Origin of the sequence: Actinokineospora sp. (genome assembly GCF_052390155.1) — a bacterium.
Lineage (GTDB): Bacteria > Actinomycetota > Actinomycetes > Mycobacteriales > Pseudonocardiaceae > Actinokineospora.
In genome coordinates this window covers 167285-278990 of sequence record NZ_JBQTHF010000030.1, presented here as the reverse complement: position 1 = coordinate 278990, position 111706 = coordinate 167285, and the positions used below count along the sequence as shown (strand labels likewise).

Annotated in this window: 109 protein-coding genes, 4 tRNA genes and 3 pseudogenes (2 of these 116 cut by a window edge); 72 read left to right on the top strand and 44 right to left on the bottom strand. The window is 70.5% G+C overall.

Annotation, left to right across the window (positions count from 1 at the left end; all coding sequences use genetic code 11):
* The 6 genes from ACT4N7_RS12990 to ACT4N7_RS12965 form a co-directional block, all read left to right on the top strand.
* On the top strand, positions 1-92 hold the final stretch of the coding sequence (locus tag ACT4N7_RS12990; protein WP_444828920.1) for an ATP-grasp domain-containing protein. The gene continues 1126 nt to the left of window position 1, outside the view; 92 of the gene's 1218 nt are visible here — the last part of the coding sequence; the start codon falls outside the window, past its left edge; its stop codon occupies positions 90-92.
* Positions 93-178: 86 nt separating this feature from the next.
* Positions 179-1183 (top strand): 2,3-diaminopropionate biosynthesis protein SbnA, encoded by a 1005-nt coding sequence (gene sbnA, locus ACT4N7_RS12985; protein WP_444828919.1) that lies wholly within the window; start codon positions 179-181, stop codon positions 1181-1183.
* Positions 1176-2198 (top strand): 2,3-diaminopropionate biosynthesis protein SbnB, encoded by a 1023-nt coding sequence (gene sbnB / locus ACT4N7_RS12980; protein ID WP_444828918.1) that lies wholly within the window; start codon positions 1176-1178, stop codon positions 2196-2198. Before sbnA (ACT4N7_RS12985) ends, sbnB begins: the two co-directional genes overlap by 8 nt.
* Positions 2199-2233: 35 nt before the next feature.
* Complete coding sequence (locus ACT4N7_RS12975; RefSeq protein ID WP_444828917.1) at positions 2234-3307, top strand: iron-containing redox enzyme family protein; 1074 nt, start codon at positions 2234-2236, stop codon at positions 3305-3307.
* Positions 3308-3321: 14 nt separating this feature from the next.
* Positions 3322-4188, top strand: a complete 867-nt coding sequence (locus tag ACT4N7_RS12970; RefSeq protein ID WP_444828916.1) for an ATP-grasp domain-containing protein — start codon at positions 3322-3324, stop codon at positions 4186-4188.
* A gap of 5 nt (positions 4189-4193) precedes the next feature.
* Positions 4194-5462, top strand: coding sequence for an MFS transporter (locus tag ACT4N7_RS12965; protein WP_444828915.1), 1269 nt, complete (start codon positions 4194-4196; stop codon positions 5460-5462).
* 25 nt (positions 5463-5487) lie between these two features.
* Here the strand turns inward: ACT4N7_RS12965 and sbnA (ACT4N7_RS12960) are convergent, their stop codons facing one another.
* Positions 5488-6474, bottom strand: a complete 987-nt coding sequence (gene sbnA, locus ACT4N7_RS12960) for a 2,3-diaminopropionate biosynthesis protein SbnA (protein WP_444828914.1) — start codon at positions 6472-6474, stop codon at positions 5488-5490.
* A 627-nt stretch (positions 6475-7101) separates the two neighbouring features.
* Here sbnA (ACT4N7_RS12960) and ACT4N7_RS12955 point away from each other — a divergent pair.
* The 13 genes from ACT4N7_RS12955 (at position 7102) to aepY (ending at position 17989) form a co-directional block, all read left to right on the top strand.
* Entirely contained in the window at positions 7102-8436 is a 1335-nt protein-coding gene (locus tag ACT4N7_RS12955; RefSeq protein ID WP_444828913.1) for a hypothetical protein, read from the top strand.
* 43 nt (positions 8437-8479) lie between these two features.
* Positions 8480-9160, top strand: coding sequence for a hypothetical protein (locus tag ACT4N7_RS12950; protein ID WP_444828912.1), 681 nt, complete (start codon positions 8480-8482; stop codon positions 9158-9160).
* A 21-nt stretch (positions 9161-9181) separates the two neighbouring features.
* Entirely contained in the window at positions 9182-9862 is a 681-nt protein-coding gene (locus tag ACT4N7_RS12945; protein ID WP_444828911.1) for a hypothetical protein, read from the top strand.
* Positions 9859-10599, top strand: a complete 741-nt coding sequence (locus ACT4N7_RS12940; RefSeq protein WP_444828910.1) for an alpha/beta hydrolase family protein — start codon at positions 9859-9861, stop codon at positions 10597-10599. Before ACT4N7_RS12945 ends, ACT4N7_RS12940 begins: the two co-directional genes overlap by 4 nt.
* Positions 10580-11431, top strand: coding sequence for a formyltransferase family protein (locus ACT4N7_RS12935; protein ID WP_444828909.1), 852 nt, complete (start codon positions 10580-10582; stop codon positions 11429-11431). The genes ACT4N7_RS12940 and ACT4N7_RS12935 overlap by 20 nt, the downstream gene beginning before the upstream one ends.
* A complete protein-coding gene (locus tag ACT4N7_RS12930; protein WP_444828908.1) occupies positions 11428-12378 on the top strand; it encodes a hypothetical protein in 951 nt (316 codons plus the stop codon). Before ACT4N7_RS12935 ends, ACT4N7_RS12930 begins: the two co-directional genes overlap by 4 nt.
* Positions 12375-13718 carry an aminotransferase class III-fold pyridoxal phosphate-dependent enzyme gene (locus tag ACT4N7_RS12925; RefSeq protein ID WP_444828907.1) on the top strand — a complete coding sequence of 448 codons (1344 nt, stop codon included), beginning with the start codon at positions 12375-12377 and terminating at the stop codon, positions 13716-13718. Before ACT4N7_RS12930 ends, ACT4N7_RS12925 begins: the two co-directional genes overlap by 4 nt.
* Positions 13708-14388, top strand: coding sequence for an HAD family hydrolase (locus tag ACT4N7_RS12920; protein WP_444828906.1), 681 nt, complete (start codon positions 13708-13710; stop codon positions 14386-14388). Before ACT4N7_RS12925 ends, ACT4N7_RS12920 begins: the two co-directional genes overlap by 11 nt.
* A complete protein-coding gene (locus tag ACT4N7_RS12915; protein WP_444828952.1) occupies positions 14385-14561 on the top strand; it encodes a (2Fe-2S)-binding protein in 177 nt (58 codons plus the stop codon). Before ACT4N7_RS12920 ends, ACT4N7_RS12915 begins: the two co-directional genes overlap by 4 nt.
* Before the next feature lie 8 nt (positions 14562-14569).
* Positions 14570-15196, top strand: coding sequence for a LysE family translocator (locus ACT4N7_RS12910; protein ID WP_444828905.1), 627 nt, complete (start codon positions 14570-14572; stop codon positions 15194-15196).
* A gap of 179 nt (positions 15197-15375) precedes the next feature.
* Positions 15376-15726: a hypothetical protein gene (locus tag ACT4N7_RS12905; protein ID WP_444828904.1), complete on the top strand. Its 351-nt coding sequence runs from the start codon at positions 15376-15378 to the stop codon at positions 15724-15726.
* Between the two features lie 73 nt (positions 15727-15799).
* The gene (locus tag ACT4N7_RS12900; protein ID WP_444828903.1) at positions 15800-16861 is read left to right on the top strand and encodes a pyridoxal-phosphate-dependent aminotransferase family protein; all 1062 of its coding nucleotides are present in this window, start codon (positions 15800-15802) and stop codon (positions 16859-16861) included.
* Positions 16862-16885: 24 nt separating this feature from the next.
* A complete protein-coding gene (gene aepY, locus ACT4N7_RS12895; RefSeq protein ID WP_444828902.1) occupies positions 16886-17989 on the top strand; it encodes a phosphonopyruvate decarboxylase in 1104 nt (367 codons plus the stop codon).
* Between the two features lie 32 nt (positions 17990-18021).
* Here the strand turns inward: aepY and ACT4N7_RS12890 are convergent, their stop codons facing one another.
* The 6 genes from ACT4N7_RS12890 to ACT4N7_RS12865 form a co-directional block, all read right to left on the bottom strand.
* Positions 18022-18834 (bottom strand): phosphotransferase, encoded by an 813-nt coding sequence (locus tag ACT4N7_RS12890; protein WP_444828901.1) that lies wholly within the window; start codon positions 18832-18834, stop codon positions 18022-18024.
* Between the two features lie 235 nt (positions 18835-19069).
* Positions 19070-21475: a molybdopterin-containing oxidoreductase family protein gene (locus ACT4N7_RS12885; RefSeq protein WP_444828900.1), complete on the bottom strand. Its 2406-nt coding sequence runs from the start codon at positions 21473-21475 to the stop codon at positions 19070-19072.
* Positions 21476-21594: 119 nt separating this feature from the next.
* Complete coding sequence (locus ACT4N7_RS12880; RefSeq protein ID WP_444828899.1) at positions 21595-23877, bottom strand: FAD/NAD(P)-binding protein; 2283 nt, start codon at positions 23875-23877, stop codon at positions 21595-21597.
* A gap of 26 nt (positions 23878-23903) precedes the next feature.
* Entirely contained in the window at positions 23904-25115 is a 1212-nt protein-coding gene (locus ACT4N7_RS12875) for a beta-ketoacyl-[acyl-carrier-protein] synthase family protein (RefSeq protein WP_444828898.1), read from the bottom strand.
* Entirely contained in the window at positions 25112-25381 is a 270-nt protein-coding gene (locus ACT4N7_RS12870; RefSeq protein ID WP_444828897.1) for an acyl carrier protein, read from the bottom strand. Before ACT4N7_RS12870 ends, ACT4N7_RS12875 begins: the two co-directional genes overlap by 4 nt.
* Positions 25378-26190 (bottom strand): lysophospholipid acyltransferase family protein, encoded by an 813-nt coding sequence (locus ACT4N7_RS12865; protein ID WP_444828896.1) that lies wholly within the window; start codon positions 26188-26190, stop codon positions 25378-25380. Before ACT4N7_RS12865 ends, ACT4N7_RS12870 begins: the two co-directional genes overlap by 4 nt.
* Before the next feature lie 409 nt (positions 26191-26599).
* Here ACT4N7_RS12865 and ACT4N7_RS12860 point away from each other — a divergent pair, with 409 nt between their 5' ends.
* A complete protein-coding gene (locus tag ACT4N7_RS12860; protein WP_444828951.1) occupies positions 26600-26842 on the top strand; it encodes an NAD-dependent epimerase/dehydratase family protein in 243 nt (80 codons plus the stop codon).
* Here ACT4N7_RS12860 and ACT4N7_RS12855 read toward each other — a convergent pair.
* A tRNA-Lys gene (locus ACT4N7_RS12855) sits at positions 26804-26876 on the bottom strand. The two genes, ACT4N7_RS12860 and ACT4N7_RS12855, sit on opposite strands and share 39 nt — an antisense overlap.
* 125 nt (positions 26877-27001) lie before the next feature.
* On the opposite strand from ACT4N7_RS12855, the gene ACT4N7_RS12850 reads away from it, so the two are divergent.
* The 7 genes and pseudogenes from ACT4N7_RS12850 to ACT4N7_RS12820 all read left to right on the top strand — a co-directional run bounded on the left by ACT4N7_RS12850 (position 27002) and on the right by ACT4N7_RS12820 (position 31878).
* Positions 27002-27304 carry an urease subunit gamma gene (locus ACT4N7_RS12850; protein WP_444828895.1) on the top strand — a complete coding sequence of 101 codons (303 nt, stop codon included), beginning with the start codon at positions 27002-27004 and terminating at the stop codon, positions 27302-27304.
* Between the two features lie 11 nt (positions 27305-27315).
* Positions 27316-27627: an urease subunit beta gene (locus ACT4N7_RS12845; protein WP_444828894.1), complete on the top strand. Its 312-nt coding sequence runs from the start codon at positions 27316-27318 to the stop codon at positions 27625-27627.
* Positions 27624-29336, top strand: a complete 1713-nt coding sequence (locus ACT4N7_RS12840) for an urease subunit alpha (protein ID WP_444828893.1) — start codon at positions 27624-27626, stop codon at positions 29334-29336. The genes ACT4N7_RS12845 and ACT4N7_RS12840 overlap by 4 nt, the downstream gene beginning before the upstream one ends.
* Positions 29337-29338: 2 nt before the next feature.
* Positions 29339-29546: pseudogene (locus ACT4N7_RS12835) on the top strand (urease accessory protein UreF); the annotation flags it as partial.
* 113 nt (positions 29547-29659) lie between these two features.
* Positions 29660-30364: an urease accessory protein UreF gene (locus ACT4N7_RS12830; protein WP_444828950.1), complete on the top strand. Its 705-nt coding sequence runs from the start codon at positions 29660-29662 to the stop codon at positions 30362-30364.
* A complete protein-coding gene (gene ureG / locus ACT4N7_RS12825; RefSeq protein ID WP_444828892.1) occupies positions 30354-31037 on the top strand; it encodes an urease accessory protein UreG in 684 nt (227 codons plus the stop codon). Before ACT4N7_RS12830 ends, ureG begins: the two co-directional genes overlap by 11 nt.
* Before the next feature lie 103 nt (positions 31038-31140).
* Positions 31141-31878 (top strand): urease accessory protein UreD, encoded by a 738-nt coding sequence (locus tag ACT4N7_RS12820; protein WP_444828891.1) that lies wholly within the window; start codon positions 31141-31143, stop codon positions 31876-31878.
* A 26-nt stretch (positions 31879-31904) separates the two neighbouring features.
* Here the strand turns inward: ACT4N7_RS12820 and ACT4N7_RS12815 are convergent, their stop codons facing one another.
* A complete protein-coding gene (locus tag ACT4N7_RS12815) occupies positions 31905-32102 on the bottom strand; it encodes a hypothetical protein (protein ID WP_444828890.1) in 198 nt (65 codons plus the stop codon).
* A 102-nt stretch (positions 32103-32204) separates the two neighbouring features.
* Entirely contained in the window at positions 32205-35156 is a 2952-nt protein-coding gene (locus tag ACT4N7_RS12810) for a type 2 lanthipeptide synthetase LanM family protein (RefSeq protein ID WP_444828889.1), read from the bottom strand.
* 212 nt (positions 35157-35368) lie between these two features.
* Here ACT4N7_RS12810 and ACT4N7_RS12805 point away from each other — a divergent pair, with 212 nt between their 5' ends.
* The 3 genes from ACT4N7_RS12805 (at position 35369) to ACT4N7_RS12795 (ending at position 40361) form a co-directional block, all read left to right on the top strand.
* Entirely contained in the window at positions 35369-38305 is a 2937-nt protein-coding gene (locus ACT4N7_RS12805; RefSeq protein ID WP_444828888.1) for an AAA family ATPase, read from the top strand.
* 74 nt (positions 38306-38379) lie between these two features.
* A complete protein-coding gene (locus ACT4N7_RS12800) occupies positions 38380-39990 on the top strand; it encodes a peptide chain release factor 3 (RefSeq protein WP_444828887.1) in 1611 nt (536 codons plus the stop codon).
* A gap of 167 nt (positions 39991-40157) precedes the next feature.
* Positions 40158-40361 carry a hypothetical protein gene (locus ACT4N7_RS12795; RefSeq protein ID WP_444828886.1) on the top strand — a complete coding sequence of 68 codons (204 nt, stop codon included), beginning with the start codon at positions 40158-40160 and terminating at the stop codon, positions 40359-40361.
* A gap of 3 nt (positions 40362-40364) precedes the next feature.
* On the opposite strand, the gene ACT4N7_RS12790 is transcribed toward ACT4N7_RS12795, so the two are convergent.
* Both ACT4N7_RS12790 and ACT4N7_RS12785 read right to left on the bottom strand, forming a co-directional pair.
* Entirely contained in the window at positions 40365-41531 is a 1167-nt protein-coding gene (locus ACT4N7_RS12790; RefSeq protein ID WP_444828885.1) for a hypothetical protein, read from the bottom strand.
* Positions 41528-42049, bottom strand: a complete 522-nt coding sequence (locus tag ACT4N7_RS12785; protein WP_444828884.1) for a SigE family RNA polymerase sigma factor — start codon at positions 42047-42049, stop codon at positions 41528-41530. Before ACT4N7_RS12785 ends, ACT4N7_RS12790 begins: the two co-directional genes overlap by 4 nt.
* Positions 42050-42234: 185 nt before the next feature.
* Between ACT4N7_RS12785 and ACT4N7_RS12780 the strand changes: the two genes are divergently transcribed.
* A complete protein-coding gene (locus ACT4N7_RS12780; RefSeq protein WP_444828883.1) occupies positions 42235-43821 on the top strand; it encodes a CocE/NonD family hydrolase in 1587 nt (528 codons plus the stop codon).
* Positions 43822-43872: 51 nt separating this feature from the next.
* Positions 43873-45186, top strand: coding sequence for an NAD(P)-binding domain-containing protein (locus tag ACT4N7_RS12775; protein WP_444828882.1), 1314 nt, complete (start codon positions 43873-43875; stop codon positions 45184-45186).
* Positions 45187-45192: 6 nt separating this feature from the next.
* On the opposite strand, the gene ACT4N7_RS12770 is transcribed toward ACT4N7_RS12775, so the two are convergent.
* Together ACT4N7_RS12770 and ACT4N7_RS12765 are read right to left on the bottom strand one after the other, a co-directional pair.
* Positions 45193-45489, bottom strand: a complete 297-nt coding sequence (locus ACT4N7_RS12770) for a DUF397 domain-containing protein (protein WP_444828881.1) — start codon at positions 45487-45489, stop codon at positions 45193-45195.
* Positions 45476-46351, bottom strand: a complete 876-nt coding sequence (locus tag ACT4N7_RS12765; RefSeq protein WP_444828880.1) for a helix-turn-helix domain-containing protein — start codon at positions 46349-46351, stop codon at positions 45476-45478. Before ACT4N7_RS12765 ends, ACT4N7_RS12770 begins: the two co-directional genes overlap by 14 nt.
* 312 nt (positions 46352-46663) lie before the next feature.
* Between ACT4N7_RS12765 and ACT4N7_RS12760 the strand changes: the two genes are divergently transcribed.
* The 3 genes from ACT4N7_RS12760 (at position 46664) to ACT4N7_RS12750 (ending at position 47978) form a co-directional block, all read left to right on the top strand.
* Complete coding sequence (locus ACT4N7_RS12760; RefSeq protein WP_444828879.1) at positions 46664-46996, top strand: hypothetical protein; 333 nt, start codon at positions 46664-46666, stop codon at positions 46994-46996.
* Positions 46997-47152: 156 nt separating this feature from the next.
* Positions 47153-47488 carry a hypothetical protein gene (locus ACT4N7_RS12755; protein WP_444828878.1) on the top strand — a complete coding sequence of 112 codons (336 nt, stop codon included), beginning with the start codon at positions 47153-47155 and terminating at the stop codon, positions 47486-47488.
* Between the two features lies 1 nt (position 47489).
* Positions 47490-47978, top strand: coding sequence for a hypothetical protein (locus ACT4N7_RS12750; protein WP_444828877.1), 489 nt, complete (start codon positions 47490-47492; stop codon positions 47976-47978).
* 61 nt (positions 47979-48039) lie between these two features.
* Here ACT4N7_RS12750 and ACT4N7_RS12745 read toward each other — a convergent pair whose 3' ends face one another.
* The 4 genes from ACT4N7_RS12745 to ACT4N7_RS12730 are packed head-to-tail and all read right to left on the bottom strand — an operon-like array spanning position 48040 to position 50614.
* On the bottom strand, positions 48040-49389 hold the full coding sequence (locus ACT4N7_RS12745; protein WP_444828876.1) for a HAMP domain-containing sensor histidine kinase: 1350 nt from the start codon (positions 49387-49389) through the stop codon (positions 48040-48042).
* A complete protein-coding gene (locus ACT4N7_RS12740; protein WP_444828875.1) occupies positions 49386-50066 on the bottom strand; it encodes a response regulator transcription factor in 681 nt (226 codons plus the stop codon). Before ACT4N7_RS12740 ends, ACT4N7_RS12745 begins: the two co-directional genes overlap by 4 nt.
* Before the next feature lie 9 nt (positions 50067-50075).
* Positions 50076-50234: a hypothetical protein gene (locus tag ACT4N7_RS12735; RefSeq protein ID WP_444828874.1), complete on the bottom strand. Its 159-nt coding sequence runs from the start codon at positions 50232-50234 to the stop codon at positions 50076-50078.
* Positions 50231-50614, bottom strand: a complete 384-nt coding sequence (locus ACT4N7_RS12730; protein ID WP_444828873.1) for a hypothetical protein — start codon at positions 50612-50614, stop codon at positions 50231-50233. Before ACT4N7_RS12730 ends, ACT4N7_RS12735 begins: the two co-directional genes overlap by 4 nt.
* Before the next feature lie 126 nt (positions 50615-50740).
* Here ACT4N7_RS12730 and ACT4N7_RS12725 point away from each other — a divergent pair, with 126 nt between their 5' ends.
* A complete protein-coding gene (locus ACT4N7_RS12725; RefSeq protein WP_444828872.1) occupies positions 50741-51928 on the top strand; it encodes an MFS transporter in 1188 nt (395 codons plus the stop codon).
* Here the strand turns inward: ACT4N7_RS12725 and ACT4N7_RS12720 are convergent.
* Together ACT4N7_RS12720 and ACT4N7_RS12715 are read right to left on the bottom strand one after the other, a co-directional pair.
* Positions 51863-52462 (bottom strand): DUF5134 domain-containing protein, encoded by a 600-nt coding sequence (locus tag ACT4N7_RS12720; protein WP_444828871.1) that lies wholly within the window; start codon positions 52460-52462, stop codon positions 51863-51865. The genes ACT4N7_RS12725 and ACT4N7_RS12720 overlap by 66 nt on opposite strands.
* 12 nt (positions 52463-52474) lie before the next feature.
* On the bottom strand, positions 52475-52696 hold the full coding sequence (locus ACT4N7_RS12715; protein ID WP_444828870.1) for a hypothetical protein: 222 nt from the start codon (positions 52694-52696) through the stop codon (positions 52475-52477).
* 250 nt (positions 52697-52946) lie between these two features.
* Here ACT4N7_RS12715 and ACT4N7_RS12710 point away from each other — a divergent pair, with 250 nt between their 5' ends.
* The 3 genes from ACT4N7_RS12710 to ACT4N7_RS12700 all read left to right on the top strand — a co-directional run bounded on the left by ACT4N7_RS12710 (position 52947) and on the right by ACT4N7_RS12700 (position 58358).
* Positions 52947-54269, top strand: a complete 1323-nt coding sequence (locus ACT4N7_RS12710) for a hypothetical protein (protein ID WP_444828869.1) — start codon at positions 52947-52949, stop codon at positions 54267-54269.
* Positions 54266-55237, top strand: coding sequence for a glutamate ABC transporter substrate-binding protein (locus ACT4N7_RS12705; RefSeq protein ID WP_444828868.1), 972 nt, complete (start codon positions 54266-54268; stop codon positions 55235-55237). The genes ACT4N7_RS12710 and ACT4N7_RS12705 overlap by 4 nt, the downstream gene beginning before the upstream one ends.
* A 793-nt stretch (positions 55238-56030) precedes the next feature.
* Positions 56031-58358, top strand: a complete 2328-nt coding sequence (locus ACT4N7_RS12700; protein WP_444828867.1) for a tetratricopeptide repeat protein — start codon at positions 56031-56033, stop codon at positions 58356-58358.
* Here the strand turns inward: ACT4N7_RS12700 and ACT4N7_RS12695 are convergent.
* Both ACT4N7_RS12695 and ACT4N7_RS12690 read right to left on the bottom strand, forming a co-directional pair.
* Complete coding sequence (locus ACT4N7_RS12695; RefSeq protein WP_444828866.1) at positions 58351-59541, bottom strand: metallophosphoesterase; 1191 nt, start codon at positions 59539-59541, stop codon at positions 58351-58353. The two genes, ACT4N7_RS12700 and ACT4N7_RS12695, sit on opposite strands and share 8 nt — an antisense overlap.
* A 9-nt stretch (positions 59542-59550) precedes the next feature.
* Positions 59551-60129, bottom strand: coding sequence for a PaaI family thioesterase (locus ACT4N7_RS12690; protein WP_444828865.1), 579 nt, complete (start codon positions 60127-60129; stop codon positions 59551-59553).
* A gap of 126 nt (positions 60130-60255) precedes the next feature.
* Between ACT4N7_RS12690 and ACT4N7_RS12685 the strand changes: the two genes are divergently transcribed.
* The 6 genes from ACT4N7_RS12685 to ACT4N7_RS12660 all read left to right on the top strand — a co-directional run bounded on the left by ACT4N7_RS12685 (position 60256) and on the right by ACT4N7_RS12660 (position 64067).
* The gene (locus ACT4N7_RS12685) at positions 60256-60378 is read left to right on the top strand and encodes a hypothetical protein (RefSeq protein ID WP_444828864.1); all 123 of its coding nucleotides are present in this window, start codon (positions 60256-60258) and stop codon (positions 60376-60378) included.
* A gap of 224 nt (positions 60379-60602) precedes the next feature.
* Positions 60603-61055, top strand: a complete 453-nt coding sequence (locus ACT4N7_RS12680) for a hypothetical protein (RefSeq protein WP_444828863.1) — start codon at positions 60603-60605, stop codon at positions 61053-61055.
* A 1-nt stretch (position 61056) separates the two neighbouring features.
* Positions 61057-62292 carry a WXG100 family type VII secretion target gene (locus ACT4N7_RS12675; protein WP_444828862.1) on the top strand — a complete coding sequence of 412 codons (1236 nt, stop codon included), beginning with the start codon at positions 61057-61059 and terminating at the stop codon, positions 62290-62292.
* A complete protein-coding gene (locus ACT4N7_RS12670) occupies positions 62289-62579 on the top strand; it encodes a hypothetical protein (protein WP_444828861.1) in 291 nt (96 codons plus the stop codon). The genes ACT4N7_RS12675 and ACT4N7_RS12670 overlap by 4 nt, the downstream gene beginning before the upstream one ends.
* An 88-nt stretch (positions 62580-62667) precedes the next feature.
* On the top strand, positions 62668-63465 hold the full coding sequence (locus ACT4N7_RS12665) for a hypothetical protein (protein WP_444828860.1): 798 nt from the start codon (positions 62668-62670) through the stop codon (positions 63463-63465).
* Positions 63462-64067: a hypothetical protein gene (locus tag ACT4N7_RS12660; protein ID WP_444828859.1), complete on the top strand. Its 606-nt coding sequence runs from the start codon at positions 63462-63464 to the stop codon at positions 64065-64067. The genes ACT4N7_RS12665 and ACT4N7_RS12660 overlap by 4 nt, the downstream gene beginning before the upstream one ends.
* A 1-nt stretch (position 64068) precedes the next feature.
* Here ACT4N7_RS12660 and ACT4N7_RS12655 read toward each other — a convergent pair whose 3' ends face one another.
* Together ACT4N7_RS12655 and ACT4N7_RS12650 are read right to left on the bottom strand one after the other, a co-directional pair.
* Positions 64069-64941, bottom strand: a complete 873-nt coding sequence (locus ACT4N7_RS12655; RefSeq protein WP_444828858.1) for a helix-turn-helix transcriptional regulator — start codon at positions 64939-64941, stop codon at positions 64069-64071.
* Positions 64942-65011: 70 nt separating this feature from the next.
* Positions 65012-66199: a L,D-transpeptidase gene (locus ACT4N7_RS12650; protein ID WP_444828857.1), complete on the bottom strand. Its 1188-nt coding sequence runs from the start codon at positions 66197-66199 to the stop codon at positions 65012-65014.
* Positions 66200-66575: 376 nt separating this feature from the next.
* Between ACT4N7_RS12650 and ACT4N7_RS12645 the strand changes: the two genes are divergently transcribed.
* A complete protein-coding gene (locus ACT4N7_RS12645; protein ID WP_444828856.1) occupies positions 66576-66779 on the top strand; it encodes a cold-shock protein in 204 nt (67 codons plus the stop codon).
* A gap of 67 nt (positions 66780-66846) precedes the next feature.
* On the opposite strand, the gene ACT4N7_RS12640 is transcribed toward ACT4N7_RS12645, so the two are convergent.
* A complete protein-coding gene (locus ACT4N7_RS12640; protein WP_444828855.1) occupies positions 66847-67191 on the bottom strand; it encodes a hypothetical protein in 345 nt (114 codons plus the stop codon).
* Between the two features lie 571 nt (positions 67192-67762).
* On the opposite strand from ACT4N7_RS12640, the gene ACT4N7_RS12635 reads away from it, so the two are divergent.
* On the top strand, positions 67763-67930 hold the full coding sequence (locus ACT4N7_RS12635; protein ID WP_444828854.1) for a hypothetical protein: 168 nt from the start codon (positions 67763-67765) through the stop codon (positions 67928-67930).
* A gap of 121 nt (positions 67931-68051) precedes the next feature.
* Here the strand turns inward: ACT4N7_RS12635 and ACT4N7_RS12630 are convergent, their stop codons facing one another.
* Positions 68052-68849 carry an SDR family oxidoreductase gene (locus ACT4N7_RS12630; protein ID WP_444828853.1) on the bottom strand — a complete coding sequence of 266 codons (798 nt, stop codon included), beginning with the start codon at positions 68847-68849 and terminating at the stop codon, positions 68052-68054.
* A 187-nt stretch (positions 68850-69036) separates the two neighbouring features.
* Here ACT4N7_RS12630 and ACT4N7_RS12625 point away from each other — a divergent pair.
* The 3 genes from ACT4N7_RS12625 (at position 69037) to ACT4N7_RS12615 (ending at position 69478) form a co-directional block, all read left to right on the top strand.
* Positions 69037-69109 (top strand) — tRNA-Glu (locus tag ACT4N7_RS12625).
* A 49-nt stretch (positions 69110-69158) separates the two neighbouring features.
* Positions 69159-69232: transfer RNA gene (locus tag ACT4N7_RS12620), tRNA-Asp, on the top strand.
* 169 nt (positions 69233-69401) lie between these two features.
* Positions 69402-69478 (top strand) — tRNA-Phe (locus ACT4N7_RS12615).
* Between the two features lie 174 nt (positions 69479-69652).
* Here the strand turns inward: ACT4N7_RS12615 and ACT4N7_RS12610 are convergent.
* The 3 genes and pseudogenes from ACT4N7_RS12610 to ACT4N7_RS12600 all read right to left on the bottom strand — a co-directional run.
* Positions 69653-69775, bottom strand: a pseudogene (locus tag ACT4N7_RS12610) (site-specific integrase); the annotation flags it as partial.
* Between the two features lie 69 nt (positions 69776-69844).
* Complete coding sequence (locus ACT4N7_RS12605; protein WP_444828852.1) at positions 69845-70069, bottom strand: type II toxin-antitoxin system HicA family toxin; 225 nt, start codon at positions 70067-70069, stop codon at positions 69845-69847.
* Positions 70066-70284 (bottom strand): type II toxin-antitoxin system HicB family antitoxin, encoded by a 219-nt coding sequence (locus ACT4N7_RS12600; RefSeq protein WP_444828851.1) that lies wholly within the window; start codon positions 70282-70284, stop codon positions 70066-70068. The genes ACT4N7_RS12605 and ACT4N7_RS12600 overlap by 4 nt, the downstream gene beginning before the upstream one ends.
* A 552-nt stretch (positions 70285-70836) precedes the next feature.
* Between ACT4N7_RS12600 and ACT4N7_RS12595 the strand changes: the two genes are divergently transcribed.
* The 5 genes from ACT4N7_RS12595 (at position 70837) to ACT4N7_RS12575 (ending at position 81892) form a co-directional block, all read left to right on the top strand.
* Positions 70837-72318: a sugar transferase gene (locus tag ACT4N7_RS12595; protein ID WP_444828949.1), complete on the top strand. Its 1482-nt coding sequence runs from the start codon at positions 70837-70839 to the stop codon at positions 72316-72318.
* Positions 72319-72578: 260 nt separating this feature from the next.
* Positions 72579-74708: a glycosyltransferase gene (locus ACT4N7_RS12590; protein WP_444828850.1), complete on the top strand. Its 2130-nt coding sequence runs from the start codon at positions 72579-72581 to the stop codon at positions 74706-74708.
* Complete coding sequence (gene asnB, locus ACT4N7_RS12585; RefSeq protein WP_444828849.1) at positions 74708-76549, top strand: asparagine synthase (glutamine-hydrolyzing); 1842 nt, start codon at positions 74708-74710, stop codon at positions 76547-76549. Before ACT4N7_RS12590 ends, asnB begins: the two co-directional genes overlap by 1 nt.
* 279 nt (positions 76550-76828) lie before the next feature.
* Positions 76829-80836 carry a DUF4082 domain-containing protein gene (locus ACT4N7_RS12580; RefSeq protein ID WP_444828848.1) on the top strand — a complete coding sequence of 1336 codons (4008 nt, stop codon included), beginning with the start codon at positions 76829-76831 and terminating at the stop codon, positions 80834-80836.
* 12 nt (positions 80837-80848) lie between these two features.
* On the top strand, positions 80849-81892 hold the full coding sequence (locus ACT4N7_RS12575) for a glycosyltransferase family 2 protein (protein ID WP_444828847.1): 1044 nt from the start codon (positions 80849-80851) through the stop codon (positions 81890-81892).
* 64 nt (positions 81893-81956) lie between these two features.
* On the opposite strand, the gene ACT4N7_RS12570 is transcribed toward ACT4N7_RS12575, so the two are convergent.
* The 8 genes from ACT4N7_RS12570 to ACT4N7_RS12535 all read right to left on the bottom strand — a co-directional run bounded on the left by ACT4N7_RS12570 (position 81957) and on the right by ACT4N7_RS12535 (position 90350).
* Entirely contained in the window at positions 81957-82826 is an 870-nt protein-coding gene (locus ACT4N7_RS12570; RefSeq protein WP_444828846.1) for a hypothetical protein, read from the bottom strand.
* A gap of 10 nt (positions 82827-82836) precedes the next feature.
* Entirely contained in the window at positions 82837-83334 is a 498-nt protein-coding gene (locus ACT4N7_RS12565; RefSeq protein WP_444828845.1) for a SigE family RNA polymerase sigma factor, read from the bottom strand.
* Positions 83335-83401: 67 nt separating this feature from the next.
* The gene (locus ACT4N7_RS12560; RefSeq protein WP_444828844.1) at positions 83402-84214 is read right to left on the bottom strand and encodes a glycosyltransferase family 2 protein; all 813 of its coding nucleotides are present in this window, start codon (positions 84212-84214) and stop codon (positions 83402-83404) included.
* Positions 84211-85650 (bottom strand): lipopolysaccharide biosynthesis protein, encoded by a 1440-nt coding sequence (locus tag ACT4N7_RS12555; protein ID WP_444828843.1) that lies wholly within the window; start codon positions 85648-85650, stop codon positions 84211-84213. The genes ACT4N7_RS12560 and ACT4N7_RS12555 overlap by 4 nt, the downstream gene beginning before the upstream one ends.
* Positions 85647-86978 (bottom strand): O-antigen ligase family protein, encoded by a 1332-nt coding sequence (locus ACT4N7_RS12550; protein ID WP_444828842.1) that lies wholly within the window; start codon positions 86976-86978, stop codon positions 85647-85649. Before ACT4N7_RS12550 ends, ACT4N7_RS12555 begins: the two co-directional genes overlap by 4 nt.
* Before the next feature lie 3 nt (positions 86979-86981).
* On the bottom strand, positions 86982-88028 hold the full coding sequence (locus tag ACT4N7_RS12545; RefSeq protein ID WP_444828841.1) for a hypothetical protein: 1047 nt from the start codon (positions 88026-88028) through the stop codon (positions 86982-86984).
* Positions 88029-88170: 142 nt separating this feature from the next.
* A complete protein-coding gene (locus ACT4N7_RS12540) occupies positions 88171-89802 on the bottom strand; it encodes a hypothetical protein (protein ID WP_444828840.1) in 1632 nt (543 codons plus the stop codon).
* A 281-nt stretch (positions 89803-90083) separates the two neighbouring features.
* A complete protein-coding gene (locus tag ACT4N7_RS12535; protein ID WP_444828839.1) occupies positions 90084-90350 on the bottom strand; it encodes a hypothetical protein in 267 nt (88 codons plus the stop codon).
* 28 nt (positions 90351-90378) lie between these two features.
* On the opposite strand from ACT4N7_RS12535, the gene ACT4N7_RS12530 reads away from it, so the two are divergent.
* Positions 90379-91233: a right-handed parallel beta-helix repeat-containing protein gene (locus tag ACT4N7_RS12530; RefSeq protein ID WP_444828838.1), complete on the top strand. Its 855-nt coding sequence runs from the start codon at positions 90379-90381 to the stop codon at positions 91231-91233.
* Positions 91234-91299: 66 nt separating this feature from the next.
* Here the strand turns inward: ACT4N7_RS12530 and ACT4N7_RS12525 are convergent, their stop codons facing one another.
* Positions 91300-92268, bottom strand: coding sequence for a TolB family protein (locus ACT4N7_RS12525; protein WP_444828837.1), 969 nt, complete (start codon positions 92266-92268; stop codon positions 91300-91302).
* Positions 92265-93503: an MFS transporter gene (locus ACT4N7_RS12520; protein WP_444828836.1), complete on the bottom strand. Its 1239-nt coding sequence runs from the start codon at positions 93501-93503 to the stop codon at positions 92265-92267. The genes ACT4N7_RS12525 and ACT4N7_RS12520 overlap by 4 nt, the downstream gene beginning before the upstream one ends.
* Before the next feature lie 131 nt (positions 93504-93634).
* Between ACT4N7_RS12520 and ACT4N7_RS12515 the strand changes: the two genes are divergently transcribed.
* The 4 genes and pseudogenes from ACT4N7_RS12515 to ACT4N7_RS12500 all read left to right on the top strand — a co-directional run.
* Positions 93635-95044 (top strand): glycosyltransferase family 4 protein, encoded by a 1410-nt coding sequence (locus tag ACT4N7_RS12515; protein WP_444828835.1) that lies wholly within the window; start codon positions 93635-93637, stop codon positions 95042-95044.
* Between the two features lie 16 nt (positions 95045-95060).
* The gene (locus ACT4N7_RS12510; RefSeq protein WP_444828834.1) at positions 95061-96377 is read left to right on the top strand and encodes a UDP-glucose dehydrogenase family protein; all 1317 of its coding nucleotides are present in this window, start codon (positions 95061-95063) and stop codon (positions 96375-96377) included.
* A 28-nt stretch (positions 96378-96405) separates the two neighbouring features.
* The gene (locus ACT4N7_RS12505) at positions 96406-96603 is read left to right on the top strand and encodes a hypothetical protein (RefSeq protein ID WP_444828953.1); all 198 of its coding nucleotides are present in this window, start codon (positions 96406-96408) and stop codon (positions 96601-96603) included.
* Positions 96590-96718: pseudogene (locus ACT4N7_RS12500) on the top strand (5-methyltetrahydropteroyltriglutamate--homocysteine methyltransferase); the annotation flags it as partial. The gene ACT4N7_RS12505 and the pseudogene ACT4N7_RS12500, both read left to right, overlap by 14 nt.
* A 3-nt stretch (positions 96719-96721) precedes the next feature.
* On the opposite strand, the gene ACT4N7_RS12495 reads toward ACT4N7_RS12500, so the two are convergent.
* Positions 96722-97537 (bottom strand): hypothetical protein, encoded by an 816-nt coding sequence (locus ACT4N7_RS12495; protein WP_444828833.1) that lies wholly within the window; start codon positions 97535-97537, stop codon positions 96722-96724.
* A 65-nt stretch (positions 97538-97602) separates the two neighbouring features.
* On the opposite strand from ACT4N7_RS12495, the gene ACT4N7_RS12490 reads away from it, so the two are divergent.
* Complete coding sequence (locus tag ACT4N7_RS12490) at positions 97603-97812, top strand: helix-turn-helix domain-containing protein (protein WP_444828832.1); 210 nt, start codon at positions 97603-97605, stop codon at positions 97810-97812.
* Between the two features lie 3 nt (positions 97813-97815).
* Entirely contained in the window at positions 97816-98364 is a 549-nt protein-coding gene (locus ACT4N7_RS12485; protein WP_444828831.1) for a Clp protease N-terminal domain-containing protein, read from the top strand.
* Here ACT4N7_RS12485 and ACT4N7_RS12480 read toward each other — a convergent pair.
* Both ACT4N7_RS12480 and yczE read right to left on the bottom strand, forming a co-directional pair.
* Entirely contained in the window at positions 98312-98758 is a 447-nt protein-coding gene (locus ACT4N7_RS12480; RefSeq protein ID WP_444828948.1) for a DUF5655 domain-containing protein, read from the bottom strand. The two genes, ACT4N7_RS12485 and ACT4N7_RS12480, sit on opposite strands and share 53 nt — an antisense overlap.
* Before the next feature lie 19 nt (positions 98759-98777).
* Positions 98778-99416 (bottom strand): membrane protein YczE, encoded by a 639-nt coding sequence (gene yczE, locus ACT4N7_RS12475; RefSeq protein ID WP_444828830.1) that lies wholly within the window; start codon positions 99414-99416, stop codon positions 98778-98780.
* Between the two features lie 61 nt (positions 99417-99477).
* Here yczE and yczR point away from each other — a divergent pair, with 61 nt between their 5' ends.
* The 5 genes from yczR to ACT4N7_RS12450 all read left to right on the top strand — a co-directional run bounded on the left by yczR (position 99478) and on the right by ACT4N7_RS12450 (position 105989).
* Entirely contained in the window at positions 99478-100911 is a 1434-nt protein-coding gene (gene yczR / locus ACT4N7_RS12470; protein ID WP_444828829.1) for a MocR-like transcription factor YczR, read from the top strand.
* 537 nt (positions 100912-101448) lie between these two features.
* The gene (locus ACT4N7_RS12465) at positions 101449-102585 is read left to right on the top strand and encodes a S8 family peptidase (protein WP_444828828.1); all 1137 of its coding nucleotides are present in this window, start codon (positions 101449-101451) and stop codon (positions 102583-102585) included.
* Between the two features lie 121 nt (positions 102586-102706).
* Positions 102707-103279 (top strand): RNA polymerase sigma factor, encoded by a 573-nt coding sequence (locus ACT4N7_RS12460; RefSeq protein WP_444828827.1) that lies wholly within the window; start codon positions 102707-102709, stop codon positions 103277-103279.
* Positions 103276-103665 (top strand): hypothetical protein, encoded by a 390-nt coding sequence (locus ACT4N7_RS12455; RefSeq protein WP_444828826.1) that lies wholly within the window; start codon positions 103276-103278, stop codon positions 103663-103665. Before ACT4N7_RS12460 ends, ACT4N7_RS12455 begins: the two co-directional genes overlap by 4 nt.
* Entirely contained in the window at positions 103653-105989 is a 2337-nt protein-coding gene (locus ACT4N7_RS12450; protein WP_444828825.1) for a CHAT domain-containing protein, read from the top strand. The genes ACT4N7_RS12455 and ACT4N7_RS12450 overlap by 13 nt, the downstream gene beginning before the upstream one ends.
* A 3-nt stretch (positions 105990-105992) precedes the next feature.
* Here the strand turns inward: ACT4N7_RS12450 and ACT4N7_RS12445 are convergent, their stop codons facing one another.
* Complete coding sequence (locus tag ACT4N7_RS12445) at positions 105993-107159, bottom strand: pyridoxal phosphate-dependent aminotransferase (RefSeq protein WP_444828824.1); 1167 nt, start codon at positions 107157-107159, stop codon at positions 105993-105995.
* An 80-nt stretch (positions 107160-107239) separates the two neighbouring features.
* On the opposite strand from ACT4N7_RS12445, the gene ACT4N7_RS12440 reads away from it, so the two are divergent.
* The 4 genes from ACT4N7_RS12440 (at position 107240) to ACT4N7_RS12425 (ending at position 110776) form a co-directional block, all read left to right on the top strand.
* Positions 107240-108448, top strand: coding sequence for a DUF445 domain-containing protein (locus tag ACT4N7_RS12440; RefSeq protein WP_444828947.1), 1209 nt, complete (start codon positions 107240-107242; stop codon positions 108446-108448).
* A gap of 85 nt (positions 108449-108533) precedes the next feature.
* Positions 108534-109715 carry a cyclophane-forming radical SAM peptide maturase AmcB gene (amcB, locus tag ACT4N7_RS12435; protein ID WP_444828823.1) on the top strand — a complete coding sequence of 394 codons (1182 nt, stop codon included), beginning with the start codon at positions 108534-108536 and terminating at the stop codon, positions 109713-109715.
* Between the two features lie 4 nt (positions 109716-109719).
* Positions 109720-109869 carry a multiple cyclophane-containing RiPP AmcA gene (gene amcA, locus ACT4N7_RS12430; protein ID WP_444828822.1) on the top strand — a complete coding sequence of 50 codons (150 nt, stop codon included), beginning with the start codon at positions 109720-109722 and terminating at the stop codon, positions 109867-109869.
* 31 nt (positions 109870-109900) lie between these two features.
* Positions 109901-110776: an aminoglycoside phosphotransferase gene (locus ACT4N7_RS12425; RefSeq protein ID WP_444828821.1), complete on the top strand. Its 876-nt coding sequence runs from the start codon at positions 109901-109903 to the stop codon at positions 110774-110776.
* 168 nt (positions 110777-110944) lie between these two features.
* Here ACT4N7_RS12425 and ACT4N7_RS12420 read toward each other — a convergent pair whose 3' ends face one another.
* Positions 110945-111406 (bottom strand): CGNR zinc finger domain-containing protein, encoded by a 462-nt coding sequence (locus ACT4N7_RS12420; protein ID WP_444828820.1) that lies wholly within the window; start codon positions 111404-111406, stop codon positions 110945-110947.
* Positions 111407-111636: 230 nt separating this feature from the next.
* Here ACT4N7_RS12420 and ACT4N7_RS12415 point away from each other — a divergent pair, with 230 nt between their 5' ends.
* A protein-coding gene (locus ACT4N7_RS12415; protein ID WP_444828819.1) for a VOC family protein crosses the window boundary here: on the top strand, positions 111637-111706 show its start. Its footprint extends 299 nt past the window's final position; only the first 70 of its 369 coding nucleotides appear in the window; it begins with the start codon at positions 111637-111639; its stop codon lies off the right edge, out of view.

Here is a 111706-nt window from a genome sequence, read left to right as displayed (position 1 = left end):
CGGGATTCATCCTGTCGAACCACCCCGACTACGCCGACGCCGAGTCGTTCCACCGGCAGCTCGACGACACTGTCCGCATCACCTACCACTGATCCAGACTCGCGCACGCCGCTTGGCCTCGCGCCAGGCTGTCGCGCGCGCATGATCAAAGGATTGGGCCACTTTGTTAGCAGGCTCTGTGCAGGGGCTCGTGGTGGACGACGTCTTCCTCCGACTCGACGGTGTGGTCGCCGACTGCGAGTTCCTCCTCAAACTCGAAGGACTCAACCCTGCCGGCTCGGTCAAACTCAAGACCGCCGTCGGCCTGCTCGACGCCGCCGAGCGCGACGGGCGGCTGCGGTCGGGCGGGCATGTGATCGAGTCCTCCTCCGGCAACCTCGGCGTCGCACTCGGCATGGCGTGCGCCGAGCGCGGCTACACCTTCACCCTGGTCACCGACCCGAACGCGCTGCCCCGGAGTCTTGCGCTCATCCGGGCGACCGGCGCCAACATCGCGGTCGTCGAGCACCGCGACGCCAACGGCGGGTTCCTCGGCAGCCGCATCGACCACATCAAGGGTCGCCTCGCCGTCGAGCCGGACCTGGTGTGGCTCAACCAGTACGCCAACCCGGCCAACGCGCGGGTGCATGCCGCCAGGACGGCGAAGTCCATCTTCGACGAGTTCGGCGACCTCGATTACCTGGTCGTCGGCGCGGGCACCACGGGCACGCTGATGGGCTGTCTCGACCATGTCGCCGATCGCTCGCCGGACACCAAGGTCGTCGCCGTCGACACCAGTGGTTCGGTCACCTTCGGTACACCGGCAGGCCCGCGGTTCGTGCCGGGGTTGGGCACCAGCAGGCGGCCCGAGCTGGCGGATCCCGCGCGGTTCGACCGGCTGCACCGTGTCGTCCACGTCGACGAGCTCGACGCGATCCTTGAGTGCCGCTGGCTGGCGCGCACCCGTGGGCTCGTCGCGGGCGGCTCGACCGGGTCGGTCGTCGCCGCGGTGCGGCGCATCGGGCCCGAGTTCCCAGCCGGGGCACGGGTGGTCGCACTTGCCCCCGACCTGGGCGACGGCTACCTCGAAACCGTCTACAGCGACTCGTGGGTCGCCGCGAAGTTCGGTGTCGACCTGTCCGAGCGCGACTTCCGCATTCCACCAGTCCGGGAAACCACAACAAGAGGTCGAATCGATGTTTGATTTCAGCGTCGTCAGCGGCACGGTCGCGCAGGACGTCATCGCGCGCTCGCGACCGGAGATAATCGACGCGGTCCGCAAGGCGTACCGCACGCACGGGGCCGGGCGAACAGTCAACCCGGACAGCTACTTCCTGCGGTTCCCAGCCAAACCCGACGCGCGCATCATCGCGCTCCCCGCGCACCTCGACGGCGACGACGAGGTCTCAGGAATCAAGTGGATCTCCAGCTTCCCGGCCAACATCGACCGCAACATACCGCGTGCGTCGGCCGTCCTGCTGCTCAACGACTACGCCACCGGATACCCGTTCGCCTGCCTGGAGGCCGCCCAGATCTCCGCGGCCCGTACCGCGGCTTCGGCCGTGCTCGGCGCGTCGGCGATCACCGGCAGCACCACCGCGGGTCGGATCGCCGTGATCGGCGCCGGGGTCATCGCCCGCAACGTCGCGGAGTTCTTTCTGGCGCACCAGTGGTCGGTCGGTGAGTTCGTCATCCACGACCGCAACCCCGACTACGCCGACGCGCTTGGCGCACACCTCCAGTCGGCCGTCGGACAGCGCGCGCGCCGCGTCGACAGCCTCGCCGCCGCCATCGACGGCGCCGACATCGTCGTGTTCGCCACGACGGCAGGCGAGCCGTACATCACCGCGGCCGACACGTTCGCCCCCGGCCAGACCGTCCTCAACATCTCCTTGCGAGACCTCGGCCCGGAGATCATCCTCAACGCGCACAACGTGGTGGACGACGTCGAACACTGCCTGAAGGCCAACACCTCGCCACATCTGGCAGAGCAGCGGTACGGCAGTCGCGACTTCATCGACGGCACGCTGCCGCAGTTGCTGGCCGGGGAGTTCGAACTGGGCGCCGACAAGCCGCGGATCTTCTCGCCGTTCGGCCTCGGCGTGCTCGACCTCGCCGTCGGCATGCACGTCTACCGGACCGCGGTCGCCGAGGGGCGCACCGTCGAAGTCCCCGGCTTCTTCGGCGAAACCCAGCGCTGGTCCGCACTCACCCGTTGACCACCAATCGGAGAGATCAATCGGAGAGATCCACCATGAGCACACCTGACATCGCGGTCCACCAGCAGGAGCGCTCCACCCTGGTGTCGACTTCGGACCCAACAGGGCTTCTCGACCGCTACTGGCCCCCGGTGCCGCCGTTCGAGAAGTTCGATGACGAGCTCTACGCGCTGCTGTGGGCGGCGCCGGACGAGCAGGACGCAATGGTCGCCGCGTCCCGCGCGGATCCGGTAACCCACGGCAAGTTTCTGCACGGGCACCTGGCCGAGCTGTACGCCTACAGCTTCGGCTACCGCGACGCGCCCTGCACCCGTGAGGTCGACGACGCGCTGGAGACCGCGATGCTGACCACGCGGATCAAGCTGGAGCGGGAGCTCTTCGACCACTGGATGACCCCGGAGCCCGCGCCGCGGTTCGCCGACCAGGCCGCCGCGGGCGCCTACCTGGCGGAACTGGCCGACACCAACCCCGGTGTGGACCACCCGCTGTTCGCGTTCCTGCGTGACGAGGCCGACGAGCGCCAGATGCACCGCTTCCTGCAGGCGGACCTGATCCGCAACGAGGTCGTCGACGACGAAGTCGCGCTGCTGGTCGTCGGGCTGCAGGGCGCGCAGAAGAACGTCGCCGCGGCGAACCTGTGGGACGAGTGCGGCCGCGGCAGGCTGGAGAACTTCCACACCCACTGGCTGCGCAGGCTGTTACAGGCGACCGATGGCTGGGACGAGCTCTACGAGTACCGCCACGACCACCCGTGGTTCGCCAGGTTCACCTCCAACACCAACGCCGCGCTGCTCACCCGGCCCGCGCGCAAGCTGGAGGCATACGGCTGTTTCCTGGTATTCGAGAGCTGGGTCGCGCCGCACTTCGTCAGCGTCCTGGCGGGTATGGACCGGCTGGGCATCCTGGATGACGACATTCGGATCTATTTCGCCGCGCACGTCAAGATCGACCCGCGGCACAGCAAGGAACTCGCTGAAGGACTGCGCGACCAGCGGCCCGCGCTGAGCCCCAGAGAGATCGAGAAAGTCGTCTACGGCGCGCATCTCGCGGCGTCGGCGGGCAAGCGCCAGTTCGATTGCATGGTCGACTACCTGCGTGGTCTGAAGTGAAGGGAAACCCGGACATGAGCACATCCCCCGCGGTCAGGCTGGTCACCTGCGCCCACCTGCCAGAGTTGGCTCCAGACGACCAGGAGTTGCTGCACGCGCTGCGGCGCAAGGGCATCGACGTCGAGGTCGCGGTCTGGGACGACCCGACCGTCGACTGGGCCGCCGCGCCGGTGACCGTCATCCGCTCGGTGTTCGACTACCACCTGCGCCCGGCGGAGTTCCTGGCGTGGCTGGCCGACATCGAGTCGAAGACGACGGTGCACAACGCGCCGGAGATCATCAAGTGGAACGCGCACAAGTCGTACCTGCGCGGCGTGGCGGAGGCAGGCTTCGACATCATCCCGACGCACTGGCTCAGCCGCGACGAGTCGGTCGACATCGCGACCATCCGCGCGCGGAACTCGTGGACCGACATCGTGGTCAAGCCCGCGATCTCGGCATCGGCGCACCGCACCCTCAAGGTGACCGGCGACAACCTCGCCGAGGGCCAGGCGCACGCCGAGGACCTGCTGCGCGACGGCGACGCTCTGGTGCAGCCCTACCTCTACGACTTCGAGACCACCGGCGAGACCTCGGTGATCTGGCTCGGCCCGCGGCAGACGCACAGCGTTCGCAGGCCGTCCGGCATCCACACGACGCTTGAGGAGGCGCACGTCGGCGCGCCCCTGACGCCCAGCGAGAGCGAGATCGCGCTGGCCGGCAAGGTCTATGACTGGATCACCCCGAAGCCGCTGTACGCGCGGATCGACATCATCGACAGTGTCGACTACGGCCTGCTCGTGCTCGAATTGGAGCTGATCGAGCCCGCGCTCTACCTGCGGCACTCCACCGCGGTCGCGGACGCCTTCGCGGACGCGGTCATCGACCTGATCGAGCGGTAGGGGCCATGGGCGAGACCGGACTCGAACGCACCCAGCGCCGCACCATCGCGGTGCTGTTCCTCAGCCAGCTCGTCGGCGGCCTCGGGGTGGGGATCGGCATCGCGGTCGGGGTGCTGTTCGCCGCCCGGCTCACGGGGCAGGTGGCGTCGGGTCTGGCGGGCAGCACCATGGTGCTCGGCACCGCGCTTACCGCGGTGCCCGTGTCGCGGCTCATGCAGCGGCACGGGCGCCGCGCCGGGCTCGTCGCCGCGTACCTGACCGGGGCGGCGGGCGCGGCGCTGCTGGCCGCGGCGGCGGTGACGTCGTGGGTCGGCTGGCTGTTCCCCGGCATGTTCCTGTTCGGCGGCGGGACGACGGCCAACCTGCAGGCGCGCTTCGCCGCGGTCGACCTGGCCACGGCCGAGCGCCGGGGCCGGTCCCTGTCGACGGTCGTCTGGGCGACGACAGTGGGCGCCGTCGCCGGTCCGGTGATCGCCGCGGCGGCCGACGGCGGCTTCCGCGGCATGGGACTGCCGACCATGACCGGCGCGTTCGCCGTGTCGGGCGGCGCGTTCGCCCTCGCGGCACTGGTCGTCTTCGTCCTGCTCCGGCCGGACCCGCTGACGCTGGCCCGTAGCCAGGGCGCCGCGCAGGTGCGGCGCGGCGGGACACTGGCCGCGCTGCGCCACATCGCGTCGGTCCCCGCCGCCCGCTTCGGGCTCGCGGGGGTGGCGATCGGCCACTTCGGCATGATCGCGCTGATGTCGATGACGCCGGTCCACCTGGACCACGGCGCGCACGGCGGCACGGACCTCGGCGTGATTGGCGTCGTGGTGTCGGTGCACCTGGCGGGCATGTACGCGCTCTCCCCGCTGGCGGGCTGGGCAACCGACCGGCTGGGTCGCAAGCCGGTGATCGGCTGCGGCATGGCGATGCTGGTCGCTGCCTGCCTTGTCGCGGCGGCGTTTCCGCATGACGTGGCCGCGGTCACGCTGTCGCTGGGGCTGCTGGGCCTCGGCTGGTCCGCTTCGCTGATCGCTGGGTCGACACTGGTCACCGACAGCGTGGAGCCGGAGCGGCGGCCCGCTTCGCAGGGCGCGTGCGATCTGACCATGGGGTTGGCCGGGGCGCTGGCCAGCGGCGCGGCAGGCCTAGTGCTGGCAGCATTGGGGTTCTCGGTGTTCGCCCTGCTGTGCGGGCTCGCGATCGTGGTGCTGCTGGGTCTGGTCCTGGCCGTGGGTACCCGGGATCACCACTCGCAGTTGGTCCCGAGCCTGGATCGGGTCGACAGGTGAGCCCGCGATCCCGGGCCCCCGACGCTCATCCCAGGCTCAGCGCGTGGTTGGGCAGTTCCAGGGGTTCCAGGGTGCCCGCGCCGAACGTCGTGCGGACCCACTCGTCGTCGTAGACCGTGTCCAGGTAGCGGTCGCCGAGATCGGGCGAGATGGCCGCGATGCGCGCGCCTTCGCCGAACTCGGGTGCGCAGCGCAGCACCGCGGTGACCACCGAGCCGGTCGACCCGCCGACGACCAGCCCGCGGCGCGCGAGAGCGCGGCACATGCGCACCGCGTCGGCCTCGTCGACCAGTTCCACCCTGGGCACCCGCGCCGCGTCGAGCAGCTCAGGGCGCCTGCTGGTGCCGATGCCGGGAATCCGGCGCGGCCCCGGGGCGAAGCCGAAGGTCACCGAGCCGACGGTGTCGACGGCGATCACGGTGGTGTTGGGGGAATGTCGGGCAACGTGGTCGACACAGCCCATGAGCGTTCCGGTGGTGCCCGCGCCGACGAACAGGTAGTCGACCGCGCCGAGTTCGTCGAGCAGCGACTTCGCCGTGCTGTCGGTGTGCGCTCGCGCGTTGGCCGGGTTGGCGTACTGGTTGAGCCACACGAGGTCCGGGTCGATGGCGAGGCAGTCCTTGATGTACTCGATCCGAGTGCCGAGGTAGCCGCCATTGGCGTCGCGTCGACAAACCCGCGCGACCTTCGCGCCCACCGCCCGCATGAACGCCTCACTGCGTGGCGGCGTGTTCGGGTCGGTGACGCAGGTGAACGAGTAGCCGCGCTCGGCACAGACCACGCTGAGCGCGATACCCAGGTTTCCCGAAGACGACTCGACGACAGCGCCGCCCGCGCGGAGCAGACCGCTCAGCTCCGCGTCGTCGAGCAGGCTGATGGCGGTCTTGAGCTTGATCGACCCGGCCGGGTTGAGCCCTTCCACCTTGAGTGCGAACTCGCGGCCGGGAACCAGCCAGTCCACTCGCAAGAACGCGTTGTCGATCACGACGTCCTGCACGTAGTGCGCTATCACGGAACCGTTCTACTCCTTTCCCGGAGAGCCAAGCGCCGGGGTGCCGGAAGGGAAAACCCATTCCACGCTGAAATACGCGGGCCTTGCCCGAGTGGCCGATGGACGCCGTCGGCCCCAGTGCCTGTGTCCGACCGATCGACAGAACTCCGTGCGCGAGAACTCCGTGCGCGCATTCGCACCCTTCGACGCTACACGTCGCGGCAAACAGACACCCCGGTCCACCGCAACTGCGAGTCAGATCACAGTGCATAGCAATGGTTGGCGATCGGTTGACCTGAACGGGCGCATCCGTTGATGGCAACGGTGGAACGTCTCGTTGCGGCGGGAGCGCAACGGGTGATCCTCGACGGGTTAACGTGCGCCGAACGGCGTAAACGTGGCAGCGGCTTGGTGAAACCAGTTGCGTCGCCAAGTTCCGGTCCGGTAGCCTCGTTCGAGGCGCGATCCCTGTTCGACAGGGATCGCGTCCGGTCGATGGGGGACGTATTTCGGGGGCGTCGAAATCCTTGGCGGACGGGCTGACCAATGGTCGCCGACGCCACGATCACCTATGTCGAGACGTCCATGCCTGGACGCTTCCGCGCGCGAGGAAAACGGGGTGAAGGCAAACCAGTGATGGAATCGAAGATGCCAGGCGGATCGGCGCTGGCGGCCGATTTGGTGCTGAGCGCCGCGGGCCTGCGCAGCGAGCACGTGTCACTGGAGAACGGCAGGGTGGTCGCGGGCGGCGCGCCCGCGCCCGCCGACCGCGGCGCGCTGGGCCCGGATGCGGCGTACTTCGTCGAGGGTCTGCCGGTCGAAATGCACTGTCACAGCATCGGCCAGGTGGATTTCTCCGACTTCGCCACGCTCGACCTGATCGCGTTGAACTCGACCTCGGCCGCCGAAGGCGTGGCCTGCGTGCCGACCCTGTACCTGCGCCACGACCGTCTCGACGACTTCGTCGCGTTCATGCGCCGGTTCCACGAGCTGCGTGCGCGGGGCCTGCTGCCCTACATCCCGGGCATCGCCCTCGAAGGCCCGCTGCTGGCCAGCCACGGCGGCACGCCCGCGTCGACGGTCTGGCCGCCGACGCGCCACGAGTGGGAGAAGCTCGCGGGCTGCGGCAGCCTCGGTCTGGTCTACGTCGTGGTCTCGCCCGACGGCCTCACCCCGGACTCCGACCTCTACGACCGGCTGACCCCGGCCCACCCCGACCTGCGGTGGATCGTGCGAACACTGGTCGAGGCCGGTGTGCGGCCCGCGCTGGGGCACTACACCAAGGCCGACGCCGCTCGCGCCGCCGAGCTCACCTACGAACTGGTCGACCAGGCATGGGCGGCCGAGAGCCCGATTCCCGGCGTGCGCGTGGTCACCGACCACCTGTTCAACGACATGCCGCTGCCGTTCAGGCACGCCTTCCGCACCCGCAGGGCCCGCGCCGAGCGAGACGCGCTCATCGCCGCGTACGACCTGCCGTCGTGGAACCTCGCCGACCTGCATCAGCAGGTCGGCCCGGTGGCCGCGGCGATCATGCGGCTGTGCCACGACGGGAAAGTGGCCTCCTGTATCAACTTCGACGGCGAGCACGTCGACCTGGCCATCGCCGCCAGGGCCGTCGAGGTCGTCGGCAGCCGCAACATCATGCTGATGACGGACCGCTGCGACGCGGCCCGGCTCGGTGGGCAGGACCTGAGCCGGGGCGAGGAGAACTCGCTGTGGTACCAGAAGGGCGGCATCGTCGCGGCAGGCTCGCAGCCCATCGACCGGCAGATCGCCAACGCCCGCTCGGCAGGCGTGCCAGAACACATTCTGTGGGACCTCATCTCGTTCACCGCTCAGGCAACACTCGGCCTCGACCGCGACCCCTGGCTCAACCCCGCCCGGTCCGGCTGCTTCGTCGGCGGCGCCGACCAGCAGAGCCGGGTCGCGGTCCTCTCCGGCCCCGCCGACGCCGCGGTGGCCCCGCGGTGGTCCGAATGACCGGCAGGCCCGCCCGAAGCCGCAACGAAGTGGAGCAGCACCGGTGATTGACGTACTCGACAAGCTCGACGTGGACTGGTCCGACCTGACCAAGGTGCACCAGACCACCAGGGATCTGCTGCAGGAGTTGGCGGAGGACAAGGCCACGCTGCAACTGCTGGTCGACCGGGTCCGCGAGGAGCCGTCGCTGATGGCCATGTGCGAGCGGCACCGCCTGCTCGACAAGATCGTCGTCTACGACGGCGGCCCGCGCGGCTTCCGGCTGCGCATCCACATCTCCACCCGCGAGCACCGCGACCGGCCGCACGACCACCGGTTCTCCTTCACCAGCCGCATCATCACCGGCCGCTACCGCCACACCCGACACGACCTTGTCGGCGACCTGGACGAGTCGATCCCGTGGCACGTCCAGGAGGACGTCGAGGCGATGCTGCAGAACGCGCGCGCCGTGCCGAGGTTCGACACCTTCCAGACCGCGGGCAGCACCTACTCCCTGCACCACACCGAGGTCCACACGACCTTCACCACGCCGGACACCGTCTCGCTGTTCCTCCGTGGACCGTCCGAAAAGGACCGCTCGCTCATCACCGAGCGCGAGACCGGCAGGCTTTGGTGGCGCTACGGCGCGGACAAGGAGAGGCAGGACCGCCGCGTGCGCAAGGTCATGAAGGCCGCGGAGTTCGAGGAACTCGTGGACCGGTTGAACAAGCTGGAAGTCCTCTAGCTCAGGAAGGCTTTTTGCGCGATGACTACCGCTACCACCAAGTCCGAGTCCGAAGTCCTCGCCGTGATGAACAACCTCCCGGCCGTGGACTGGTCCGACCTCGAAGCCGCGGCGGACCTCACCCGCGGCATCGCCCACACTCTCGGCGACGACCGCGAGCTGTTGGCGGCCCTGGTCGACCGGGTGCCCGGCGTGCCGGAGCTGCGCGAGAAGTGCGAGTGCCACGCGCTCGACGACAAGATCGTCATCTGGGACGACCAGGAGAAGGGGCTGCGCATTCGGCTCCGGCTGGCCAACACCGACCAGTACGAGCGCGTCCACAACCACCGGTACTCGTTCACCGCGTACCTGCTCTACGGCACGTACTTCCACACGCTCTACGCCACCGACCAGCCGCTGGACGAGACAGCCGATGTCACGCGGTTCTGGCCGCGGGTGATCCGGGAGGAGCGCACCGGCGACATCATCACCCTGCACCACCAGCAACTGCACACCACGATCACCTCGCCGGAGACCGTCTCGCTGATGATCCAGAGCCCCGCGCAGAAGGCGCGGGCGTTCATGATCCGCAAGTCCGATGGCCAGGTCTGGTGGCGGCTCGGCGCCGCGGAGGAGGACGCCGACCGCCGCGCCGAGATCCGAATGTCAGACGAGCGGTTCAGCCACTGGCGGACCAAGCTGGTGCAACTGGGCGTGCTGTGACCGAGTCGGTTGTCGCGGGACCGCACGTGGTGCGCTACGGCGCGGGCAACGCCCAGCACGTGCTGGTCGCGGCGATCGGCGCCGAGGCCGCTGTCCTGTTGGTACACGGCGGTTTCTGGCGCGCGGAGCAGCAGGCGTCGAGCATGCTCGGTGCCTGCTCCGACGTGGCTGCCGCGGGGTTGGCGGCGGCCTCCGTCGAGTACCGCACGGTGGAGACGGGGGCGAGCTGGGACACCATGGTGCGGGACGTGGCCGACGCCGTCACCGCGTTCGGCGCGGCGACGGCGATCCCGTTGCGCCGCACCGTCTTGGTCGGGCATTCCGCAGGCGGCCACCTGGCACTGCTCGCCGCCGCCAGGCTGCCGGGTCTGGGCGCCGTCGTCGGGTTGGCGCCCGTGACCGACCTGGTGCGGGCGCACGCCCAGCACCTCGGCGACGACGCGGTCCTGGGGCTGTTCGGCGGGCGAGAGCCCGCCGTCGAGGAACTGCGGGCAGCGTCGCCGCTGCACCAGCCCACACCGGGGTGCCGAATCCTGCTGGTGCACGGCACCGCCGACCAGGCGGTGCCCGTCGAGCAGAGCTCGGCGTACGCGCGGGCGACGGGCGCGCCGCTGCGGCTGATCGACGACGCCCGGCACATGCACCTGGTCAAGACCGAACGGCCCGCGTGGGCGCGGGTACGCGCCGAACTCGGCGCCATGGCGAAAGCGCTCAGCGATGACCCGATCGACACCTGACCCCCTGCTCGTCGGCCGCCGTGGCAGGCTGCGGGTGCTGGCCCTGGTCTCGGCGACCGGGGCGAACCTGACCACCCTGATCCGGCTGGCGGCAGACCACCCTGACCTTGTCGAGGTGGCACTGGTTGCCTCCGACCGGCCCAAGGCGCGCGCGCTGGACGTTGCCGCCGCGGCCGGTCTGCGGGTGTGGCCGGGGAACTTCGAGGCCGAGTGCGGCCGCTACCGCGATTGTCGAACCGACCCGGACCGTGCCGCGTATGCCAAGCGCGCCATGGCTTTCCACGACCGGCTAGCCGATCGGATCGAGGGTTTCGAGCGCGACCACGGCGAAATCGATCTGGTGGTGCTCGCCTATCACCGCTGGATCCACGGCCGGTTCCTGGAGAAGTTCCGCGACCGGGTCATCAACCAGCACCCCGGCGACCTGGCCTCGCTGGACGACACCGGCGCGCGGACGCTGATCGGGCTCGACCCGGTCGGCGTCGCGCTGCGCCGCGGCGACCACTCGACCCGCACCTCGACGTTTCTCGTCGACGACGAGCACGACGGCGGCCCCATTCTGGCGCGCGGCCCGGTCGTCCCGTACGGCGGGCCGCGACCTCCGTCCACTGAGGACGTCGTGCGGCACGAGTCTCTTCAGAAGGAACTCAGCGACCGTCCCGCCCTGCGCTGGACAGTGCTCGCGCTCGCCCAAGGCAGGCTGGGGATCGACCGGTCGACCCGGCACGCCGACGGCAGCGCGACCGTGCGCGTCGACGGGGTCGCGGCGCCCCTCGGTGGCCACGTGATCGACCAGCCCGCCGACCACCACGACCCCGGAGCGAAGGCATGACCGCCCCGACCCTTGCCGATCCGCGCACGGACGTGTCCGCCGAGTACCTCGCGGAGTTGACCCGCAGCCCGCAGAAGGTCGAGCACTACCTGCTGGACCCCTACGTCCGCCATGGCGCGCGTGAGCTGACCACGGACTGCGTGCTGCGGCACACGTTCGTCGTGCTCAAGCCGGACGCGGTCGTCGGTCGTCGCCTGCATATCGTGGTAGACCTGTTGGGGCGCAACGGCTTTCAGATCGTCGGCGCGCACCGGTTCCGGTTCACCCCACTGCTGACCCGCGAGATCTGGCGCTACCAGTTCAACATCGCCACCCGGGACCGCGCGGAGGTTGTGGACCTGCTGCTGCCCGCGGGCGACAGCGTCCTGCTCGTCGTCGCCGACGAACGCCACCGCCCGGGTGCGCTGCCCGCCGCCTGCAGGCTGTCGGGTCTCAAGGGTTCGGCCGACCCGGCGCTGCGCGGGCCGGACGACCTGCGCAGCGTGCTCAACGCCCCCACCACGCTGTTCAACTTCATGCACACCGCCGACGAGCCCGCCGACGTGGTGCGCGAACTGGCCCTGCTACAGGTGGCGACCGGCCACCCCGTGCTGGGCATGCTCGACGGCGCGCCGTCGCCCGATGTCGACACCGTGGTGCGCGAACTCTACGCGGCCGCCGCGGCGCATGACCTCGACGCGCGGTCGAGCTGGCGACGGCTCGGGTCCGCGGGCGACCCCGCGGTGCGGGAACTGGCCAGGCGCGCGGCCGACGGCGACCCCGCGGCCGATTGGTCGGCCCTGCTCGACCTGTTTCCCTGCCGAGTCCCACCCGCGGACCTGGTGTGGGACGCACTGTCCATCGCCACGGCGGCGATCGCGTCCAACGTGCCGGGGCTGCGCCCCATCGTGCCAACGGCGGGACCGGCACTGTGGTCGACATACCAGGATGAGGACTCACGCTCGTGACCACCGCACCCAGCGCGGCAACAGCATCGGCCGCCCGCGAGATCCCCGGCCGGATGGTCGCGGGCGACCTCGTCTATCGCACCCCGCCCGCGGCGGTGTTCACCCGGTCCAACGGCGTGCGGCTCTATGACGTCGACGACCGCGAGTACCTCGACGGCGAGGCCGCCAACGGCGCGCTGACGTGGGGCTACGACGCGGAGATCGTCCGGGAGGCGTGCCTGCGGGCGATGGCGATGCCGGGGCTGCCGTCGTTCTGCGAGTCGTCGCTGCGCATCAGCGTCATCGACCGGTTGGCCGACCGGTTCGAGCGCGCGGTCGGCGTCCCGGGCCGCGTCGCGGTCGAGTTGGGCGGCGCGCAGGGCATCGAGATGGCGCTGCGGATCGTCGCGGCACACCGTGGCGACGGCCCGATCCTCTGTTTCCAGGGCGGCTACCACGGCCGGTCGCCGTTCACCGCGCACCTGAGCGCCAGCAGCCGCTACCGGGCAAGCCAGCCGTGGCCGGGGCCCGAGGTCGTCCGGCTGCCGTACCCCGACTGTGGCTCCTGCCCGCACCGTCCACTGAACGGCGGCTGCAACGCGGCGTGCGCGAGCATGGTCGAGCGGCTGGGCACCAATGACATGCTCGGTGTCCCCGGCGCGGGCGCGAGTCGCGGTGTCGCCGCGCTGGTCGTCGAGCCACTGCTCAACGTGGGCGGTTTCGCCCTGCCCGACAGCGGCCATCTGCGCCGCGTCGCCGACCACGTGCGATCCCTCGGCGGGCTGATCGTGGTCGACGAGATTTTCACCGGCCTGCACCGGCTCGGCCCGGAGTGGGGTTTCCAGTTGCACGGCCTGGACCCGGACATCATCGTGGCCAGCAAGGCGCTGACCAACGGGGTGACGCCGTTCAGTTGCGTGTGGGCCAGGGAGCCGTTGGCCGACCCTGCCGTGTTCCCGCCCGGATCGCATTCCTCCACGTTCGCGGGCAATCCGCACTCCCTTGCCGTCGTGGACACGGTTCTGGACCGGTGGGCGGGTTGGCCGGGCGCGACGGAGTCGATGGCGGAATTCGCCCGCGAGTTGCGCACCGCGCTTGAGGTGGTCGCCAAGCGCGACGTCGTGCGGTCGGTCGAGGTGGTCGGTGGCCTGGCCAGGATCGAGCTCACCGGCCCGCACGCGAGCGCCGTGCGCGCCAAGGCCGCGCGGGCGGACCAACGGCCGGGACTGCTGCTCGCCAGCACCGGAATGGCACCTTCGGTGGTGGCGCTGCACCCGCCGCTGGTTACCTCGGTCGCGGACATCCGGCTGATGGCCGAGGTGCTCGACGATTCGCTGAAGGAGCTCGAAGGTGACATCTGAGCGCGCGGTGCCCCTGTACGACTGGATCCCGGGCGCGGTGGTGTTCGACTGCGACGGCCTGCTCATGGACACCGAGCCGTGCTGGACGGTGGCCGAGACCGAGCTGTTCGCCCGGCGCGGGCTGCCGTTCGGGCTTGAACAGAAGGCGCTGGTCATCGGCAAGTCCGTCGAAGCGGCAGCGGAGGCGATGGCCGAGGCGTTCGGCGAGCCCGGCGCGGGCCCGGCCATCGCCGTCGAGCTGCTCGACCTCGTCTCCGCCGTCGTCGAGGCCGAGGCCGCCGCGATGCCGGGCGCGCTCGACCTGGTCGAGGCCACGCGCAAGGTGCTGCCGATCGCGGTCGCGAGCAACTCCCCGCGGTCGCTACTCGATGTGGCCTTGAGCCGCGGCGGGTTCACCGACTTCGTCGAGATCAGCGTCGCGGCGGACGAGGTGCCCAACCCCAAGCCCGCAGCCGACATGTACACCAGGGCCTGCGCGTTGCTGGGCGTGCCTGCGGCCGACACCCTGGCGTTCGAGGACTCCATGACCGGGTTGCGGTCGGCGCGGGCGGCCGGAGTGCGCCTGGTCGGGGTGCCCACGCTCGGGCACGAGGACTTCCCGGCCGATCATGTCGTCGCGTCGCTGCTCGACGCCGAGTTGATGGCGTGGGTGAGTCGGTGGACCAGATGATTCCCGCCGACCCGATCGTGTGCGTTTGCGCGCGCGTCTCGGAGGACACGGTGCTGGCGGCGATCCACGCGGGGGCGCGCACGATCTCGGACATCCGCACGTCCTGTGGGGCGAACACCGGGTGCGGCGGCTGCGCCGACGACATCGGCGAACTGCTGGAAGAGTCCATTTAGGACGGTCTGTGATCAACTACTGGGGATATCTCGCGATGGTCGCGATCGTAGTCGTCACACCGGGTGCGGACACTCTGGTCGTGGTCCGCGGCGCGATGAGCGCGGGCGCGGCGGGCGCCCTGCGCACCGCGCTGGGCGTGTGTCTGGGACTGGCGTGCTGGTCGGCGGCATCGGCGGCGGGACTCGCCGCTCTGGTCGCGGCCTCGCCCACCGGCTACGCCGCGGTCAAGATCGCGGGTGCCACGTACCTGATCTACCTGGGAGTGCGCGGCATTCTCGCCGCCAGGGCCAGGTCCGCCAACGAGATCGTCATCTCGGCCGCGGGCCACCGCCGCGAGGTCATCCAGGGTTTCCTCACCACCCTGGGCAACCCGAAGGTGGGCGTGTTCTACCTGTCGCTTCTTCCGCAGTTCCTGCCGGAGGGCGCGGCGACGGTGGGGGCGTCCATGCGGCTGGCGTCCATCCACATCGGACTGAGCTTCCTCTGCCTCGCAGGCTACGCTGCGCTGGTCTTGCTGCTGGGCAACATCTTCAACCGCGGCGGGTGGCAGCGCGCCGTCGACGGAATCGCGGGATCGGTGTTGTGCGCACTGGGCGCGGGGTTGATCGTGACAGCGCTGACTGGGGGAGCGTAGTGAAACAGGCCCGCACCAGAAATCACCAAGCCGTTGGCGGCGCCTGTAGCCTCGCCGATAACGCACCGACTGTGCCTGGACGCATGGCCGTGATCCGGGCGACGCCGTGACTGGAGGACATCGACGTGACCGCGACGATCACCAGGCAACACCGCGCCAACCCGACGCCGCGGCCGGAGATGGCCGAGATCCTGCGCAGCGCACTGCTTGGCGACGATCGGTACGCGACCGAGGTGTGCTCCGACCTGATTGCCGGGGCACTCCGGTCGGATGCCACGGTGCGGCCGGTGGATCTCGGACCAGGTCTGGTGGCAGTTGTGCGGACCAGCGCCGATACCACGGCGAGGGTGTTGTGCGTGCACAACGTCACCGACGAACCGGCAGTCTTTCAACCGGCGGCGGCCGTCGTCGGCTCCTTGACCTTCGTTCGCGGGCAAGTCGACACCGACGACCTCGGCACCGGAGTGCTGCGGTGTCGGCTGTGCGCCAACGGTTTCGTGTGGTTCGGCATCCTTGACCAAGCCAAGTGAACCAGTGGTCCAGGCGACCGTTGACGACGAGTTGGTCCTGCTCAATCCCGGGCCCGCAGGTACCTCCCAACGGGTGAAGGACGCGCTCCTGCGCGGCGATCTGTGCCATCGCGAACCCGAGTTCGCCGACCTGCTCGGCAGGCTGCGCGAACGCCTGCCCGCTGTTCTGGGCGTGGCGGCCACGCACGAGGCGGTGCTGATCACCGGTTCCGGGACCGCCGTGATGGAGGCCGCGGTGATCGGTGCGGTGCGGGCAGGCCGGTCGATGCTGGTGGTCAACAACGGTGTCTACGGCGACCGGCTGGCCAGAATCGGCCGAGCCAACGGGATCACGGTGCACGAGGTCCGCCCGGATGGTGATCCGATCACCCGGTGGTCGACGCCGATAGACCCGCAGGCGATCCAGGACGCGCTGGCGGCGCACCCGGATGTGGACGCGGTCGCCTGCGTGCAGCACGAGACAACCACCGGCATGATCAATCCGGTTGCCGAGATCGGCCGGATCACCCACGACGGGGACCGGGTGTTCCTCACCGACGCGATCAGCAGTACCGCCAACGAAGATCCGCCACTGTCGCGGGTGGCCGCCGACATCGTCTGTGGAACCTCCAACAAGGGGCTGCACGGACAGCCTGGACTCGGGTTCCTGCTCTGCTCCGCACGGGGCGCGGAGCGGATCGAGCAGGCGCCGACGCGCTCGTTCTACCTGCATCCGTGGTCCTACCTCAGTGCGCAGCGCAACGGCGACGTGCCGTTCACCCCGGCCGTGCAGGTCATGTACGCACTCGACGAGGCCCTCAGCGAGCTGACCGACCACGGTGGCGTTGATGCCAGGGTCCGGCTCTACCGCGACCGGGCCGATCTCGTGCGGTCCGGCTTCGAACGGCTCGGCCTGCGGATCCTGGTCCAGCCTGCCTGGCGGTCCAACTCTGTGACGATGCTGCGCCTACCGGCCGGGGTGACCTATGGCCGGTTGCATGACGAGCTGAAACGGCGCGGCTATGTCAGTTACGGTGGTCAGTCGCACCTGTCTCGCGACTACTTTCGCCTGTGCACGATGGGCGAGATCGCGTGGCATCGGCTGGCAGGCCTGGCCTGCGCACTCGATGAGTCGATCATCGCGGCTCGCGCCTGAGGACCAACGACACGAAGGTGCACGATGCTGGCTGCCGAGCAGTTCTGCCACGAGCTCGCCGATCGGGGATTCGACATCGCCAGCGGGGTCCCGTGTTCCTATTTCGGCGGGCCGATCGCCCTGCTCAGCGACATCCCCGGTCGGTATGTGCCCGCTGCCAACGAGGGCGCCGCGCTCGCCGTCGCCGCCGGTGCCGCGCTGGGCGGCAGGCGTTGTTACGTCATGTTGCAGAACTCCGGGCTTGGCAACCTCATCAACCCGCTGACTTCGTTGATCATGACCTACGAGATCTCGGTCATGGTGTTCTGCAGCCTACGCGGATGGCCGGACCCGGCCGACGACGAGCCGCAACACCAGGTGATGGGGCCCGCGACGCATGCCCTGCTCGACGTGCTCGGCGTTGCGCATTGGACACTTCAGGCCGGTGACGATCTCGCCCGGTTCCGCGAGATCCTCGACGGTGCCGACCAGGAGCTGGTGAACAACCGGGCCGCGTTCGTGCTCGTCGCCCGGGGCGCCATCGGCGCGGCGCGCACCGTTACCGGCTCCGACGACCGGCTCGACAGCGCCGACGTGGTGCGCACAGTGGGGACCGTCGCGGCGGGGTTCCCGGTGATCGCGACCACCGGGTACACCGCCCGCGAGCTGTTCTGCCACGCTGAGCAACCCAGCAACTTCTACATGCAAGGCTCGATGGGACACGCCAGCGCCATCGGGCTCGGTGTCGCGCTGAGCAATCCGCATCGCCCGGTGGTGGTGCTCGACGGCGACGGTGCCACCCTGATGCATCTTGGCACGCTGTCGGTCATCGGGCACCAGGCCCCGCCCAACCTCGTCCACGTCATCCTGGACAACGGACAACACGAATCGACCGGCGGACAGGTCACCACGTCGCACACCACGTCGTTCACCGGCGTGGCCACCGCATGCGGCTACCGCACCGCCGTCGACTGCGATTCGCTCCACACGCTCGAATCGGCGCTGCGGACCGGACTCGCCGAGCCGGGACCGCACCTGCTGGTTGTCCGTACCCGACCCCGGTCCGGTCCGATGCCACCGCGGGCAACCTCGGCGGCAACCCCGCAGATCCTGCGCGACCGGTTCAGCCAGGCCCTCCCGCTCGTCTGATCCGCCGGTGTGGGACACCCGGCGCGGAGCAACTAACGGGACAGGGGAACCAGGCGCGCGTCGGCCCACGCTCGGGCCGCTGTGGCCATCCGCCGTGTCCAGTCCTGCGGGTTGTTGCCTGCGATCTCGTCCCACAGTCGGACGTTGGCGCGGGCGAACAAGTCAAGTCCGGCGGGCGGCGCGGTTGCCCATGCTCGCGTCTGGGAGACTTGCGCCTCGGCCTGCTCCGGTGTGTGCCCGGACGCGATGAGCCAGACGAGCAGACAGCAGGGGTCGATCCAAGCGGCGCCGCGAGTCGGCCACGCCCAGTCCACGATCCGGGCCATTCGGCCGTCACCGATAAGCAGGTTCGACGGGTTGTAGTCGGTGTGCAGAAGGGTCTCACCGGAGAGTGGTTCGGTGTCTGCGCCATCGAGGTAGGAACGCCACCGCGTGGCGTCTTTGATCGGCAGATCGGGACATGGCAGGTTGCCGAGCGCGTCGATTGCGGCTAGCACCGCAGGCAGGTCCGGCGAGCCGGGCGCATAGTCGGGGTGGTGTCCCTCGATGTGCTCGAACCCGAGTACATCCCATCCGGTGGTGTCGGCTATGTGCCACAACAGGACGGGTGCGACCGGTTGCACGTGCGGATTGATCATGGCCTCGCGTGCCTGCGTGACGATGCCGGGGTGGCCGGTACGGATGCCCTTGACGAACACCGTGCCGTTCGTGGTGTCCAGAATCGCCGAGAGTGCGGAGTTCATCCCCTCCGACACCGTGCGCGCGGCGAGGACCGCGCCGGTGCGGGCGGCTATCGCCTCGCGGAGAGACTCGGGGAGGTCGTGCCAATCGGTGCGCTGGTGCATGAGTCCTCTCACGGCTGCAATGCCCGTTGCTTGGTGGCGTAGAGCCGGTAAACGAACAGTGGAACAGGCTGCGGCCAAGATCAAAAATAACGGCGGACTCAAGACCACCGCGGGACCCCGCGCTCGCGCGCTGAGTAGCGCCATACGTGAAGAGTGCGCCGACCGTGCGTTGTCGGCCCGTCGAGCACGCTCGTCGGCGGGCGACTCGCCATCTGGGTCGACCAGGGTTGCGAACCTAGCTCTTGCGCACTCGACACGCGAAACACTTGTAGGCCTGCTGACCTGACAGGTTGTCGTAGTACCGGTCGTCCACCAGCGTGTTCGCCGGGGCATACCGAGGATCGCCGAACTGATCGCCCAGTTGCTGCATCGGGCCGAATGTGTTCGGCACGAATATCGTGTCTCTCCGTATGTCCGCCCAGAGCGACGCGGTACCGGCGATCGAACCACGCGGACTTTCCACGACAATCGGATCCAGGTCGGCAATGCCGTATCGAGCCGCGGTGTCGGGGTGAATCTGGACGAGCCGGATTCCGGTCAGTTGTTTGCCGGTCGGCGTCCAGTGGGTGATGGTGGCGAAGTGTGCGACGCTGGGCCGCCCGGTCATGCCCATCAGTGGGAACTCGCGGTGCGGATCGTCGCCTGGCCTCGGCACGCCGAGTTGCACCGGGTGCGTCGTGGCCTGCGGGTTGATCGGATTCGTGACGAACTCGTCGCCGTACGCGATGGTCGGGTTGTCCCCGGTCACCTCGGGGTGGGTGAAGTAGCTCGGGAGCGCGCGGTGCCCGGCCCCCGCCAGGCGCCGGTCGAGGTCGGCGGTGAACAGTTCCACCTTGCCGCTCGGCGTGAGGAACCGTTTCCCTTCGGCACCAAGAGATTTCGTGGCCGCGTACCACGACGGGTGGTCGAGGTACAGGGTGCTCACCCCGGGGTGCTTGGCGTCGGGACACGGCCAGCGCAGCGGCTCGGCCCGCTCGGCCAGCCGCTCGGCGGTCATCCCGCCCATGCCGGGTGTGTGCGCGACGAACTGCGCCCACAGCGTGCGATAGTCCCGCCAGGCCGGGGGAAACGCGGCAGCCCAGTACGACGCGGGCTTCCGCTCGTCGTTGCGGGCGAGCGCGTGTGCCAGGTCGATCCAGATCTCCCAATCCGGGCGGGACTGGCCGACCCGGGGCACGACTTGTTCCTGCCACCGAATGGCGCGGTCGTCCCGGCGCATGTAGACGCCGTCCATCTCCAGACCGCTGCACACCGGCAGGATGATGTCCGCGTAGTACGCGGCCTCCTCCATGTACAGCCCGGTGTACACATAGAATTCGAGCAGGCTGAACGCGTCCTTGACCTTCGCCGAATTGGCTGACGAAATCAGCGGGTTACCCTGTGTCAGCAATGCCTTGATGCGGTACGGCCTGCCGCTGAGAATCGATTCGGCGAAATAGTCCGGCCCTACCGGCAGCGCCTGATCGCGCGGGGGTGTCCGCGGCGCCAGCGGGGGCAGTGCCAGATCGCCCGGCCACGTGTTGTGCATGAAGTTGCAGCCGCCGCCCGGTTTGCCGACATTTCCGGTCACGGCGGCCAGGAAAGCGAGCGTCCGGTAGGTGTCGAACGCGCCGAGTTGATGTGAGATTCCGGCGTTGCAGAAAATCGCGGCCCGTTCGGCGCGGGCGTATTCCTCGGCGACCCGGCGGATCACCGCGGCAGGCACGTCGGCCATCCGCGCCGCCCATTCCGGGGTGTAGCCATGCTCGACCAGGTGCTCGCGCAGTTGATCGAAACCGAGCACCCAGCGCCGCACGAAATCGCGGTCGTACAGCCCGGAATCGATGACGTGGTAAAGCATGCCGAGAACGAGCGCGAAATCGGTGTGCGGCTTCGGCGCGATCCACTCGTCGGCCTCGGCCCCGGTGGGCGTCTTGCGGGGATCAACGACAACCAGCTTGGCCCTGGTCTTGGCCCGACTGCGCAGCAGGTAGTCGAAGGTCACTGGATGGGTCTCGGCCTGGTTGGTGCCAAGGAACAGCAGGTACGTGGCCGAGCCGAGGTCTTCGCGGCGGGTGGCCGGGTCGGTGCCGTATCCGTTGGTGAACGCGCCAAGGCCGAAGGTGGCGCGCAGGGCGTCGCCGCCCGCGTCGTTGCACACCGGCCCGACGTCGGTGTTGTTCGGGCTGCCGAGCAACGCGAACAGGCGTGCCACGAGCGAGCCGACGCCCCGCGGCAGCCTGCCGGTCGTCCGGTTGGCGATCGCGCGGGCCTCGCCGTTGTCGCGCAGAGCGAGAAGTCTGGTGGCCACGATGTCCAGCGCCTCGTCCCAGGACACCGGCTCGAATCGTGAGTCGGCCGCGCCCTTGGCCCCGCCGACCCGGCGCAACGGCGTGGTCAGTCGCAGCGGGTTGTAGACAAGCTCGGGCATCATTCGGGCTTTGACGCAGATGTTGCCCGCCTGCACCGGATCAGCAGGCTCGCCCTGCACGCTGATGATCCGGCCCGCGCGCAGGCCGACGTGCAGCCTGCAGTTGGAGTTGCAGAACTGGCACGCCGTCGCGATCACCGAATCCGGCCGCAGGGCGGCCGAACTCGCGGTGAAGTTGAGTTCGCGGCCGGTGTCCCGGCCCGCACCACCAAGCGGAGCGGCGGGTGACACCGGTGACCCGGGCGCTGCCTGCGCCTGCGCAGGCAAGCCGACAGAGATCGCCGTGCCACTGATCAGCACCCCCTGGCCAAACTTTCGACGGGAGACGGGACTGTCGGTCACTACCACTCCTATGCGTCAGCAGACGAGGTACCGGTCATCGACGGGCTTATCGAGTCAGAAATTCGGCACAACTCACTCGGTTGAATGTCTCCGTGCCGTTTCAGGTGATGGGGGTTGTTATCCAGCAGTTTCCAGAAATCGGTCAACCAGGCGACCGTATCGCGCATGACGTAGTGATTGGCTCCGGGCCGCAGTGCGGAGAGGAGAAAAGATTTTCGGCCTTCGGCAGGCTGGCCGAGAACAGTGATGCGTTCGTCGACTTCGCCGGTGTCGGCAATCGCATGAAACCGTTCGCTGAGGTCGAGGCCGCCCGGCGCGAACGACTCGCCCGCGGCTGAGGTGTTGCGCCACAACCGCACGATCCCGCGGTCGAGCAGGTTGCGATACAGCGGGACGGAGTCCCGGGCCGGGTCGAACGGCGGGATTCTCGCCTCGATCAGGGTGTCCACCAACGTCGACGCGCCAGTGGCAGGCCCGTCCACGCGAAACCGGCCTGCCGCGGGGTCGGCGCTGACCACCGCGCCTGGGCCGGTGCCGACATCGAGCAGCCCATGGCGGGCCAGCGCTCGGATGCGGGCCATGACCGGCAATCCGGCACCGTTGACGAGGCGGTTGTTCAGGCGGAGGTGGCTGGAGCGGAACGTGCGGTGCGAGTCCGGGGTCAACCCGCCGTCGTCGACCGCATAGAGGATCACCGGACGCAGATCGCGCCACACGCCGTCCACTGCCGCCTTGGTCGGGTTGTCCAGGTTTCCGTGGCACGCCCACAGCTCGTCGCGCTCCATGAAGTCGAGTACCGCGAGCCGGTAGGTGGCCTGGTCGGGCCAGTTCGGCGCGTCGATCGGCGCGATCGTGCGAGACCAGTTGAACCGGTTTGCCCCTGGTGTGATGCCGAGCCGCCACGGCGACGCCCACCCGGACGCGGCCTGTCGGATCGCGGACCGGTCTGCCAGCGCGTCCGCCGCCTGTTCCCGCGCCGCCGCTCCGAACGTGATCTCGACCCAGTGCAGCAGGGTCGCCTCGACCGGCCATCCCGACGTGTCGGCCTCCGCCTCGAACACGGATACCCGGCCGTCGACGACGGCTTCGAGGGTGGCGACGATACCGTCCACGGCCTGTTCGAGGCTGGTGAGCAGACGCTCCGGGTCGCCCGGGCGGTCCCCGTGACCGGCGTCAGCCCGCAGGAACGACCGGTAGGCCGGGGACACGTGGTCGGCCAGCAGGCCGCCCACCTTCCGACCGAACAGCGTCGTGTAGTGCAGGCACGCCATCTCCAGCACGATGATGGGCAGCACATGGGCGTCGAAATCGAGCTGCCGCGGACCGCCGTGGCCCGGCACGCCAACACTGTCCCGCAGCGCATCGATCGCGTCGAAGGTCAGGAACACGCCGCGGTGCTCCAGCGCGGGACTGTCGAGCTTTCCGTTGTGCGGCAGGGTGAACGTGAACAACCCGGTGTTGCTGAATGGCAGGATCCTGGCCGGTTCGGCGCCACTGGGCCGGTACCGCAGGCCGTGTTCGGCATCGGGCAGGAACGACCCGCCGCGCCCCTCGGTCAGGTAGAGGACCACGTCGATCGCGGTGAGCCCCATGCCCGCCAGGCCGACGACGGTACCGGGAGCCGTTGCCTGCTCCGGCAGCATCTCGTCGAGTGGATAGGCATAAGGTACGTAGGCGTTCCCTGTCCGGTCGGCGAACTCCGCCAGCACACCGGTATGCGCCCCACGGCGCGGATCGTGCGCGGTGTGACCGGTTACCAGCAGCAGTTGATCTGCCGGGTACCCCTCGCCGCCCGCACCGCGCACCATCAGCGTGGCACCCCGAGGCTCTAGATCGACCACCTCGACCGGGTGCAGATGCACCTCGACGCCGGGATGTGCGCGCAATTCCTCGACGTAGCTGTCGAACATGTGCTGTAGCGCCCGGCCGTGCAGGTAGCGCTTGGGGGTGTCGCGCGGCCCGACATCCAGGTCTGGATGTCCGGTCAGCTCGAACTGGCGCCGACACCACTCGTACAGCGTCGGCCGCGCCGGGCCGGGCCGCAGCGGGCCCGCGTCAGACACCGTCTCATCGGCGGCGAAGCCGACCTGGCCGGCGATTCGGTTCAGGTAGCTGGTGGCAGGCTGCGTCGGGCTGTGCGCTTCGCCCGCGCCGAAGTTGCCAGATCGGTCGAACACTCGGACGACGAGCCTGCCTGCGCCCAACCGGCCGATCTGGGCGGACAGCCGCTCAAGGGCGTAGGTGGCGCGGGGCCCGGCGCCGATGATGGCCAGCCGATATACCGGTGTCATTGCGCATCCTCCGAACGCGATGCGCCTCAGCGCGCGAACACGAGTGCGACGTTGTGTCCGCCGAACCCGATTGACGTGGACAGCGCGGCGCGGTGCGGTAGCGCCCGCGCCGTTGTCCGAACGAGGTCCAGGGCGACGTCGTCGTCGGCAACGTCCAGATTGCGAATCGGCGGTACCAGCCCGTCACGCAGGGCCAGCACGGTTGCCACCGCTTCGACCGCGCCAGATGCCCCCAGCATGTGCCCGGTGCACGCCTTGGCCGCGGTGACCGCGGGCAGCGTGGTGCCGAACACCTCGGCAAGTGCACGCGCCTCGGCCGCGTCCCCGGACTGGGTCGACGTGCCGTGGCTGTTCACGTGCCCGATATCGGCGGGTGTCAGTCCGGCGTCCTCGATCGCGATTCGGATGCACCGCGCCAAGCTCCGCCCCGACGGATCCGGTGCGATCAGGTGATGCGCGTCGGACGTGGTGGCCGCGCCGAGCAGGCCGCCGAGCAGCGGGGCGCGGCGCGCATCGGCATGCTCCGCGCGCTCCAGCACCATCATCCCGGCACCCTCGGCCAGCACGAATCCGTCCCGGTCGCGGTCGAATGGCCTGCTCGCTGCCCCCGGGTCGTTCTCCCGCCGCGACAGCGCCCGCAACTGGGCGAAGCCTGCGAGGGTCATCGGGTGCACGCATGCCTCGGCACCGCCCGCCACGACCACATCGGCCCGGTTGAGCCGCAACAGGTCGAGCGCGACGGCGATCGCCTCCGCACCCGAGGCACACGCGCTGACCGGAGTGTGCGCGCCTGCCCGGGCACCCAGATCGAGGGCGACACTGGCCGCGGGCGCGTTGGGCATCAGCATGGCCGGAAGATAGGGGGAGATCTGCCGCGGGCCCTTGTCGCGGAGCACGGTGAGTTGGTCGGGCACGGCCCGGGCCCCGCCGATTCCGGTCCCGACAACGACGGCGAGCCGGTCGGCGTCGATCTCGGTGTCGACGAGCTTCGCCTGGTGCCACGCCTCCCGCGCGGCGATCACGGCCATCTGCTGGACTCGCTCCAGGGTCCGTGCCGTCAACCGGTCGAGCCTGCCCTCGATGTCGGTGATCCCGGCGAGCCTGGTCGGCAGGCCGCTGTACTCGGGCACATCGAGCAGCCGGACTCCAGAGGTCCCAGCCAGCAGACCGCGAAAGAGTCCCGTCGCATCGGCCGAGATCGGCGTGACCGCGCCGACACCCGTCACGACGACGTTCATGGTTCGATCCCGGTGGCTTCCAGGTAGTCCAGTACGGAGCGCACGGTGCGGAATCCGTTGATCGTCTCCTCGGGGATCTCGATGCGATACCGACTCTCGCAGGCGACCATCAGTTCGATCTTCGCGACCGAGTCGATGAACAGGTCTTCGACCAGGTCCGCATCCGGCACGACCAGCTCTTCGGAAACGCCGGTGATCTCCGCGATGAACGCGGCGAGGAACTTCTCGTGGGCCGCCTGCCCGGCGGCGGCATCTGACATGGTCATGTGACAGGTCCCCTCTGGTCGGTTGGGCGCGCCGCGGCGGTCATCGCCTGCCCCTTGATCGCGAACCGGTCCACGAACTCCTGGCCGGACAGATTTCGGATCTCCCGCATGATCTGATCGGTGAGCTGTCGACGGCTCGTGCTCAGCTTCTCCCTGCCCGCGAATTCGGTGGGTTCGATGGGTGTGCCGAAATGAATGTCGAACCGGACCGGTCGCAGCAGAAACCGGCCAGGCGGCTGCACCCGATCGGTGGCGACCAGGCCGCACGGCACCACCGGCGCTCCGGTTGTCAGCGACATCCATGCCGCGCCGGTGTGTCCACGGTAGAGGCGGCCGTCGGGTGAGCGGGTGCCCTCCGGGTGGATGCCGACCGCGTAGCCGCGGTCGAGGACATCGCGGCTCAGTTCCAGGGCGGCGACCCCACCCCGTCCGCCGTCCCGGCGGACCGGGATGACATCCATCCGTTCGAAGAACTTCCCGCTGAGCCTGCCGCGAAGACCTGGCCTGCCGAACCGTTCGGCTTTGCCCACGAAGAAGACGGGCCGCGGCACAAAGATCATCAGAAAGGTGTGGTCGGCAAAGGACAGATGATTGGCCGCCAGGATGAACGGGCCGGCTGTCGGGATGTTCGACAGCCCGGTGATGCGTGGCCGGAAGACCATTCGGACAGCTCCGGCCAAAGTCCTGCGGACGAGTTCACGGCCAGTCATGCGATGTCCTCCGAATGCACTGCGTCTGTTTGGCTGGTGTGGATGTCTGAATCCGGCGGAATGGTGTGCGGAAAAGCGGTGCGACACCAGTCCGGTCAACCCCGATGTTATTGCCGGTGCTGACCCGCTCGCCGACCAGCGCGCGCGGAACAGGGTAGGTATCGCTATGAATGGCGGTCGCCGAGCATTCTCCGGCTCCAGCTGAACCTGCCTACCCCCGAAAACATTCCTGGTAAGTCCCCCTGTTGTGGCTGCATACGCGAACCCGCTGTGCGGCCGATGCGTCAGACCTGTTACGGCAGATTCTGCCAGAGGGTACTTGAGGTTCGCCGGGCGACGCAAGCCTCCGGTCGTGCGGAAAACATTGCGACGTTCGGCCTAGTTCGGCGTGCTGTCGTATCGGCCGAATGACTCGGAATTGGGCGGCGGATCACGCGGCGGATTTCCGCTGACAGTCCCGGCTTGTCGCCACTCAGTTCCGCCGAGTATGGGACCCACCAGGAGAAACATGACAATTCTGGTAACGGGCGCGACCGGGAACATCGGTCGCCGTGTGGTGGACCGACTGATCGGCGCGGGCAGGCGTGCGGAAGTTCGTCGTGCATACCGCCGCCGCTGCCGGGTTCGCACCCGGCGAGGAGGTCCGCTTCGAGGAACTGAGCCCACAGCAGGCCCGCGAGCAGTGGCTGCGGGACGGCTGCCCGCGGGAGAGTGGGGCGCCTGGGGCTCGAACCCAGAACCTACAGATTAAAAGTCTGCAGCTCTACCAATTGAGCTAACGCCCCTCGGGCGGCAAGTGTACCGGGCGGTCGTGTCGTCGGGGACCGGGCAGGCCGCTCGGCGAAGTTCGAGGTTAACTCCAGGTTTCGCGGATGGGCGCGGCCGGAGTGCGGGTGATACACCTGCTGCCATGCACTTGACACCGCACGAGCGCGACAAGCTGCTCGTCCACGTCGCCGCCGATGTCGCGCGGCGGCGGTTGGCGCGCGGCGTGCTGCTCAACTACCCGGAGGCGGTCGCGCTGATCAGCGACCACGTGCTGGAGGGCGCCCGCGACGGGCGGACGGTCGGTGAGCTGATGGCAGGCGGGCGCGCGGTGCTGCTGCGCGCCCAGGTGCTGCCCGGCGTGCCGGAGATGATCGAATCGGTGCAGGTGGAGGCCACTTTCCCGGACGGGACCAAGCTCGTCACCGTGCACGACCCGATTCCCTGATGGAGGCCCCGATGCGCCCTGGCGAAATCCTGTGCGGCGATGAACCGGTCGAACTCAACCCGGGGCGGCCGCGGGTTCGGCTGGTCGTGGTGAACGCCGCGGACCGGCCGGTGCAGGTCGGCTCGCACTATCACTTCGCGGCGGCCAACCCCGGGCTCGACTTCGACCGCGACGCCGCGTGGGGGCACCGGCTGGACATCCCGGCGGGCACGTCCGTGCGGTTCGAGCCGGGTGTCGAGCGCGAGGTGGACCTGGTGCCGATCGGTGGGCGGCGGATCGTGCCCGGGCTGCGGTCGGAGTCGGCGGGGGTGTTGGACCGGTGACGTCCATCGACCGCGTGCGCTACGCGGAGCTGTTCGGGCCGACCGTCGGCGATCGGATCCGGCTTGCCGACACGAACCTGCTGATCGAGGTGACCGAGGACCGCAGCCGCGGCGCGGGTTCCGGCGACGAGGTGCTGTTCGGCGGCGGCAAGGTAATCCGCGAGTCGATGGGGCAGGCGACGGCGACCAGGGCGGACGGCGCGCCGGATCTGGTGATCACCGGCGCGGTGATCCTCGATCACTGGGGCGTCGTCAAGGCCGATGTCGGGGTGCGCGACGGGCGGATCGTCGGCATCGGCAAAGCGGGCAACCCGGACACCATGGCCGGGGTGGACCCCGCGCTGGTGATCGGGCCGTCGACCGAGGTGTTGGCGGGCAACGGGCGCATCCTCACCGCGGGCGGCATCGACTGCCACGTGCACTTCATCTGCCCGCAGCTCACCGACCAGGCGCTCGCGTCGGGCCTGACGACGTTGATCGGCGGCGGCACCGGGCCCGCCGACGGCACGAAGGCCACCACGGTCACCCCGGGCGCCTGGAATCTCGGGCGCATGCTGCAGGCGATGGACCACCAGCCGGTCAATGTGTTGTTGCTGGGCAAGGGAAACACGGTCAGCGCCGAGGCGCTGCGCGAACAACTGGGCGGCGGCGCGGGTGGTTTCAAGCTGCACGAGGACTGGGGCACCACACCCGCCGCGATCGACGCGTGTCTGACTGTCGCGGACGAATCCGGTGTGCAGGTGGCGATTCACACGGACACGCTCAACGAGGCGGGTTTCGTGGAGTCTACTTTGGACGCCATCGGCGGCCGGTCGATCAACGCCTATCACACCGAGGGCGCGGGCGGCGGGCACGCGCCGGACATCATCCGGGTGGTCGGCGCGTCCAACGTGCTGCCGTCCTCGACCAATCCCACGCGGCCGCACACGATCAACACCATCGACGAACACCTCGACATGCTTATCGTCTGCCACCACCTGAATCCGTCCGTGCCGGAGGATCTCGCGTTCGCCGAGAGCCGGATTCGCCCGTCCACCATCGCCGCCGAAGACGTGCTGCACGATCTCGGCGCCATCTCCATGATCAGCTCCGATTCGCAGGCGATGGGCCGGATCGGCGAGGTGGTGATCCGCACCTGGCAGACCGCGCACGTGAACAAGGCCCGGCGCGGGCCATTGGCGGGCGACGGCCGCGCCGACAACCTGCGCGCCCGCCGCTACGTCGCGAAGTACACGATCAACCCGGCGATCGCGCACGGCATCGCTTCGCACGTCGGCTCGGTCGAAGTCGGCAAGCTCGCCGATCTTGTATTGTGGGAGCCCAAGTTCTTCGGCGTCCGGCCGCAGGTAGTCCTCAAAGGAGGGTTCATCGCCTGGGCCGCGATGGGCGACGCCAACGCGTCGATCCCCACCCCACAACCGGTTTTGGCCCGCCCGATGTTCGGCGCGGCCCCCACGGTCGCGGCGGCGAGCAGCCTGACGTTCGTCGCGCCGGAGGCCGCGGGACTCACCGAGCGGTGGGGGCTCGCGCGGACGCTGGTGCCGGTCGACAACACGCGGGCCGTGACCAAGGCGATGATGCTGCACAACGACGCCACGCCGGACGTCCAGGTCGACCCGGACAGCTTCACCGTGCACGTGGACGGTGAGCTGATCGAACCCGCACCGGTCAGCGAACTGCCGATGGCCCAACGCTATTTCCTGTTCTGACCATGGACATCGTCGCGCTGATTCTGGCCGATTCCCGCTTCCCGGGCGGTGGCCACGTGCACTCCGGCGGCCTGGAGGAGGCCGTCGCCCGCGGCCTGGTGACCGGCGAACGCGACCTGCCCGCGTTCCTCATCGGCCGCCTCCGCACAGCCGGCGAGTTGGCCGCCATCTTCGCCGCCGTGGCCGCCACTTGGGCTGCCCGTCTGGCTCCGGCCCGAGCTGCCACCTGGGCCGAAGCCCGAGTTGCCCCTGGGGCTGCCACCTGGGCCGAAGCCCGAGCTGCCACCGAGTTGTCCACAACCCGTCCAACCATCCACAGAAATCTGGCCCCACCCCGCGCACCCCTTGTGGCCGATAGACTGGAGCAGGGCAGACCCCCCAAGGGAAGGGCGGGGGCTGTCCTTGGGGCTGGTGTTGCCGAGCAGGGGTGGGCTGGCCCGGGGGCTGGTGCTGGTGGGCAGGGGTGGATTGGGCTGAGGGCGGGGGCCGGCCGAGGGGGAGTCCAGGAGGCCGGGGTGGGTCTTGGGGCGGAGGTTTCCGGCGGGGTGCGCGTTGTGCCGTGGGCTGGGTTGGATGGGGAACTCGACGCGCGTACGCCGTCGGTCGCGCAGCGGGTGGCGTCGCGGGCCCAGGGGCGGGGGACCATGCGGGCCGGGTTGCGGGTGTGGCCTTCGTCGGTGCTCGCGGAGTTGGTGGCGGCGGTGGCGCGGCCGCACCATGCCGTTGCGCTTGGCGCGGTGACGGGAGTCGCCGGGGGGTCGGCTGGTGATGCGGCGGCGGTGGCCGGTTACCTCTCGGTGAGTGGGCCGGCTAGTGCGGCGGTGCGACTGCTCGGCCTGGACCCCTTCGCCGTCACCGCGATGATCGCGGATCTCGCCGACGAGTTGCGGGCGCAAACCCTGCGGGCCACGCGGTTTGTCGGAACCGCGCCCGCCGATCTGCCTGCCCCGGGCGCTCCTGGCCTGGACCTGCTCGCCGAATCCCATGCCCGCCACCACACCGAAGAGGTGCGTCTCTTTGCGAGCTGAGCACGGACACGGCCATCCGATCAACTTCGACCCGACCGCCACCGAGCCGGACCGGCACAGCGCGGCACCCGCGACCGGGCGGGCGCTGCGGATCGGGATCGGCGGCCCGGTCGGCAGCGGGAAGACGGCACTGGTTGCGGCGTTGTGTCGGGAGTTGGCGGGCGAGGTGCACCTCGCGGTCGTGACCAACGACATCTACACCACCGAGGACGCCGATTTCCTGCGCACGGCGGGTGTTCTGGCCGCCGATCGGATCGAGGCCGTGCAGACCGGCGCGTGTCCGCACACCGCGATCCGGGACGACATCACCGCCAACCTCGACGCCGTGGAGTTGTTGGAGGAGCGGCATCCGGGGCTGCGCCTGGTGATCATCGAGAGTGGCGGGGACAACTTGACCGCGGTCTTCAGCCGCGGCCTGGTCGACGCGCAGGTGTTCGTGGTGGACGTGGCAGGCGGGGACAAGGTGCCGCGTAAGGGCGGGCCTGGCGTCACGACCGCGGACTTGCTGGTAATCAACAAGACTGACCTCGCACCACTGGTCGGCGCCGATCTCGCCGTGATGGTCGGTGACGCGCACCGGATGCGGGGGGCGCTGCCGGTGATCAGTCAGTCGCTTGTGGACACTCCAGACGCACCCGAGGTCGTGGCGTGGGTACGCGGGTTGCTGACCTGATGCCCGCATCGCCTGCCGGCGCGGCGGAGGGCGGAGGGGCGTGCCTGATGTCCGCATCGCCGGGTGTTGGGTCGGTGTTCGTCGGGCCTGCGGTGCTTGCCTGATGCGCGCCCGGGCGTCATTGGCTGTCGAACTGGTGGAGGGGCGGACTGTGGTGCGGACGATCGTGTCCGCCGCGCCGCTGACCTTGTTGGCGCGCCGACGAAACGGGCCCGTCACCGTCCACATGGTCAACTCCGCCGCCGCGCCGTTGGGGGGTGACGATCTGGCGCTGTCCGTCTCGGTCGGGCCGGGGGCGAGCTTGCGGCTGGTGGGGGTCGGCGCGACGCTCGCGTTGCCCGGTGTCGGGCAGAGTCGCAGTGTGGTGCGGATCGAGGTCGGCGACGGCGGCACGTGCGAGTACCTGCCTGAGCCGACGGTCGTCACCCGCCGCGCGCATCATCATGCCGTGCTTGACGTCGCGCTGGTGGGGGCGGCTCGGTTGCGGGTCCGGGAGACGCTGGTGCTGGGGCGGATCGGTGAGCGGGCGGGGCTGCTCTCGACCGAGACGCACGTCGTGCGGGATGGGGTGGCGCTGGTGCGGCAGCGGCTCGACGTCGGGGATCCCGCGCTCGACGACTCGGCCGCTGGCCTTGCCGGACACCGGGTGCTGGCGTCCGAACTGCTTGTCGGGTTCGGTGAACCCGACCACGCCGCCGGCGGTGACTGGTGGTCGCTGGTGCCCCTCGCCCGGGGTGGTGCGCTGGCCACCGCGTTGGCCCACGACGCGGTCACCGCCAAGAATCGCATCACCACCGCACTCGCCGCCATGCCCCGAAGGGTCCTTTCAGGACAGTCCTGAAAAGACCCTTCGGGGCAGGCCGGGGATCAGGCGTTGGGTGCGCTGATGGTGGTGAAGGCGAGGGCGAACATCGTGGCGCCCGAGCGGTCGAAGGAGAGGCCTGCGAGGGCTCTGGCGCGCACGCCGACGCCGTTCTGCGCGGCGATCTTGACCTCGCCCGCCGGAGTCAGCGCGGGGCGGGCGTCAGTGTCCAGGTTGGCTGCGATCTGGCCGTCAACGTGCATGATGGTGGTTCCTCCCGTGTGAGTCGACCGACCTGGCCCTGCCCGGGTCTGTCGACGTTCCGTTGCCTGATTCCGAATACAACTGGCGGTCCCCGTTGACCGTCACAATCGCGAAACTGCGGGTTCGAGCAGGAGTACGGACGGCACGTCCTCGGCGAATCCGAGGTGCAGCAATCCGTATCCGATACCGGCCAGACCGGCCAGTAGACCTGGGGTGCGCACGCCCGACGGTGTCCCGCACCGGGGACCGTGGTTGTCGAGCGTGCCGAGCAGCCTGCCGCTGCGCCGGGCCAGCGCCACGGCGGCGGTCTCGTGGCCCGCCTTGGCGACGGCGGACAGTCCCAAAAGGACACCGAGTTCGCCGTGGCACAGCGAGGAGTCGCGCAGCGGCGCGGCGGCGGCGAGGGTGGCGGCCATCCCGGCGGCCCGCCGGTCGGCGTGGCTGACCAGCGGGTGCGACCAGGCGGCGGCAACGCCCGCGAGCCCGCTGCACCAGCCCTGGTCGATGCCGTGGTTCCCTTCAGCGGCAACCGAAGGAGCGCCCGCCAGGATCGCGGTCGCCGCGGCGGCGTGCCTGCTGGAACCGGTGTCGGCGGCGTAGCGCAGCAGTGCCCAGCCGATCCCGGCCGGACCGTGCAGGAAGCTGTCGAACGCGGGCGCGGGCAGCTCGGCCTCGGCGACACGGTCCGCGAGCGTCGCGGCGAGCGCGGCCGCCTCGGGCAGTCCGGTCTCGGCGTGCACCGCGAGCATGGCCGCGAGACCGCCCGCGCTGCCGTCGTTGACACTCAGCGCGGCCGGGTCGTCCGCGAGCGCGGATGCCCGCACGGTCGTGGCCAGGCACGCGCGGATGTCGGCGTCGTCGAGCAGGTTGGTCAGTCGGGCGAGGGCGTAGGCGATGCCGCCGATGCCTGCGAACCCGCCGCAGCCCGCGGCCTGGGCCAGTTCCGGTTCGGCGGCGAAGCGGTCCACCAGGCCCGACACCGGCCGCACGGCTTTGGCCGCGAGATCGAGATACCGGGTGACGCCGGTCAGCTTTCCGAGCTGTGCAAGGAAAAGCGCGACTCCGCAGTAGCCGGTCGCCAGTCCGGCGCCCATCGGCAGGACCGTCCAGAACCGGTCGTCCAGCGGTTCCATCCCGGTCCAGTTGGCCCGGGTGTCGTCGTGTGCCGCGCGGGCGGCGATGTCGTCGGCGATGCCGCAGGCCAGCGACAGGAACCGGTCCGGGTCGGCCTCGACCGCCACCAGCGGGCCGGGAAGCAGGTCCGCGCTGCGGTGCTCGACGGTCGAGAGCCTGCTCGCGAGGGTGGCCGTGATCAGCCATTCCTGGTCGTGCCGGTCCAGTTCGCCCATGCCCGCGACCTTGATCGCGACCGTGTCGAGTCCGGGCTGTTCGAGCACGTCGCGCAGCCGTTCGCCCGCCGCGGTCCACAGGTCCCGGGTGCCCGGGCGGGTGTAGAAGGTGGGGACGTCGCCCGCCCACATGTCGGCGGCCTCGAAGCTGGGCAGGCAGGCGAGCCGGTCGTGCAGCGGCTGCGCCCACAGCTCCTCGAACACCCGCTCGCGGCTCACGCCGTCGCGCAGCAGGTCCGGGTGGGTCGACTCGGTCAGCAGCTTCGCGTACACGTGCGTGTGCCGGGCGATCACCCGGATCTCGTCGTCGGCGAACCGCGGCAGGAAGCTCCGCAGCTCGGCGCGGTGCACGACGATCGCGTTGTAGGCCAACCGGAATCCGGCGAGCAGTGCGGTCAGGTGGTCGGCCGGGTCGGCCTGCGCGCCGTCGATCGTCGGCCGGTTCGCGCTGCCGTCGAACACGACCGGCCTGCGGACCAGGTGCATGGTGTCCAGGCCCGCGTCGGCCCAGCGGGTCGCCTCGCTCGGGTAGAGCGTGTCGCGGTCGCCGCCGAGGCCGGAGATGTCGAGCATGCCGTGCTCGCCGAAGATCATGCTCGGCAGCAGCGCGGTGCGCCCGACCGAGGACGACAGCGCCGCGACGGCCGGGTCGTGCCCGGTGGACGCGCTCGGCGGGAACACCGGCTGGAACAGCGTCTCCACGTCGACCAGCACCGGCTGGTCGCCCGCGGCGATCACGTTCTCGTGGTGGATGTCGGTCGCGTCGACCGCGTAGAGCAGTGCGAGGAGCGCGCCCTGGCGGCGGTAGAACCGCTCGATCCCGGTGGCGTCCGCGCAGTCCGCGTGCTCGATCCGCTCCATCCAGCCGTACCCGGGCCGGTGCAGGCACGCGGCGGTGCGCACCACGAGGGTGGGGACGTGGTCGTTGAGCCAGGCCACCAGGTCGTTGAAGCGGACGTGCAGGTCCAGCGGGCGCGGCTTGTAGACCACGCCTCGGCCGTCGGCGAACACCAGCGCGGTCACCGAGCGGCCGCCGCGGTGCCGGTCGCCGAGGCCGGTCCGCACCTCGACCAGCGCGCCAGGGTCGGTGCCGTCGAGCAGCGTGGCCACGATCTCTGCGCGGTCGTCGGCGAACCGGGCGAGCAGTTCGAGGACGGCCCGCTCGGCCTGTAGGCACGCCTGGCCGATCAGCCGGGCGAGCACCGGGTAGGTCTGGAACAGCGCGCACAGCGCGGCGGGGGTGGCGGCCCGGCGCAGGAAGTCCTGGAACCGGTCCGCGGCGGTCTCGCCGGACAACACGGTCGCGGTCCGGTGCAGTTCGGACACCAGCGTGCGGCCCGCGAGGGTGGCGAGCCGGTGGCCGAGCTGCGCGCCGATGCCGACGACGATCGGGTCCAGGTCCAGCCGCGCGTCGGCCACCAGGACGGACGCGCCCTCGGCGATCCGCTCGGCGACGGCGACGGTGAACTGGTGCAGTGCCGGGGCGAGGACGTCCACGTCGTCGTCGACGGCGGCCGGGTATGCCCGCGTGCCGGTCGACTCGGCCGCGAGCACCTGCTCGACGAAGACGCTCCACTCGGGACGGATGGTCCGGTCGCCCGCGTCGTCCTGGCCGAGCGGCCGCTCGGCGACCGCCAGGCCCGCGGTCCACCACGAGGGTGCTGCCGGGCTCCGGCTCATGTCTGTCTGGGACGACTCGCTCACGTCACCGAGACTCGCAGCCGGGTACCGGGTCGGGCATGGGGGCGACGCCCCCATATTCGCCCCGCGGGTACCCGGACTCTGCCCGTCACTCTTTCGGCCGCGGACCATTCGGACTAATGCGAGCATTTCCGCTGGCCAGCGACTTATGGGCGGGGAAATCGGTAACGAAAAGTTCCCACTGAACCACTGTCCACTCTCTATAGGATGCGCCCATGCGAACACGCGCGTCGTCGTTGGTCGGCCGCGACAGCGAGTTGGACACGCTCGACGGCATGCTCCGCGACGCGGGCAAGGGCCGCGGCAGTGCCGCGTTCATCGTCGGCGAGGCGGGCATCGGCAAATCGCGGCTCGCCGCGGAGGCGATCGGCCGGGCGATCGATGAACAGATGGTGGTGTTGCGCGGCCGGGCCAGCGCGACCGGCCCCAACGTGCCCTTTCGCCCGCTGACCGAGGCGCTGTTGTCCTTGCTGCGGCGCGGTGTGTCGCTCAGTGACGACGCGCTCGGCCCCTACCGGCCGGTGCTGGGCAGGCTGGTGCCGGAGTGGAACAACGGCGAACCCAGCCGCCACGGCGACTCGCTGATCGTGTTGGCCGAGGCGATCCTGCGGCTGACCGCGGTCGTCGGCGGCACCACCGGCTGCCTGCTGTTCCTGGACGACCTGCACGACGGGGACATCGAGACCCTCGCCGTGGTCGAGTACATTTGCGACAATCTGCACAGTCAGTCCACGGTCCTGCTGGCGACCGTCCGAACGGAACCGAGCGCGGCGCTCGACCTGGTGCATTCCGCGGCCAGACGGCAAAGCTGCGTGACCGTCGAGCTGGGTCGACTCGCCTGCACCAAGTCGCGAGAGTTCGTCGCGTCCTGTCTGGCGGTGGAAATCCAGGAAATTCCCGAATCGCTCGCCGACCGCCTGTGGAAAGACAGTGCGGGCGTCCCGTTCGTGGTGGAAGAACTCCTGCACGGCATGGTCAGCGGCGGGCACCTGGTGCACGGCCCGACTGGCTGGCGGCTGATCGATGACGTCACCACGGAGTTGCCGCCGACGCTCACCCGCAGCATCGCCGACCGCGCGGAGCGGCTCGGCCCTGGCGGACGCCAGCTCTGCTCGGTGGCCGCGGTCCTGGGCCGCCGGTTCTCCCTGACGGTGGTGCAGCGGGTCACCGGGATGGACGACCACGCCCTGCTCGGCCACCTGCACGCGGGCGTCGAGGCCCAGTTGATCGCCCGGGACGACCGCGGCCCGGACTGGTATTCCTTCCAGCATCCGCTCACCGTGGAGGCGTTACGCGGCAGGCTCACCCCCGCCGACCGGGCCGACATCTCCCGGCGTGCGGCCGACGTCATCGCGGAAGTCCACCCCGGCCTGCCCGGCGAGTGGTGCCAGTTGGCGGCGATGCTGCGGCTCGGCGCGGACGAGCCCGTCGCGGCGGGCAAGCTGTTCGACCAGGCAGGCCGCCGGGCGCTGGAAGACGGGGCAGCGGGCTCGGCGGTGGCGCTGCTCGACCAGGCCGAGAAGCTGCTGGCCGCCGCGGGCGAAGCCGCGCTACGCGCCGGCGTGGCCGAGATGCTGCTCTACGCGCTGGCCGAGCACGGCCAGTTCGACCGGGCCTTCGAACTGGCGGGCTCGCTGACGACGCATTCGGGCGTCGACCAGGAACGCCGGGTCGCGCTGCACGTGCGGCTGGCGTGGGCCGCGCACATCGCCGGTCGGTGGGGCGACGGCATGGCGCAGGTGGACCAGGCGCGCGCGATCCTGCCGATCGAGGCCGACGTCGAGCTCACCGCGCCGGTCGACGCCATTGCCGCCTACCTCGCGCTCGACGGCAAAGGCCCCGACCGGATGCAGCAGGCCGAGGCGCTGGCCCGCAGGCTGGTGGACGCGGGCGAGCGGGTGGCCGATCCGGCGGTGTTGTGCCAGGCGTGGCACGTGATCGGGACCGTCGCCCGGGAGCGCGACCTCGCCGAGGCGCGGGTGTGTTTCGACCGGGCCAAGGCGGTGGCGAGCGCGAACCACCTGCCGATCTGGCAGGTGTATGCCTCGATCGGGTCGGCCAGCATCACCTGGCTCTCCGACTGTGACGGTGCGGTGCTGCGGGCCGCGCGGGACGCGGCGCTGGAGGTCGGCGCGGTCACCCTCGCGGAGAACATGTCGGCCTCGATCGCGCTGCATTCGGTGCTGTGCGGCGATTTCGCGGTGGCGGCCGAGCAGATCGAGACCAGTCTGACCGCTGTGCGCAGGCTGCGGCTCGCCGCGGTCGAGCGGTACCTGCTCATGGCGCGCGGGGTGCTGGCCGCGCACCAGGGCAAGCGCGCGGAGATGGAATTGGCGCTCGCGGAGTTCCGGCACAGCGGCGGGCACCGGGCCCAGGAGTTACCGCTCGCGATCGGGCTCGCGGGCGCGATGTGCGCGCTGCTCGAAGAGGATCTGCCCGCGTGCAGGCGGGAACTGGACAAGGTGGTCGCGGCCGAGGCGGAGAACCCGACCACCTTCTACCTCGCGGGCACGCACGGCCTGCTGCTGCTGCTCGAAGTCCTGGACGGCCGGATGGACGCCGACGCGCTGCGGGCCGCCGCCGGGTCCGCGCCCGCGACGATGCGGTGGAACAAGCAGTTCGTCCTGCTCGCCGAGGCGGTGCTGCTCGGCCGCGCGGGGCGCGCGCAGGAGGCCGCCGCCACGGTGGACCGGTCGCGCGGGGTGTCGGTGCCCTTCGAGATGGCCCGCCACCTCGGGCTGCGGCTGGTCGCCGAGGCCGCGCACACGGACGGGTGGGGTGAGCCCGCGGCCTGGCTGCGGGAGGCCGAGGAGTACTTCCACCGCTCGACCGCGCCCTCGGTGGCCAGCACCTGCCGGACCCTGCTGCGCCGCATCGGCGAACCGATCCAGCAGCGGCGGGCGGGCACGGACCGGGTGCCGCCGCAGTTGCGCGCCGTCGGGGTGACCATCCGCGAGTTCGAGGTGTTCGAGTTGCTCACCCATCGGTTGGGCAACAAGGGTTTGGCCAACCGGCTGCACATTTCGCCGCGCACGGTGGAGAAGCACGTCGCGAGCCTGATCGCCAAGATCGGCAGCGCGGACCGCGCGGCGCTGGTCGAGTACGCGCTGGCGATGTCGGCCGACGCCACGGCGGGCCGCCCCACCGGCTGACGTAGAGTCGGCGTCGACATGGTTCGGGGTAGGCGCGGATCCCAGATGCGCGACGGTCAGCGGGAGCGGGTGTCATGACGAGCAGCCCCGCGAGCGCAGGTCTGTCCGAGCCGATGCGGGAAGCGGGCCGCAGGCGCACCTTCGCCGTGATCAGCCACCCGGACGCGGGCAAGTCCACCCTCACCGAAGCCCTTGCGCTGCACGCGAAAGTGATCTCCGAGGCCGGTGCCGTGCACGGCAAGGCGGGCAGGCGCGGGACGGTGTCGGACTGGATGGAGATGGAGAAGGCCCGCGGCATCTCCATCACCTCGGCCGCCCTGCAGTTCGCCTACGGCGACTCGGTGATCAACCTGCTGGACACCCCCGGGCACGCGGATTTCTCCGAGGACACCTATCGGGTGCTCTCCGCCGTCGACTCGGCGGTGATGCTGCTGGACGCGGCGAAGGGCCTGGAGCCGCAGACGTTGAAGCTGTTCGACGTCTGCCGCCACCGTGACATCCCGGTCATCACGTTCATCAACAAGTGGGACCGCCCCGGCCGCGAGGCGCTGCAACTGTGCGATGAGCTGGTGGAGCGGATCGGGTTGCAGCCGATGCCGCTGACCTGGCCGGTCGGTGAGGCTGGCCACTTCCGCGGCGTGCTCGACCGGATCGGCGGCGGCTTCATCCGCTACGGCCGCACCTCCGGCGGTGCCACCGCGGCCACCGAGCAGCGCCTCGACGCGGGGGCCGCGCAGGCCGAGGAGGGCGACGCCTGGGCGCAGGCCGTCGAGGAGGCCGACCTGCTCAGCGCGTCCGGCGGCGAGTTCGACGTGGCCCGGTTCTTCGCCGCCACCGCCACGCCGGTCCTCTTCGGCGCCGCCGTGCTCAACTTCGGCGTGCGGCACCTGCTCGATCTGCTGGTCGACCTGGCGCCCCGGCCGACCCCGCGGGTCGACGTCGACGGCCGGTCCCGCCACCTCGACGCGCCGTTCTCGGCGTTCGTGTTCAAGGTGCAGACCGGCATGGACCCCGCGCACCGCGACCAGATCGCGTTCGCCCGGGTGTGTTCCGGGGTGTTCGACCGCGGCATGGTGGTCACCAACGCCACCACCGGCAAGCCCTTCGCCACCAAATACGTCCAGCAGGTGTTCGGCCAGCAGCGCTCCACCGTCGACCGCGCGTTCCCGGGCGACGTGATCGGGCTGGTCAACGCCACGGCGCTGCGCGTCGGCGACACGCTCTACGCGGGCAAGCCCGCGGTGCGCTTCCCCGGTCTGCCCAGCTTCGCGCCCGCGCACTTCGCCGTCGCCCGGCCCGCGGACCTGGGGCGGTCCAAGCAGTTCCGCAAGGGTGTCGAGCAGCTCGGCGCCGAGGGTGTGGTGCAGGTGCTGCTCTCGGACCTGCGCGGGGACGCCGCGCCGGTGCTGGCCGCGGTGGGGCCGATGCAGTTCGAGGTGGCCACCCACCGGATGGGCGCCGAGTTCAACTGCCCGGTCCGGCTGGACCATCTGGACTACACCGCCGTGCGGCGGCTCGCCGATCCGGCCCAGCGTTCCATTGTGGATGGTGGGCGGCGCAGTGAGGTGCTCACCAGGGCCGATGGCGCCGAGCTTGCCCTGTTCGCCGACGACATGGCCATGCGCGTCATGCAGCGGCAGAACCCCGACCTGCGGCTCGACCCGCTGGTCGCCGAGGCGGTCTGAGCACTTCGGGCTCAGCGAAATATGGGTATCAGGTGCCCATGACGGGCGCCGTCTTCCCGCCGCACCATTGGTTCCGCTGGTGATGTCGTTTTCCGGGTTCCCGCTTCGACGTCCCAGTAGCGAACACCCAGTCCGGGGCCCAGCCGGGCGGAGCGAAGGGAAGCGCGATGAACGCATTGATCGACCTGACGACGCTGTTCTACAGCCGCCCTTCGCTGGGCGCGTCGACCGAGACGGTCGCGGCCTGGTACCTGGCGAAGGCCCGGCTGCACGAGCGGCTCGCGGCCGAGGGCGGCGCGGACTCCGAACAGGAGTTGGCGTACGCGGCGGAGAGTTACCGCCACGCACGCCGCCTCGTGTCCGGGGAGTGACTGTCAGGGCAGGGTTACCGGCACCGGGAAGTCCGTTGTGGACGGCGGCAGTGGCACGCGCGTACACGGTGAACCGTCCACAGTGCACCGCAGCAGCTCGGTCGGCTGCTGCCGAGTGGCACCGACAGCGACCAGCACGGTAGTGCTGCTTTCCCACCAGGCATCGCCCTGCACCAGCGTTGGCGGCACACCGAGCCGGATGAAGCTCGCATCGCCCGCGGCGACATCCAGGCTCTCCCAGCGGCCCTGACTGCCATCCGGCTCCGTCGTCCAGCGCATCAGCCGGTGTCCATCCGGCGAGGACGTCGCAATCTCGAACAGGCCGACGCCACACTGGCGAGCACGAATCGCGAAGTCCGCCGCCGGATCGACCACCGTCGGGCAGGTCTCGACCCCGCCATTGGTCAGGGCGAGGACTTGGCCCTGCGAGCCGTAACGACCGAGGATGCGGAACTCGTCCGTCGTCGGGTCGGGCACGAACGGTCCGTGCGAGGGGTCCCACCGGTCGACCGGCACCGGGCTGAGATCGCCGCTTACCGCGCCCAGCAGAACGATGGTGTTCGACCAGCCCTGCACCACGACCAACTCGGACAATGTCGTCTGCGCGATGACCGTGCCGGACGGCAGCTCCACGACCACCGCCCGCGATAGCTGGATTCCTACGCCGAGTTGGATGACGGCCCGGGCGCCATTCTCGGTCACCTTGACCACGCTGCCGTCACCCGTGCCGAGATCGGCCGTGGAACCGTCCGCCCGAACCAGGACCACTACCGTGTCGCGGGTGTCCGTCCGCTGGTAGGTGAGGAGCCAACTTCCGTTGGCACGGAAGGCTTTGGTCACGGTCATGCCCGGCTTGAACGGCAGCGGGATCTCGCCGCCGTCCGCCTGGTAGAGGATCTTTCCGGAGATCAGGTCGATTCTCGCCGGTCCGGCGATGCCGACCGGCGTCGGCATGGTCCCGATGGACCCATCGCCGGTCCGCAACCCGATCTGGACGACCGCGAAGGCCACCGCGACCACCGCGGCCATTGTCGTGGCGACGGCGCCTGTCGTGCGGCGCTTGCGGATGCGGGCCGCCCCGGCGACGGCGCGTTCGGTCAGGTCGGTGGGGACCGGCGCGGCGGCCACTCGTGCGGCCATGGCGTCGTGCAGTTGGTCTTCCAGCCTCATCGGGTCACGCTCCCGGGAGTCGTTGTGGCTGACGGGGTTGTCCGCGCGATCTGGCGTCGCAGCGCACTCAGTGCCCGCGATGACTGGCTTTTCACGGTCCCGACCGTCACGCCGAGGATGGCCGCGGTGGCCGCTTCGGAGAGGTCGTCGTGGAACCGGAGCACGATGACCGCGCGCTGCCGCGGTGGTAGCCGCAGCACCTCGGCCCACAGGGCTTGGCGCTCGACGGTGGTGTCGGCGAAGTCGGGCTGGACGATCTCCGGCAGGACGGCTGTGGGCCGCTCACCCCGCCAGCGCCGCCGCCACCACGAGGTGGACGTGTGCACCATGGTCCGGCGCACGTACGCCTCGGCGGCCTCGTGGTCCCGGATTCGCCCCCAGGCCAGGTAGGTCTTGGTCAACGCGGTCTGTAGCAGGTCCTCCGCCGCGGCCCAGTCGCCGCTGAGCAGGCACGCCGTTCGCAGCAGCGCGGCTTGGCGCGCGGCCACGAACTGGCGGAACCTCTCCTCCCCGTCCACGAATCACCCCAGTTTCCTCGAACGGTCCTTCCTAGGCTGCAGGACGCCTCGGGCCGCCGAGAAGGTTGTCACCGCCTGACACCGACTAAATCGACCCTTGTCACGCGAACGTGATTCAGGTTACTTTGTAGTAACATAAGCGAGACCGACCACTCGCTTTCTTTTCGGTTGTCGTTGGAGGCTCGGTGCGGAGACTTCTCGCTGTCCTGATGACGGTCCTGGTGGCCAATCTCGGGCTGACCCTGCTCGCCCCGGCCGCGCAGGCCGCGCCCGGTTTCGCGGTCACCTACGAGTCGATCCCCGGCGACGGCGGCGACCTGCTCAAGGGCTTCGTGGTGACCCCGACCGGCCAGGGCCCGGGCCCCTTCCCGGTGCTGGTGATGCCGTCGAGCTGGGCCACGCCGAACCTCGAATACGTTGCCGTGGGGGCGAAGCTCGCCCGCGAGCGCGGCTACATCGTGATCAGCTACGCCAGTCGCGGGTTCTACGAGTCCGGCGGACTCAACGACGTCGCGGGGCCCGCCACGATCAACGACGTCAGCCGCGTCATCGACTGGGCCCTCGCGCGCACCCCGGCCGACCCGGCCAAGATCGGCGCCGTCGGTATCTCCTACGGCGCGGGCGCGAGCCTGCTGGCCGCCGCGCAGGAGCCGCGCATCAAGGCCGTCTCCGCGCTCAGCGCGTGGACCGATCTGCTGGCCTCGCTCAACCCCAACGACACCGTCAGCGCGCAGGCCGCCGCCATCCTGCTCATCTCCGGCAACATCACCAGCAGGCCCGGCCCCGTGCTGCGCAAGGCGCAGGCCGACCTGCTCAACGGCGACATCGACGCCATCAAGCCGATCGGCCCGGTGCGCTCGGCCGCGACCAAGCTCGACCGGATCAACGCCAACGGCGCCGCGATCATGATCGCCAACCAGTGGGACGACGCGCTGTTCCCGCCCAGCCAGATCACCGACTTCTACACCCGGCTCACCGGCCCGAAGCGGCTGCTGCTCGCCCCCGGCGACCACGGCACCGCCGAGATCCCCGGCCTGATCGGCGTCAGCAACGCGTCCTGGGACACCACGGCCCGTTGGATGGACCACCACCTCAAGGGCGTCGCCAACGGTATCGACCGCGAGAACCCGGTCAACCTCAAGGACAAGCAGACCGGCGCCTGGCGCACCTACGCCGACTGGGCCGCCGCGAGCCGCGCGACGACGCTGTACTTGAGCGACCCGCACTGGCTGACCGGCTTCGGCGACCTCGACACGCGGTCGCGCACCGGTTGGCGCAAGACGATCTTCGCGGGCGTCCCGACGCTGGCCAACAGCGGCATCGCCGTGCTGACCGGCGCCCTACAGGGCTACCTCGGCATCCCGCCGCTGGTGTCCACCCCGCTGGTCGACAAGAACGCGGCGGGCGTGTGGTCGTCGGATGACTACTCGGGCGACACCCTGGTGCAGGGCGCGCCGAAGCTGCACACGACCGTCACGCCCAGCGCCCGCGACACCTCGCTGTTCGCCTACCTCTACGACGTCGACGCGTTCGGCTTCGGCAAGCTGATCACGCACAAGCCCTTCACCCTGCTGAACGCCACCCCTGGGCAGGCGCGCACGCTCGACCTCCAGTTGGAGCCGACGTCCTGGACCGTGCCCCGGGGCCACCACCTGACCCTGGTGGTGGACACCGTCGACCTGCGGTACCAGGGCAAGAGTTCCCTGGGCCACACGCTCACCTTCTCGTCGCCGTCCGGCTCACCGTCGACGCTGACGGTGCCCACCGGCTGATTCGCGCAACTGCGCGGAGTTACCGGCCGCCGGTCCCGATAGCCTGACCCGATGGATCGGGTGTGTGTCATCGGGGCCGGGTCGTCCGGTATCGCGGCGTGTCAGGTGTTGGCGGCGCGGGAGATCGACTTCGACTGCTTCGAGGCGGGGTCGGACATCGGCGGCAACTGGCGCTATCTCAACGACAACGGCATGTCGTCGGCGTATCGGTCGCTGCACATCAACACCTCGCGCGAGGTGATGGAGTACGCGGCGTTCCCGATGCCGACGCGGTACCCGGACTACCCCGACCACTTCCAGATCGCCGAGTACTTCGATTCGTTCGTCGACCACTTCGGCCTGCGCGAACAGATCGACTTCCGCACGGAGGTCACCGCCGTCGAACGGGACGGGGACGGCTGGCAGGTGTCCACCCGCCACCGCGAGACCGGCGACGTGCGCGTCGGCCGGTATCGCGCGGTCATCGTGGCCACCGGCCACCACTGGGACGCGCGGTGGCCCGAGCCCGCGTTCCCCGGCGCCGACACGTTCGTCGGCGGCCAGACCCACGCGCACAACTACCGGGTGCCCGATTCGTTCCTCGGCAAGCGGGTGCTGGTCCTGGGGATCGGGAACTCGGCCACCGACATCGCGGTCGAGACCTCGCGGGTCTCCGAGCGCACGTTCCTCGCGATGCGCCGGGGCGCGCACATCGTGCCCAAGTACTTCTTCGGCCAGCCCTTCGACAAGCTCGCCAAGACCCCGCTCGCCCTGCTGCCGCACTGGTTTCAGCGGTTGACCCTGCGCATGACGCTGCGGCTGGTGCAAGGCCGGATGAGTGACTACGGGCTGCCCGAGCCGGACCACAAGGTGCTGGCCGCGCACCCCACGGTGTCCTCCGACCTGCTCACCCGGCTCGGCCACGGCGACATCACCGTCAAGCCCACCATCACGCGGCTCGACGGCCCGCTGGTGTACTTCGCCGACGGCACCAGCGAGGAGATAGACGAGATCATCTACTGCACGGGCTACCGGATCAGCTTCCCGTTCCTCGACCCGGCGGTGTTCTCCGCGCAGGACAACGAGGTCGCGCTGTATCGCCGGGTGGTCGACCCCGACCACCCTGAGCTGTACTTCCTGGGCCTGGTCCAGCCGCTCGGCGCGATCATGCCGATCGCCGAGGCGCAGGCGCACTGGATCGCCGACCTGCTCGACGGCACCGCCCGACTGCCGAACGCGGCCGCGATGCGGCGCGAGATCGCGGACTACCAGCGGTCGCTGCGCAAGCGCTACCTGGCCTCGAAGCGGCACACCATCGAGGTCGACTTCCTGCCGTACCTGCGCCAACTGGTCCGCGAGCGGAAGGCAGGCGGGCGGCGGAAGTGAGGTGGGTCAGGCGAGGTCGCCGAGGAACGATCGCCAGTCGGTCACCGGGAAGGCGAGCTGCGGCCCGTCGTTCTGCTTGGAGTCCCGCACCGCGATCCCCGCGACCGTGGGCGCGACCTCGACACAGTCACTGTTGCTGGCGCTGAAGCTGCTCTTGCGCCAGCCCACCTCGATACAGTTGCCGTTGCTCGCGCTAAAACTGCTCTTGCGCCAGCCCACCTCGACACAGCCACCGTTGCCCGCGCTGAAGCTGCTCTTGCGCCAGGCGATCCCGGTCAGACCGTCCGGCTCATACGTGTTCATCCTCGTCCTTTCGATCCGCATAGAGCTCAACTGCCAGGGCGGCAATCAGCTCCCTCGATTGTCCCTCATCCAGGGCAGTGTCAGCCAGCGCCGACAAGATGCTCTGGTAGGCGGCAATTTCCTCGGGCCGCTCCAGGAACACGCTGGAGGTCTCACTCTCCAGATACACGACCGGCTTGAAGCTCGTGAACTCCATCAGTTGAAAGGCCCCGGCCATCGCCGCATGCGTTCCGAACGAGGCTGGCATCACCCGCACAGTCAGGTTGTGGCGCACCGACGCACGCAGCAGGTGGTGCAACTGGTCCGACATCACCTCTGGACCACCCACTGGGAGTCGCAGCGCGAACTCGTGCACATAGAACGAGCACCGAGGCGGTCGATCGCGGCTGAGCAGTTGTTGCCGGGCGAGCCGAGCGATCACGCGCTCATCGACCTCATCCGCAGGCACGTTAACGATGCCCCGAATCACCGCGCGGGCGTAGTCGCTGGTCTGCAACAGCCCGGGGATCAAGGTCGGTTCGAACTCGGCGATGGTCACCGCCTGGTTTTCGTGGTCGACCAGGGTGCGGAGCTGTTTGGGGAGGCGATCGCCGAACTGCTGGAGCCAGCTCTGGGTGTCCTGCTCTTTGCACAGTGCCAGCAGCCGATCCCGCTCCTCGCCCTTCACCCCGCACACCGCGAGGAGAGACGCGACATCCAGTTCGGACGCTCCGCGCGCGCCCATCAGCATCCGCGACAGCTTGCTGTCCGACCAGCCCAGTTTCAGGGCGACCTGCCTGCCGGTCAGCCCGGCGCCGCGCATGGCTCCGCGCATCCCATCGCCCAGCTCCCGGCTGCGGAGTGTCGGTTCTCGATAGTCCATAGCCACCAGTAAAGCGATTTCCAGTGTGGGGACGGGATTATCCAATCGGGTGAAGTATTCAGCGCAGCGGGAACCGGACGGTGAAGGCGGCGCCGCCCTTCCGGGGCGGGGCCTGTGTCGATCCGGCCGCCCATGGCCCCGTGCTCGAAGGCGACCGGTATTCCTCCGATGCCAGGCCCGGGCCGTCGCGCACCTGCAACACCGCCGTCCCGGGCTCGACCGACAGCGCCAGCACCATCGGACGCCCAGCCGGATCGAGCGCAAAGCGTTCTCCGCCAGTTGCGCGGGACAAGATGCATGGAAGTCTGAACGGTGACCTTGCATCGCCGAGCAGACAGCAGGAACGGATCGGCTCAGATCGAGCTGGAACAGAGAGGCAGTCCATTGTCAGGTCATCTCGACCAGGCCGCCGGAGCGCTCAACGCGGCGGGCCAGGCCCTTCCCGTGGAAATGGTGGCGGGTGCCAGTGCCCAGATCGACGGCGCGGTTGCCTCGATCCAGCAGGCGGGGGGCGCGATGGGCGACGAACTGGCCGGGGTTGCGCTGTCTATCAAGGCGGAGCTTGACGCGGCGGCGGGTCGACTTCAGGCACTCCGACAGCAGCTCGACAACGCCGCACAGGCGGTTGTACAGCGCGGCTTTTGAACGTTGCAGGGCAGCGATAGTGCCCGACCGCCGCTATCTGGCGCGGACGTGCCGTCGCGGAAGTCGTCGTTTCCGCCGCACGTTAAGAAGAAACTCGACGACGGTCGGGAATTTAACGAGAAGAATCGTTGCCAATATCCGGTGAATGAGGCAATCTTGGACAACAAGAAAGTGCTGGATTCCTACTTGCCTGGCAAGGACATCGTCTCCCGCAAGCACACTCAGGTGGCCGACATCAGGCCCGGTACCTGGCAAGGCTACCTCAACGAGCATGCGGCGAAGTATTCGCCAGGTGAGACGATCAAAGACTCGCCAACCATGCGGCAGCGGTATCCGAGTCTCGTCGGAGAGGAACTCCAGGGGCGTCAATTCCTCGAAGTTCCGGTACAGCACAGACCTGTTCCAGAATGGGCGATACGAGCGGCCGACAGGCTGGGCATTATAATTAGAGACGTTGCCGGGCGCGTCTATGCACTGTCGGAGGGAACCTGAAATGCGATGGGCCTATTGCAATCGGTGGAACGGTCTGCTGGAAGCGCCTATCGACGTGATCGATGCATCTGAAGCCAGTCGTCGGCACGACCTCGGTGCGCTCTACACAGTGGTAGGTACCGGCGCCGATCGAACCGAACTCGTTATCGAAGTCCGGTTCGAGAAGGGGTACGTCGGGGTGAAATTTCTTGACGACCGGGGCCGAGTCGGCCTTATTTACAGCTTCAAGGAGATCGAGGAGCGACTTTTTCTTCGCAAAATGATCTCCTATGACTATGGCGACTCGCAGACGCGAGGAGATCGCGCCGACCCAGTGATCGTGGAGAGCCTGACTTACGCGCCTGAGGGCATTTGCCGCCAGGAAATCGATGACTCGCGGGTGGCGACGATCCGGTCTGTAGACCGCGATTCGGTGGACGTGTCGACTCATTGGGAGCCGATCCCTGTGTTCGGCGAGTACGACTCGGTCGCTCGGTGGGATCGCGGGTAGCAATTGCAAAATACGAAATCGCCCGCCCGGTGGTTGTGGCCAAGGGATGTTGGTGAAGTACTCAGCGCAGCGGGAACCGGACGGTGAAGGCGGCGCCGCCTTCCGGGGCGGGGCCTGCGTCGATCCGGCCGCCCATGCGGGCCACCAGGCCGTGCACCAGGGCGAGTCCGATTCCTGTGCCCACGGGGCGTGTCCCGGAGTAGCGGGCGTTGAGCACGCCGCGCTCGAAGGCGACCGGGTATTCCTCCGGCGCCAGCCCCGGGCCGCCGTCGCGCACCTGCAACACGGCCGTCCCCGGCTCGACCGACAGCGCCAGCACTATCGGGCGCCCGGCCGGAGTCGCGCGCAAAGCGTTCTCCGCCAACCCATCCAGCACTTGCCGCAGTCTGCGCGGGTCGGCCATCACGGTCACCGGGGCCACCGCCGAGTCCACCGAGAACCGCACGCCCGCCGCCGCGCAGCGGGCCGACCACACCGTGGCCGTCTCCGACACCAAGACCGGTAGGTCGACCGCGATGACGTCGAGTCGGAAGTCGTCGGCGCCGAGGCGGGCGAGGTCGAGCAGGTCGCTGACCAGGCGGTCGAGGCGGGTGGCCTCCTGGTCGATGGTGCGTCCGGCGGCCGGGACGGCGTCGCCGGTCACCACGCCGTCTGCCAGCGACTCCGCGAATCCCTTGACGGCGGTGAGCGGGGTTCGCAGCTCGTGCGACACCGACAGCAGGAAGTCCCGTTGGCGGCCTTCGCTGCGCTGCAAGGCATCCGCGAGCGTGTTGACCGACGCGGCGACTTCGGCGACCTCGCGCGGGCCGTCGACCGGGGCGCGCAGATCGCGGCGGCCATGGCTCATCGACGCCGCCACCGCCGCCGTCCGGCGCAGCGGCCGCGACAGCAGCCTGGCCAGCACCAGACCGGCCAGAGTGGCCGCCACCAGGCCGATCGACAGCGCCACCATGACGTTGCCGACCAGCTTGCGGCCGGTGCCCTTGGCCGTCTCCGTCTCGCGGACCAGCGCGATCGCGCCCCGGGTGTCGGCCGGGCGCAGTTCGACCAGCAGCGTGCGGCCGCCGACCTCCACGGTCTTGTGCGCGGGCGCGGTGATCTCGGTGATGCCCGCCTCCCTGGCGGCACTCTCGGCAGCGGGGGTCGAGCTGATCAGTGTCCCGTTCGGACGGACCTGGACCACCTCGACCCCTTGTCCGCCAAGCACCTCCACCACGCGGCGGAGGCCGATGCGGCTGTCGGCGAGCTGGCCCGCCACCACGTCGGCCTGATCAGAGAGCGTCTGCCGGGTGACCTCGCGCGCCGTGGTGACCACGAGCTGCGCCGAGATGAGCCCCGCGACGACCGCGACCACCCCGGCCACCGCCAGGCACAGCGCGGTGATCCGCACCGCGATCGACCCGCGCCTCACCCGCGCTCCGCCGCGTAGCCGACGCCGCGCACTGTCCTAATCGGACTGTCAGGGCCGAGTTTCGCCCGTAGCTGCGCGATGTGCACGTCGACGGTCCGGGTGCCCGCCGCCGCCGTGTAGCCCCACACCGCGCTGAGCAACTGCGCCCGCTCGAACACCTGGCCCGGACGCCGCATCAGGTGCGCCAGCAGGTCGAACTCGGTGGTGGTCAACTGCACCTCGACGTCTCCGGTCCACACGCGACGCTCGCCGAGATCGAGCCGGGTGGTGCCCGCCTGGAGCACCTCGCCCGCGCCGGGGCCGTTGGCGCGCCGCAGCACCGTGCGCACCCTGGCCACCAGTTCGCGCGGGCTGAACGGCTTGGTGACGTAGTCGTCGGCCCCCAGTTCCAGGCCGAGCACCCGATCGACCTCGTCGTCGCGCGCGGTCACGAACAGCACCGGGGTCCAGTCGCCGCCCGCGCGCATGGCGCGGCAGACCTCGACGCCGTCCAGGCCGGGCAGGCCGATGTCGAGGATCACCGCCACCGGCTTGACCCGGCGCAGCGCCGCGAGGGCGGCGTGCCCGTCGGTCTCGACGTGCACGCCGAACCCGTCGCGGCGCAGGTACAGCGTGACCAGTTCGGCGATGGCCCGATCGTCCTCGACGACGAGCACCAGTCCGCGACCGGAATCCATCGTCGTACTCTAGTCGCCGGCCAGCTCGGACTCGACGCTGTCCACTGTGGACTCGATCTGGTCCACCTCCTGCTCGACCGAACCGCTGCCGCCACCGGGCGACGGCGAGTCCTGCTGGCAGGCGGCGCAGGCGAACAGCAGCGCCGCCGCCACGAGCGCGCGCCTCACTTGGTGCCGCAGTGCTTCGACCGGAACTCGACCACCCGGTCCTTGGCCTTGGTGAGCTGGTCGATCTTTCCCGCGCGCCGCTCGGCCTTCTCCTCCAGCAGCTTCGCGGCGGCCTCCCGGCCCGCCGCCCGCTCCTTCTCCGCGCGCGCCTTGAGCGCAGCCGACGAGCCCTTGACGTCCGCCCCGGCGTTGATCCGCTCGGTGAGCTTCGCGATCCGCTGCTCGATCTTCGGCAGCCGCTCGGTGCACAGGAACGCGACCCGCTCCGGGCTCAGCGTGATGGTGACCGGCTCGCTGGGCTGCGCGGCGGCGACGCCCGCACCCGTCAGCCCGGTTCCGGCGACGATGGCCGCGACCACTGCCCACTTCTTGGCCCGCATGTGCACTCCTTCACTCGGTGATGGCACAACTTTCGCCGAGCCAGGTAAAGAGCGCGGCCTTGATCGTGTTCGGGGTGTGTAAGGCGACCATTGACCGGGAGTGGTGTCGCTCTGATACTGGCGGCCATGGTGCAGCCCTCCAGCAAGTGGCCGGTCGTGGTCGCGTTCGCCCTGCTGGTCGTGGCGAGCCAGGTGTGCTGGCTCGCCTACGCGACGATCACCACCGTCACCGCCCGCCGCTACGACGTCTCCGAGCAGGCCGTCGCCTGGCTGGCAGGCATCTTCCCGCTGCTGTTCGTCCTGCTGGCCCTGCCCGCGGGCTGGGCACTGGACCGGTGGTTCCGCGGCAGCCTCGCGGGCGCCGGGGTGCTGATGGCCCTCGGCGCCGCCATCCGGCTGGCCGACACCTACCCGGCCGCGCTGATCGGTCAGACGCTGGTCGCCGTCGCGCAGCCCGTGATACTCATCGCGATCAGCTATGTCGCCGCGCGCTACCTCGCGCCGGACGACCGGCCGCGCGGCATCGCCCTGGGCGCGGGCGCGACTTCCCTGGGCATGATCACCGGAATCGGCCTCGGCACCGCGCTGTCCGACGACGTGCGCACGGTGGTCGGCATCGGCACGGCCATCGCCGTGGTGGCGAGCCTGGCGGCGCTGGCCGCCTTCCGCGTGCCGCCGCCGTTCGAGCCCGCGCGGGCCGAGCCGCCGACGCTGCCCGCGACCTGGCGCGAGCCCGGCGTACCGCGGATCGCCCTGTTCGCCTTCCTCGGCATGGGCGTGTTCATCGCGCTGGCCACCTGGCTCGAACCGCTGCTCGCCCCGGCCGGAATCGCCGCCGGGACCGCCGGACTGCTGATGCTGACCATCCTGGTCATCGGCGTGGTCGGCTGCGCGGTGGTGCCGCCGTTCGCCGCCCGGCGGCGCGCCGAACCGAGCGCCCTGGTGCTGGCGAGCGTGAGCACGGCCCTGGCCTGCGCGCTGCTCGCCTTCATGCCCGGCGTACCCACCGGGATCGTGGCCGCCGTCCCCATCGGACTGTTCCTGCTCTCCGCGCTCCCGGTCGCGCTCGCGCTGGTCGAGCGCAGGAACCCGGCGTCGGCAGGCCCGATCGCGTCGATCATCTGGCTGTCGGGCAACGTCGGCGGCGTCGCGGTGTCGTTCGTCGTCGGCGAGCTGCTCGACCGGCCCGGTGTCGCGTTCGGACTGTTCGCCGTGCTCACGCTCGCCGCCGCCGTCGTCGCGCGCGGACTACAGCAGCGCGAGGATGACGTAGCCCGTGCCGAGGGCCATGACGAGCTGGCAGAACGCGGCTAGCCGCCCGTCGAGCAGGATCGCCGGGCCGCCGGTCGTCTCGGTCCGGCGGAGCGCGGCCGGGCCGAGCCGCGCGGCCTGCACCGCGAAGTAGGCCACAAAAGCCCAGCCCACCAGCGGAAACGCGGCGTCGCCGGTGTGCGGGCCCGACATCCACGCCGACGACATGGCCTGCGCGGTGTGCGGCACGGCGGTCAGCATGTAGAGCATCGCGAGCCCGGCGACCGCGTGGTGCAGGCCGTGGCCGTGCCAGCCGACCGGCGGCGTCCGCCGCTCACGCCGCCACAGGCCCGCGAACAACGCCGTGAGCAGCAGGAACACCGTCTGCCACGCCGCCATCGGCAACGGGCCACCGACCGGGGAACACATCACCGCCATGCCCACGGCCATGACCACGTGCCCCGCGTCCACCGCCCGGTGGCAGCCGCGGTACCCGTGGGGGAACCGCCCGGCGGCGACCAGCCGCGCGACGCAGTACCCGGCGATCCCGAGGAACGCCGCCGTGAGTACCCAGCTGAGCCACTCGGGCCTGCCCACCGCGGCCCTGGGTCAGCCTGTCGGGGTGAGCAGTCCGTCGAGGACACCGCCCTTGACGTCGGACACGAGGTCGGCGAGTTGGCCGAGGCTCATCTGGATGCGCTGGCCGAAGTCGTCGGTGATGACCACCCGGCGCTCCTCGGCGGCGTCCGGGTCGATCCACAGTTCCGGGCAGCCACAGTTGCACTGGCCGCAGAACGTGGCGATCCGCTGCATGGTGTGCTCACTGTTCATTCTTCGACGATCCCAGAGCCGGCCCGTTCGAACCAGTCCGCAACCAGGCGATTACCCGGCGCGCAAGAAGGACTCGGTGGTGACCCACGGTGTCGGTGGCGCGGTGTCGATGATGGTGGCTCGGTCGAAAGTACTCGACTAGGTTCGTCCTGATACCGGCCGAGCTGGCGTCACAGCCAGGTAACCGCGGGGGGAAAGCGGGCATTGAGAGTGTGAACGTGCTGTTGACTGTTTCCCTGTGGAGGCTTCCGTGGTGACGGTCGCGCCGCCCGACACCGGACGTGCGTCGGCGCTGCGCACTGTCACCCGGTCGGCCACGACCACGCCGGGCAGGCTGTCGGTCATCGCCGTCGGTCTGGTGCTGCTGACAGTGCTCACCGGCATCGCCGCCGCGCTCACCCTCCAGGCCAAGCAGGACACCCTGGACGACCTGGTCGACCGGCGCGAGCCGCTGGCCGCCGCCGCGCAGCAGATTTTCCGGTCGCTGTCGGACGCCGACGCCACCGCGGCCAGCGCGTTCCTCTCCGGCGGCGCCGAGCCCGCCGCCCTGCGCGCCCGCTACGAGTTCGACATCGCCCAGGCGGGCGCCGCGCTGGGCAAGGCGTCCGCCGACGTCGGCGGCGACTCGCTCGCCGAGCGGCAGGTCTACGTGCTGTCCCAGCAGCTCCCGGTGTACACCGGGCTGGTCGAGACCGCGCGGACGAACAACCGGCAGGGCTTCCCCGCGGGCGCGGCGTACCTGCGCGAGGCGTCCGGGCTGATGCGGTCCAAGATCCTGCCCGCGGCCGAGAAGCTCTACGAGATCGACTACGAGCGGCTCAAGGCCGAGCAGGTCGACGCGCGCTCGTTCCCGTGGTTCGCCCTGCTGCTCACCGTGGGCCTCCTAGGCGCACTGGTGGCTACCCAGCTCTACCTGACCCGCAAGACCAACCGGCTGATCAACGTCGGCCTGCTGGTGGCCAGCATCGCCGTCGGGGTCGGGCTCGTCTGGGGCACGATCGCGCTATTGGTGGAGTCCGCGCAGGTCACCGATGGTGAACGCAACGGCTCCCAGCAGGTCGACGTGCTGGTGCAGGCCAGGATCAACTCGCTCAAGTGCCGCGCCGACGAGACGCTGACCCTGGTCGCCCGCGGCGACGGGCCCGGCTACGAGCGCGAGTGGAAGGAACTCTCGGTCACCTTCACCGGCGACGCGCGCACCAACCTGCTGCGCCAGGCTCAGGACATCGCGGCCAACCGCGGCGCGGCGGGCGAGGTGCATCAGGCGATCGACAACGCCGAGGCGTGGATCGCCGCCCATCGCAAGATCCGCGAGCTCGACGACGGCGGCCAGTACGAGGAGGCCGTCAAGGTGGCCATCGGCGACGCCCCGGACAGCGCGGCCGTCGCGTTCGGCAAGCTCGACAAGAACCTCATCGCCGCGCTCAACGCAGGCCGCGAGGAGTTCTACACCCAGACCAGCCGGGCGCGCCAGGCCCTCACCGGCCTGGTGCCCGGCGTCATCGCGCTCGCCGTGATCGCGGCGGCCGGGATCACCATCGGCATCAGGCAACGACTGCGGGAGTACCGATGAGGCGCGTCGTTCTGGTCGCGGTGCTGGCCCTGGCCGCCACCGCCTGCTCGGCGACGGGCAAACCGGTCGACCTCGCGGTGGTGAACTCCGTCGAACGCCCGCAACCGGTGGGCGTCGAGGTGAACCCGCCGACGACCACCGGCGCGGCCACCCAGGTTCCGCCGTGCGACCCGGCCGCGAGCCTGCGCCCTGGAGCCCTGCCCGCCCCGGGCGCGATGCCCGACGGGACGACCATGCGCACCATCCAGGACCGCGGCAGGCTCATCGCCGGCGTCGACCAGAACACCTTCCTGTTCGGCTTCCGCAACCCGACCAGCAACGCCCTCGAAGGCTTCGACATCGACCGGGTCAAGGAGATCGCCGCCGCCATCTTCGGCGACCCGAACAAGGTGCAGTACAAGGTGATCACCTCCGCCGCCCGGATCAACGCGCTCAAGAACGGCGAGGTCGACATCGTCGTGCGCACCATGACGGCCACCTGCGCCCGCTGGGTCGACATCAACTTCTCGGCCATCTACTACGTCGCCGGACAGCGCCTCCTGGTCGACAAGTCCTCCCAGATCACCGGCGTCGACCAGCTCGGCGGCCAGCGCGTGTGCGCCACCAAGGGCTCCACGTCGCTGAACAAGCTGCGCGACTCACCCGCGCCGCCGGTCGTCGTCGCGGTGGACAACTGGTCGGACTGCCTGCTGATGCTGCAACAGGGCCAGGTCGCCGGAGTGTCCACAGACGACACGATCCTGGCCGGGATGGTCGCGCAGGACCCGACCGTGCGGATGGTGGGCCCCCGGTTCACCGAGGAGCCCTACGGCATCGGCATCCCCAAGCAGAGCGAGGACATGGTCCGGTTCGTCAACGGGGTGCTGGCGAAGTCGATCTCGGGGGGCTCGTGGGCCGAGAGCTACGGCCGGTGGCTCGCCCAGGCGGGCGAACAGTCGCCGCCGCCGACCGCCAAGTACCGGGACTGAGGTCGAGATGACGCACTGGACGCCTCCAGGCGACGAGCCTGCCGACGACCGCCCCGCGGAGGACCCGGACGCCAAGTCCGCTGACGCCTGGTTTCGCGGCCCCAACCCGCCGCGCGACATCCCGCGGTTCCCGCCGAAACCCCCGGCGGAGGCACAGGTCTGGTCGCAGCTCCGCCCGGAACCGGTGCCGCCGCACCCGGCGCAGCCCGGTGGTCCGGCGCAGCCCCAGCCAGGTCGGCCGCAGGAGTATTCGCGGCCAGGCCGCCCGCCACTCCCCGGCTCTGGCGGGCAATCCCAGTCTGGTGGGCAACCCCAGCCTGGTAGGCAACGACAGTCTGCTGGTCAGCCACCGGTCGGCGGGCAACCCCAGTCCGGCGGGCAGTCTCAGTCCGGCGGCAGGCCGCCATCGGGGACCGGTGGGCAGCCGTATCCGCAGTCGGGATCGCAGGGTCACCCGCAGCGCCCGGTTCACCCGCAAGCGCGAACAGGACAGTCCTACCCGCCGAACCGACAGTCCCATCAGCAGCAGCCGGGCTCCTACGCGCGACCCGAGCCGCAGGCGGGCCAGTATCGCGGCCAGGCTCCTCGGCCGGACGGGAGCCAACCGCCGCCCGGCCAGGCCCCCAGCCAATCGCCCGGCCAGGGCCCGAGCCAACCGCCGCCCGGGCAAGGCGGCCATCCGCGCGGTGCCCCGGGGCGGCCACGTCACCTGGCGACCCAGTCACAGCAGCCGTTCCAGGCGCTGCCGGCGGGCCAGGGCGGCGCCCGCCACCAGGCGCCCGTCCCGTCCGGCATGCAGTGGTCGCGGGACGTGCCGGTGCCCGCCATCGTCCCGCGCACGCCGGGCATGCTGCCCGACACGGCCCTGGCCGACGACGAGCCGCAGCCGACGTCGGTGCTCGGGATGTCGACGCTCACGCAGAGCATCGTGCCGCCCCGGCCCGTCGAGGAAGTGGACGACGAGCGGCCCGCCACCCAGCAGACCCCCGGCCCGGACATCCCGATCACCGGGTCCGGCGCCTTCCCCACCACCGGCAGGCGGACCGCGTCCCGGTCCACCGGGCGCGGCAGGCTCGGCGCGGGGCTGGTCGAGGTGCCGGTGGTGCCGGTCAAGGACCCGGCCAGCGCGGTCCTCGACGATCCGGTCGTCGCGGAGAACAAGCGGTTCTGCAACAACTGCGGCGCCGAGGTCGGCCGGGGCACCGACGGCACGTCCGGTGACCCCGAGGGCGTGTGCCCGAAGTGCGGGCAGGCGTTCAACTTCCGGCCGCGGCTGTTCCGCGACGACCTCGTCGGCGGCCAGTACGAGGTGCTCGGCAGCATCGCCTACGGCGGCCTCGGCTGGATCTACCTCGCCAAGGACCACAACGTCAGCGACCGCTGGGTCGTGCTCAAAGGCATGATCGACACCGGCGACGCCACGTCCATGGCCTCGGTCGTGGCCGAGCGGCGGTTCCTGGCCGAGGTCGAGCACCCGAACGTGGTCAAAATCTACAACTTCGTCCAGCACCCCGACCCGAACACCGGCTCGCTGGTCGGCTACATCGTCATGGAGTACGTCGGCGGCCAGTCGCTGCGCCAGCTCGCGCTCGAACACCACCGCGAGGCAGGCCGCGCCGAGCCGCTGCCGATCGGCCAGGTCATCGCCTACGGGCTGGAGATCCTGCCCGCCATCGGCTACCTGCACAGCATCGACATGCTCTACTGCGACCTCAAGCCGGACAACGTGATCCAGACCGGCGAGCAGCTCAAGCTCATCGACCTCGGCGCGGTTCGCAAGATCGACGACTACGAGTGCCCGCTGTTCTTCACCTCCGGCTACGCCGCGCCCGAGCTGGCCACCGAGGGCGCGACAGTCGCGTCCGACATCTATACCGTCGGCCGGACCCTGGCCGTGCTGTCGATCGAGTTCGCGGGCTACACCACCCGCTACAAGTACACGCTGCCCGGCCCGGACGCCGAGCCGCTGTTCGCGCTGTTCGGCAGCTACCACCGGGTGCTCAAGCGCGCGACGCAGGAAGACCCGGCGCAGCGCTTCGCGTCCGCGGCGGAGATGGCCGACCAGCTCACCGGCGTCCTGCGCGAGGTGATGGCGCTGGGCACCGGCCGCCCGCGCCCCGGAATGTCCACTGTGTTCGGCATGGAGACGCGGACCTTCGGCGCGGGCCTGGTCGTCACCGACCGCTCCGAGACACTGCCCGCGCCCGACCCGGCCGAGGTCGCCACCGTCCTGCCGCTCCCGCTGGTCGACACCGACGACCACGCGGCCTCCGCGCTGGCCAGCATCACCGCCACCGAGCCCGCCGAACTGGCCGCCGCGCTCGCCGCCGCCCCGCAGGACTCCATCGAGGTCCGGCTGCGCCTGGTCAAGGCCCGCATCGAACAGGGCGACCTGCGCGCCGCGTCGTCTGAGTTGGACGCCGCCCGCAAACTGGTCACCGACCCGGCCGACTGGCGGCCCGACTGGTTCCGCGGTCTGGTCGCCCTGGCGGCTGGCAACCCGAAGCTCGCCCGCGAGGCGTTCGACCGGGTCTACGACGCCGTCCCCGGCGAGATCGCGCCGAAGCTCGCGCTCGCGGTGAGCGCCGAGCACGCGGGCGACCACTTCGCCGCCGCCCGGTACTACGAACTGGTGTGGCGCACGGACCACTCGTTCGTCAGCGCCGCGTTCGGGCTCGCGCGGGTGTACCTCGCGCAGGGTGCCCGGACCGGGGCGATCGAGGTGCTGGAGTCGGTGCCGGACACCTCCAGCCACCACGTCGCCGCGCAGGTCGCCGCGATCAAGATCAAGGCGCGCGCGAACGAAGTCGCCAAGGTCGCCGAACACGACCTGCACGACGCCGCGAAACGCCTGGAGCGCCTCTCCTTGGACGCCGAGCGGCGGACGCATCTCGCGGCGGAGGTCCTGGAAGCGGCCTACGGCTGGGTGCAGGCAGGCAAGCCCGGCGCGAACCCGGCGAACGGCAGCTTGACCGTGTTGGGCTGCGACCTGTCCGAGCGGGAGCTGCGCTTCGGCCTGGAGCGGTGCTACCGAGCCCTCGCGCGGCTCGCGGGCACCCCCGACCAACGCCACGACTTGGTCGACAAGGCCAACGCGATCCGCCCCCGCACGCTCACCTAGGTGCCGGGGTCAGCTCGATCACGGTGATGTCCGGCGGGGCCCCCACGCGCACGGGCGGTCCCCAGAAACCCGCCCCGTTGGTCACATACAGCCAGGTGTCGTCCACTTTGGACAGTCCAGACACGGCGGGCTGGCCGAGCTGGACCAGGTGGTGGAACGGGTAGATCTGCCCGCCGTGGGTGTGGCCGGACAGTTGCAGGTCGACCCGCGCCCGCGCGGCGTCGCGCACCTGGACCGGCTGGTGGGACAGCAGCACCACGGGCGAATCCTGGTCGCGGCCCGCCAGCGCGCGGCCGAGGTCGGGTGCGTCGTCGAAGGTCTTGCCTGCGAGGTCGGTGATGCCCGCGAGGGTGACCGACGCCGTGCCCCGGGTGATCGCGGCGTGCTCGTTGCGCAGGTAGTTCAGACCGAGCCGGTCCAGCTCGGTGATCCACTCCTGGTGGCCGGAGTAGTACTCGTGGTTGCCGGTCACGAAGAACGTGCCCTCGGTGGACACCAGGTCGCGCAGCGGTTCGGCGGCCCGGCCGAGTTCGGCGACGGTGCCGTCGGCCAGGTCGCCGACCATCGCCACCGCGTCCGGCCGGGTCTCGTTGATCATCCGCACCAGCCGCTCGGTGTGCGCGCGGCCGAGCAGCGGCCCCAGGTGGATGTCGCTGACCAGCGCGATGCGGAACCCCGCGAACCCCGGACTCAGCCGCGCGATCGGCACCGCGACCCGCTTGACCTGCGGCGGGCCCAGCGCCGAGACCATGCCCGCGCCCACGATGCCCGTCGAGGCGACCCCGACCACCACGGCGGCGCCGCGCGCCAGGAACAGCCTGCGGCTCTCGTCCACCACGGGCGCGGGCGGTTCGACCTCGGTGGTCGTCGCCGTCGCCTCCAGCGGCTTGCCCCGCGCCCACCCGCGCAGCGCGAGCCGGGGCAGTTCGAGCACGGCGAGCAGGGTGAACAGGTAGAAGAACAGTCCCAGCCAGATGTAGCCGGGCCAGACGAACCAGGCCGCCGCCTCGACGCCCACCCGGCGCGGCAGCGCGAGCGTCGCCACGACCAACACCGCGAGCGCCACCAGCACGACCGTGCCGATCCGCCGCCCGCGCGCGGAACGGGTCGTGTCCTTCACCAGCCGCTTCCACAGGTAGAAGTGCAGCAGCGCGACAGCCAACCCGACGACGGCGAGGAACATGCGCCCAGCCTACGGATTCACCTCGATCGGACTGTTGATCAGGCTCGGGTCCGCGACCACGGCCCGCAGATCCTCGGGGCGGCCGTGCTTGACGAAGTGGCTCAGCTCCACCACCACGAACAACGCCCGCGCCCGCACCGCCACCACCCCCTCCGCCGAGTCGAGCCGCCCCTTCGCGCTGACATACACCCGGCGCCCCGCGACCCCGTCGAGCCACGCGGTGATGAACAGCGTCGAGCCGACGGGGACCGGCCGCAGGAAGTTCGTCTCCAGCTTCCCGGTGACCGCGGGCCTGCGCAGCAGGTTGCCGACCGTGGCCCCCAGCGCCTCGTCGAACGCACAGGCGAGCAGCCCGCCGTGCGCCAGCCCGGGCGAGCCCTGATGGGCCTCGGTCACCGTGAACTGGGAGAGGACCGTGTGCCCCTCGGCGGCGATGGTCCGCAGGTGCAGGCCGTCGTCCTGCTTGTCGCCACAGCCGAAGCAGTAGGCGTAGTGCGGCGTCAGCTCGACCCCGGGCGCGGGCGCGTCGGGATGACGTTCGGGCAGCTCGGTCTCCACCGGCGGCCACGGCTCAGGTGCACGGCTCATTGCCGCAGCGTATGACCGCTGTCCGAGGTGACCCGACGCCCGCCCCTTGCCTGGCTGAGCGGCCCGGCTGTCCACCTGTGCAGCCACGGTGGCCCGCCCCGGTTCACACCCGGCACCGTGGGACTCATGACTGAGGCCGTCGAGTGCGTGGTGAACGAACTGGAGCGGGCCTCCCGGCTGGCCGACGAACTGGCCGCGCTGGTGCTCGGCGGGTCGCTGCCAACTGCCGAGTTCGAGTGCTTCCCGTGATGTCGAGGTTGCCGAACGCCCGTCCAGAACGTCCGATTTGGGCTGATCAGAGTACATACCTGAGCCGGAATCGCGTGTACTTGTTTGTCTACCTGAGCGGGTGACGTGCCCAGTTGTGCACAAGCGGGATGCCAGGGGTGGAATCAACGGAGCCAAACCGTCAGTCTGTAACCCGACGGCGATGATGCCCGGGGACTCTTCACGGCCCGGGGTGGGAGGAAGCCATGACGCGGGTGCGCACCATGCAGCAGGCCGAGGCGCTGCGCAGCGAGCACCAGGAGACGACCGGGGCGTTCATGATGCCCGATATCACGGTCGGGCCGCGGGGCAACCACTCCGTGTCGGGCACGGGCATGGACGGTGTCGAGGCCGACTACGCCGAGCTGACGAGAGCCGACAAAGCCCTCGCCGAGCTGCACGACCAGCTCGTCGGCCAGCTCCGCACGGCGACCGAGCTGAGTGAGCCGCTGCGCGACGGCGGCGGTCCGGTGGCCGCGCAGATGCGCCGCGCCTTCCTCGACCGCGCCGACGCCGATGGCGGTGTGCAGGCCGTACTCGCGGACTACATCGAAGAGCTGACGGCGGTCCGAATGTCGATCCGCGAGACCCTCCAGGCGTATCAGCAGGTCGATGAGCAGGCCGCGGCCGCCCTGCGAGTCGCGGGCGAGGGGGCCTGACATGGCGTGGGATTACGACAAGGACCGTGAGGGCAAGTACCACTCCGAGGCGCACAAGGCCGATGCCGAGACCAGGCGTCGTGCCGACCGCAAGCGCAAGGCCCGCAAGCGCAACAACGACGTCGCCGACTTCGACCGGATCAACTGGGACGCCTACGGCCACGAGCAGCTCTTCGACATGGTCATGTCGGCCGACCCGGCGACCATGGGCGACCGCGCCACGCGCTGGTCGGACCTGTCCGGCCAGATCAACGAGACCACCGGCCGGGTGCAGAACATCGTGCAGGGCCTGCTCGGCACGTGGCGCGGCCCGGCCGCGGTGCGCGCGGGCGAGGCCAACACCCTGCTCACCCAGTGGGCCGACGAGGCGGGCCACCGCGCCGCGCGCGTCGGCAAGGGCCTGTCGCAGTACATGGACGCCGTGGTCCAGGCGCAGGTGAAGATGCCGGACCCGGTCTTCTACTACGCCGAGAAGAACTTCATGGCGGGCTACGACGTCAAGGCCACCGACGGCCCGAGCGCCGCGATCATGCTCAAGCAGCTCACCGACGACCAGCAGCCCAGCCTGGAGAAGCGCAACGCGGCCAAGGCCGAGGCGGTGCGGGTGATGCGGGCGTACGGCAGCGAGAGCCAGGACGTGCACACCGCGCTGCCCCAGTTCCAGGACGCGCCCGCCCCCCAGCCAGGCACCCAGACGCCGACGACGCCTCGACCCGGGCCAGGCCCGGGCGGCGCGGGCCCCGGCGGCGCAGTGCCGCCTGGTGGCCCCGGCTCGGTTCCGCCTGGCGGCGGCACGGGTCCGGGCGCGGGCGGGTCGACGGGCACGTCGCCGAGTCCCATCCCGAACGGCACGGTCGCCGCCGGGTACGCGGACGGCTTCGGCCCGAACTTCGGCCAGGGCTACGGCAGCGGCACGGGCTATGGCGCGGGCGGCTACGGCTCCGGCGCGGGCGGCGGCTTGTCCGGCTCCGGTGGCCTGGCCGCGGGCGCGGACTCCGCCCGCGGTGGCGGTGCCTTCGCGGGCGCGGGCGGCCTGGCCGCGCGTGGTGCCGCGGCGGCCGCCGAGGCAGGCGCGGCCAGGGGTGCTGGCGGCGGCGCGGGCGGCATGTACCCGCCGATGGGCGGCGCGGGCGGCACGCGGGGCAGCGACGACGACGAGCACAAGAACAAGTACGACGACGGCCTCGACCTGTTCGACGACCTCCCACCCGCCTACCCGCCGGTATTCGGCGCGTGACCGGCTACACCACCGATCCAGGCGAACTCCGGGCGGCGGCCGCCCTGCTGACCACCGTCTCCGACGGTGTGGCCGCCGCCCGGCTCGACCCCGCGCTCAGCTCTCGGCTGGGTCCGGGCAGGCTCGGCGCGGTGGCCGCGGCGTTCACCGCCGACTCCCAGGACGACCTGGCAGCCACCGCCGACACCCTGGCCGGTGGCGCCGAGCTGCTCACCGCCGCCCACCGGGCCTACACCGACACCGACGACGAGGCCGCCGCCGCCATCACCCGCCTGGGCGAACGATGACTACCGGCGCCCGGTGGACCCGCGCTGACGGCTACGGTCAGGGCGTGACCACGCTCGCCGTTCGAGGTCGGGGTTCGCGAGGTCGGTCGTGAGCGGGTTCCGCGGGCTCGGCGTCGATCCGACGCCCGGCGACCCGGATTCCGTGGTCGCCGCGGCCGCGGAGTACTCGACGGCCGCGGAGGCGTTGGGCCAGGTCGATTCCGCGCTGCGGCGCGTTGGCGAGGCCACGGAATCCTGGGGCGGTCCGGCGGCCGACAGCTTCGCCGCTCGGCTGGCCGCCCTGCCCCCCGACCTGGACGAACGCGCGACGACCCTGCGTCGAGCGGCCGAAGTGCTCGCCACCTGGGCGCAAACCCTTGCGGGCAACAAGCGCACCGCCGACGAGCTGGACGCCGCCGCCGTCGCCCTGCGCAAGCGGATCAGCGCCGCCCAGGACGATCTGCACGACAAGCGCAACGCCCTCGACCTCGCCGCGACCCCGGTGACGGCGGCCACCGCAGGCATCGACCACGCCGCCGCCGAGGCCGCGCTCACCGGCCTGGAGACCCGCCTCGACGAGGTGCTCGGCCGGGCCCGCGCGCTCGCCGACGATCACCAGCGGGCCGCGGACGCCGTGGCCGACGAGCTCGCCGCGCTGAGCCGGGGCGACCTGGCCCAGCCGGACCGCTCCGGCCAGGACTTGGTCCGGTCGGTCGGCGGGTTCCTCAACCGGGCGTCCGCCATGTCCAGCGCACTGGCCGGGCTGCTCGCCCCACCGCCGACCGGCGTCCCGATCCCGCGCGGCGGCGCGGCGGCGGCGGTCACGGCCATGGCGTCGGGCGGCGGCCACGACCAGGAGCTGGTCATCTTCGGGGAGACCCCGCTCACCGGCCCGAGCCGCCGGTGAAGCTGGCCGCCATCGCGGGGGTCACGCCGGTGTCCCTGCAGTCCCCGGAGCACACCGAGCGGGAACTCGCCGCGCTGATGGTCACCGCGCGCGGGCCGGAGTCATCGCACGACCCGGGCGTCCTGCTCGCCGCGCGGGAGGCGGCCGAACTGGCCCACGCGAACGGCGCCGGACTGGTCGCGGTCGTGGCACACGCGGGAGCCGACCCGGCGGTGCTGGTCGGCACGGTCGTGGTCGCCGACCAGCCGCACGGCCCCGACACCGCCGCCGACCTGCGCCACTACCTCGCGGACGCGGGCGGGCCGGACATCCAGGAGGTCACCGAGTCCCGCACCGAACACGGCTACCCGGTGGTCATCGCCGAGCGCATCCTGGTGGCCGACCCGCTGCGGACCGGACCGCCGTCGGGGTGCCAGCTCCAGGCGGTCGTCATCGAACCGGACGGGCGCCGGATGGCGGTGTTCACCCTGCACTCGGTGACCGGGCGCGGCTGGCTCGACCTCGCCGCCGTCCTCGGCAGGCTGGTCTCCTCGGTCGACTTCGCCGCGCCCGTCGTCGCCGCGCGCGCCCCGTGGTCGCCCGCGGACGGCTCACTGCGCTAGTTCACGCTAGGAGCTTCTCCCGGTAGTCGCGCGGGGTCTCGCCGACCACCTTGCGGAACGTGCGGGAGAAGTGGGCGGCGTTGGCGAAACCGCACCGCTTGGCGATCTCCCCGATGCCGCGCACGGCGTGCGCCGGGTCGGCCAGCAGTTCCTTGGCCTGATCGATCCGCAGCGCGCGGATGCGGCCGGACACGCCGTCGCCGTCGTCGAAGAGCTGGTAGAGCCTGCGCCGGGAGATGAACAGCGCGTCGGCGATGCGTTCGGCGGTGAGCCCCGGGTCCGCGAGGTGCTCCCGGATGTACTCGACGGCGGCCCGGCGGCGGGTTGCCAGGGCGTCGGCCCGGTCGAGTTCGGTGCGCAGGGCGCTGCGCAGAACCAGCTCGGCGAGGCCGGTCAGGTACGCCTTCACCCCGTGCGGGTCGAGCGCGTCGCCCGCGGTGACCAGGTGCGCGACCGACGCGGTGAACAGCGCCTGCAGCGCCCGCCCGATCGGCACCGGCTGGAACAGCAGCGGCCGCAGCTCGCCGAAGCTGATCGACAGCTTGTGCGTGGCCACCGTCAGCAGCACCACCCCCTGCCGCTCGCCGGGGTGGGCCCGCAGCGCGCACTCGGGGAAGGTCAGGCTGACACCCTGCGGCGGCAGGAATCTCGGCAGGTTCGCCCGCATCAGCACCTGCACCTGCTCCGGGTCGGCCTTGGCGCGCGCGCCCCGCGCGGCGACGTCCATCGCCTGGCGGGCGGCGCTGGCACCCGAGGCCCGCACCACGAGATACCCCGCGGCCACCTCTTCGGCGTCGGCGGGGTCGGGCGTCGCCTGCTGGCCCAGCACCTGGGACAGCGCGGCGAACGCGGTCGGTACGCGGCGGGCTGTCACCGCCCCCACAGTAACGACCGAGGGTGGCTTTCCGCTGCGGAAAGCCACCCTCGGGTATCGCGGGAAACGACTAGTCGTTCTCGGCCGACATGGTCTGCCACTTCTCCCAGGACACGGCCCAGTCGTAGTAGTCGCCGTCTTCGGCGCCGAGTTGCTGGGTGCTGCCGGTGATCTCCACGGGATCGCCCGGCAATACCGTGTCGAAATAGATCTTGGCGTTCGCGGGGGCGAGGTTGATACAGCCGTGCGAGACGTTCTGCTTGCCCTGCGCGTAGATGGACCCGGCATAACCGTGCACGAACTCGCCGTTGTTGGAGATTCGGATCGCCCACGGCACGACGACGTTCGAGTAGCCGTACTTCGGATTGGTCATCCCATAGCTGGCGTGCTTGGACATCACCACGTGGATACCGCTCTTGGTGACTCGGCCCGGGTCGGACTCCAGGCCGTAGCTGGCCGGGAAGTCCTGCGTCTGCACACCATCGGTGATCACCACCAGCCGGTGGGTCTGCGTGTCGCCCTTCACCACCTGGTGCCTGCCGATGGTGAACGACGACGACACGTCGTTCTTGCCGTAGGAGCCGCCGCCGAGCGCGACGCCGTAGACCTTGGCGGTGACGGTGACCTTGGTGCCCGGCTTCCAGTACTCCTTCGGCCGCCAGTGCACGCGCTGGTCGTCCAGCCAGGCCCACGCGCCCTCGGTGTCGACCGAGGTCTCGACCTTGAGTGCCGCCTGCGCGGTGACGCGGTCCTTGACCGGCGCGTCGAAGGTGAGCGCGATCGGCATCGCGATGCCGTAGGTCTGGTCGTCGCCGGTGTTGAGGGTGGCCTTGACCTGGCGCTTGGGCTTGGCGGTGGCGAACGCGCCGGTGAGCGACACGGTCTTGCCGTCGGTGCCGACCGCGGTGCCGGACCAGGTGTAGGTCTTGCCGTAGCCCAACTGCTCCGTGACAGCCCAGGACCTCTTGTCCGCGGCGAGTTCCCCCTTGACCTGCCTGCCATCGGCGTTGGTCAGCGTGACCTGCTGGAGCGTGCCGTTGGCGACGGCCATGGTGATCGGCCCGGCCGGGCCGACATCCTTGGCGTCGGCGGCGGGGGAGGCGGTGATCTCGGCGGGAAGCTGGGCGCTGTCGGCCCGGCCCGGCACCGCGTTCGCGTTGCCGCTGGTGCAGCCGCTCAGCGCGAGCGTCGCCACCAGCCCGGCACCGAGCAGTGCGACGGAGAACCACCGTCGTTGCGAGTGCTTGCGCTTGTCCATGTCCGCTCCCTTCCCCACCGCTTGTGACACCAATAACGACGCCAGGGAGGGACCCCGCGTTGGCTCGCAGCGTGTGTGATCCACGTCACTTTCAATGGACACGGGCGGATCTCGGAGAGCGACTCGATCAATTCGGAGCGTATTGATCCAGATCACCCGCTTGGACTAGTCGAGCGCCCGTCAGGCAGTAGTGCGGCCTGCGGCGAGCCGATACTCTTTGCCCTGCAGGCCGTAGCTTCTGTGTTCGTGCTTCCACGCTCGCGGAACGAAAACGCGGGCGCGCTGCTTTTGTCGTCGCAATAGGCGGCAGGCACCGTCCGAGGGCGGCCCGGGGCTGCACGGCGCAGCCTCATGCTCCTGCGATGGAGGCAGGTATATGGCACAGGGCACTGTCAAGTGGTTCAACTCCGAGAAGGGCTTCGGATTCATCGCGCAGGACAACGGCGGTGCCGATGTCTTCGTGCACTACTCGGAGATTCAGGCCAAGGGTTTCCGCAGCCTTGAGGAAAACCAGCGAGTCGAGTTCGAGGTCGGCCAGGGCACCAAGGGGCCGCAGGCCCAGAACGTCGTCCCGCTGTAGCCGTACCCGCGCGAGAGCCCCGGCCGGGCGGCCGGGGCTCTCGTCGTCTCGGGGTGTGGTGGGGCGGTCAGGAGCGCTGGAGCTGCTGGGACTCCCAGTCGAGCCGCTGCATGACCCATTCCTGGGCGAGCGCCATCGGGGAGGTCTGCCGGTAGGCGGCCAGTTCGCGCAACTGCTCGTTGGCCATCAGCGACAGCCGGAGCTGGTAGACCTGCGCGCCGCCGAACCGCCTGCCGGAGCCGGTGGTCTCCGGGTCGCCATCCGGCGAGAGCGCGGCAAGGTAGGACTCCAGCTCGTCGTCGGGCAGCAGTTCCTCGCTCTGCTCGCGCTGTGCGGTGCGGTGACGCCCGGTAGAGGTGCCGACCGCCTTGACGTCGTCGGTACGGCTGCGTCCGAAAGAGGGAAAAGGCACCGGAACAGGGTAACGAATCGGTTGCATGGCCGCCGCCACTGTGACCGGCGACACACTGCACGATCGAGTGGGACCACCGCTGACCTGCGGACATGGAGAGGCCCCCGCGCCAGGGGGAGGAACGCGGGGGCCGGAGGGGATCTCCACAGGCGCTGACCGGGGGTGTGTCAGCACCACGATTGTTGCACGCGCATCCGCCGCGCGGGAGGGGCAGAAGTGGGAAAAATCGAGAGAAATGTTCACCTGAAGTTCCCCTTGTGTAGTGCCATTTCACGCGCAGGCGCGCACCGTTGGGTCCGGCAGGGAGACGGCGCAATCAACCGCGTCCATTCGAGTGAGTGGACCTTGGGTGAACTCTGGTCGACTCACGGCCCTGGTTGGGGAACTCGTCACAGACCGCTACCGACCGTGCAGCACGGTTCACTCTCCGGGGGGCTGTGGGCGCCGGGCGTTCTCTCATAGCCTCACGCCAAACAAGAGTCGGGGAGGCGTTATGAACGGTGCACTCGAAGTGCGAACCTTTCTCTTGCAACAGGACAGCCTGGGGGCCTCAAGCCAATTCACGACCGGAGTGCCCGCACCCCGGTCGGGCGACTCGTCCCGGGTCTCCCACGAGCAGGTCCACCGAGCTCGGCTGGCCGTCGCGAACGGCGCCACCGACGCGGCCGACTGTCGCGAACTGCTCGAAATGCTCGGCCTGGTCGAGGGAGAGGACGGCCTCCCGCCAGTCCGCCGCTGACTTCCGCGACGCGCCCGAACGGACCCCGGCCAGGCGATTCCGGGGCCGTTCCGGCACCCTCGCCCGTTCGTCACGGAACGTGACCCTCGCATCCCGTGCGGGGGTCACCCCCATTTCTCCCCTAGCCGCGCAGCGAAAACCCGCCGTCGGACACCAAGGTCTGCCCGGTGACCCACTGGCCCGCGTCCGACACCAGCCACTCGACCAGGTCGGCGGTGTCGGCGGGCGTACCCCACCGGCCGAACGGCGCCGCCGCGGCCACCCGCGCGCGAGCCTCGTCGTCCGCGTACCCGGTGTCGACCGGGCCCGGGTTGACGCAGTTGACCGTGATCCCGTGCGGCGCCAACCCGGCCGCGAGGCTCGCGGTCACCTGCTGCAACGCCCCCTTGCTCACGATGTAAGGAATCTCACTCGGCATCGGCCCCAGGTGCTGACCTGAGGTGAACAGCACGACCCGCCCGCCCGGCCGCCCCCGCTCGCGCACCTCCGCCAGCCGCCGCGCCAGCAGCACCGACCCCCGCACGTTCACCGCGAACGACGCGTCCAACTCGGCCGCCGTCACCGCGAACAAGTCCTGCATGCTGCTGCGCGCGTGCACCGCCACCACGATGTCGACCCCGCCGAACCGCGCCACCGCCGCGTCCACCACCGCGGCGGGCGCCGCCGGGTCCGCCAGGTCGGCGGACAGGTGCTCGACCTCGCCCGACCCCGCGGGCAGCTCCGCCCGCAACCGCTCGACCACGCCCGCCGCCCCCAGCGGATCCGCACCCCACGGCTGCGCCGCGTCATGCGTCTCCCACGACTGGACCAGCACCCCCGCGCCCGCCGCCGCCAGCCGGGCCGCCACCGCGTAGCCGATCCCGACCCGCCTGCTCACCCCCGTCACCACCGCGACCCGTCCCCGCAAAGTTCCCGCCATACCGGCGACCCTGCGGCCCACAGCCGCGGACCGCAACCTGTTTTCCCAGTTGGGAGGCCGTTGGGGATACCCGTTTTGGACCTTCCGCCGCCGTGCCCTAAGCTATGCCTTGCTCCCAGCGAACACCGAACCAGCAAGCCCGGTGCCTCTGGAAGCGCAGTCGATCGGTCCGCCCGAGATTGGTCGGGCTCCCATCGTCTAGCGGCCTAGGACTCCGCCCTTTCAAGGCGGCAGCGCGGGTTCGAATCCCGTTGGGAGCACGGAAGAGCGGTACCTTGGGAAGTAGTATCTCAAGGAGCAGTACCTCAAGGCCCTGTGGCGCAGTTGGTTAGCGCGTCGCCCTGTCACGGCGAAGGTCGCGGGTTCGAGTCCCGTCAGGGTCGCTTGCTTTGGCGGACCCATGTCCACGGAAAGCGTGGACATGGGCGCTCGCCGAAGCATTGGGGGGGCGACCCCCCCAAACCCCCCACGGTGCGGCGGGTCGCTGAATCAGCGTGGTTTCTGTTGCGGACCAGATGGTAGGTGGTTTGCTGTGGTGGGGGTTTGTTGTTTGGCCAGGTAGCTCAGTTGGTATGAGCGACCGCCTGAAAAGCGGTAGGTCGGCGGTTCGACCCCGCCCCTGGCCACCACAGTTGAGCAGGGAAAACGCCCCTCCCATGATCGGGAGGGGCGTTTTTCGTCTCGGTTCTCGTCTCAGGTGCCCCAGAGGGACCCGCGAGTTGGAGCGCCACGCTGTCCCGAATCGACGCGGTGACGTGCTGGTAGCGCTTCGTCATGCTGCTGTTCGACCACCCCATCAGCTCCATGACGACGCGCTCGGGTACCCCGAGCAGAAGTAGGACGGTCGCGGCCGTGTGGCGCGTCGTGGAGCCTGGCTCTCGCGCGCCCGCCTCGGTGAGCAGTGACAGCCACTCGTTCCGGTCCATGGTCGGGTCGATGAAGGCACGCGCCCCACCTCACCCGCCCCAATGTTCCAGCCGTCCTAGACCAGTGGATCAGCGAACGAGCTTCTGGAACTCCTGTGTGGTCAATCCCGCCTGTAGCAGGATTGATGCGAGCGTTCCGCGAGCAACGGTGCGGTGAAGCGGCACGATGGTTCGTTGGCCGTCGGGATGGCGCAGCTTGGCGTGGCTGCCCTTGGTGGACACGTGCTCGAACCCGGCCCGTTCCAGTGCGGCCACGACTTGCTTGCCGGACAGATGCGAGAGTGCGGGGCTCACGCGGGAATGCGCACGTCGACCGACGTCACCAGCGGGTGCACCATGGCTGGGGGCGCTGGCTCGTCCTCGAAGTAGAGTTCTAGGGCTTCACGGAGGTTGGCAAGGGCTTCCTCTACCGTCTCGCCCTGGCTGGCTACCTCGACCTCAAGGCAACGGGAGACGTACCACTCGCCATCTCGGGTGACGGTGGCGGTGAAGGTGACCGGGGTCGACATACGCCCAGCGTACGGCGTCGCAGCGGGAGCAGGCTACCTCACGGGGCTTCGCGCTCCGTCTCAGTCCTGGTCCGTCCAGGCAGTTGCAGGTGACGCACAGTTGCGTCCCACCAGGGCGAACGTCGCGTGGAACGTGCCCGAACGGACGAGAGTAGACGTGAAAGCGGTAGGTCGGCGGTTCGACCCCGCCCCTGGCCACCGAGTGTGACATGTGTCGTGGTAGCGGCTCTCCCTGGTGGGAGGGCCGCTTTTTCGTGTGTGTGGGGGTGGTTGGGGGGCTACGGACAGTGGACGTGGGTGATCTCCGACGGGGCGGGGAGGGGGACGGGTTATCAACAATCTAACCCTCTGTGTAACGGTGCCGGGGAAGCAAACGAATCAGGTATCGCAGCCAGGGTTCGATCGCAGCAGCTCGGACAGTTGGCTCACCTAGACATTCGACCAAGGCAAGGGGCTCCCGGGGACGCCCCCGCGCCCGCGCATGCCCGATCCGGCCGAACCAGGGGATACACGATGCGTCACCTAGTTGGGTTCCCGCGCCGAAGATCAACGATGTGGCCCGCGCCAACAGGCGTGCGGCGAGCCCGAGGGGTCCGCCGCGACCTGCCCATAGGTGAACCGTCCTTCCCGCCGGTGGCGGGCTGGGAACCGCGGTATCGCAGCGGCGTCATCCTCGGCGACCTGCTCGCCGCGCTGATCGGCGTCGTGGTCGTGGGCGGGATCGTCGCCAACTACGCCGACCCCGGCGGCCCGGTCGTCGGCCTCGTCGGACTGGCCACCTTCGCGGTGCTGGTCGGCTCCCTGATGGTCAACCGGGTGTGGCACCTGGCGGTCCTCGGCCAGGGCGCGGAGGAGTTCCGCAGGCTCGGCCGCGGGTTCGTCGCCGCGGCCGTCGTGCTGGCGCTGGGCGGCCTGCTCTTCGACATCACCCAGATCCGGCCGTGGGTGTTCCTCGTGGTCCCCGCGACCGCGCTGATCGCCTTCCCGCTGCGCTACGCGCTGCGCCAGCTCCTGCACCGGGCCCGCCGCGAGGGCGGCTGCCTGCTGCCGGTCATGGCCGCTGGCAGCCTCGACACCGTCGGCGACCTGATCACCCGCACCCGGGCCGCCTCCCACCTCGGCTGGCGGGTCGACGCGGTCTGCACCGCCGACGGCCTCGGTGACGGCGCGCGCGAACTCGCGGGCGTGTCCGTGGTCGGCGAACTCGGCGACCTGGCCACCCAGGCCCGCCGTGGCGGCTACCGCATCGTCGCGGTCACCCCCGACCCGTACTGGACGCCCAAGCGGCTCCAGCAGCTCGCCTGGAACCTGGAGGGCAGCGGCGCGGAGATGGTCGTCGCGCCCGTGTTGATGGAGGTCGCCGGTCCCCGGCTGCACGTGGACGCCGTGCTCGGCATGCCGCTGCTGCGGGTCACCTCGCCCTCGTTCACCGGCGTCCGGCGGATGATCAAGGACGTGGTCGACAAGGTCGGCTCCGGCCTGCTGATCGCCCTGGTCTCGCCGCTGATGCTGGCGGTCGCGCTGGCGATCAAGGTCGACACCCGCGGCCCGGTGTTCTACCGCCAGCGTCGCGTCGGCAAGGACGGGCGCGAGTTCACCATCATCAAGTTCCGCACGATGGTGACCAACGCGGACAAGCTGCTCACCGACCTGGTCGACCGCAACGAGGGCGCCGGCGTGCTGTTCAAGATGCGCAGCGACCCGCGGATCACCCGGGTCGGGTCGATCCTGCGCCGGTACTCCATCGACGAACTGCCCCAGCTCCTCAACGTGCTCGCCGGCCCCATGTCGCTCGTGGGCCCCCGGCCGCCGCTGCCGGAGGAAAGCGCCCGCTACGCGCCCGACGTGCGCCGCAGGCTGCTGGTGAAGCCGGGCCTCACCGGGCTCTGGCAGGTCAGCGGGCGCAGCGACCTGCCGTGGGAGGAAGCGGTCCGGCTCGACCTGCGCTACGTCGAGGACTGGTCGCTAGCCCTCGACGCGGTGATCCTCTGGAAGACCTTCCGGGCCGTGTTCAGCGGCCAGGGCGCCTACTGATCCACCCCCGCGGCACGACCGGCGCAGGGGCCGATCGGCGCGGCGGCGTGACGCACGACGAAGGGACGCTCAGCGTGGGACCGATGGGCTGGCGGTTTTCGGCGCCGGGTAGCGGGGGCGCTCGTCGAGGCGCGGACACTAGTGCGGCGACCACGAACGTTCACCGCGTTCGACAGGCCCACGACGCGCCTGACGGCACCGCAGAAAAGACCAAGTACGTCCAGTACGAGCATCTTTCCCGCGACACCGCCAGCCCCGCCGTGAACCAGCCGACCACGGCAAACGCTCGTGGCCACCGCACCAGCGGGCCCGCCCGGCCGGTCGCGGTGGTGATCGTGACCTACAACAGCGCCGCCGTCATCGCCGACTGCCTGCGCGCGCTGCCCGCCGCGCTGGCAGGCGCGGGCGAGACGCGGGTGATCGTGGTCGACAACGCCTCCACCGACGGCACCCCCGAGGTGGTCTCCGCGACCGACGGCGACGTCAAGATCGTGCACCGCACCGACAACGACGGCTTCGGCGCGGGCGTCAACGACGGCATCGCGCACGCCGCGGGCTGCGACGTGCTGGTGCTCAACGCCGACATCCGGCTCTCCCCCGGCTCGGTGGCCGCGCTGCGGGCCGCCGTGCGCCCCGGGGTGGGCGTCGTCGCGCCGAAACTGACCGATGTGGACGGTCGGGTGCAGCACTCGCTGCGCCGGACGCCGACCGCGCTGCGCAGCCTCGGCGAGGCCGTGCTCGGCGGCGCCCGGGCCGGGCGCTATGGCCCGCTCGGCGAGACCGTGACCCACCCGCGCGCCTACGAGCGGGCGGGCACCGCCGACTGGGCCACCGGGGCGGCCTGGCTGATCACCCGCGACTGCCTCGACGTGATCGGTGTCCTGGAGAACCGCTTCCTGCTCTACTCCGAGGAAACCGACATCATGCTCCGCGCGGGCGCCGCCGGGTTCGCCGTGTACTACGAGCCCGCCGCGCACGCCGTGCACCTGGGCGGCGAGTCGGTGACCTCGCCGAAGCTGTGGTCGCTGCTGGTGGCCAACAAGGTCCGGCTGCACCGCGAGCGGTACGGCCGGGCCGCGGCCGCGCGCATGCGGCTGGCCCTGCTGATCGACAACCTGCTGCGCGCGCTGCGCGGATCGCCGACGCACCGGGCGGCGCTGCGCGGCCTGGTGCGGCTGCGCGAGTGGCCCGAGCCACTGTCCACACCGGACTGGTCTGCCTCGGGCGAGGCGCCCCCGTACGTGTGCTTCTCCGCGCAGGACTGGTGGTACCACAACCAGGCGCACTCCGACTTCCAGCTCATGCGCCGGGTCGCCGAGCACCGCAAGGTGCTGCTGGTCAACAGCATCGGCCTGCGGATGCCGACCCCGGGCAAGAGCACCCAGTTCCTGCGCCGCATCCTGCGCAAGGCGGGCAGCGTGGCCAAGCTGGTCCGCCGCCCGCTGCCGGACGTGCCCGGCTACCACGTGATGACCCCGCTGCCGATCCCGTTCTACGGCAGCCCGGCCGTGCGCAGGCTCAACGCGGTGCTGGTGCGTGCCCAGGTCCGCGCGGTGTGCGCGGTGCTGCGGATGCGCGCGCCGGTCGTGGTCGCCACGATCCCCACCGCATGGGACGTGGTGGAGCCGATGGCGCGCCGGGGTCTGCTCTACAACCGGTCCGACCGGCACTCCGCGTTCCCGGAGGCCGACCAGGCGACCATCCTGGGCCTGGAGAACAAGCTCCTCGCGGGCGCCGACCACGTGCTCTACGTCAGCCGCGAGCTCCAGTCCGAGGACGCGCACGCCACCGGCGAGCGGGCGCACTTCCTCGACCACGGCGTGGACCTGCAGCACTTCCGCCGCCGGACCGAACTGCCCGCCGACCTCGCGCGCCTGCCCGGCCCGCGGATCGGCTTCTTCGGCAGCCTCGACGACTACCTGGTCGACTTCGACCTGCTGGAGCGGATCGCGGCCGAGTTCCCGGACGCGTCGCTGGTGCTCGTCGGCGACGCCACGATCGACATGGACCGCTTCGCCAAGTACCCCAACGTGCACTGGCTCGACTTCAAGCCCTACGCCGAGATCCCGGGCTACGGGTCGGGCTTCGACGTGGCGATCATGCCGTGGCTGGACAACGACTGGATCAAGCACGCCAACCCGATCAAGCTCAAGGAGTACCTCGCGTTGGGGCTGGCCGTGGTCAGCACCGACTTCCCCGAGGTGCGCCACTACGCCGACCGGATCAGAATCGCCGAGCGCGGACACGACGGGTTCGTCGCGGCCGTCCGGGCCACCCTCGCGGACGGCGGACTGTCCACTTCGGACGCCCGGCGCGAGTCGGTGCTGCCTGCGTCCTGGGACTCCCGGGCGCGGCAACTGATGGACCTGGCCGAGAGGCAGCGCCGGTAATGTGCGGAATCGCGGGCGTGCGACGCCTGGACGGTGCCCCGGTCGACCCGGGCCTGCTCGCCGAGATGGCCAAGCGGCTGCACCACCGCGGCCCGGACGACGCAGGCACGTGGCTCGACGGCGCCGTCGGCTTCGCGCACACCCGGCTGTCGATCATCGACCTCGGCTCGTCGGTGCAGCCGATGGCGAGCCACGACGGGCGCAAGCACGTCGCGTTCAACGGCGAAATCCTCAACTACCGGCAGCTCCGGTCCGAATTGGACTATCCCTATCGGACCGGCGGGGACACCGAGACGCTGCTGGCGCTGTACGAGAAGCACGGCGTCGACGGCGTGGACAAGCTGCGCGGCCAGTTCGCCTACGCCCTGCACGACGCCGACCGCGGCGAGCTGCACCTGGTGCGCGACCGGCTCGGCATCCTGCCGCTGTACTACTACCTCGACGCCGAGGTCTTCGCGTTCGCCTCGGAGATCAAGGCGCTGTTCCCGGCCATCGGCGCCCGCGAGGTCGACCGGGCGAGCCTGCACGACTACCTCGCGCACCGCTCGGTCCCCGCGCCGTACACGCTGGTCCAGGGCGTGCGCAAAGTGCCGCAGGGCCACCGGCTCACCCTCGGCCGCGACGGCCAGGTCCGGCTGCGCGCGTACTGGCAGCTCCCTGAGCGCACGCGGCCTCGCGAGTGCACCCCCGACGAGGCGGTCCGGCTGGTCGGCGACGCCCTCGACGCGTCCATTCAGGACGCTCTGGTCGCGGACGTGCCGGTCGGCGCGTACCTCTCCGGCGGCATCGACTCCAGCCTGATCTCCGCGCTGACCGCGAAAGTCCGCGGCGGCGAGGGGCTGCACACGTTCGCGGCGGGCTTCGGCGATCCGCGGGTCGACGAGCTGGACTGGGCGCGCAAGGTCGCGGGCATCGTCGGCAGCGAGCACCACGAGGTGATCGTCACCGCCGGGGATTTCAAGGACTCGTGGGCCAAGCTGAGCTGGCACCGCGACGCGCCGCTGTCCGAACCCGCGGACGTCGCCGTGTTCCGGCTCGCCGAACTGGCCCGGCGCGAGGTCAAGGTCGTGCTGTCCGGCGAGGGCAGCGACGAGCTGTTCGGCGGCTACCCGAAATACCGCTACGCCGCGGCCACCCGCTGGGCCGGGCTCGTGCCCGCCGCGGTGCGCGGTGCCGTGCTGCCCCGCCTCGACCGGGCGCTGCCCGCGTCCCGCGCCCGGCTCGGCGTCGCGGTCCGGGCGCTGGCCGAACCCAGTGCGGGGGAACGGATGCGCGGCTGGTTCGCGCCGTTCACCGAGCGCGAGCGGGCGGCGCTGCTCGGCGGCCCGGCCGTGCGCACCGCGCTGGGCCCGTACCAGCGCGGCCGCGGGGATGCGTTGCGCCGCATGCTCTACGCCGACTCGCACGCCTGGCTCGCCGACAACCTGCTCGAACGCGGTGATCGGATGTCGATGGCAGCCTCGCTGGAGCTGCGCCCGCCGTTCCTCGACCACCGGCTGGTCGAGCTGGCGTTCTCCCTGCCCAGCTCGGTGAAGGTCCGCAAGGGCGTCACCAAGTGGGTGGTCAAGGAGGTCGCCCGGCGGCACCTGCCCGACGACGTGGTCGACCGGGCCAAGTCCGGCTTCAAGGTTCCGCTCGACGCGTGGTTCCGGGATGGGTTGCGCGACATGGCAAACGACCTGCTCACGGGTCCGGCGTCGTTCGTGGCGGGGGTGCTCGAACCCGTTGCCGTCCGCAAGTTGCTGGCCGAGCACGAGGCGGGCACCCGCAACGAGCAGCCCCGGCTGTGGACGCTGCTGTCGCTGGAGGTCTGGCACCGCGAACTGCTCCGCAGTGCGTAGCTCGACTACCCACGGTCACCGACCGGGCCGGTTCAGTCGGACTGGGCCACCTGGTGCCGAATCACCGGCTGATGCCCGGTCCGGGACCAAATCCCCTTCCCCCAATAGGGGTAACGAGCCGGGTTGTAGTGGCGATTAGTAGATGAATCGGCCGTATCGCACTGTCTTACGTTCGCCTATCGGTGCCGCTCCTGCTACCTGTTCACTACATACGGTTACTGACCGTGGAGGCTCGAAATGGACCGTGCGATACACGACGCACGCGGTCGGGGGCGGACGGTGCGTGGACTGCGCGCCGGACTGGCGGGAGTACTGGTCGCGATAGGACTACCGGTCCTGTTGGCGCCACCGGCATCGGCCGGGCCGTGCGACGCGCCGACCAACCCGGTGGTGTGTGAGAACTCCAAGCCGGGCACCCCGCGGGACGACTGGTTCATCGAGAGCCAATACGGCAGCATCGAGGGCTTCGCCACGCAGACGAGCGTGCAGCCCGGTGAGCGGCTCGACTTCAAGATCAAGACGCCGAGCAACAGCTACTTCATCGACATCGTCCGACTCGGCTACTACCAGGGCACCGGCGGCAGGCGGCAGGCCACGCTGAGCCCGTCGGTGCCGCTGCCGCAGAACCAGCCGCTGTGCGCGTACCAGTCCAGCAGCGGCATGGTCGACTGTGGCAACTGGACGGTGTCGGCGAGCTGGTTCGTCCCGAGCACCGTCGTGCCGGGTTTCTACGTCGCGAACTTCGTCCGCAACGACGGCGCGGGCGCCAGCCAGTATCCGTTCGTGGTGCGCAACGACTCGTCCACCTCGGACATCGTGATCCAGACCTCCGACCAGACCTGGCAGGCGTACAACAAGTACGGCGACCGCGACGGCATCAACGAGTACAACACATACGAGGGCGGCTTCAGCGGTTCACCGGACGGGCGCGCGTTCAAGGTCAGCTACAACCGGCCCTACCGCAACGCGGGCACCGGGAACTTCCTCAACGCCGAGTACCCGCTGATCCGCTTCATGGAGCGCAACGGCTACGACGTGAGCTACCTGTCCGGTGTGGACGTCACGCGCAACCCGAACCTGTTGAAGAACCACAAGGTCTACATCTCCTCCGGCCACGACGAGTACGTCAACGCCACCCAGCGCGCGGGCATCGAGGCCGCCAGGGCCGCGGGTGTGCACCTGATGTTCCTCACCGGCAACACCATGTTCTGGAAGACCCGGTTCGAGAACTCGATCGACGGCTCGAACACCGCGCTGCGCACCATGGTCTGCTACAAGGAGACCAAGGCGCCCGGCGGCGCGAAGATCGACCCGAATCCGGCGTGGACCGGAACCTGGCGCGACCCGCGGCAGTCCCCGCCATCGGACGGCGGACGCCCGGAGAACGCGCTGACCGGCACCCTGTTCTACGTCAACGGCTACCGCGCCGACTCCATCCAGGTCCCGGCGTCCTACGGCCGCAACCGCTTCTGGCGCAACACTGCCATCGCCACCGCGACCGGCACCACCACCCTGCCCGCAGGCACGCTGGGCTACGAGTGGGACAGCGACCCGGACAACGGGTTCCGGCCCGCCGGCTCGGTGCCGATGTCGGACACCACCGTGACCGTCGATGATGGACAGTTGCTGCTGGACCACGGCCACCTCTACGGCGGCGGCCCGGCGAACCACAAGCTGACGCTGTACCGCGACCAGGTGAGCAAGGCGCTGGTGTTCAGCGCGGCCACCGTGCAGTGGTCCTGGGGCCTCGACGCCGACCACACCTTCCCGTCCGGTTCGCCGCCGACCGCGCCGACCAGCCCGGCGATGCAGCAGGCCACCGTCAACCTGTTGGCGGACATGGGCGCCCAGCCGCGCACGCTGATGGCGGGCATCACCCCCGCGGTCAAGGGCACCGACGTGACCGGCCCGACAGTCACGGTGAACGCGCCGGCCAACGGCTCGACGGTGCCTGCGGGCACCCCGCGCGTGATCAGCGGCACCGCGGTCGACGTGGGCGGCGGCAAGGTCGGCTCGGTCGAGGTGTCCGTCGACGGCGGCGCCACCTACCACCGTGCCACCGGCCTGGACACCTGGACCTACAACTGGACGCCGAGCGTGCTCGGCCCGGTGACGATCAAGGTCCGCGCCTCGGACGACGGCGCGTCGATCGGCAACACGGTGACGATCAACGTCACCGTCGGCGCCCAGCAGTGCCCGTGCACCGTCTTCGGCAACCAGGCACCGTCCATTGTGGACGGCGGGGACACCGCGGCGATCGAGGTCGGCACCAAGTTCACCACCTCGGTGAACGCCACCGTGACCGGCGTGCGCTTCTACAAGGCGACCACCAACACCGGCTCCCACACCGGTTCGCTGTGGTCCTCGGCCGGTCAGCGGCTGGCCACCGGAACCTTCTCCGGGGAGAGCGCGTCCGGCTGGCAGACGCTGAACTTCGCCACCCCGGTGCAGATCCGCTCCGGCCAGGCGTACATCGCCTCCTACACCGCGCCCAACGGCCGCTACTCGGTCGACCCAGGGTTCTTCAACGGCAAGGGTGCGGGCATCGTTCCGCTGACCGCACCCGCCACCGGCGCGGTGCCGGGTGGCAACGGCGTGTTCCGCTACGGCGCGGGCTTCCCGGACAGCTCCTTCAACGGTGGCAACTACTGGGTCGACGTCGTCGTCACGACCGACACCGCGGACAACATCCCGCCGGTCGTCAACTCGACCTCGCCGCCGAGCAACGCCACCAACGTGTTCCTCGACGCCAGTGTCTCGGCCGTCTTCAACGAGGCCGTCGACCCGAACAGCGTGCAGTTCACCGTGCAGGCGGGCGGAAACCCGGTCGCGGGCACCGTGAGCGTGGACGACAAGACGGTCACCTTCAGCCCGACCGACCTGCTGCCCGCGAGCACACTGCACTCGGTGTCGCTCAACGCCACCGACGGCTTCGGCAACCCGCTCGCCGCGCCCCGCACGTGGAGCTTCACCACCGGCACGAACCTCGGACCGTGCCCGTGCAACCTGTTCAAGACGCGCACCCCGGCCGTGGTCGACGCGGGCGACGCCAGTGATGTCGAACTCGGCGTCAAGTTCTCCGTGGCCGCCAACGCGACGGTGACCGGCGTGCGGTTCTACAAGTCGTTCGCCAACACCGGCACGCACACCGGTTCGGTGTGGACCACCAGCGGGACCAGGCTCGCCACCGGCACGTTCACCGGGGAGACCGCCTCCGGTTGGCAGACCTTGACTTTCGCTGCCCCAGTGCAGATCCAGGCTGGCCAGACCTACGTCGCCTCCTACCGCACGCCGACCGGGCACTACTCCGTCGACAGCGCCTACTTCGCCACCCAGGGCGCCGGTCGGGGCGTGCTCACCGCGCCCACCTCGCCCGCGTCGGGCGGCCAGGGCGTCTACGTCTACGGCGGCGGATTCCCGTCGAGTTCCTTCAACGCCAACAACTACTGGGTCGACGTCACCGTCGACACCCAGGGCGCGGACACCACGTCGCCGACGGTGACCTCCACCAGTCCGACCGCGGGCGCGACCGGCGTGTCCACCGGCACCGGCATCACCGCCAACTTCTCCGAGGCGATCAACCCGGCCTCGCTGCAGATGACGGTGACGCAGGTCGGCAACGGCGTGGTCAGCGGCACCGCCCAGGTCGCGCCGGACGGGCGCAGCGTCACCTTCGCGTCCACGTCGGCCTTGGCGGGCAACGCCCAGTTCAGCGTGAGCGTGCGGGCGACCGACCCGCTCGGCAACCAGATGGCGACGCCGTTCACCTGGACGTTCACCACCGGTGCCGCGGGCACCTGCCCGTGCACATTGTTCCGGGCGACGGACACGCCCGCCAACTTCGCCGTCGACTCGACCGTCGAACTCGGCATGCGGATCAGGCCCGCGCAGAACGGCTGGATCACCGGCGTCCGGTTCTACAAGCCCCCGGCCGACCCCGGCACGCACACCGGATCGCTGTGGACCAACGCGGGCGGCCTCCTCGCCACCGGCACGTTCAGCGGCGAGACGAGCAGCGGTTGGCAGACGCTCACCTTCGCCGCGCCCGTCGCGGTGACGGCCGCAACGACCTATGTGGTGTCCTTCTGGGGCTCCGCGGGTCGCTACGGCTACACCACGCAGTACTTCACCGGCGATCAGGTCAACGGCCCGCTGACCGGTCCCGCGACCACGGGCGCCGCACCCAACGGCGTCTATCAGTACGGCGGCGGCGGCGCGTTCCCGAGCGGGTCCGGTAACGGATCGAACTACTGGGTCGACGCAGTGTTCGCAACGACTCTTCCGTAGGGAGCCCTGTCTGTGGCCAGCGTCGATGTGGTCATTCCGTGCTACAAGTACGGGTCGGTGCTGCCGACCGCCGTGCGCAGCGTGCTCGACCAGCCGGACGTCGACGTCCGGGTGCTGGTAATCGACGACGCGTCCGGCGACGGCAGCGCCGAGGTCGCCCGCGCCCTGTCCGATGTGGACAGTCGGGTGACGGTGGTGGAGCACGAGCGGAACAAGGGGCACATCGCCACCTACAACGAGGGTCTGCTGGAGTGGGCCAGCGCGGACTACTGCGCACTCCTGTCCGCCGACGACGCGCTGACCCCCGGCGCCCTGCGGCGGGCGACCCGCCTGCTCGACGCGCACCCGGAGGTCGGATTCGTCTACGGCAGGCCCGTCCACTGGGACGGCAGCGCGCCGCTGCCGCCCGCCCGCACGGCCGACCGGGGCTGGACTGTCTACAACGGACTGTCCTGGCTCCGCCGCCGCTTCGCCCTGGGTGATGGCTGCATCACGTCGCCGGAGGTGGTCGTGCGGACGGCACTGCAACGCGAACTCGGCGGCTACGACCCGGAACTGCGGCACACCGGCGACATCGAGATGTGGATGCGCTTCGCCCTGCACGCCGACGTCGGCTACCTGCGCGGCGTCGACCAGGCGTACTACCGGGTACACGGCGAGAACATGTCGGCCGCGTACTACGCCTCCGTCGTCGCCGACCTGCGCCAACGGCTCGCGGCGTACAGCGCGGTGATCGACCGCGCCAACGGCCAGTTGCCGGACAAGGACTCCCTCGACCGCCAAGTCCGCCGCGTCCTGGCCCGCGACGCGCTGCGCCGCGCGGGTCGAGCGTTCGACAAGGGCCGCGCGGAGATCGAACCGGTCGCCGAACTGGTCGACTTCGCCCGAGAGGCCGCGGGCGCCGTAGACGACCTGCCGGAGTGGCACACGCTGCGGTTGCGGCAGCGGCTCGGAGCGCGCCGCGCGAAAGCGTTGGCGCCGCTGGTGTTGACCGCTCCCGCGCGCCGGATTCGGCGCCATGTGCGGGAACTGCGCTGGCAGCGCAGCGGTATCTGACTTCCGAATGGAAAAGAAGCCGCCTCCGGGACCACGGTCCTGGAGGCGGCTGTCCGCGTGGGGATCAGGAGAGCGCGAACTTCGATTCGGCCGCCAGCCTCGCCAATTGCGCCACCGTCAACGGCTGCTCCGCCAATCCTGGCAGGTCGGTCATCCAGTACGCCTTCGACTGCGCGACGGCGACGGTTGTGCCGTCGGGGTGGCGATAGGCGGCCCACTGGTCGAAGCGGTCGTCATCGGGCTTGGTGATCACGCCGACCTGCTTGCCGTCGACGTCGAAGAGTTGACACTCGCCGCCGACGCCCCAGAAGCTCTTGATGAGAGCGCAGCTCTCGCCTTCGTCCTTGTTGCCCGCGATGTGCACCTCGACCATGAGCTTGCCCCACTTGTCGGCGAAACCCAGGGGCATCGCGGCCTGGTACTCCCAGATCTGCTTGCCACCGACCTCGTCGGCGAACTGGGCCTGGTGGCCGCGCAGCTCGCCTGCGAACTCCGGGTTCGCGGGCTTCAGGTCCGTCGGCGTCTCGAACCCCTCGGGCGCCGACGCGGTGAGCAGGTCGAGCAGCTCCAGACCCTTGGCGTGCCTGGGGCCCTGGCTGGCGGTGCGGTCGGTCTGCCCGTCCGGCCACGACGTCTTCGTACTCGACGGATCAGTGCTCGGCGGAGGGGGAGTCGTCTGCACGGGCCGGGTCGTGGTGATGCCCCCGGCGGCCACGCCGACCTGAGGGGAGCCGCCGGTGAGTCCGGGCAGCACGACGGCGCCAGCCGTGATCACCGCGACCGCCGCCGCGGTGCCCGCACCAGCCCAGGCGGCCCGCCTGCGCCGCAGGGCCCGCTGCGCGGTGTCGAGCATCTCGGAGCCGTTCATCGACGGCGGCGGTTCGGCCGTGCTCATCGCGCCGCGCAGGGCGTGGCGGAGGTCCTGCTCGTTCATGGTGTCCCTCTCAGAACGTGACGGTGGGGGTGGGGAGCAGGTCGCGCAGGTGTTGCAGGCCACGGGAGGACTGACTCTTCACGGTGCCCGTCGAGCACTTCATCGCCTGCGCGGTCTCCTCCAGGGAGAGGTCTTCCCAGTACCGCAGGACCAGTGCGGTGCGTTGGCGTGCGGGCACTCTGGCCAGTGCCTGCAGCAGAACCAGCCGATCCTCCGGGCTGCCCTGACCGGGAGCGGCGCGGTCGGCGGGCTCGTCGGTCACCTGTTCCCGGCGGAAGAACCCGCGGCGGGTCTCGTCGAGGAAGGTGCGGACGAGGATCTGCCGGGTGTAGGCGTCGAGCCTGCCGTGCTCGGCGATCCGGTTCCAGACGCGATAGAGCTTGACGAACGCCGTCTGCACCAAGTCCTCGGCGCGGTGCCAGTCGCCGCACAGCAGGTATGCCGTGCCGCGCATGACGTTGGCCCGCGTCGCGAAATAGTCGGCGAAACCTTGGTCGCGGTCATCCATCGAACCCCCTGGGTGCGTAGCTACGCGGTAATCACGCTCGCACACCCTCGCCAGGTTGCACGCGGACTCAGTCGGACTGCCACTCGGTGTAGTAGCTGGCCTCGTTGACCAGGTAGCGCACCGTCGGCTCGGGCACGTGCGCCACCACCCGCCGTTTCGCCATTCGGTGGACGAATTCCCAGTCCTCCTTGGGCAGGGTCGCCTTCACCCGGGGAATGCGGCTGAACAGCACGTCCGGGCCGCGCCGGAGCACGATCGAATTGGCGTCCACATAGGGCGAGTCGTCGACGAAAGTCTTGCGGTCGAACGGTTCCGACAGCACGTCGAGCACCGTGCCGTCCGCGCGGCGGCGCTCCACCGCGGCGTAGACGACGTCGGCGCCGCGGCCCAGTGCGGCGAGGGTGTGCGCCAGGTGGTCGGGCCGCCAGGTGTTGTCGTCGTCGAGGAAGGCGATGAAGCGGGACCGGGTGAGCCGGATGCCGACGTTGCGCACCAGGCCGAGCACCGCGGAGTTGCGGGACAGGCTGACCGCCACGAGCCGCGGGTCGGACGGCAGCGCGGGCAGGCCGCCGCCGTCGTCCACGACGATCACGAGCTGGTCGGTGACCGTTTGCGCCAGGGCCGACTCCACCGCGGGCGGCAGGAGCTCGGGCCGCTGGTAGGTCGGCATCACCGTGGTCACCAGGGTTTCCGGACGCTCGCCGACCGCCGCGCGCAGCCGCGCGACCTCGGCGTCCTCGAACCGGCGCAGCTCCGGCACCCGGTGGCCGAGTCGCAGCCGGGTCTTCGCCTCGTGCATGGGCCACAGGCCGAACGCGTCGCGCAGGGCGCGGCGGGCGGCGGCCGAGACGCCGTTGCGGTCCTTCGTCGGCGCGGTCACGAGGCCACCGCCTGAGCGCGGCCGGGCAGCAGAGCACGCATCGGGTACACCACCGGGAGGTAGACGGCGACGGCCACCAGGCCGCCGATGAGCAACTGGGCCAACGAGTTCTCGATGTAATGGCGCACCACGAGCGCGGTCGCCACGATCAGCAGGCCACCCACGAGAGGCCGCCGACAGGCCAGCATCGACAGCCGCAGCCGGATGCCGCGCCGATGGATCGCCCACGCGAACGCGGGCACGACCACCAGCAGCGCCACCGCCACCTGCGCCACCGCCGCGCCGCGGATGCCGTCGACCCGGGTGCCGACCAGCAGCGCGGGCAGCATCGCGGCGAGCCACAGCGCCTGCAGCGCGACCAGCATCCGGTTGCCGTCCAGGGCGACGAGCAGGTCGTAGCCGATGAACAGCAGGATACGCAGCAGGCCGAGCCCGGCGAGCACCTGCAGCGCCACCGCGGCAGGCGTCCACTGGCCGCCGTAGACCACGTGCAGCATCGGCGCGGCGTAGCAGGCGAGCATCGTGCACACCGGTATCGACGCCGCCACCAGCAGCCCGGTGCCGCGCGCGAGGGCCCGTTCGAGCTGCGGTTTGTCGTGCACCAGCCGGGAGAACCCGGCCAGCGACACGCGCCGCGCGGCCTCGGAGAACACCTGCAGCGGCAGGCTCGACTGGTTGAACGCCATCAGGTAGAGCCCGAGCGCGACCTCGTCGGTGAGCGAGCCGACCACGATCTTGTCCACATTGGTCACCGACAGCACGAGCAGGCTCGCCGCGGCCAGCGGCAGACCGAACCGGACCAGCGCCCGCGCGGTCTCCGGGTCCCACCCCGGCCGCACGCGCACCGGACAGAGCAACAGATACAGGGTGACCGAGACAAGGTTGCCCGCGATCTGGCCGATCGCGAAGCTCATCGGTCCGGCGCCGTTCGACGCGAGGGTGATCGTCAGGCTGGTGACCACCACGAACGACGCCGCGTCGCACAGGAACCGGGTGCGCTGCAGGAACTCGCGGTTGAGGATTGTCGCGGGCACCACGGCGATCCCGTCGAACACCACCGCCAGGCACAGCACGCGCAGCACGCCGACCGCGTTCGGGCTGCCCATCAGCTCGCAGAACGCGGGCGCGCCGAACCACACCAGCCCGTACAGCGCGACGCTCGTGCCGACCGCGATGGTCATGGCCGTCGGCGCGAACTCGCGCACATCGCGCTCCCAGCGCACCAGCGCCAGGCTCACGCCGAGTTCGTTGAACGCCTGCAACAGCGTCATCGCGACCAGGGCCACCGCGAACACGCCGTAGTCGGCCGGGGTGAGCAGCCGGGCCAGCACGATGCCCGCGACCAGGGTGCCCAGCCGCAGCACGACGGTGTTGAGCAGGCTCCACATCGCGCCGCGGCCGACCTTGCCGCCGATCGTCGTGGTCTCGGCGGTCACGCCGCGACCTCGGCTCTCGTCTCGACCGTCGGTCTGGCGGCGACCTCCTCTTGCACTGTTCGCCACAGTGACCCGGCCGCGCCGACCAGCAGGAAGGTGAACCCGGTCGCCACGGCGAAGCCGAGCAGGTCGAAGGTCGCCGACGAGATGCCGGGCACCGCGATGCAGGCTGCGAGGGTCACGCCGAGGTCACGGATGCGCGGGTCCTTGGTGGCCATCCGGGCGCGGAACGCGCAGTACCACCCGGCCAGGTAGAGGAAGATCAGCAGCACCATGCCGACCACGCCGTTCTGCACGAGCGTGCCGAGGTACTGGTTGTCCAGCCACCCGTACTTCTCCGGCAGGTACGTGCCCATCCCGCGACCCAGCAGCAGGTGTTCGGTGATCTCGGCCCCCGCCCGGTCGATGGCCCGACGCCTGCTCTCCGCGCTCGGGTCGACCCCGATGCTGGTGAACAGGCTGTAGAGGGTGCCGACCAGGCCCGGTACCAGCACCCGCATCGCGCCGACGAACAGCACGATGCCGAACAGTGCGCGCACCCGCCGTTTGGGCGCCATGGCCGGGATGATGAAGATCGCCGCGATGGCCAGGCCGAGCACCGCCGAGCGCGACAGCGACTGCATCGACGCGACCGCGAGCACGCCGAGGCAGAACCACCAGCGCTTGTCGGGCCCGCCGAAGTCCTTGGCGCGCAGCGCGTAGTGCAGGGCGATGGGCACGGTCATCGCGCACACCACGCCGAACTCGATGGGGTGCCCTGCCGTGCCCGCCGGCCTGCGGAAGTTCGACCGCTCCAGCACATAGGACATCTCGCCCACCGGCCGCAGACCGGGTAGCACCAGGAACTGGGTGAGGTCGACGGCGAGGGTGAACTGCAGGATGCCCACCCCGGCCATGAAGGTCGCGCCGATCACCATGGCCTTGAGCAGCCGGTCGAGCCGGGCCAGGCCACGCACGCCGTCGCACACCGCGATGCCCACCGCGAACACCGCCATGAGCGTGATCAGCGTGCGGTCCGCGGCGGCCAGCTCATCGGCGGGCAGGTAGCCATAAGTGGCGTAACCGTAGGTGGCGAGCTGGGAGCAGGCGAAGAGGTACAGCGCCGTGCGGGCGGCGTTGCGGCCCTTGGCCACACCGAGCGTGGTGACGAGCTGCGCGCAGAACCACACCAGGCCCATGAACAGCCCGATCGCCATGCCCGGGGTCAGCGCCATCGGCAGGCCCTTGACCACCAACATCGCCGGGATACAGGTCATCGCCAGGGCGTAGACACAGGCGAGGGTGGCGCCGTCGGCTCGCTGCTTGCCTTCGGCCTGGGGGCTGGTCACGCCTCAGCCGCGCTGGTCGGGCGGAGTCTGCGCGGGTTTGATCCGCAGCGTCGGCGGCTCGCGCCACTCGTCGGCGGGCCAGTTCGCGGGTCGCCCGCCTGCCGGTGCCTTCCCGTTCGGTGTCGTTCCGTTCGGGGTGGTCGGCAGCGTCCCGGTCTTGGGGGTCCCGGTCTTGGCTGTCCCGTTCACGGGGGTGCCGTTGGCGGCGGCCTGGGGCTGTCCGTTGGTCGCCTTGACGGGCTGGCCGTTGGTCTGCGGTTCGACCTGGCGTACCCGGTGGGCGCGTTCGGCGACCGGGGCGCGCTGTGCGCCGCGCACGGGCAGCGGACTGCTCGTGGGCACGCGGGTCTCGGGTTCCGGGTCGGGCCGCTTCTCGCCTGTGTCCTTCGTCGGCCGCGGCTCGTCGTCGTCCGGCTCGTCGGCGTCGCGCTTGCGGCGCCGGCTCTGGTAGCTCTCCACGCCGAACACCGCGGCCAGGCTGGCGGCGAGGCCGAGCACGAGGGCCACTCCCGCCGCGCGCAGCTTGCCGCCGCGCAGCGGCTCGGGCTTGGTCGGCGGCACGACGTCGTCGACGCCGATGAACGTGCTGGCGGGTGCCCTGAGCGCCTCCTGGCGCTTGGTCAGCTCCGCCTTCACCCGGTCGAGGACCTGCACGACCAGCTCGCGGGAGCCCTCCTCGGAGGCGCTCTCGGTCTTGACGCTGATGAACGGGCCGCCCTCGGCGCCGCCGCTGAGCACGAAGGTGTGGTCCGGCTTGTCCGCGCCGAGCGCCTTGACGACCTCGGGGGTGTTGATGCTCTGGATCACGATCGACGCCGAGATGGCGAGGCTGCTCTCGAACGCCAGCAGCGGGTTGGTCTGGCCGTTGACCTTGTCGGCGACGCTGGTCGGACCGCTGGCCGGGGAGGTCAGCACGAGCACGCCCGTCGACTCGTAGTGCATCGGCATCGCGGCATAGACCGCTCCGGCCGCGCCGAGCGAGACGGCGAAGACCGGTAGGGCCACATACCACCGCTTGAGCAGTACCAGCAGTGTCTTCCAGAAGTCCATCTGCGCCCCAACACACGACGTGACGCCGAGCAACAGGTCCGGCTTCCCACTGTCTCAGTAATCGTGGCCGATCGGGAGTTCGTTACTCCATGTGATACCGGCTGGCTAGGCTGTTCGCCCAAGTGGCCCAGCGGTCGGCGGCTCAGCGGTTGAGGTCGGTGCGGTAGCGCCAAACCCGGTAGGACGTGCCGTCGCCGAGCGGTTCGGTGAGCACCAGATCCCGGTCGCAGACGACGATCGAGAGCTTCGTCCCGCCGCCCTGCTGCGGCTCGGTGAACCGCCGACAACCGGGGTTCGCCGGGTCGGGCACACCGGGTTCGGTGTCGCCGCGCGCGTAGAGCGCCACCCCGCGCTCGGCCAGGAAGGCTGGCACCGTGCCCGCTCGCAGCGCGTCGAGGTATGCCGCCGAGTTGACCAGGCCCTCCAGGTGCACCAGCGGCCGGTTCAGGTGGTAGCCGACGCTGCCCGCGCGGTCGCCCATGGCGACCGGCGCGCCGGTCGGCAGCAGCGCGTCGATCCGCGCCGCGACCCACGGGCCCGCCTCGATGAACGCCGACCGGGTCACCCCGCCGCGCACCGCGCGGACGGCGTTGACCGCCGTCGTGGCCACCACCAGCAGGCACACCGCGAGCGCGACGAGCCTGCGCGCGGGCACCTTCGGCGTGAACCGGGACAGCACCGCCGGGCCCGCCAGCGCGATGGCCAGTGGCGCCGAGGAGAAGTACCAGGGCCAGAGCTGCCACGACGACGTCAGCGCGTAGTAACAGACAGTGAGCACGCCGCCGAGCAGGACGACGGCCCCGAACCGCGCCGCGAGCCCGACCCGCCCACCCGCGCGCAGCACGAGCGCTCCCGCGACGACGACCAGCGCGAGCACACCGAGCCAGGTCGACTGCCCGAACAGCACCGGCGAGGCGAGGAACTGGCCGCCGACGTCGGTGTTGACCCCGCCGCCGCCGAGCGCCTTGGCCTGCCCGGACACCGGCAGCGCGGTGTCGAACAGGGCCAGGTTCACCGCGACGTAGGCCGCGAGTGCCAGCGCCGGGATCGCGGCGAGCCACAGCGCCAGCCGCAGCCACGGCCCGCCTGCCCGCCACCACGTGACGGTCGCGAGCAGGCCGAGCAGCGCCATCGGGAACACGGCGTCGAGCCGGGACAGCACGGCAAGCGCCATCAGCGCGCCGACAGCGCGGGCGTGCCGGGTGGTGAACCACTCCGCGGCGAAGCCGTCGCTGCGCAGATAGGTCGCGGCGAGCCAGAGCAACGCGAACAGCAGTAGCCCGGTCTCCATGCCGGAGAACCAGAACGACGGCCCCGCCGACCCGACCACCAGCAGCGGTGCCGCACACACCGTGACCAGCACCGGACGGTCGGTGAGCGTGCCGATTCGGTCGATCTGCCGCGCGGAGGCCACCAGCAGGGCCGCTGAGACGAGGGTCACAGTAACCAAAGCGGTGTAACCATGTGTGACAGCGAACACCGGAACCAGTAGTAGCAACCACAGCGGGTGATACCCATTGGTCTGGTCCAGTCCGTTGAACGTGGACCCGGTCCCGGCGGCGATGTGCTCGGCTACGCCGAAGTAGTAGAACGCGTCGTCATCGAACAGGCCGACCGCGCGGTCGTAGGGCGCCATCGCCACCATCGCGACCCGGATGCCCGCGAGTACGCAGGCCAGCGCGGTGGCCGTCAGCCAGCGCGGCGGTCTCGACCGCGCAGGCTCGGCGGTCCGCACCGGCGTGGAGCCGGGTGTCGGATGGGCGCCTGTGTGCATGCCGGCTCCCGGGTGCTCCAGAGGTGCGTACGGCCTTGGGATCGCTCGACAGGGTGAATCGTTACGCTCAGTCGTACGGGGAGCCTGCGGCCGGTGTCACACTTGTCGTGACCGCAATGACGCACGCATTGTGACTGCATTGTGATCTGTCGAGCGATATGCATAGAGTGCCGTCGGCCCGGCTGGTGGTGGTGTTAGCACCAGCGGCCTGCAGGGAAATTCCTTGTCCTGCAACGGGGGCGACGCATTGCCAACCGGAAGGATCTCATGTCCGCTCGACCTCAACCGTCTGCGGAGTTAGGCAAGCGCCACGGCGGCAGCACGCGGATACGCAAGATCGCGATCGCGGCAGGCGTGGCGGTGGGCGCGGTGGTGTTCGTGTCCGGCTGCAAGCCCATGGCGGGCAAACCAGCTCCGAATCCGCCGATTCTCCCCACGACGACGATCAGCACACCCACCACCACGACGCCACCGGTCACCACGACCACGGCGTCCTCGACCACCACGACGACGACGAGTGCCAGACCGACCGCCACGTCGAGCGTCACCCCGCGGCCGCAGCCCGCGCCCCAGCCAGTGCCACCGGGTGGCGCGCTCGCGCCGGGCGTCGTCCCGCAGCCCGGCCAGGTCGGCTTCCGCGGCAACCGCGCGAACCTCAAGGTCGTCGACGGCCCCGGCTCCGCCCCACCCGGCACCCAGTGGAACACCGGCGCGCTGCGCTTCGGCGGCGGCGACGTCACCCTCGACGGCGTCTACGTCAAGGGCGGCATCGAGTACAACGGCCGCGGCACGCTGACCATCCGCAACTCGGTCATCGAGGGCAACCACTTCAGTTGGGCACCCCTGCTCGGCAACAGCGGGCACATCGACGTGCGCGACACGACCATCACCTACAAGGACAGCCAGTGGCCCGGCAGGCAGTGGGGCAACGGCGCGATCCACGGTGACTCGACGGTGACGATCATCCGGTGCGACATCTCGGGCACCCCGGACGGCATCCAGAACGGGCCCGGCAACAGCATCATCGAGCAGAACCACATCCACGACATGCTGCGGTCCGGGACCTATCCGAACAACACCCACAACGACGGCATCCAGAACTACGGCGGTGCCAACCTGTCGATCAAGTACAACCGCATCGACATCAGCGCCGACGGCAAGGCCTACGACGGCACGCACCAGAACGGCGCGGTCTTCATCATGCCGAGCAGCGGCAGTCCGTCGAAGAACCTGCAGGTCGTCGGCAACTATCTCGCGGGCGGCGGCTACATCCTGCGGCTCGGCGCGCCGATGAGCGGCGCCGTGGTCACCGACAACCGCTTCGGCACGACGGCGGGCGGTTGGGGCGAGGTTCTCCTCGACGGCGGCGGCATCCTCAGGTGGGCCAACAACCTCGACGTCAACGGACGGGCGATCAGCCAGCCCAACTAAGACCAGATCGGAACAGGGCCGCCTTCCCGACGTTTCGACTTGGGAAGGCGGCTTCCGGCTCTCCGGTCAGCCGCGCGGGGACGGCGACGAGGCCGCGGCCACCAGTTCCCTCGGTCTGCCGGTGCCGTCCGCGGCGGAGGCGTAGATCGTCGGCACGCCGTCGGTCGGCACCTTGGCGTAGGCGAGCGTCGAGTCGTCGAGCCAGGCGGCCTGGTCGTCCACGCCATCGGACCCGGGCAGCGCCGTCTCCCGCCCGGAGGCCAGGTCCAGCACGAAGAGCTGCCAGCCGCCGAGGCGCCCGGCGCGCTTCTTGTACGCGACCCGCGTCTGGTCGGGGGACAGCGACGGGCACTCCGCCCCGGTCCGCATGGTCGTCATGGTTCGCTCGAACAGGTCGCCCTTGACCAGCCAGGTGCTCTTGCCCGCGCCCAGCGTCGCGTAGAACGTCCGATCGTCGGCGGCCACGGTGACGCCCCAGAAGTTCGCGTCGATCCGCACGGACAGCTTGCCCTCGATGATCGTGTCGAAGTTCTCCAGCGACTCGGTGAGCGTGCCGGTGCGCAGGTCCAGCACCCCGGTCCGGGTGGAGAACCCGCCCGGCGCCAGGTAGGAGTCGCCGGTCACGAACACCGTCCACGACACGATCCGCCCCGACGCCGACACCCGGGCGCGGCTCGGCGTGCCCGGCAGCGGCACCGCGCGCACCTGCTTGCCGGACGCGTCGAACACCGCGGCCTCGAACGCGCCGGGCACGCCCATGCGCAGGCACACCGTGGTCCCGCCCGCCGAGTACACCCGCAGGCACTTCAGCTCGCCTGCCGACCGCGCCCCGTCCGGCGCGAGCCGCGACACCAGGTTGCGGCCGCCGCCGTTGTCGACGAACTCCAGGCCGCCGGGCACCGCCGCCCCCGGCCGCGCCGCCGCGGCCCGCTGCTCGCGCACGGTGGACACCACGTAGAGCGTCGCCGCCGCCACCACGACCACGATGGCGAGCACGCCGGCGACGATCCGGTGGCGCACGAACCAGTCCTTCACCGGGCCACCTCCGGGCGGATGAGCAGATAGACCGCGACCAGCGCGGCGCTGAGCGTGCCGATGGCGATGAGTACCGCCGTGGTGAAGTCGAAGCGCTGCAGGAAGAGTCCGAAGCAGACAGACGACGCGAGCCGGGTCAGCGCCTGCCCGGTCTGCACGATGGAAAGCCCGCTCGCGCGCAGGTGCTCGGGCACCAGGGTCGAGCCGTGGGCCATCAGCACGCCGTCGGTGGCCGCGTAGAACAGCCCGTGCAGGGCCACGGTGACCAGGACCAGCGGCAGGCCGGTGAACGGGCCGAGCAGCAGCAGATACACCGCGAACAGCACGACGTGCCCGGCGAAGAACATCCGCCAGCGGCCCACCCGGTCGGACAGCCTGCCCAGCGGCGTCGCCGCGAGCAGGAAGGTGAGGGCTGTGCCGACCGGCATGAGCGCGAGCCAGGTCGAGGACACGCCGGACACCTTCTGCAGCACCACGAACACGAACACGTCGGAGATCGTGGCCAGGCCGAGCAGGCCCGCGGCGATCGTGGTGCGGCGCAGGGCGGGCTTGCGCAGCAAGGCGCCGGTGTCACGCAGGGTGATCTTCTTCGCGGCCACCCGCTCCCGACGCGGCTGCCGGACGAAGAAGACCAGCACGATGAGCCCGAGCAGGGCGAACCCGAAGCTGATCACGAAGATCGGACCCGGGCTCGTGGTGAGCCAGGTGAGCACCGCGAACGTCACCAGCGGGCCGAGCAGCGCGCCGATGGTGTCCATCGTCCGGTGCACGCCGAACGCGGCGCCGAGCCGCTCCGGCGGGCTGACCAGCGAGATCAGCGCGTCCCGTGGCGCGGTGCGCAGGCCCTTGCCCGCCCGGTCGACCGCGAGCACGCCGCCGAGGCCCACCGCGGACGCGCCGATCGACGGGAACGCGAGCTTCGTGGCGGCCGAGAGGCCGTAGCCGACCACCGCGACCGCCTTGTGCCGCTGCACCCGGTCGGCGACATGCCCGCCGACCAGCCGCAGCACCGCGGTGGCGCCGGTGTAGATGCCGTCGAGCACGCCGAGCTGCAGGTAGCTCATCTGCAGGTTGAAGATCACGTAGACCGGCAGGAACGCGGTGACCATCTCGGCGGAGATGTCTGTGAGCAGGCTCACCGTGCCGAGCAGGACGACCGTGGTCGGCACCCGGCTGGTCGGGCCGCCCGCGACAGGCGGCACGGCGCTGCCACCCCTGGTGGATGCCACGTACACCCGTGCACCTCCGCTAAGCCCGGTTCGCGCGCCGCCTCGTCCTGCACATCGGACAACGACCACGGTCTGTAACAAGATTCGCCGGTCGCCCGAATCAGTGGGAGTCGGCCCCATCTGGAGGAAGAGGTCCCGTGCGGCGCAAGAGGGCCCCCCACGTCTTGATCATCGTGCAGAACCTGCCCGTTCCGCTCGACCGCCGGGTCTGGCTGGAATGTCAGGCGCTCAAGGCCGCGGGCTACGCGGTGTCGGTCATCTGCCCCAAGGGGCCGGGCGACCCCGCCTATGCCGAGCTCGACGGCGTGCATCTGTACAAGTACGCGCCGCCGCGCCAGGCAGACGGCCTGCTGGGCTACGCGTGGGAGTTCCTCTACTGCTGGCTGCGCACCGCGCTGCTGAGCCTCAAGGTCCGCCGCCGCGCCCGCTTCGACGTGCTGCAGGCGTGCAACCCGCCGGACACCTACTGGGCCTTGGCGCTGCCGTGGAAGCTCGCGGGCGTGCGGTTCGTCTTCGACCACCACGACCTCAACCCCGAGGTGTTCCGGTCGCGCTTCGGCGAGCCGAAGAGCCTGCCCGGCAAGGTGCAGCTCGCGATCCTCAAGTGGCTGGAGCGCCGCACGTTCCGCACCGCGAACCGGGTGATCTCCACCAACACGTCCTATCAGGACATCGCGGTCAACCGGGGCGGCGTCCCGCGCGAGCACACCACGGTGGTGCGCTCCGGCCCGGACACCTCGGTCATGCGGCCCGTCTACGCCGACGACGGCCCGCGCCGAGGCGGCAGGCACCTGGTCGTCTACCTGGGCATCATGGGCCCTCAGGACGGTGTCGACGGCGTGCTGGAGGTCGCCGACCGCATCGTGCACCTGCACGGCCGCACCGACTTCCGCTTCGCCCTGCTCGGCTTCGGCGACTGCCTCGACGACCTGCGGCAACAGTGCACCGACCTCGGCCTCGACGACTACGTCGAGTTCACCGGCCGGGTCGGCCCCGAGCAGATCACCCGCTATCTCTCGGCCGCGTCCGTCGGCCTCTCGCCCGACCCGCGCAGCCCGCTCAACGACGTCTCGACCATGAACAAGACCATGGAGTACATGGCGTACGCGCTGCCCGTGGTCGCCTACCGGCTCACCGAGACCGTGGTCTCGGCCGCCGACTGCGCGGTCTACGTCGAGCCGGGAGACCGTGACGGCCTCGCCGACGCCGTGGTCGCGTTGGCCGACGACCCCGACCGGCGGGCCGAGCTGGGCAGCGCGGGCAGGCGCCGCGCCGAGCGGGTGCTCGACTGGCGCCCACAGGCGCAGGCGTACGTCGGGGTCTATGACGAACTTCTCGACTACGCCTCGGCCGGGCCGTTCCCCGACGGCTGGCCCGCGGTCGACCGCAGGTCCGGCCCAGGCACCGGCCCGCAGGCCGACCGGTGGGGCAACCCGCTTGTCGATCTTCGGGACGACCAGGCGTTGCGGGGGTTCGCGGCGGCTCGGATGATGGCGCCCGGGGAGCAGTCCAAGCCGCTCACCGGCCCTGCGCCGCAGGCGAGCTGAACAGGGAGGGGAATCGGTGTTCGTACGACGGATCGCCGTGATCGGGACCGGATATGTGGGGCTGACGACGGGGGCCTGCCTGGCCTCGCTCGGCCACGACGTGGTGTGCGCCGATGTCGACGCCGACAAGATCGCGCGGCTCGCGCGCGGCGAGGTCGACATCCTGGAGCCGGGGCTGGCCGAGTTGGTCGCGGAGGGCATCGCGGCCGGTCGGCTCACGTTCGTGCTCGGCGCCGCCGCCGCTGTGCGGCACACGGCGGCAGGCCCCGAGGTCATGTTCCTGTGCGTGCCGACGCCGATGGGGGTGGGCGGCGTCGCCGACCTGAGCATCGTCGAGTCGGTCGTGGAGGAGGTGCGCGACCTGCTGCCCAGCGGCTGTGTCGTGGTCAACAAGTCGACGGTGCCGGTCGGCACGGCCGAACGCACCGAGGAGCTGCTGGTCCGCGACGACGTGGCCGTGGTGTCCAACCCGGAGTTCCTGCGCGAGGGCACCGCTGTCGAGGACTTCCTCAATCCCGACCGAATCGTGGTCGGCGGCAGCAAGCAGGACGCCGCCGAGCGCGTCGCCGCGCTGTACTCCCGGCTCGGCGCGCCCACCGTGCTCACCGACGGGCCGAGCGCGGAGCTGGTGAAGTACGCCGCCAACTGCTTCCTCGCGATGAAGCTGTCCTACGTCAACGCGGTCGCCGAGTTGTGCGACCGGCTCGGCGCGAACATCACCGACGTCACCGAGGGCATGGGCTACGACAAGCGCATCGGCCAGTCGTTCCTGCAGCCCGGCCCCGGCTGGGGCGGCTCGTGTCTGCCCAAGGACACCGCGGCGATGCTCCAGCTCGCCGACGCCGCCGACTTCGAGTTCCGGCTCATCCGGGCCACCATCGACACCAACACCCGGCAGCGGCAGCGGATGGTGGAGAAGGTCCGCCTCGCGGTCACCGGCCGCCGCGGCGGGTCGCTCTCGCACGTGCGCCTCGGCCTGCTCGGCCTGACCTTCAAGGCGGGCACCGACGACCTGCGCGACTCGCCCGCGCTCGCCGTCGCCGCTCTGCTGCGCCAGGCCGGGGCCGATCTCGTCGGCTACGACCCGGCGCTGCGCCGCGGTATCCGCCACCCCGACCTGGCGTCGATCACCGTCGTGGACGACCCGTACCTCGCCGCGAAGGACGCCGAGGCGCTGATCGTGCTCACCGAGTGGCCGGAGTTCCGGTCGCTGGACTGGGCCCGGCTGGCCGACACCGTGCGCAAGCCGATCGTCATCGACACCCGCAACCTGCTCGACCCGGCGGTGGCCCGCCGCGTGGGCTTCGAGTGGATCGGGATCGGCAGGAACTGACCGCGGACACCATGGTCGCCCGGCCGGAATGATCGGATCCTCCCGGCCGGGAGGCCCTATTGCCTCCCGGCCTTTCGACCTCGACACGATCCGGCGCTTCGAGGAGACCGGCTCCCCGGTCATCGCCGACGGCGAGCAGACCAAGTCCAGCTTCGCGACCTACCCGCTCGCCGGACTCACCGCGCTCGCCCGGACGGCGTCGTCATCCCCTTCTCGGCACCTGTGACGACTGCGGCTTCTCCCCCTTCGCCGACGACACGTCGACCTCTCGGGACACCGCCTTCGCCAAGATCGCGGCGCGCGTCGAGGGCACCCGGTTGGCAGCCGAGGTGCTCGGCTAGGGCTCAGCCGAAGTCCAAGTACACCAGCGCCTGGTCGTCGTGGGGTTTGGGCCGGGGCCAGCGGGCGCCGTCCGGGTCGGTGAGTTCGGCCGCCCGGACGGCGTCGAGCACCGCCTGTGGTCCGTCGGCGGCGGCCAGGTCGCGCACCCCGGGCCAGTCGAACAGGCCGTAGTCCTCGACGCCGCAGGAGACGCCGTCGCTGGCCATGAGCACGGCGGTGACCTCGGCGCGCGGCCACACGGCGCGCACCGCCTGGTACGCGGCGGCCGGGACGGCCTCGGCCACCCAGAACCCGCCGTCCCGGTTGCGCAGGGGCTGGACGCGCTCGGCTGACGACCGCAGGGCGGCCACGTGGTCGTCTCCGTAGCCTTCGCCGGAGCGCAGGCGGTCGCGGTAGTCGCCGCGGGGGACGGTCCGCAGCCGGTCGTCGGACACGACGTGCGGGCCGTCTGGCAGGAACGCGACCACCGGGCTGTCGGCCAGCACCAGCGCCTCGACCTTGGCCTCGTCCCAGCGCGCGATCGCCACGGTGCTCGCCGGGCTGTGGCCGGGGGTGAACCGGTTGTGCCGGGCGACCGACCGGATCGCGCCCGCGAGCAGGTCGGCGAGATCCAGTTCGGGGGCCGCCGTGAGTCGGGCGGCGAGCTGGGCGCCGAGTTCGGTCGCGTACGCGCCGCCGCTGGGCAGGTCGGGCCGCAGCGAGGTGGCGCCGTCGAGCAGGATCACCGCCTCCGGCAGCACGATGACCACGTCCTCGCTGGGCCGCGCGCGCCCGTCGAGTCCGACTCCGGCCTGCTCCGCGACCCCGAATCCCGGCATGCCCGAATCCTGCTCCGCGTCAACTAAGGTTGACAAACCCGGTGCCGTCAATCTAAGTTGACACCATGGCGGAAGCGACCCAGTTGGCAGGCGCGGCGGGCGACCGGGACCCCCGGGTGGGGCTCCGCGCGGTCGCCGCCCTGCGCAAGCTGCTCGAACAGTTGGAGGCCGTGCAGGTCCGCAGCGCGCGGATCGACGGCTGGTCCTGGCAGGAGATCGCGGCCGAGCTGGGCGTGAGCAAGCAGGCCGTACACAAGAAACACGGGAGGCGGTAGCCGATGTTCGAGCGATTCACCAAAGCCGCGCGCATGGCGGTGCGCGACGCGGTCTACCTGGCCGAACAGGAGCAGGTCGCGGCCATCGGCCCGGAGTACCTGCTGCTCGGCATCCTCAACCAGGACGGTACGACCGGCACCGCCGTCCTCGCCCACCACGCTGTCACCACGGCCTCGGCAACCGCCGCGCTGGCGGGGGCAGGCAGACGCGGCGGCCTGTCCGACGCCGACACGGCCGCCCTCGGCGAACTCGGCATCGACGTCGACGCGATCGTCGCGGCCGTCGAGCAGACCCATGGCGCGGGCGCCCTCGCCGCGGGCGGCAAGCGGCCCCGCTCGTTCGGCCCGCGCTGGCGGGTGCCGTTCACCCCCGCGGCCAAACGCGTCCTCGAACAGTGCCTGCGCGAAGCCCTCGACCGCGGCGACAAGACCATCGGCGACGAACACCTGCTGCTGGCCATCTTGGCCGTCGGCGGCACCGCGGCCGACGTGCTCACCGCTATGGGCGTGACCCACCAGGGCGTCCGCGCGTACCTGGCTCGGGCGAGCTGAGATAGGCCTCGGTCAGCCACCCGCGCACCACGTCGTCCACCTCGTCCGGTGTGCGCAGGTTGACCACGTTGTAGACCCTGTTAGCCGACGCGGTGAGCCGCCGCGCGATCCGCGGATGATCCACGCCGGCGGGCAACACCATTCCGCACGCCACCCACCGCGTCTTCGGCCGCAGCTCCACGAACATGCTGGCGCGCTTGAAGAAGATGCCCACCGACACCGGCTCCACGTGCATCGGCCCGACGCTGTCCAGGTGCGCCCGGACGGCGTCGAACACCGGCCGCTCGAACGGCGGCCCGGTGGCGAAGTACGCGTCGACGGACAGTGCGGGCGCGCACTCGTGGGTCTGCCCGGCGCGGCCGAATCGGCGGTCGCACTCCGGGCAGACCCACATCGCGTGCACACCGACGACCCTAATGTCGTGTGACCTCGGCCCGCGGCGTCCACGACACCAGCGGCAGGAACGCCTGCGCCAGCGGGCCGATGGCCAGCGCGTACAGCGCGGTGCCGATCCCGACCGTGCCGCCGAGCAGCCAGCCGCAGGCGAGCACGGTCAGCTCGATCGCGGTGCGGACCCACCGGATGGCGTACCCGGTGCGCCCGGCGAGGCCCGTCATCAGCCCGTCGCGCGGGCCGGGGCCGAGGCGGGCGCCGATGTAGGCGGCGGTCGCGAGTCCATTGAGGACGACGCCGCCGACGAGCAGGGTGATCCGGGTCACCAGGCCGTCCGGGGTCGGCAGCAGCGCGAGGGTCACGTCGACCGCGACCGAGATGACCACGACGTTGGCGACGGTGCCGAACCCCGGCCGCTGCCGCAGCGGAATCCAGCACAGCAGCACGGCCACGCTGGTGATCGCGGTGATCGTGCCGAAGCTGAGCCCGGTGCGCTTGTGCAGCGCCTCGTGCAGCACGTCCCACGGGGACAGCCCGAGCGTCGCCTCGATCTGCATGGCCATGCTCGCGCCGTAGAGCACGAGTCCGGCGAAGAGTTGGGTGAGCCGGCGTCCCGGATTCACCCGAATGGCCACTTGCTTGAGGTCGACGGAAGGCATGTGGCCATCTTTCGCCGAAAATTGGCCTGGTATCGAGAGCCAATCTGCAAGAATTGGTCACATGGTTGTGCTGGGTGGCCGCGTCTCCGGCCTCCGATTGGTCCGCATGCTCGGCGAGTGGCGTGAACACGGCAGCAGGCAGGGGTCGGCCGGGCTCGCCGCGGGCATCCGGCTGCTCGTGCTCGACGGCCAGCTCCCGCCGGACACGGCACTGCCCGCCGAGCGCCAACTGGCCACCGCGCTCGGGGTCAGCCGCACGCTTGTCGCGACCGCGTGGGACCTGTTGCGCGCCGACGGCCTGATCGTCAGCAGACGAGGGTCCGGCTCGTGGACGGCCCTGCCCGCCGCGCCCGCCCGGCCGCCTGCCGACTCCGGCGAGCAGCCGCTCGACCTGGCCCGCGCCGCCCCCGCCGCGCTGTCCGGCGTCGCGCACGCCATCGACGCCGTGCGCGGCGCGTTCGCCGCCGAACTCGCCGGTCACGGCTACTACGAGTACGGCATCGAGGTGCTGCGCGAGCGCATCGCCGAGCGCTACACCGCGCGCGGCCTGCCTACCGCCCCCGACCAGGTGCTGATCACCAACGGCGCCCACCACGCCCTCGCGCTCGTGCTTCGGATGATGACCGGACCGGGCGACCGCGTGCTGGTCGAGCAGCCCACCTACCCGAACGCGATCGAGGCGATCCGGGCCGCGCACGCCGTGCCCGTCCCGGTCTCGATGCCTGCGGACGGCTGGGACCTCGACGGCATCGAGGCCACCCTGCGCCAGGCCGCGCCCCGACTCGGCTACTTCGTCGTGGACTTCCACAACCCGACCGGGCGCAGACTCGACGCCGAGGGCCGCGGCCGACTCGCCGCCGTCCTGCGCCGCGCCCGCACGCCGGTCGTCGTCGACGAGACGATGGTCGAACTCGACTTCGTCGGCGACCCGCCGCCGCCGATGGCCGCGTTCGCCGCCGGGCTGGTGATCACCGTCGGCTCGGCCAGCAAGTCGCACTGGGGCGGGCTGCGGCTGGGCTGGGTGCGCGCGTCGGCGGAGGTCATCCAGCGCCTCGCCGCCGCACGGAACGCCTTCGACCTGGGCTCGCCGGTGTTCGAGCAGCTCGTGCTGGCCGAGCTCTACACCGACCCTGAACCGATGCTGCGCGAGCGCCGCGCGGCCACGGCGGACCTGCGCGACGTGCTGGTCGGGGCGCTGCGCACGCACTGTCCAGACTGGACGTTCCAGGTGCCGGACGGCGGGCTCAGCGTGTGGTGCGCGCTGCCCGCGCCGATCGGCACCCGGATCGCGGTCGGCGCGCAGAACTTCGGCGTGCGGGTGGTGCCGGGCGCGCGGTTCGGGGTGTACGGCGGGCTGGAGCGGTGGCTGCGGCTGCCGTATACGCTGCCCGCTCCGCAGCTCGTCGAGGCCGTGCGCAGGCTGTCGCTGGTGGCCCGTTCCGTCACCGGATCGGCTGGTTCCGTCGGTTCCGACGGTCTCATCCCGGTTGCGTGAGTGGTGAGTGACTAGCTTTCCCTCATCTGAACCAGGTACAAAGCAGTGCGCTGGATGGCGTAGTTGTTTGGACCTTTCAGTCTGAACGCCACCCAGCGCACCAGAGGGTCCCCCCTGGCAGCTCGCCCGGTCAGCAGGCACAGCCCCGCGTTGTGCCGAATCCGGCGAGCCGCCAAGGGAGCGCCCCGGCGCCGCGGGGGCATCGCGGCGCCGGGGCCAGGCCCCGATCCGGCCGGACGCGGTCGGCCGATCGGGACGTTGTGGGTGGTGCCCGAAGTGGGCCGGGTAGGTCAGTCGGGAGCGGAGCCGGGCGCGGGGTGGCTCGGGTGCCTGGCAGGTGTCCCCATCCGCAGCACCATCAGCCTCGACCCCCGAGCTCCGCCAGCCGTGCGACCACGTCACTATCCAGCACCGAGTCGCGTTTCGGCACCCCAAGCGCGGGCGTTCCACCCGGAAAGACGGACAAGGACACCGCGCGAGTGGGTGTGATCACCGACAGTGGAAATCACTGGACCGGGTGATCTTCTGCTGTCTTCCATGCGAGTGGGCCGCTGCGGCGACACGGTGTTCCTTGTGCACACCTACCGCAGCGACACCCTCGGTGAACTGGTCGAACGGCATCCTGGCCTGCTCCTGCACGACCCCGGCGGCCCCGCCGAGTGCGTCGTGCGCCGGGGCGAACTCGTCGTCCCCCGCGACAGCGTCGACGCCGCCGTCCGCGAACTCGACCGCTGGGTGGACCACGTCGACCGCGCCGACCACGTGACGTTGCGCCTGCGCCCCGGCGCCGCCGACGCGTGCGTGCGTATCGCGGCGGAGGTCGGCGCCCGGCTGCCGGTGTCGGCCAACCACGTGCACGCGACCCTGGTCGGCACGCCGATCCTGCACGGCACCGGCGCCGTGCCCACCCCGGCCCCGCTCCCGCCCGAGCCCCCGCGCGAGGTGTGGGATCCGCCGGTCACCGTGCTCGTGCTGGACACCGGTGTCGACCCGCACCCGTGGTTCACCCACCGGCCCTGGTTCGGCGAATGGGGCCCGCGGCCCGAAATCCTCGACGGCGACGACGACGGCGTGACCGACCGGCAGGCCGCCCACGGCACCTTCGTCACCGGCGTCGTGCTCCAGCACGCGCCCGGCGTCACCGTCCGCCACCACCGCGTCCTGTCCTCCCACGGCCTCACCGACGACCGCACCGTCGCGTCGGCCCTGCGCCGCACCCGCGGGCACGCCGCCGCCCGCGGCGAACACATCGACGTCGTCCTGGTCACCGCCGGTTGTCACACCGCCGACGACCGCTGTCCGCCGATCCTGGCCCGCGAGTTCGCCCGGTTCACCGACACCGTTCTGGTCGCCGCGGCGGGCAACGCGGGCACCACCCGCCCGTTCTGGCCCGCGGCCCTCCCCGCGGTCGTCGCCGTCGGCGCCACCACCCCGTCCGGCGCCCTCGCCGACTTCTCCGGCCGCGGCCCGTGGGTCGACCGCGCCGCCCCGGGAGTCGACGTCGTGAGCAGCCACGTCCGGCTGGACCGGGGCACCCGCGCCTACGGCGGCGCCCGGTGGAGCGGCACCTCGTTCGCCGCCCCCCGGATCGCCGCCGAGGCCGCCACCCTGCTCCACCAGGGCACCACCGCCGCGGCCACCTTCGCCGCGCTGACAGCTCGCGCGCCTTCCTGACTCGGCTTCGCGCGCTTTCGTTCCCCCGCAAGCAATCTGTCACACGTTCGTGGATCTTGCGGATCGTGATCACTGCAACCTTCGTCCGAGCGGCCGAAACCCTCGGTTCAAGGAGGACACAGTGGACACAGTGGACACTGCGGAGCTGGTGCGCCGGGCGGGCGACGGCGACCAGGACGCCTGGCGCGAGTTGGTCACCCGGTACGCGCCGCTCGTCTGGCGGGTGGCGCGGGCGCACCGGCTGGGTGCGGCCGACGCGGCCGATGTCAGTCAGAGCACGTGGATCGCGCTCGCCGAGCACATCGGGCGGCTGCGGACGCCGGAGCGGGTCGGCGGGTGGTTGGCGACGACGGCGCGGCGGGAGAGCCTGCGGGTGATCGCCGCGCGGGGCCGCGAGGTGGTGGCCTCGGCGTTGCCCGAGGCGGCTGACACCGCCCAGGAGCACCGCTGGCCCGAGCCGACCGCGCTGCGCGGGGAGCGCGACGACACGCTGTGGCGTGCTTTCGCCGCCCTGCCTGACCGGTGCCGGGCGCTGCTCGGCCTGCACGTCTTCGCGCCCGAGCTGACCTATGTCCAGCTCGCCAAGGCCCTCGGCCTCGGCGCGAGCAGTGTCGGCAGCGCCCGCAGCCGCTGCCTCGGCGTCCTGCGCCGCAAGCTCGCCATCCTCGGGATGCCCGGCGAGGTGGCCGGATGACCGACGCCGACCTGCTCGCCGAACTCGCCCGCCTGCTCGGCAGGCTGGACCCGGTGCCTGCCGACGCGCACGCCGCGGCCGTCCTCGCGGGCACGTTCCTCGGCACCCGGTGGGACTGGCTCGACCTGGTCCCGATGGCTGGCGCGGGCGTCCGCGGCGATGCCTGCCTGTGGCGGGCCGACGGTGTGCTGGTCGAGGTAGCTGACCGGATCGGCGGCCTGCTGACCATCCCGGTGTCCCGCGCGGAGCTGCACTCGGCGGCAGGGGTGACCGTCCTCCCGGTCGACGCCGTCGGCTGCTTCTCCGCCGCCGCCCCGCCGGGCAGACTGCGGCTGGTCTTGCACCGCGAGGGCGCCGCGCCGCTGGTCTCGGGGTGGTTCCGCTGACCTGGTCCGCCCACCACGCCGAGGCACTCGACCACCAGGAACGCGGCGAACCTCTGCGCGCCCGGCCACCCGCCCGCGCCGCGATCACCGCCGCCACGACGCCGACCGAGGCCGCCGAAGCCAGCCTGGTGCTCGCGTGGATCTCCCAGCAACTCGGCGACCACGCGGCGAGTGCGGACCTCATCGCCCGCGCCCGCCCGTTGCTGAGCGGTGTCCTCGGTGCCCGGGCGGACTGCCTGCGCGGGCTCACCCTGTGCATGACCGCCGACCACGACCGCGCCATCGCCGTGCTCACCTCGGCCGCCGACCGGCTCGCCGACGACCCGCACTGGCAGGCGAACGCCCTCGTCGGCGTCGGTGTGTCGGCGGGCTACCTGCACCGGTTCGCCCGCGCGGACACCGCGTTCACCCGGGCCTACGCGCTCTACACCGCCCAGGGCGAACCCGAACGCGCCGCGACCTGTCTGCACAACCAGGGGTTCGTCGCCGCGCAGGCAGGCGACCTTCCGCGCGCCCTCGCCCACTACGACGCCGCCGCCGTCGACGAGCGCAGACACCCGGAAGCCTTGGTGGACCGTGCTTCCGCGCTGCTCGCGGCAGGCCTCACCGAGGAGGCGGGCTCGGCCCTGGCCCGCGCCGCCCGCCTCCTCGGCGCGGCGGGCCGCGGCCCAGCCTTCGCCGAGGCGACGTTGGTGCACGCGCACTGTCTACTTCGGACTGGAGAATCGGCGGCGGCGGTGTCCGCGGCCCGATCCGCCGCCGACCTGTTCGCCGCCCAACAACGCCCGGGATGGCGCGCGGCCGCGCGGGCGATCGAACTGCGCGCCCGCTTCGCCGCGGCCGAGACCGGATCAGCGGGTGCACTGTCGGTGATCGCGCGGGCCGAGAGTGGTGGCGGGGTAGCCGACCGGGAGTGGGCGATCGTGGTTGCCGGTGATTGCGACAAGGCGGGCATGGTCACCGAGGCCGCCGAGTTGCGCCTGGCCGCCGGACGTCCCGATCTGGTCGAGCACCACCGGCACGCCAAGGACACCACCGCCGTCCTGCGGGTCCTCGGCTGGCTCGCCCGCGCCCACACGGCGCCGACCCGTCGCGGGGTGCTCGCCGCGTGCCGGGCGGGGTTGCGGGTGGTGGACGAGCACGCGGCCGCGCTGGGAGTCGTGGAGCTCCAGGCGGGCGCGTCGGAGTTGGCCGCCCGGTTGTCCGAGATCGGTGTCGGCGCGGCGAGCGGTCCGCGGGGCGTCTTCGCCTGGACCGAGCGGCACCGGGCGGCGATGGCACGGCCCCGGCACGCGCCGCCGGTGGAACTCGCCCGCGCGTTGGCCGCGCTGCGGTCCGCCGATCCGCGCGACCGACCCGCACTGGAGGGCCGCGTGCGCAGGCTGTCGCTGTCGAGTCCGGCCGAGCGCCTGCCGGACGTCGATGAGTTGAGTGCGGCGCTGGGCCCGAGGGTGCTGCTGAGCTTCGTTGTCCATAATGGACAATTGAGTGTGGTTTCCGTTGTTGGACAACGCTTTCGCGTGCACGCCATGGTGGACTCGCGGATCGTCGGTGACCTGGCGGAAGCCTTGCGCACCGCCGCCGCGTTGGCTGTTCGAACCGGCGACGGTGCCGCGGCCGAACACGCGGCCCGGCGGCTCGACGGCGTGCTGTTCGCGCCCCTGCGCAAGCTGATCGGCGACCGTCCGCTGGTGGTACTCCCGACTCGCGCGCTGGCCGCAGTCCCGTGGGGCGCCCTGCCGACCTGCTCGGCCCGCCCGGTCGAAGTGGCGCCGTCCGCGGCGTACTGGCTGCGCGCCACCCGCGTGGCCGAGCCTGGCGGGGACGCGGTCTGGATCGCCGGACCCGGACTGACCCACGCCGACCGCGAGGTGCGCGACCTGCACCGCCGCCACGGGGGCAGGCTGCTCACCGCTCGACACTCCACAGTGGACCAAACGCTGGCCGCGATCGACGGGGCGGGCCTGGTGCACATCGCCGCGCACGGACGGCACCGTGGCGACGTCCCGCTGTTCTCGGCCCTGATCCTGGCCGACGGCCCGCTCTACGGCTACGACCTCGACCGGCTGCGCGCCGCCCCGCACCGGCTGGTCCTGTCGTCCTGCGAATCGGCCCGGGACCTGCTCGGTCTGACCGCGCTGCTGCTCCGCCGCGGTACGCGCACCGTCATCGCCAGCACCCTGCCGGTTCCCGACGACCGCGCCGCCGACCTGATGAGCACCCTGCACGACCACCTGCGCGCGGGCATCGCCCCGGCTCACGCCCTGGCCCGCGCGCAAGCCGTCCACGGCCACCTGGGCTTCGTCACCTTCGGCGCGGGCTGACCGTCAGCCCAGTTTGTGCAGGCGCTCGATCGCTTCGTCCAGGACTTCGTCGCGTTTGCAGAATGCGAAGCGGACCAGGTGGCGCCAGCGGTCCGGGTTGTCGGTGAACACCTGCACCGGCACCGCCGCCACGCCGATCCGCTCCGGCAGTTCCCGGCAGAGCTGCAACCCGTCGGTGAAGCCCAGGGGGCGGACGTCGGCGCACACGAAGTACGTGCCTGCCGTCGCCCGCACGCCGAAGCCGGCTTGCGCGAGACCGGCCGAGAGCCGGTTTCGCTTGTCCGCCAAGGAATCCCGCATCGACTCGACCCATGCGGACTCGTGCTCCAGTGCGTAGGCCACGGCGGGCTGGAACGGGGCCCCGGCCACGAACGTCAGGAACTGCTTCGCCGCGCGCACCGCGGCCACCAGTTCCGCGGGCCCGCAGACCCATCCGATCTTCCAGCCCGTGCAGTTGAAGCTCTTGCCCGCGCTGGAGATGGTCAGCGTCCGCTCGGCCATCCCCGGCAGCGTGCCGAGCGGCACGTGCTCGCCGCCGTCGAACACCAGATCCTCGTACACCTCGTCGGTGATCGCCAGCAGGTCGTGCTCGACGCACACCGCGGCGATGGCGCCCAACTCGTCGCGGGTCAGCACGGTGCCGGTCGGGTTGTGCGGCGAGTTGACCAGGATCGCCCTGGTCCGCGGCGTCACGGCGGCCCGCAGCGCGTCGACGTCGAGGCCGAAGCGGCCTGATGGTTCCTCGGCCAGCGACAACACGGTGCGTTGTGCGCCCGCCATCGCCACGGCGGCGGCGTACGAGTCGTAGTACGGCTCGAACATGATCACCTCGTCGCCCGCCTCGACCAGGGCCAGCAGCGTGGCCGCGATGGCCTCGGTCGCGCCCACGGTGACCAGGATCTCCGAGTCCGGGTCGAACGACGTCCCGAACCGGGTCCGCCGGGCCGCGATGGCCGCGCGCAGCTCCGGGCGGCCGGGTCCGGGCGGGTACTGGTTGATCCCCGCCGCGATGGCGTTCTGGGCCTCGGCCAGCATCCGCGCGGGGCCGTCGGTGTCCGGGAAACCCTGGCCGAGGTTCACCGCCCCAGCGCGCACGGCGAGCGCGGTCATCTCGGCGAAGATCGTCGACGTGAAGGGCCGCAGCCGCGGGACGAGCGTGGTTCGAGGCACGGAACAGCATCCTCACGGACAATGGTCCTGTGGAGCAACTGACACTCGCCGAGGAGGACAAGCGCCGCGCGCTGCGCCGGATGAAACTGGTCGCGCTCGGCTTCCTGTTCGCCGCGACGCTGATCTTCATCGGCACGACCCTCTGGCAGGCCGCGGGGGCACCCGGCTGGGTCGGCTACCTCAAGGCGGCGGCCGAGGCGGGCATGGTCGGCGCGCTGGCCGACTGGTTCGCGGTCACCGCGCTGTTCCGGCGCCCGCTTGGCCTGCCGATCCCGCACACCGCGATCATCCCGACGAAGAAGGACGTGCTCGGCGACAGTCTCGGCGACTTCGTCGGCACCAACTTCCTCGCCGAGGATGTCGTGCGCGAGCGGTTGCGCCGGGTGGGGGTGGCGCGCAAGCTGGGCGGCTGGCTGGCCGACCGGGACAACGCCGAGCGGGTCACCTCCGAGCTGGCCACGGTCGTCCGCGGCGCCGTCACGGTGCTGCGCGACGAGGACGTGCAGGCGGTGATGGAGCAGGCCGTGGTCAAGCGGGTGGTGAGCGTGCCGTGGGGGCCGCCGCTGGGCAAGCTGCTGGAGCGCGTGTTCGCCGACGGCGCACACCACAAGCTGGTCGACCTCATGTGCGACCAGGCGTACGAGTGGGTCAACCGCAACCACGATCAGGTGCTCAACGTGGTGTCCGACCGGGCGCCGACGTGGTCGCCGAAGTTCGTCGACTCGCTTGTCGCCGACAAGGTCTACGGCGAGGTGCTGTCCTTCGCCTGGAACGTCAAGACCGACGTGAACCACCCGATGCGGCTCGCGCTCGACACGTTCCTCACCGAGTTCGCGGGCGACCTGCAGCGCGACCCGGAGGTGATGCGGCGCGCCGAGCAGGTCAAGCAGCAGGTGCTGGAGCACGCCGAGGTGCAGAACCTCATCGGGTCGGTGTGGACCACGGCGAAGAGAATGCTGCTCGACGCGGCCGAGGACCCGTCGAGCGAGTTGCGGACGCGGGTCAAGGCCGGGCTGATGACCCTAGGCGAACGCCTCCAGTCCAACGAGGCGATGCGCGCCAAGGCCGACGGCTGGGTCGAGGGCGCCGCCGGGTACATCGTGCTCAACTACCGCGACGAGATCACCACGCTGATCACCGACACCGTGCAGCGCTGGGACGCCGACGAGACCTCCCGCAAGATCGAACTCCAGGTCGGTCGCGACCTGCAGTTCATCCGTATCAACGGCACCGTGGTCGGCGCGCTCGCCGGCCTGGTCATCTACGCGGTGGCCCAGTTGATCAGTTGAGCTGGGAGTCGGGTGGTCGCCAGGCCCTTCTGCTGCCGCTTGCTCGACACTGTCGGTGGCGGGTGGGACACTCTTTGCGCTTGGGGTGGACAAGCCGCTCGGTGCAATCCCGACGAAACGGTGCGACATGACGAGCGTGGTGGAGCCATCCGTTCAGGACCGGTTCAGGCACTGGATCAAGCCTGAACCGGGCACCATCATTACTCAACCGACAAGTTTTTGCCCGCTGGACTGCACGTACTGCTATCTCCCGAGGCGGCACCTCAATCTGGAGATGGCGACCGCCACGGCAGAGGCGATCGTGTCTGGCATCCCGGCGCATTGGGGCACGGAGACACCGCTTGAGGTGGTGTGGCACGGCGGCGAACCATTGGTTGTTGGGCGTGCCAAGTTCGGCGAGCTGCTGACTCCGTTCCAGCATCTCCTTGCCGAGGGGCGGATCGTGCATCGAATCCAGACCGGGGCCACGCTCATTACCGACGAGTGGTGTGAGTTCTTCGGGAAGCACCAGATCGACGTTGGCGTGAGCATTGACGGACCCGCGCACGTCAACGTGAACCGGATCAACCGTGGCGGCCATCCGATGTTCGATCGGATCGTCGCGGGTATCGAGACGTTGAAGAGAAACGGGATCGGGTTCACCACGCTGGCTGTCGTCACCGACGAGGCCACCAGCAGCGCCGCGGAGACGCTGTCGTTCTTCTCCGATCTGGGGTGCACGTGGGTTGGCCTCAACATCGAGGCTCAGGAGGCTGCCAACGTCGGCGGCCTGCCGCCAGCGTTCGAGCAGGTTCGCCGGTACTGGCGGGACGTGTTCGAGTGGAGCGCTGCGAACCCGGACATGGTGATTCGCGAGGTCCGGTCGGTGTTCGGCTTCCTCGGACTCGACGCGGACGTCCGGTCGACTGACGGTCGCCACGACCTGATCCCGACCATCGGATGGGACGGGGACGTTATCCTGTTGTCGCCCGAACTGCTGGACGTCGAGGCACCCGAGTACGACAACTTCGTTGTGGGAAACGTAAACGACGATCCATTGACCGCGATCCTAAATCGCGCTTCCGACGTTCGGTACGTTGGTGAGTTCATGGACGGCCTCGAAGCGTGCAAGAAGACATGCGAATTCTGGGATCTCTGCCAGGGTGCCCATGCCGGAAATCGGTTCTTTGAGCACGGCACATTTACCGCCACCGAGACGCGCCACTGCCAGACGTCGTTCCAAGCGCCAGCCCTGGCGCTTGCAGATTTGATGAGAGAAAGTGAGTAGATGAATGACGGTTCTCGAACAGCTTGTCGCCAAGTCGAAGGCACCCAAGTGGGCTGCGTTGGTCGAACGGCACAAGAAGGTCGACGCCCCGATGTCTGCTTGGGGTCGTAAGGGTGGCAGCCACTACAAGGATGGCGAGTTCTCGAAGAAGTAGTCCTTCGCACTCAGAGAGCAGGCAGGCAGCGGTGACTGATGAGGACGTGGAAGTAGCCGTCGAGGAACGTCGGCTCTGGCTTCTCGGCCAACTGAACGCGGCGGCAACGCGGTTGAACGTGGTTCCCGGTAGCAGCGAGGTCGTGAACACCTACGACATGCGGTCGGCCGGAGTCGTGGCACGCGATCAGGACCGTGACGTCTGGTTGAGGGTCGTGACCGAAGACCCGGATTACCAACCAGCGTGCCGGTGGGACGGCAACGTGGAGGCCAACGCCATCAGCGGCGTCCCAAAGCCAGAGGTAGTGCGCTGGGATGATTGGACGAGCACCACTGACTACCGCGCGGGTACGAGACTCCGTGGGGAGGTCATGACGTTGGCCAACGGGGAAACCATCTCGGCGGACGGTGTCCTCTACACCGATCCGCACCTGCCAGACCAGTGGTGGTCCGATCTCCGCGACGGCCTGACGGCCTTGGCCGCTCACCCGGCTCCGCACGACGATCCGGTTGACGCAATCGGCTATACGATTCGGAACACCGAGACACAGTTCGGTGTGACGCTCGATCGGGCAGTGTTTGTCGACGTGGTGTTCGTGACCAGCCATGCGGATCTGCACTGGGGCAATCTCACCGGCCCGGAGTTGACCATCCTGGATTGGGAAAGTTGGCGACGGGCACCGGCCGGGTACGACGCGGCGACGCTGTACTGCCATAGCTTCGCGCAGCCACAGATCGCGGACCGCATCCGCGAAACTTTCGCTGACGTACTCGACACCAAGAGTGGAAATGTTTCATTGTTGGCGGCAAGCGTGCGGTATCTGGCGATTGTAGGAGAAGGCGGCGATTTTGACGCGTTCGTCGGCCAACTCCGCGAGCTGGGCGAGAATGTGCTGAAGCAGCTCTAATCGTCTAATTGTGCGGAAACGAAAGCGCCCCGGGCCTGGGGGCTGGAGTTCAGTGCCGCTGTCTCCGCGTTGCTGAATGCCGCAGTCGCGAACGGTTCCTGCGGCGCATAGTTGCCGTGAGAGAATGAGGTAGTTCCGCGTCGGCCCTCTACGCGGTGGCTCAGTTGATCAGTTGAGCTTGGTCCGCTCACGCCAGGCCCGGGCCTTCTCCCGGTTGCCGCACGTCTGCATCGAGCACCACGTGCGCGACCGGTTCCGCGACCGGTCGAAGAACGCCCACAGGCAGTCGTCGGCCGGACAGATCTTCATCCGCTCCCATTCGCCGAGCACGGCGAGCCGGGTCGCGGCGGCGAGCACGGCGCCCGCGACGTCGGTCGCGATCAGCCGGGGTTCGCCCGCGGTCAGTTCGATGCGCACGCTCGCGCCCGGGGGCATACCGGTCTCGGGGCCGCCGACCGCGCCGCGCAGGCCGTCGCGGACCGCGCGGGCGTGCGCCGGGTCGCCCGGCTCCAGTGCGCGTTCGGCCAGCCAGGTGCGCCACAGCAGCTCGTCGTCCAGCACGTCGGCGTGTTGCTCGACGTCGATCGTGTTGAGGAAGTCGAGGACCAGTTCCACGTCGTGGGCAGTCACGGACGCCCCCTCGCAGGCTCCGTGGCGCCGCTCGCGGACGCCCTGCGACATGGTTCGCCCGCAAGCTCGCTCACGGGCGCCCCCTCGCAGGCTCCGGGACGCCGCTCGCGGACGCCCTGCGACATGGTTCGCTCGCAAGCTCGCTCACGGACACCACTGTAGGCCGAATACCGGTTGTCATGTGGACGCCTAACCCGCATACTAATTTCACTGGTTATCAAGGAGGAGACATGGCCAACGCGGTGCCCACCCTCGGCGCGATCGTGCTCGACTGTCCCGACCCGCTCGCGCTCGCGACGT

Excerpts from the sequence above, each read along its gene's own strand:
- sbnB (WP_444828918.1), top strand. The coding sequence starts at position 1,176 with ATGTTTGATTTCAGCGTCGTCAGCGGCACGGTCGCGCAGGACGTCATC.
- ACT4N7_RS12975 (WP_444828917.1), top strand. The coding sequence starts at position 2,234 with ATGAGCACACCTGACATCGCGGTCCACCAGCAGGAGCGCTCCACCCTG.
- ACT4N7_RS12970 (WP_444828916.1), top strand. The coding sequence starts at position 3,322 with ATGAGCACATCCCCCGCGGTCAGGCTGGTCACCTGCGCCCACCTGCCA.
- ACT4N7_RS12965 (WP_444828915.1), top strand. The coding sequence starts at position 4,194 with ATGGGCGAGACCGGACTCGAACGCACCCAGCGCCGCACCATCGCGGTG.
- ACT4N7_RS12955 (WP_444828913.1), top strand. The coding sequence starts at position 7,102 with ATGCCAGGCGGATCGGCGCTGGCGGCCGATTTGGTGCTGAGCGCCGCG.
- ACT4N7_RS12945 (WP_444828911.1), top strand. The coding sequence starts at position 9,182 with ATGACTACCGCTACCACCAAGTCCGAGTCCGAAGTCCTCGCCGTGATG.
- ACT4N7_RS12935 (WP_444828909.1), top strand. The coding sequence starts at position 10,580 with ATGACCCGATCGACACCTGACCCCCTGCTCGTCGGCCGCCGTGGCAGG.
- ACT4N7_RS12930 (WP_444828908.1), top strand. The coding sequence starts at position 11,428 with ATGACCGCCCCGACCCTTGCCGATCCGCGCACGGACGTGTCCGCCGAG.
- ACT4N7_RS12915 (WP_444828952.1), top strand. The coding sequence starts at position 14,385 with ATGATTCCCGCCGACCCGATCGTGTGCGTTTGCGCGCGCGTCTCGGAG.
- ACT4N7_RS12905 (WP_444828904.1), top strand. The coding sequence starts at position 15,376 with ATGGCCGAGATCCTGCGCAGCGCACTGCTTGGCGACGATCGGTACGCG.
- aepY (WP_444828902.1), top strand. The coding sequence starts at position 16,886 with ATGCTGGCTGCCGAGCAGTTCTGCCACGAGCTCGCCGATCGGGGATTC.
- ACT4N7_RS12890 (WP_444828901.1), bottom strand. The coding sequence starts at position 18,834 with ATGCACCAGCGCACCGATTGGCACGACCTCCCCGAGTCTCTCCGCGAG.
- ACT4N7_RS12880 (WP_444828899.1), bottom strand. The coding sequence starts at position 23,877 with ATGACACCGGTATATCGGCTGGCCATCATCGGCGCCGGGCCCCGCGCC.
- ACT4N7_RS12875 (WP_444828898.1), bottom strand. The coding sequence starts at position 25,115 with ATGAACGTCGTCGTGACGGGTGTCGGCGCGGTCACGCCGATCTCGGCC.
- ACT4N7_RS12870 (WP_444828897.1), bottom strand. The coding sequence starts at position 25,381 with ATGACCATGTCAGATGCCGCCGCCGGGCAGGCGGCCCACGAGAAGTTC.
- ACT4N7_RS12860 (WP_444828951.1), top strand. The coding sequence starts at position 26,600 with ATGACAATTCTGGTAACGGGCGCGACCGGGAACATCGGTCGCCGTGTG.
- ACT4N7_RS12850 (WP_444828895.1), top strand. The coding sequence starts at position 27,002 with ATGCACTTGACACCGCACGAGCGCGACAAGCTGCTCGTCCACGTCGCC.
- ACT4N7_RS12845 (WP_444828894.1), top strand. The coding sequence starts at position 27,316 with ATGCGCCCTGGCGAAATCCTGTGCGGCGATGAACCGGTCGAACTCAAC.
- ACT4N7_RS12820 (WP_444828891.1), top strand. The coding sequence starts at position 31,141 with ATGCGCGCCCGGGCGTCATTGGCTGTCGAACTGGTGGAGGGGCGGACT.
- ACT4N7_RS12815 (WP_444828890.1), bottom strand. The coding sequence starts at position 32,102 with ATGCACGTTGACGGCCAGATCGCAGCCAACCTGGACACTGACGCCCGC.
- ACT4N7_RS12805 (WP_444828888.1), top strand. The coding sequence starts at position 35,369 with ATGCGAACACGCGCGTCGTCGTTGGTCGGCCGCGACAGCGAGTTGGAC.
- ACT4N7_RS12800 (WP_444828887.1), top strand. The coding sequence starts at position 38,380 with ATGACGAGCAGCCCCGCGAGCGCAGGTCTGTCCGAGCCGATGCGGGAA.
- ACT4N7_RS12795 (WP_444828886.1), top strand. The coding sequence starts at position 40,158 with ATGAACGCATTGATCGACCTGACGACGCTGTTCTACAGCCGCCCTTCG.
- ACT4N7_RS12790 (WP_444828885.1), bottom strand. The coding sequence starts at position 41,531 with ATGAGGCTGGAAGACCAACTGCACGACGCCATGGCCGCACGAGTGGCC.
- ACT4N7_RS12775 (WP_444828882.1), top strand. The coding sequence starts at position 43,873 with ATGGATCGGGTGTGTGTCATCGGGGCCGGGTCGTCCGGTATCGCGGCG.
- ACT4N7_RS12770 (WP_444828881.1), bottom strand. The coding sequence starts at position 45,489 with ATGAACACGTATGAGCCGGACGGTCTGACCGGGATCGCCTGGCGCAAG.
- ACT4N7_RS12765 (WP_444828880.1), bottom strand. The coding sequence starts at position 46,351 with ATGGACTATCGAGAACCGACACTCCGCAGCCGGGAGCTGGGCGATGGG.
- ACT4N7_RS12750 (WP_444828877.1), top strand. The coding sequence starts at position 47,490 with ATGCGATGGGCCTATTGCAATCGGTGGAACGGTCTGCTGGAAGCGCCT.
- ACT4N7_RS12740 (WP_444828875.1), bottom strand. The coding sequence starts at position 50,066 with ATGGATTCCGGTCGCGGACTGGTGCTCGTCGTCGAGGACGATCGGGCC.
- ACT4N7_RS12730 (WP_444828873.1), bottom strand. The coding sequence starts at position 50,614 with ATGCGGGCCAAGAAGTGGGCAGTGGTCGCGGCCATCGTCGCCGGAACC.
- ACT4N7_RS12725 (WP_444828872.1), top strand. The coding sequence starts at position 50,741 with ATGGTGCAGCCCTCCAGCAAGTGGCCGGTCGTGGTCGCGTTCGCCCTG.
- ACT4N7_RS12715 (WP_444828870.1), bottom strand. The coding sequence starts at position 52,696 with ATGAACAGTGAGCACACCATGCAGCGGATCGCCACGTTCTGCGGCCAG.
- ACT4N7_RS12705 (WP_444828868.1), top strand. The coding sequence starts at position 54,266 with ATGAGGCGCGTCGTTCTGGTCGCGGTGCTGGCCCTGGCCGCCACCGCC.
- ACT4N7_RS12700 (WP_444828867.1), top strand. The coding sequence starts at position 56,031 with ATGCAGTGGTCGCGGGACGTGCCGGTGCCCGCCATCGTCCCGCGCACG.
- ACT4N7_RS12695 (WP_444828866.1), bottom strand. The coding sequence starts at position 59,541 with ATGTTCCTCGCCGTCGTCGGGTTGGCTGTCGCGCTGCTGCACTTCTAC.
- ACT4N7_RS12690 (WP_444828865.1), bottom strand. The coding sequence starts at position 60,129 with ATGAGCCGTGCACCTGAGCCGTGGCCGCCGGTGGAGACCGAGCTGCCC.
- ACT4N7_RS12685 (WP_444828864.1), top strand. The coding sequence starts at position 60,256 with ATGACTGAGGCCGTCGAGTGCGTGGTGAACGAACTGGAGCGGGCCTCC.
- ACT4N7_RS12680 (WP_444828863.1), top strand. The coding sequence starts at position 60,603 with ATGACGCGGGTGCGCACCATGCAGCAGGCCGAGGCGCTGCGCAGCGAG.
- ACT4N7_RS12675 (WP_444828862.1), top strand. The coding sequence starts at position 61,057 with ATGGCGTGGGATTACGACAAGGACCGTGAGGGCAAGTACCACTCCGAG.
- ACT4N7_RS12650 (WP_444828857.1), bottom strand. The coding sequence starts at position 66,199 with ATGGACAAGCGCAAGCACTCGCAACGACGGTGGTTCTCCGTCGCACTG.
- ACT4N7_RS12645 (WP_444828856.1), top strand. The coding sequence starts at position 66,576 with ATGGCACAGGGCACTGTCAAGTGGTTCAACTCCGAGAAGGGCTTCGGA.
- ACT4N7_RS12630 (WP_444828853.1), bottom strand. The coding sequence starts at position 68,849 with ATGGCGGGAACTTTGCGGGGACGGGTCGCGGTGGTGACGGGGGTGAGC.
- ACT4N7_RS12600 (WP_444828851.1), bottom strand. The coding sequence starts at position 70,284 with ATGTCGACCCCGGTCACCTTCACCGCCACCGTCACCCGAGATGGCGAG.
- ACT4N7_RS12595 (WP_444828949.1), top strand. The coding sequence starts at position 70,837 with ATGTGGCCCGCGCCAACAGGCGTGCGGCGAGCCCGAGGGGTCCGCCGC.
- asnB (WP_444828849.1), top strand. The coding sequence starts at position 74,708 with ATGTGCGGAATCGCGGGCGTGCGACGCCTGGACGGTGCCCCGGTCGAC.
- ACT4N7_RS12570 (WP_444828846.1), bottom strand. The coding sequence starts at position 82,826 with ATGAACGAGCAGGACCTCCGCCACGCCCTGCGCGGCGCGATGAGCACG.
- ACT4N7_RS12565 (WP_444828845.1), bottom strand. The coding sequence starts at position 83,334 with ATGGATGACCGCGACCAAGGTTTCGCCGACTATTTCGCGACGCGGGCC.
- ACT4N7_RS12545 (WP_444828841.1), bottom strand. The coding sequence starts at position 88,028 with ATGGACTTCTGGAAGACACTGCTGGTACTGCTCAAGCGGTGGTATGTG.
- ACT4N7_RS12540 (WP_444828840.1), bottom strand. The coding sequence starts at position 89,802 with ATGCACACAGGCGCCCATCCGACACCCGGCTCCACGCCGGTGCGGACC.
- ACT4N7_RS12505 (WP_444828953.1), top strand. The coding sequence starts at position 96,406 with ATGATCGGATCCTCCCGGCCGGGAGGCCCTATTGCCTCCCGGCCTTTC.
- ACT4N7_RS12495 (WP_444828833.1), bottom strand. The coding sequence starts at position 97,537 with ATGCCGGGATTCGGGGTCGCGGAGCAGGCCGGAGTCGGACTCGACGGG.
- ACT4N7_RS12490 (WP_444828832.1), top strand. The coding sequence starts at position 97,603 with ATGGCGGAAGCGACCCAGTTGGCAGGCGCGGCGGGCGACCGGGACCCC.
- ACT4N7_RS12485 (WP_444828831.1), top strand. The coding sequence starts at position 97,816 with ATGTTCGAGCGATTCACCAAAGCCGCGCGCATGGCGGTGCGCGACGCG.
- ACT4N7_RS12480 (WP_444828948.1), bottom strand. The coding sequence starts at position 98,758 with ATGTGGGTCTGCCCGGAGTGCGACCGCCGATTCGGCCGCGCCGGGCAG.
- yczE (WP_444828830.1), bottom strand. The coding sequence starts at position 99,416 with ATGCCTTCCGTCGACCTCAAGCAAGTGGCCATTCGGGTGAATCCGGGA.
- yczR (WP_444828829.1), top strand. The coding sequence starts at position 99,478 with ATGGTTGTGCTGGGTGGCCGCGTCTCCGGCCTCCGATTGGTCCGCATG.
- ACT4N7_RS12465 (WP_444828828.1), top strand. The coding sequence starts at position 101,449 with ATGCGAGTGGGCCGCTGCGGCGACACGGTGTTCCTTGTGCACACCTAC.
- ACT4N7_RS12455 (WP_444828826.1), top strand. The coding sequence starts at position 103,276 with ATGACCGACGCCGACCTGCTCGCCGAACTCGCCCGCCTGCTCGGCAGG.
- ACT4N7_RS12440 (WP_444828947.1), top strand. The coding sequence starts at position 107,240 with ATGAAACTGGTCGCGCTCGGCTTCCTGTTCGCCGCGACGCTGATCTTC.
- amcA (WP_444828822.1), top strand. The coding sequence starts at position 109,720 with ATGACGGTTCTCGAACAGCTTGTCGCCAAGTCGAAGGCACCCAAGTGG.